General features: G+C 71.6%; 101 protein-coding genes and 2 riboswitches (1 of these 103 running past the window's edge). Of the genes, 37 read left to right on the top strand and 64 right to left on the bottom strand.

Annotated elements, in window-relative coordinates:
• Positions 1-835 carry the 5' portion of an ABC transporter ATP-binding protein gene (locus tag B082_RS0130295; protein WP_018555549.1) on the bottom strand. The gene continues 140 nt to the left of window position 1, outside the view, so the window shows 835 of its 975 coding nt (coding positions 1-835); its start codon is at positions 833-835; the stop codon falls past the left edge of the window.
• Positions 836-1,045: 210 nt separating this feature from the next.
• Positions 1,046-2,341, bottom strand: a complete 1,296-nt coding sequence (locus tag B082_RS0130290) for an NYN domain-containing protein (protein ID WP_018555548.1) — start codon at positions 2,339-2,341, stop codon at positions 1,046-1,048.
• 222 nt (positions 2,342-2,563) lie between these two features.
• Between B082_RS0130290 and B082_RS0130285 the strand changes: the two genes are divergently transcribed.
• Positions 2,564-2,743: a hypothetical protein gene (locus tag B082_RS0130285; RefSeq protein WP_018555547.1), complete on the top strand. Its 180-nt coding sequence runs from the start codon at positions 2,564-2,566 to the stop codon at positions 2,741-2,743.
• Between the two features lie 88 nt (positions 2,744-2,831).
• Here the strand turns inward: B082_RS0130285 and dnaE are convergent, their stop codons facing one another.
• Complete coding sequence (dnaE, locus tag B082_RS0130280; RefSeq protein WP_018555546.1) at positions 2,832-6,368, bottom strand: DNA polymerase III subunit alpha; 3,537 nt, start codon at positions 6,366-6,368, stop codon at positions 2,832-2,834.
• 192 nt (positions 6,369-6,560) lie between these two features.
• On the opposite strand from dnaE, the gene B082_RS0130275 reads away from it, so the two are divergent.
• The 3 genes from B082_RS0130275 to B082_RS0130265 are packed head-to-tail and all read left to right on the top strand — an operon-like array spanning position 6,561 to position 9,560.
• Positions 6,561-7,886: a DUF2252 domain-containing protein gene (locus tag B082_RS0130275; protein WP_018555545.1), complete on the top strand. Its 1,326-nt coding sequence runs from the start codon at positions 6,561-6,563 to the stop codon at positions 7,884-7,886.
• 60 nt (positions 7,887-7,946) lie between these two features.
• On the top strand, positions 7,947-8,666 hold the full coding sequence (locus B082_RS0130270) for a hypothetical protein (RefSeq protein WP_018555544.1): 720 nt from the start codon (positions 7,947-7,949) through the stop codon (positions 8,664-8,666).
• A gap of 48 nt (positions 8,667-8,714) precedes the next feature.
• The gene (locus B082_RS0130265; protein WP_018555543.1) at positions 8,715-9,560 is read left to right on the top strand and encodes a thioredoxin domain-containing protein; all 846 of its coding nucleotides are present in this window, start codon (positions 8,715-8,717) and stop codon (positions 9,558-9,560) included.
• 58 nt (positions 9,561-9,618) lie between these two features.
• Here the strand turns inward: B082_RS0130265 and B082_RS0130260 are convergent, their stop codons facing one another.
• Positions 9,619-10,197, bottom strand: coding sequence for a dienelactone hydrolase family protein (locus tag B082_RS0130260; RefSeq protein WP_018555542.1), 579 nt, complete (start codon positions 10,195-10,197; stop codon positions 9,619-9,621).
• Positions 10,198-10,234: 37 nt separating this feature from the next.
• On the opposite strand from B082_RS0130260, the gene B082_RS0130255 reads away from it, so the two are divergent.
• Positions 10,235-11,359 carry a mechanosensitive ion channel family protein gene (locus B082_RS0130255; protein ID WP_026250349.1) on the top strand — a complete coding sequence of 375 codons (1,125 nt, stop codon included), beginning with the start codon at positions 10,235-10,237 and terminating at the stop codon, positions 11,357-11,359.
• 24 nt (positions 11,360-11,383) lie between these two features.
• Here the strand turns inward: B082_RS0130255 and B082_RS0130250 are convergent, their stop codons facing one another.
• The 5 genes from B082_RS0130250 to B082_RS0130230 all read right to left on the bottom strand — a co-directional run bounded on the left by B082_RS0130250 (position 11,384) and on the right by B082_RS0130230 (position 15,970).
• Positions 11,384-12,970 (bottom strand): Na+/H+ antiporter, encoded by a 1,587-nt coding sequence (locus B082_RS0130250; protein WP_018555540.1) that lies wholly within the window; start codon positions 12,968-12,970, stop codon positions 11,384-11,386.
• 107 nt (positions 12,971-13,077) lie between these two features.
• Positions 13,078-13,554 carry a GNAT family N-acetyltransferase gene (locus B082_RS0130245; RefSeq protein WP_018555539.1) on the bottom strand — a complete coding sequence of 159 codons (477 nt, stop codon included), beginning with the start codon at positions 13,552-13,554 and terminating at the stop codon, positions 13,078-13,080.
• Positions 13,551-14,492 (bottom strand): RluA family pseudouridine synthase, encoded by a 942-nt coding sequence (locus tag B082_RS0130240; RefSeq protein WP_018555538.1) that lies wholly within the window; start codon positions 14,490-14,492, stop codon positions 13,551-13,553. The genes B082_RS0130245 and B082_RS0130240 overlap by 4 nt, the downstream gene beginning before the upstream one ends.
• Positions 14,493-14,515: 23 nt before the next feature.
• Complete coding sequence (lspA, locus tag B082_RS0130235) at positions 14,516-15,193, bottom strand: signal peptidase II (protein ID WP_018555537.1); 678 nt, start codon at positions 15,191-15,193, stop codon at positions 14,516-14,518.
• Positions 15,194-15,250: 57 nt separating this feature from the next.
• Positions 15,251-15,970, bottom strand: coding sequence for a TraR/DksA family transcriptional regulator (locus tag B082_RS0130230; RefSeq protein WP_018555536.1), 720 nt, complete (start codon positions 15,968-15,970; stop codon positions 15,251-15,253).
• 566 nt (positions 15,971-16,536) lie between these two features.
• Between B082_RS0130230 and ileS the strand changes: the two genes are divergently transcribed.
• The gene (gene ileS, locus B082_RS0130225; RefSeq protein ID WP_018555535.1) at positions 16,537-19,719 is read left to right on the top strand and encodes an isoleucine--tRNA ligase; all 3,183 of its coding nucleotides are present in this window, start codon (positions 16,537-16,539) and stop codon (positions 19,717-19,719) included.
• A gap of 317 nt (positions 19,720-20,036) precedes the next feature.
• Here the strand turns inward: ileS and B082_RS0130220 are convergent, their stop codons facing one another.
• From B082_RS0130220 to rsmH, 16 genes are all read right to left on the bottom strand, one after another.
• Complete coding sequence (locus tag B082_RS0130220) at positions 20,037-21,194, bottom strand: DivIVA domain-containing protein (RefSeq protein WP_018555534.1); 1,158 nt, start codon at positions 21,192-21,194, stop codon at positions 20,037-20,039.
• 49 nt (positions 21,195-21,243) lie between these two features.
• A complete protein-coding gene (locus B082_RS0130215; RefSeq protein ID WP_018518688.1) occupies positions 21,244-21,528 on the bottom strand; it encodes a YggT family protein in 285 nt (94 codons plus the stop codon).
• Between the two features lie 71 nt (positions 21,529-21,599).
• Complete coding sequence (locus B082_RS0130210) at positions 21,600-22,217, bottom strand: cell division protein SepF (RefSeq protein ID WP_018104459.1); 618 nt, start codon at positions 22,215-22,217, stop codon at positions 21,600-21,602.
• A gap of 127 nt (positions 22,218-22,344) precedes the next feature.
• On the bottom strand, positions 22,345-23,064 hold the full coding sequence (locus tag B082_RS0130205; RefSeq protein WP_018555532.1) for a YggS family pyridoxal phosphate-dependent enzyme: 720 nt from the start codon (positions 23,062-23,064) through the stop codon (positions 22,345-22,347).
• A 6-nt stretch (positions 23,065-23,070) separates the two neighbouring features.
• Positions 23,071-23,829, bottom strand: a complete 759-nt coding sequence (pgeF, locus tag B082_RS0130200; protein ID WP_199783873.1) for a peptidoglycan editing factor PgeF — start codon at positions 23,827-23,829, stop codon at positions 23,071-23,073.
• Positions 23,826-25,046, bottom strand: coding sequence for a cell division protein FtsZ (gene ftsZ, locus B082_RS0130195; RefSeq protein ID WP_018555530.1), 1,221 nt, complete (start codon positions 25,044-25,046; stop codon positions 23,826-23,828). Before ftsZ ends, pgeF begins: the two co-directional genes overlap by 4 nt.
• A gap of 276 nt (positions 25,047-25,322) precedes the next feature.
• Complete coding sequence (locus B082_RS0130190; protein ID WP_018555529.1) at positions 25,323-26,117, bottom strand: cell division protein FtsQ/DivIB; 795 nt, start codon at positions 26,115-26,117, stop codon at positions 25,323-25,325.
• Between the two features lie 50 nt (positions 26,118-26,167).
• Entirely contained in the window at positions 26,168-27,262 is a 1,095-nt protein-coding gene (murG, locus tag B082_RS0130185; protein ID WP_018555528.1) for an undecaprenyldiphospho-muramoylpentapeptide beta-N-acetylglucosaminyltransferase, read from the bottom strand.
• A gap of 6 nt (positions 27,263-27,268) precedes the next feature.
• Positions 27,269-28,600, bottom strand: coding sequence for a putative lipid II flippase FtsW (ftsW, locus tag B082_RS0130180; protein WP_018555527.1), 1,332 nt, complete (start codon positions 28,598-28,600; stop codon positions 27,269-27,271).
• Positions 28,601-28,709: 109 nt separating this feature from the next.
• Positions 28,710-30,137 (bottom strand): UDP-N-acetylmuramoyl-L-alanine--D-glutamate ligase, encoded by a 1,428-nt coding sequence (gene murD, locus B082_RS0130175; RefSeq protein ID WP_018555526.1) that lies wholly within the window; start codon positions 30,135-30,137, stop codon positions 28,710-28,712.
• Positions 30,134-31,204, bottom strand: coding sequence for a phospho-N-acetylmuramoyl-pentapeptide-transferase (gene mraY / locus B082_RS0130170; protein WP_018555525.1), 1,071 nt, complete (start codon positions 31,202-31,204; stop codon positions 30,134-30,136). The genes murD and mraY overlap by 4 nt, the downstream gene beginning before the upstream one ends.
• A complete protein-coding gene (locus B082_RS0130165; protein ID WP_018555524.1) occupies positions 31,201-32,607 on the bottom strand; it encodes a UDP-N-acetylmuramoyl-tripeptide--D-alanyl-D-alanine ligase in 1,407 nt (468 codons plus the stop codon). The genes mraY and B082_RS0130165 overlap by 4 nt, the downstream gene beginning before the upstream one ends.
• Positions 32,608-32,611: 4 nt before the next feature.
• Positions 32,612-34,330: a UDP-N-acetylmuramoyl-L-alanyl-D-glutamate--2,6-diaminopimelate ligase gene (locus B082_RS0130160; RefSeq protein WP_078622693.1), complete on the bottom strand. Its 1,719-nt coding sequence runs from the start codon at positions 34,328-34,330 to the stop codon at positions 32,612-32,614.
• A 17-nt stretch (positions 34,331-34,347) separates the two neighbouring features.
• Positions 34,348-36,333 carry a peptidoglycan D,D-transpeptidase FtsI family protein gene (locus tag B082_RS0130155; RefSeq protein ID WP_018555522.1) on the bottom strand — a complete coding sequence of 662 codons (1,986 nt, stop codon included), beginning with the start codon at positions 36,331-36,333 and terminating at the stop codon, positions 34,348-34,350.
• Between the two features lie 4 nt (positions 36,334-36,337).
• A complete protein-coding gene (locus B082_RS0130150; protein ID WP_018555521.1) occupies positions 36,338-36,835 on the bottom strand; it encodes an FtsB family cell division protein in 498 nt (165 codons plus the stop codon).
• Between the two features lie 97 nt (positions 36,836-36,932).
• Positions 36,933-37,901 carry a 16S rRNA (cytosine(1402)-N(4))-methyltransferase RsmH gene (rsmH, locus tag B082_RS0130145; protein ID WP_018555520.1) on the bottom strand — a complete coding sequence of 323 codons (969 nt, stop codon included), beginning with the start codon at positions 37,899-37,901 and terminating at the stop codon, positions 36,933-36,935.
• Between the two features lie 378 nt (positions 37,902-38,279).
• Between rsmH and B082_RS0130140 the strand changes: the two genes are divergently transcribed.
• The 4 genes from B082_RS0130140 (at position 38,280) to B082_RS0130125 (ending at position 43,929) form a co-directional block, all read left to right on the top strand.
• Positions 38,280-38,828 carry a beta-class carbonic anhydrase gene (locus tag B082_RS0130140; protein ID WP_018555519.1) on the top strand — a complete coding sequence of 183 codons (549 nt, stop codon included), beginning with the start codon at positions 38,280-38,282 and terminating at the stop codon, positions 38,826-38,828.
• Positions 38,829-39,102: 274 nt separating this feature from the next.
• Positions 39,103-40,152, top strand: coding sequence for an AAA family ATPase (locus tag B082_RS0130135; RefSeq protein WP_026250346.1), 1,050 nt, complete (start codon positions 39,103-39,105; stop codon positions 40,150-40,152).
• The gene (locus B082_RS0130130; protein WP_018555517.1) at positions 40,152-41,507 is read left to right on the top strand and encodes a DUF58 domain-containing protein; all 1,356 of its coding nucleotides are present in this window, start codon (positions 40,152-40,154) and stop codon (positions 41,505-41,507) included. The genes B082_RS0130135 and B082_RS0130130 overlap by 1 nt, the downstream gene beginning before the upstream one ends.
• Before the next feature lie 10 nt (positions 41,508-41,517).
• Positions 41,518-43,929, top strand: a complete 2,412-nt coding sequence (locus B082_RS0130125; protein WP_018555516.1) for a transglutaminase TgpA family protein — start codon at positions 41,518-41,520, stop codon at positions 43,927-43,929.
• Between the two features lie 159 nt (positions 43,930-44,088).
• Here B082_RS0130125 and B082_RS0130120 read toward each other — a convergent pair whose 3' ends face one another.
• The 3 genes from B082_RS0130120 to B082_RS0130110 all read right to left on the bottom strand — a co-directional run bounded on the left by B082_RS0130120 (position 44,089) and on the right by B082_RS0130110 (position 46,161).
• Positions 44,089-44,490: a DUF3040 domain-containing protein gene (locus B082_RS0130120; protein WP_018555515.1), complete on the bottom strand. Its 402-nt coding sequence runs from the start codon at positions 44,488-44,490 to the stop codon at positions 44,089-44,091.
• 285 nt (positions 44,491-44,775) lie between these two features.
• Positions 44,776-45,534 (bottom strand): class I SAM-dependent methyltransferase, encoded by a 759-nt coding sequence (locus tag B082_RS0130115; protein WP_018555514.1) that lies wholly within the window; start codon positions 45,532-45,534, stop codon positions 44,776-44,778.
• A 99-nt stretch (positions 45,535-45,633) separates the two neighbouring features.
• Positions 45,634-46,161, bottom strand: a complete 528-nt coding sequence (locus tag B082_RS0130110) for an SAV_6107 family HEPN domain-containing protein (RefSeq protein ID WP_018555513.1) — start codon at positions 46,159-46,161, stop codon at positions 45,634-45,636.
• Between the two features lie 184 nt (positions 46,162-46,345).
• Between B082_RS0130110 and B082_RS0130105 the strand changes: the two genes are divergently transcribed.
• The 5 genes from B082_RS0130105 to B082_RS0130085 all read left to right on the top strand — a co-directional run bounded on the left by B082_RS0130105 (position 46,346) and on the right by B082_RS0130085 (position 52,384).
• A complete protein-coding gene (locus B082_RS0130105) occupies positions 46,346-47,146 on the top strand; it encodes an ATP-binding cassette domain-containing protein (protein ID WP_018555512.1) in 801 nt (266 codons plus the stop codon).
• On the top strand, positions 47,118-49,205 hold the full coding sequence (locus tag B082_RS0130100) for a YhgE/Pip domain-containing protein (protein WP_018555511.1): 2,088 nt from the start codon (positions 47,118-47,120) through the stop codon (positions 49,203-49,205). Before B082_RS0130105 ends, B082_RS0130100 begins: the two co-directional genes overlap by 29 nt.
• Positions 49,206-49,234: 29 nt before the next feature.
• Complete coding sequence (locus tag B082_RS0130095) at positions 49,235-49,846, top strand: TetR/AcrR family transcriptional regulator (protein WP_018555510.1); 612 nt, start codon at positions 49,235-49,237, stop codon at positions 49,844-49,846.
• A gap of 363 nt (positions 49,847-50,209) precedes the next feature.
• Positions 50,210-50,824: a DUF4126 domain-containing protein gene (locus tag B082_RS0130090; protein ID WP_018555509.1), complete on the top strand. Its 615-nt coding sequence runs from the start codon at positions 50,210-50,212 to the stop codon at positions 50,822-50,824.
• A gap of 51 nt (positions 50,825-50,875) precedes the next feature.
• A complete protein-coding gene (locus B082_RS0130085) occupies positions 50,876-52,384 on the top strand; it encodes a phytoene desaturase family protein (protein WP_202454111.1) in 1,509 nt (502 codons plus the stop codon).
• A gap of 19 nt (positions 52,385-52,403) precedes the next feature.
• Here the strand turns inward: B082_RS0130085 and B082_RS0130080 are convergent, their stop codons facing one another.
• From B082_RS0130080 to B082_RS0130060, 5 genes are all read right to left on the bottom strand, one after another.
• Positions 52,404-53,321, bottom strand: coding sequence for a hypothetical protein (locus B082_RS0130080; protein WP_018555507.1), 918 nt, complete (start codon positions 53,319-53,321; stop codon positions 52,404-52,406).
• A 50-nt stretch (positions 53,322-53,371) separates the two neighbouring features.
• The gene (metF, locus tag B082_RS0130075; protein ID WP_051094718.1) at positions 53,372-54,289 is read right to left on the bottom strand and encodes a methylenetetrahydrofolate reductase [NAD(P)H]; all 918 of its coding nucleotides are present in this window, start codon (positions 54,287-54,289) and stop codon (positions 53,372-53,374) included.
• A gap of 128 nt (positions 54,290-54,417) precedes the next feature.
• Positions 54,418-55,071: a thiamine phosphate synthase gene (gene thiE, locus B082_RS0130070; protein ID WP_026250345.1), complete on the bottom strand. Its 654-nt coding sequence runs from the start codon at positions 55,069-55,071 to the stop codon at positions 54,418-54,420.
• A 105-nt stretch (positions 55,072-55,176) separates the two neighbouring features.
• The gene (locus B082_RS0130065) at positions 55,177-55,542 is read right to left on the bottom strand and encodes an Rv2175c family DNA-binding protein (RefSeq protein ID WP_018555504.1); all 366 of its coding nucleotides are present in this window, start codon (positions 55,540-55,542) and stop codon (positions 55,177-55,179) included.
• A 66-nt stretch (positions 55,543-55,608) separates the two neighbouring features.
• Complete coding sequence (locus B082_RS0130060; RefSeq protein ID WP_018555503.1) at positions 55,609-56,838, bottom strand: NAD(P)/FAD-dependent oxidoreductase; 1,230 nt, start codon at positions 56,836-56,838, stop codon at positions 55,609-55,611.
• A 99-nt stretch (positions 56,839-56,937) separates the two neighbouring features.
• Positions 56,938-57,049: riboswitch (TPP riboswitch) on the top strand.
• Here B082_RS0130060 and thiO point away from each other — a divergent pair.
• The 5 genes from thiO (at position 57,047) to B082_RS0130035 (ending at position 62,185) form a co-directional block, all read left to right on the top strand.
• Positions 57,047-58,225 carry a glycine oxidase ThiO gene (gene thiO / locus B082_RS0130055; protein WP_018555502.1) on the top strand — a complete coding sequence of 393 codons (1,179 nt, stop codon included), beginning with the start codon at positions 57,047-57,049 and terminating at the stop codon, positions 58,223-58,225. Its footprint overlaps the riboswitch before it by 3 nt.
• Positions 58,222-58,440, top strand: a complete 219-nt coding sequence (thiS, locus tag B082_RS0130050; RefSeq protein ID WP_018555501.1) for a sulfur carrier protein ThiS — start codon at positions 58,222-58,224, stop codon at positions 58,438-58,440. The genes thiO and thiS overlap by 4 nt, the downstream gene beginning before the upstream one ends.
• Before the next feature lie 2 nt (positions 58,441-58,442).
• Positions 58,443-59,237: a thiazole synthase gene (locus B082_RS0130045; RefSeq protein ID WP_018555500.1), complete on the top strand. Its 795-nt coding sequence runs from the start codon at positions 58,443-58,445 to the stop codon at positions 59,235-59,237.
• A gap of 137 nt (positions 59,238-59,374) precedes the next feature.
• The gene (gene pknB, locus B082_RS0130040) at positions 59,375-61,321 is read left to right on the top strand and encodes a Stk1 family PASTA domain-containing Ser/Thr kinase (protein WP_026250344.1); all 1,947 of its coding nucleotides are present in this window, start codon (positions 59,375-59,377) and stop codon (positions 61,319-61,321) included.
• A gap of 6 nt (positions 61,322-61,327) precedes the next feature.
• Positions 61,328-62,185, top strand: coding sequence for a deoxyribonuclease IV (locus tag B082_RS0130035; RefSeq protein WP_026250343.1), 858 nt, complete (start codon positions 61,328-61,330; stop codon positions 62,183-62,185).
• Positions 62,186-62,215: 30 nt separating this feature from the next.
• On the opposite strand, the gene B082_RS0130030 is transcribed toward B082_RS0130035, so the two are convergent.
• The gene (locus tag B082_RS0130030; protein WP_018555497.1) at positions 62,216-62,848 is read right to left on the bottom strand and encodes a sulfite oxidase-like oxidoreductase; all 633 of its coding nucleotides are present in this window, start codon (positions 62,846-62,848) and stop codon (positions 62,216-62,218) included.
• A 154-nt stretch (positions 62,849-63,002) separates the two neighbouring features.
• Between B082_RS0130030 and bfr the strand changes: the two genes are divergently transcribed.
• Positions 63,003-63,482: a bacterioferritin gene (gene bfr, locus B082_RS0130025; protein WP_018555496.1), complete on the top strand. Its 480-nt coding sequence runs from the start codon at positions 63,003-63,005 to the stop codon at positions 63,480-63,482.
• A gap of 24 nt (positions 63,483-63,506) precedes the next feature.
• Here the strand turns inward: bfr and B082_RS0130020 are convergent, their stop codons facing one another.
• Positions 63,507-63,767, bottom strand: a complete 261-nt coding sequence (locus tag B082_RS0130020) for a (2Fe-2S)-binding protein (protein WP_018555495.1) — start codon at positions 63,765-63,767, stop codon at positions 63,507-63,509.
• Between the two features lie 172 nt (positions 63,768-63,939).
• On the bottom strand, positions 63,940-65,286 hold the full coding sequence (locus tag B082_RS0130015) for a class II 3-deoxy-7-phosphoheptulonate synthase (RefSeq protein WP_026250342.1): 1,347 nt from the start codon (positions 65,284-65,286) through the stop codon (positions 63,940-63,942).
• A gap of 157 nt (positions 65,287-65,443) precedes the next feature.
• On the opposite strand from B082_RS0130015, the gene B082_RS0130010 reads away from it, so the two are divergent.
• The 3 genes from B082_RS0130010 (at position 65,444) to B082_RS0130005 (ending at position 70,352) form a co-directional block, all read left to right on the top strand.
• Positions 65,444-68,236, top strand: a complete 2,793-nt coding sequence (locus tag B082_RS0130010; protein WP_018555493.1) for an N-acetylmuramoyl-L-alanine amidase — start codon at positions 65,444-65,446, stop codon at positions 68,234-68,236.
• Between the two features lie 42 nt (positions 68,237-68,278).
• Entirely contained in the window at positions 68,279-68,335 is a 57-nt protein-coding gene (locus tag B082_RS40575) for a trp operon leader peptide (RefSeq protein ID WP_073735655.1), read from the top strand.
• 100 nt (positions 68,336-68,435) lie between these two features.
• Positions 68,436-70,352 (top strand): phenazine-specific anthranilate synthase component I, encoded by a 1,917-nt coding sequence (locus B082_RS0130005; protein ID WP_018555492.1) that lies wholly within the window; start codon positions 68,436-68,438, stop codon positions 70,350-70,352.
• Positions 70,353-70,380: 28 nt separating this feature from the next.
• Here the strand turns inward: B082_RS0130005 and B082_RS0130000 are convergent, their stop codons facing one another.
• The 4 genes from B082_RS0130000 to B082_RS0129985 all read right to left on the bottom strand — a co-directional run bounded on the left by B082_RS0130000 (position 70,381) and on the right by B082_RS0129985 (position 74,150).
• A complete protein-coding gene (locus B082_RS0130000) occupies positions 70,381-71,385 on the bottom strand; it encodes a 2-hydroxyacid dehydrogenase (RefSeq protein WP_018555491.1) in 1,005 nt (334 codons plus the stop codon).
• Between the two features lie 69 nt (positions 71,386-71,454).
• Positions 71,455-72,147, bottom strand: coding sequence for a response regulator (locus B082_RS0129995; RefSeq protein WP_018555490.1), 693 nt, complete (start codon positions 72,145-72,147; stop codon positions 71,455-71,457).
• Entirely contained in the window at positions 72,144-73,376 is a 1,233-nt protein-coding gene (gene macS, locus B082_RS0129990; RefSeq protein ID WP_018555489.1) for a MacS family sensor histidine kinase, read from the bottom strand. The genes B082_RS0129995 and macS overlap by 4 nt, the downstream gene beginning before the upstream one ends.
• Positions 73,377-73,412: 36 nt before the next feature.
• Complete coding sequence (locus B082_RS0129985; protein WP_018555488.1) at positions 73,413-74,150, bottom strand: lysophospholipid acyltransferase family protein; 738 nt, start codon at positions 74,148-74,150, stop codon at positions 73,413-73,415.
• Between the two features lie 208 nt (positions 74,151-74,358).
• Between B082_RS0129985 and B082_RS0129980 the strand changes: the two genes are divergently transcribed.
• Together B082_RS0129980 and B082_RS0129975 are read left to right on the top strand one after the other, a co-directional pair.
• Positions 74,359-75,135, top strand: a complete 777-nt coding sequence (locus tag B082_RS0129980; RefSeq protein WP_018555487.1) for an alpha/beta hydrolase — start codon at positions 74,359-74,361, stop codon at positions 75,133-75,135.
• Positions 75,128-75,820 carry a hypothetical protein gene (locus B082_RS0129975; protein ID WP_018555486.1) on the top strand — a complete coding sequence of 231 codons (693 nt, stop codon included), beginning with the start codon at positions 75,128-75,130 and terminating at the stop codon, positions 75,818-75,820. Before B082_RS0129980 ends, B082_RS0129975 begins: the two co-directional genes overlap by 8 nt.
• 10 nt (positions 75,821-75,830) lie before the next feature.
• Here B082_RS0129975 and B082_RS0129970 read toward each other — a convergent pair whose 3' ends face one another.
• From B082_RS0129970 to B082_RS0129945, 6 genes are all read right to left on the bottom strand, one after another.
• Complete coding sequence (locus B082_RS0129970) at positions 75,831-76,592, bottom strand: endonuclease/exonuclease/phosphatase family protein (RefSeq protein ID WP_018555485.1); 762 nt, start codon at positions 76,590-76,592, stop codon at positions 75,831-75,833.
• Positions 76,593-76,672: 80 nt separating this feature from the next.
• Positions 76,673-77,614, bottom strand: a complete 942-nt coding sequence (locus tag B082_RS0129965) for an ROK family glucokinase (protein WP_018555484.1) — start codon at positions 77,612-77,614, stop codon at positions 76,673-76,675.
• 73 nt (positions 77,615-77,687) lie between these two features.
• The gene (locus B082_RS0129960) at positions 77,688-78,146 is read right to left on the bottom strand and encodes a DUF5304 domain-containing protein (RefSeq protein WP_018555483.1); all 459 of its coding nucleotides are present in this window, start codon (positions 78,144-78,146) and stop codon (positions 77,688-77,690) included.
• Between the two features lie 80 nt (positions 78,147-78,226).
• Complete coding sequence (locus B082_RS0129955) at positions 78,227-79,435, bottom strand: ArsA family ATPase (protein ID WP_018555482.1); 1,209 nt, start codon at positions 79,433-79,435, stop codon at positions 78,227-78,229.
• Positions 79,436-79,440: 5 nt separating this feature from the next.
• Positions 79,441-79,890: an SRPBCC family protein gene (locus tag B082_RS0129950; protein WP_018555481.1), complete on the bottom strand. Its 450-nt coding sequence runs from the start codon at positions 79,888-79,890 to the stop codon at positions 79,441-79,443.
• Positions 79,891-80,007: 117 nt separating this feature from the next.
• Complete coding sequence (locus B082_RS0129945) at positions 80,008-80,811, bottom strand: metallophosphoesterase family protein (RefSeq protein WP_086023949.1); 804 nt, start codon at positions 80,809-80,811, stop codon at positions 80,008-80,010.
• A gap of 277 nt (positions 80,812-81,088) precedes the next feature.
• Here B082_RS0129945 and B082_RS0129940 point away from each other — a divergent pair, with 277 nt between their 5' ends.
• On the top strand, positions 81,089-82,885 hold the full coding sequence (locus B082_RS0129940; RefSeq protein ID WP_018555479.1) for an AMP-dependent synthetase/ligase: 1,797 nt from the start codon (positions 81,089-81,091) through the stop codon (positions 82,883-82,885).
• Between the two features lie 76 nt (positions 82,886-82,961).
• Here the strand turns inward: B082_RS0129940 and B082_RS0129935 are convergent, their stop codons facing one another.
• A complete protein-coding gene (locus B082_RS0129935) occupies positions 82,962-84,104 on the bottom strand; it encodes a glycosyltransferase family 4 protein (protein ID WP_018555478.1) in 1,143 nt (380 codons plus the stop codon).
• A 101-nt stretch (positions 84,105-84,205) separates the two neighbouring features.
• Here B082_RS0129935 and B082_RS0129930 point away from each other — a divergent pair, with 101 nt between their 5' ends.
• Positions 84,206-85,474, top strand: a complete 1,269-nt coding sequence (locus B082_RS0129930) for a glycosyltransferase family 87 protein (protein ID WP_018555477.1) — start codon at positions 84,206-84,208, stop codon at positions 85,472-85,474.
• Here B082_RS0129930 and B082_RS0129925 read toward each other — a convergent pair.
• From B082_RS0129925 to B082_RS0129905, 5 genes are all read right to left on the bottom strand, one after another.
• Positions 85,431-86,684 (bottom strand): hypothetical protein, encoded by a 1,254-nt coding sequence (locus B082_RS0129925; RefSeq protein WP_018555476.1) that lies wholly within the window; start codon positions 86,682-86,684, stop codon positions 85,431-85,433. The two genes, B082_RS0129930 and B082_RS0129925, sit on opposite strands and share 44 nt — an antisense overlap.
• A 29-nt stretch (positions 86,685-86,713) precedes the next feature.
• Positions 86,714-87,745: a C40 family peptidase gene (locus B082_RS0129920; protein WP_018555475.1), complete on the bottom strand. Its 1,032-nt coding sequence runs from the start codon at positions 87,743-87,745 to the stop codon at positions 86,714-86,716.
• A 235-nt stretch (positions 87,746-87,980) separates the two neighbouring features.
• Positions 87,981-89,006, bottom strand: coding sequence for a C40 family peptidase (locus B082_RS0129915; protein WP_026250340.1), 1,026 nt, complete (start codon positions 89,004-89,006; stop codon positions 87,981-87,983).
• A gap of 286 nt (positions 89,007-89,292) precedes the next feature.
• A complete protein-coding gene (locus B082_RS0129910) occupies positions 89,293-90,654 on the bottom strand; it encodes an NYN domain-containing protein (RefSeq protein ID WP_026250339.1) in 1,362 nt (453 codons plus the stop codon).
• Between the two features lie 34 nt (positions 90,655-90,688).
• Positions 90,689-90,931, bottom strand: a complete 243-nt coding sequence (locus B082_RS0129905) for a hypothetical protein (RefSeq protein WP_018555472.1) — start codon at positions 90,929-90,931, stop codon at positions 90,689-90,691.
• A 160-nt stretch (positions 90,932-91,091) separates the two neighbouring features.
• Between B082_RS0129905 and B082_RS0129900 the strand changes: the two genes are divergently transcribed.
• Together B082_RS0129900 and B082_RS0129895 are read left to right on the top strand one after the other, a co-directional pair.
• Positions 91,092-91,811: a rhomboid family intramembrane serine protease gene (locus B082_RS0129900; RefSeq protein WP_018555471.1), complete on the top strand. Its 720-nt coding sequence runs from the start codon at positions 91,092-91,094 to the stop codon at positions 91,809-91,811.
• A 217-nt stretch (positions 91,812-92,028) separates the two neighbouring features.
• The gene (locus B082_RS0129895; protein WP_018555470.1) at positions 92,029-92,310 is read left to right on the top strand and encodes an Lrp/AsnC family transcriptional regulator; all 282 of its coding nucleotides are present in this window, start codon (positions 92,029-92,031) and stop codon (positions 92,308-92,310) included.
• Positions 92,311-92,383: 73 nt separating this feature from the next.
• Here B082_RS0129895 and B082_RS0129890 read toward each other — a convergent pair whose 3' ends face one another.
• The 6 genes from B082_RS0129890 to B082_RS0129865 all read right to left on the bottom strand — a co-directional run bounded on the left by B082_RS0129890 (position 92,384) and on the right by B082_RS0129865 (position 99,715).
• Positions 92,384-93,799: an aminotransferase class V-fold PLP-dependent enzyme gene (locus B082_RS0129890; protein WP_018555469.1), complete on the bottom strand. Its 1,416-nt coding sequence runs from the start codon at positions 93,797-93,799 to the stop codon at positions 92,384-92,386.
• A gap of 339 nt (positions 93,800-94,138) precedes the next feature.
• Positions 94,139-94,256, bottom strand: a riboswitch (SAM riboswitch).
• Positions 94,257-94,338: 82 nt separating this feature from the next.
• On the bottom strand, positions 94,339-95,403 hold the full coding sequence (trpD, locus tag B082_RS0129885; protein WP_018555468.1) for an anthranilate phosphoribosyltransferase: 1,065 nt from the start codon (positions 95,401-95,403) through the stop codon (positions 94,339-94,341).
• Between the two features lie 124 nt (positions 95,404-95,527).
• Positions 95,528-97,177 (bottom strand): cytochrome b, encoded by a 1,650-nt coding sequence (locus B082_RS0129880; RefSeq protein WP_026250338.1) that lies wholly within the window; start codon positions 97,175-97,177, stop codon positions 95,528-95,530.
• Complete coding sequence (locus tag B082_RS0129875; protein WP_037711228.1) at positions 97,174-98,226, bottom strand: ubiquinol-cytochrome c reductase iron-sulfur subunit; 1,053 nt, start codon at positions 98,224-98,226, stop codon at positions 97,174-97,176. The genes B082_RS0129880 and B082_RS0129875 overlap by 4 nt, the downstream gene beginning before the upstream one ends.
• Positions 98,223-99,032: a c-type cytochrome gene (locus B082_RS0129870; protein WP_026250336.1), complete on the bottom strand. Its 810-nt coding sequence runs from the start codon at positions 99,030-99,032 to the stop codon at positions 98,223-98,225. The genes B082_RS0129875 and B082_RS0129870 overlap by 4 nt, the downstream gene beginning before the upstream one ends.
• A gap of 62 nt (positions 99,033-99,094) precedes the next feature.
• Entirely contained in the window at positions 99,095-99,715 is a 621-nt protein-coding gene (locus B082_RS0129865; protein ID WP_026250335.1) for a cytochrome c oxidase subunit 3, read from the bottom strand.
• A gap of 202 nt (positions 99,716-99,917) precedes the next feature.
• Here B082_RS0129865 and B082_RS0129860 point away from each other — a divergent pair, with 202 nt between their 5' ends.
• The gene (locus B082_RS0129860; RefSeq protein ID WP_018104389.1) at positions 99,918-100,319 is read left to right on the top strand and encodes a hypothetical protein; all 402 of its coding nucleotides are present in this window, start codon (positions 99,918-99,920) and stop codon (positions 100,317-100,319) included.
• Between the two features lie 46 nt (positions 100,320-100,365).
• Here B082_RS0129860 and B082_RS0129855 read toward each other — a convergent pair whose 3' ends face one another.
• From B082_RS0129855 to coxB, 4 genes are all read right to left on the bottom strand, one after another.
• Positions 100,366-101,622: a L,D-transpeptidase gene (locus B082_RS0129855; protein ID WP_026250334.1), complete on the bottom strand. Its 1,257-nt coding sequence runs from the start codon at positions 101,620-101,622 to the stop codon at positions 100,366-100,368.
• Positions 101,623-101,747: 125 nt separating this feature from the next.
• The gene (locus B082_RS0129850) at positions 101,748-102,146 is read right to left on the bottom strand and encodes a cytochrome c oxidase subunit 4 (protein ID WP_018555463.1); all 399 of its coding nucleotides are present in this window, start codon (positions 102,144-102,146) and stop codon (positions 101,748-101,750) included.
• Positions 102,143-103,879 (bottom strand): cytochrome c oxidase subunit I, encoded by a 1,737-nt coding sequence (gene ctaD / locus B082_RS0129845; protein WP_018555462.1) that lies wholly within the window; start codon positions 103,877-103,879, stop codon positions 102,143-102,145. The genes B082_RS0129850 and ctaD overlap by 4 nt, the downstream gene beginning before the upstream one ends.
• Positions 103,876-104,838, bottom strand: coding sequence for a cytochrome c oxidase subunit II (coxB, locus tag B082_RS0129840; protein ID WP_018555461.1), 963 nt, complete (start codon positions 104,836-104,838; stop codon positions 103,876-103,878). The genes ctaD and coxB overlap by 4 nt, the downstream gene beginning before the upstream one ends.
• Positions 104,839-105,100: 262 nt before the next feature.
• Between coxB and B082_RS0129835 the strand changes: the two genes are divergently transcribed.
• A complete protein-coding gene (locus B082_RS0129835) occupies positions 105,101-106,495 on the top strand; it encodes a cysteine desulfurase/sulfurtransferase TusA family protein (RefSeq protein WP_018555460.1) in 1,395 nt (464 codons plus the stop codon).
• Positions 106,496-106,505: 10 nt separating this feature from the next.
• Here B082_RS0129835 and B082_RS0129830 read toward each other — a convergent pair whose 3' ends face one another.
• Entirely contained in the window at positions 106,506-107,480 is a 975-nt protein-coding gene (locus B082_RS0129830; protein WP_018555459.1) for a carbohydrate kinase family protein, read from the bottom strand.
• Between the two features lie 156 nt (positions 107,481-107,636).
• On the opposite strand from B082_RS0129830, the gene B082_RS0129825 reads away from it, so the two are divergent.
• Both B082_RS0129825 and B082_RS0129820 read left to right on the top strand, forming a co-directional pair.
• Entirely contained in the window at positions 107,637-107,834 is a 198-nt protein-coding gene (locus B082_RS0129825) for a hypothetical protein (RefSeq protein ID WP_018555458.1), read from the top strand.
• 184 nt (positions 107,835-108,018) lie between these two features.
• Positions 108,019-109,476 carry a hypothetical protein gene (locus B082_RS0129820; protein ID WP_018555457.1) on the top strand — a complete coding sequence of 486 codons (1,458 nt, stop codon included), beginning with the start codon at positions 108,019-108,021 and terminating at the stop codon, positions 109,474-109,476.
• Between the two features lie 89 nt (positions 109,477-109,565).
• On the opposite strand, the gene B082_RS0129815 is transcribed toward B082_RS0129820, so the two are convergent.
• A complete protein-coding gene (locus B082_RS0129815; RefSeq protein ID WP_018555456.1) occupies positions 109,566-109,922 on the bottom strand; it encodes an iron-sulfur cluster assembly accessory protein in 357 nt (118 codons plus the stop codon).
• A gap of 234 nt (positions 109,923-110,156) precedes the next feature.
• Between B082_RS0129815 and nadA the strand changes: the two genes are divergently transcribed.
• The 3 genes from nadA to B082_RS0129800 all read left to right on the top strand — a co-directional run.
• Positions 110,157-111,353 (top strand): quinolinate synthase NadA, encoded by a 1,197-nt coding sequence (gene nadA / locus B082_RS0129810; protein WP_026250333.1) that lies wholly within the window; start codon positions 110,157-110,159, stop codon positions 111,351-111,353.
• A gap of 159 nt (positions 111,354-111,512) precedes the next feature.
• Positions 111,513-112,916 (top strand): lipase/acyltransferase domain-containing protein, encoded by a 1,404-nt coding sequence (locus B082_RS0129805; protein ID WP_018555454.1) that lies wholly within the window; start codon positions 111,513-111,515, stop codon positions 112,914-112,916.
• 2 nt (positions 112,917-112,918) lie between these two features.
• Positions 112,919-115,343: AAA family ATPase (locus tag B082_RS0129800; protein ID WP_018555453.1), on the top strand; the 2,425-nt coding region annotated here is incomplete at its 3' end.

Here is a 115,343-nt window from a genome sequence, read left to right as displayed (position 1 = left end):
CGTCCGGCGCGAGCCGCAGCGCCCAGCGGCGCCCGGACTCCTGCGCGCACGCGCGCAGGGCGGCGACCTCGGGGATCTCCAGGGGGGCGCGTTCGCGCCACACCAGCTCGACCCTGACCTCTCCCGCCACGCGCTCCTTGAGCCCGGCGGGGGTGTCGCAGGCGATGACCTTGCCGCGTTCGATGACGGCGACCCGGTCGAGGACGGTCTCGGCCTCGATGACGTTGTGGGTGACCAGCAGGACCGTCGCGCCGCGTTCGGCGCGCCGGCGGTCGACGGCGGCCCAGACCGCGCGCCGGGCCACCGGGTCCATGCCGGTCGTCGGTTCGTCCAGGACGAGGACCGGGCGCTCCCCGACGAGCGCGGCGGCGACGCAGGCCAGCCGCCGCTGGCCGCCCGAGAGCTTCTTCAGGGGCCGGCCCGCGATGTCGGCGAGGCCGAGTTCGTCCAGGACGGCGTCGCGCTCGGCACGGGCCTCGCGCACCGGGAGCCCGCGCAGCCGCCCGGTGGTCTCGGCGGCGAGGGAGACGGTCAGCTCGTCCAGCGCGGTGGACTCCTGCCCGAGGTAGCCGATCAGCCGGGAGGCCCGCTCGGGGTGGCGTACGAGGTCGTGGCCCAGCATGTCGACGGTGCCGGAGTCGGGCCGCATGAGGCCGGTGAGCTGCCGTACGAGGGTGGACTTCCCCGCGCCGTTGGGCCCGAGCAGGCCGAAGATCTCGCCGCGCCGGACGTCGAGGCTGATGCCGTCGTTGGCGCGTACTTCCGGGGTCGCGGGCGTGCCGCGGCGTCCCCGGGCCGGGGGGTAGGTCTTCACCAGATCACGCACCGCGCACACGGTGCCGGTCGTCGTCGGCGCCTGCGCTGTCCCCGTACTCACGAGGTACGAGAGTACGGGGTCCGGGGACCGGCATTACGCCCGGGGCCGCACCGATCGGACATCAACGCAGCGAGCGGCGGGTGGGTTGAGCGCCCGGAAAGGTTTCTCGTGCGCCCCGCGCGGGAACAAATGCGGATTCACCTCACGACGAGGCCCGGTCGCGCCGCCTCACTCCCCTGCCGGGCCGGATTTCGCCGCCTTCTCCGCCGCCGGGGCGTGATCGGCCGCCGCCCGTACGTCGATCTCGCGCCAGAACCCCGCCCGGATCGCGTACCGGTCGTGTTCGTCGATCTGGTCGTCCTTGTGGGCGAGGAGCCCGAAGCGTGCCGCGTACCGCAGCAGTTCGCCGTCGATGCGGTGCGGGATGCGGGGGTAGAGGGTGGAGAGCTTCTGGAGGTGGGTGGTCTCCGGCAGCCGTTCCATCCAGCGCCGGGCGAAGACCTGCCCCACCTCGAAGGGGTCGCCGCCGACCGTGGTGATGTCCTCCTCGCGGTCGGCCCAGCGCTGTTCGGCGCTGGTGAGCTGGGCCAGCGTGGGCAGGGACGCGGTCTCGGCGGGTTCGCCCAGGGGGCCGCCGCGCTCCACCCAGCCCCGGTCGGAGGACCAGCGCAGGGTCGCCGCCGGCTGCGGGGCGGGGGGCCGCTCGGCCTGTCCGACGGGGCCGCGCAGGGTGCCGGCGAGGTCCTTCGGGGTGGGGACGCCCTTGGTGCCGTGGCTGTGCGGGGGTGGGGCTGCGGGGCCCGCGTCGGGCGGCGGGGCCGTCTCCTCGGTGCGGGCGGCCTCGGCCCGCGCGGCCCGGGAGGCACGCTCGGCGGAGGCGGCGAGGGCCGATTCCGGCAGTGGCGCTGAGAGGATCGCGGCGATCTCGGGCCGCGTCACGGGCGTCGGGGCGCAGGCGCCGCCGGTCTCCTTGGCCCGTACGGCCTGGGTGATCCAGGCCCGGTCCAGGACACGGCGCTCGTCGGCCTCGGCGACCAGGTCCTCGGACTGGTTGTAGTCGCCGTCGGCGGCCTGGACGGCCCAGAGGTGGACGGCGACGCCGTGTTCCTTGGCGGACATCAGGCCGGGCAGCAGGTCGCCGTCGCCGGTCACCAGCACGACGTCGGAGCACGCCCGGTTGCGCGCGAGCTCGGTGAGTTCGGCGTGCATGGCCGCGTCGACACCCTTCTGCGCCCAGCGGCCGTCACTTCGGGTGAGCGCTCCCAGGCGGACGGTGACCCTCGGCATGACGCGCAGCCGCCGGTGCTCGGGCTGCGGTACGCGGTCGGGGGCGCCGTCGAACCAGTAGATCCGCAGCAGCGGCTGCTCGGTGTCGGCCTCGGCCCGTTCGCGCAGCTGCTGGATGAGGGCCGCGTGGTCGACGGTGATGCGGGACCGGGCGGGCTCTCCTGCCAGCAGACTCGCGGCTGCGCCCAGCAGATAGCCGGCGTCCACCAGGACGACGCAACGGTCCACGCGTTCCACCCTCTTCCAGGAATTCGGGATCGGGTTTTCCAAGAGTTCCTTCGAGTCTGCCCGACCACGCCGGGGTTAACGGCCGGAACTCGATCATCGGCGTGGCGGATCGGGAAAAGCGCGCATCATACCCCGTCACTACGCACGGTAATGATCCGACATGCGATGTTTATCCGATTATGTGAATCTGACGGTGGTCCTGGCCCCGAGAGTCCTTACAGGAGGAACACCATGGCCAAGAACAAGAACCGCAAGCAGGGCAGCCAGCACGACCGCGCTTCGCAGGCGGAGCGCGGTGCGCAGGAGGCACGTTCGACGGCTTACGAGTCGCAGGACCAGCCGCAGGCGCAGTCCCAGGGCAGCCCTGCCGATGTTGCGCGCAAGCATCAGCGGCGCTTCGGCCACAACTGACCGGACTCTTCCGGTACGGCCACAGGCCGGTAGGACCGAGAGGGGCGGCCCCCGCGCAAGCGGAGCCGCCCCTCTCGTACGTCTGTGCTCAGCCGGCCAGGCAGGACGGGCCGAGCAGCACCTTCAGGTCACCGAAGAGCGCCGGATCGGCCTTCACCCGGTGCCGGTCGAGCCGGAGCACCGTGGTCTTGCGGGGGCCCTGGAGCCGGATGCGCACCTCGGTGTCGCCGCGGTGGCTGCTGAGCACCTCGCCGAGCCGGCTGACCATGGGCGGGGTGATCTTGACGGTGGGGATGGTCAGCACCACGGGCGCGTTGGTTCCCGCGTTCGAGATGTCGGGGACCTGCATCTCCATCGCGACCAGACGCGGCACGTCCTCGCGCTTGTCGAGACGCCCCTTGACGAAGACGACGGTGTCCTCGACGAGCTGGGTGGAGACCAGCTGGTAGGTGGCCGGGAAGAACATGCACTCGATGGAACCGGCCAGGTCCTCCACCGTGGCGATGGCCCAGGCGTTGCCCTGCTTGGTCATCTTGCGCTGGAGGCCGGAGATGATGCCGCCCACGGTCACGATCGCGCCGTCCGCGTGCTCACCGCCGGTCAGCTGCGAGATCGACGCGTCCGACTTGTCGGACAGGACGTGCTCCAGACCGAACAGCGGGTGGTCGGAGACGTAGAGCCCGAGCATCTCGCGCTCCTGGGCCAGCAGGTAGGACTTCTCCCACTCGATGTCGGAGAACTCCACGTCGAGCCCGAAGCCCGGCTCGTCGCTGTCCTCCTCGCCGCCGCCGAAGAGGTCGAACTGCCCCTCGGCCTCCTTGCGCTTGACCTGCACCACGTTGTCGATCATGGGCTCGTGGTGGGCGACGAGCCCCTTGCGGGTGTGGCCCATCTCGTCGAAGGCGCCGGCCTTGATCAGCGATTCCACGGTCCGCTTGTTGCAGACGACCGCCTCGACCTTGTCCAGGAAGTCGGGGAAGGTGCTGTACTTCCCCTTCGTCTTGCGGCACCGGATGATCGAGTCCACGACGTTCTGGCCGACGTTGCGGACGGCGGTCAGCCCGAAGAGGATGACGTCGTCACCCTGCGCGGCGAAGTTGGACTCCGACTCGTTGACGTTCGGCGGGAGCACCTTGATGCCCATGCGCCGGCACTCGTTGAGGTAGACCGCGGACTTGTCCTTGTCGTCCTTGACCGAGGTCAGCAGGGCGGCCATGTACTCGGCGGGGTAGTTCGCCTTGAGGTAGGCGGTCCAGTAGGTGACCAGTCCGTACGCGGAGGAGTGCGCCTTGTTGAACGCGTACCCGGCGAACGGGACCAGCACGTCCCACAGCGCCTTGATCGCCGCGTCCGAGAAGCCCTTCTCCTTGGCGCCCGCCTCGAAGAGCACGAAGTTCTTCGCCAGTTCCTCGGGCTTCTTCTTGCCCATCACACGGCGCAGGATGTCGGCCTCGCCGAGCGAGTAGCCGGCGACGATCTGGGCGGCCTTCTGCACCTGCTCCTGGTACACGATCAGGCCGTAGGTGAGGCCGAGGACCTCCTTGAGGGGCTCCTCCAGCTCCGGATGGATCGGGGTGATCTCCTGGCGGCCGTTCTTGCGCTCGGCGTAGTTCGTGTGCGAGTTCATGCCCATCGGGCCCGGCCGGTAGAGGGCCGAGACGGCGGAAATGTCCTCGAAGTTGTCGGGCTGCATCTGGCGCAGCAGGGAGCGCATCGGACCGCCGTCGAACTGGAACACGCCGAGCGTGTCACCGCGGCAGAGCAGTTCGTAGGTCTTGGGGTCGTCCAGCGGGAGGGCGAGCATCTCCAGGTCGATGCCCTTGTTGGACTTCACCATCTTGATGGCGTCGTCCATGATCGTCAGGTTGCGCAGCCCCAGGAAGTCCATCTTCAGCAGGCCGAGCGACTCGCACTGCGGGTAGTCCCACTGCGTGATGGTGACGCCGTCGGTGTGCCGCACCCAGACCGGGGCGTGGTCGACGATCGGTTCGCTGGACATGATGACGCCCGCGGCGTGCACGCCCATCTGCCGGACCAGGCCCTCGACGCCCTTCGCGGTGTCGATGACCTTCTTGACGTCCGGCTCGCTCTCGTACATCCCCCGGATCTCGCCCGCCTCGCTGTAGCGCGGGTGCTTGGGGTCGGTGATGCCGTTGAGGTCGATGCCCTTGCCGAGGACGTCGGCGGGCATGGCCTTGGTGAGCCGGTCGCCCATGGCGTACGGGTAGCCGAGGACGCGGGCCGAGTCCTTGATCGCGTTCTTGGCCTTGATCTTGCCGTAGGTGCCGATCATGGCGACCTTGTCGGCGCCGTACTTCTCCGTCACGTACCGGATGACCTCGACGCGCCTGCGCTCGTCGAAGTCGATGTCGACGTCGGGCATGGAGACGCGCTCGGGGTTGAGGAAGCGCTCGAAGATCAGTCCGTGCTCGATCGGGTCGAGGTCGGTGATGCCCATGGCGTACGACACGATCGAACCGGCCGCGGAGCCTCGGCCGGGGCCGACGGCGATGCCGTTGTTCTTGGCCCACATGATGAAGTCGGCGACGACCAGGAAGTACCCCGGGAACCCCATCTGGATGATGATGTCCATCTCGTACTCGACCTGCTTCTGCCGGTCCTCGGGGACGCCGTTCGGGAAACGGCGGTTCATCCCGACCCGGACCTCCTCCTGGAACCAGGTGATCTCCGTGTAGCCCTCGGGGATCTCGAACTTCGGCATCAGGTCGCGCTTCTCGAACATCCCGGTGGTGTCGATCTGCTGGGCGACCAGGAGGGTGTTGGCGCAGCCCTCCTGCCAGGCGTCGGAGGAGTCGACGCCGTACATCTCGTCCGTGGTCTTGAGGTAGTAGCCGGTGCCGTCGAAGCGGAAGCGGTCCGGGTCGGAGAGGTTCTTGCCGGTCTGGATGCACAGCAGGGCGTCGTGCGCGGTCGCCTCGGAGGCGTACGTGTAGTGCGAGTCGTTCGTGACGAGCGGCGGGATGCCGAGCTTCTTGCCGATCTCCAGGAGCCCGTCGCGGACCCGGCGCTCGATCTCGATGCCGTGGTCCATCAGCTCCAGGAAGTAGCGGCCCTCACCGAAGATGTCCTTGTAGTCGGAGGCCGCCTGGACCGCTTCGTCGAACTGGCCGAGCCGCAGCCGTGTCTGGACCTCGCCGGAGGGGCAGCCGGTGGACGCGATCAGGCCCTCGGACCACTGCGCGATGGTCTCCTTGTCCATGCGTGGCCACTTCTGGAGCCAGCCCTCGGCGTAGGCGTCCGAGGACAGCTTGAAGAGGTTGTGCAGCCCCTTCGCGTTCGCCGCCCAGATCGTCTTGTGGGTGTAACCACCCGAACCGGAGACGTCGTCGCGCTTCTGGTGCGGCTGTCCCCACTGGATCTTCCGCTTGTGCTTGCGCGACTCGGGCGCGACGTACGCCTCGATGCCGATGATCGGCGTCACGTCCGCCTTCTGCGCCGAGTGGAAGAAGTCGTACGCCCCGTGCAGGTTGCCGTGGTCGGTCATCGCGATATGGGACATGCCCATCTCGTTGCACGCGTTGAACATGTCCTTGAGCCGCGCGGCACCGTCCAGGAGCGAGTACTGGGTGTGGACGTGAAGGTGCGTGAAGGGCGGCTTGGTCACGGCGCTGTGCCTCCGGAGAAATGGGGACGACGGGGCTGAGGATGTCTGGGGGGACAGCGTGGAAGTCTACGTCGCCGCGGAGCCGAACGACGGGCACTCCACGATCCGGTCGGGCGTTGGAAGGGCGGGACCACCCGTCCCTTTTGTCATGTACGTCGTCATGCGGACCAGGTACACAGGAGGCACCCACAGATGTCGGACACGCAGACCGGCGCGGAGCGGCGCGGGGAGCAGATCCTCCAGGTCCTCGACACCGCCTTCGGTCAGCTGCTGGCCGCCGATCCGGCCGCCTTCCGGGTCAAGTTCCGCAGGATGGCGGGCTCGGCCTTCGCGTTCTACCGGGGCACGGCCTGCCTGTTCTACGAGGACCTGGAGCGCGAGCGGCGCGGCGGCCCGTATCTGGACGAGCGCACCGGCCGGGTGTGGATCCACGGCGACCTGCACGCGGAGAACTTCGGCACCTACATGGACGCCAACGGCCGCCTCGTCTTCAACGTGAACGACTTCGACGAGGCGTACGTGGGCCCCTTCACCTGGGACCTCAAGCGCTTCGCCGCCTCGGTCGCCCTGCTGGGGTACGCGAAGGCGCTGAGCGACGAGCAGATCACCGAGCTCGTCCGGATCTACGCGGCTGCCTACCGCGAGCGCGTCCACGCCCTGGCGACGGGCGCGAAGAACGACGAGCTGCCGCCGTTCACGCTGGACACCGCCGACGGACCGCTGCTCGGCGCGCTGCGGACCGCCCGTTCGCTGACCCGGTTCTCGCTGCTCGACTCGATGACCGAGATCCGCGACTTCGAGCGCCGGTTCTCGGACGGCGGCGGCGCCATCGATCTGGACGCGGCGACGCGGTACAAGGTGCTGGCCGCGTTCGACGGCTATCTGGAGACGCTGCCGGAGTCGAGCCTGGCCCGCCCCGACTCCTACCGGGTGAAGGACGTCGTGGGCCGGCGCGGCATCGGCATCGGGTCGGCGGGCCTGCCCTCGTACAACATCCTGCTGGAGGGCAACAGCGACGCCTTGGAGAACGATGTGGTGATCTACCTCAAGCAGGCCCAGACCCCCGCCGTCTCCCGGCACATCACGGACGCGGCCGTGCGGGACTATTTCCAGCACGAGGGGCACCGCACGGTGATCTCGCAGCGCGCCCTCCAGGCGCACGCCGACCCGTGGCTGGGCTGGACCGAGCTGGACGGGGCGGGCCAGCTGGTCGCCGAGGTCTCGCCGTACGCGGTCGACCTGGACTGGTCCGGCATCGACGAGCCGGAGGAGATCGCGGCGGTCGTCGCCGACCTCGGCCGGGCCACGGCGACGATGCACGCGGCGGCGGACGACGAGAGCGGCCACTCGCTGGTGCCGTTCTCCACCGAGCGCGCGATCGACGCGGCCATCGCGGCCGACGAGGAGGGGTTCGGGGAGCTGCTGGTGGACTTCGCCCACAGCTACGGGGCGCGGGCGCGGGCGGACCACCAGATCTTCGTGGACCTCTTCCGCAACGGCCGCATCCCGGGGCTGTGAGCACGGAGCCGCAGGGGCTTTAGGAGTCGTTTACAGGTTCGCATGCGACACTCCTGGGCGATGGACATATCCGGGACGCAGCTCAGAGCGGCACGCGCGGCGCTTTTCACAGCGCTCGTCGTGACGCTCTCCGCCGCGTCCCATGTGCTGCTCTCCCAGGCCCCGCTGCCGCTGGTCCCGATCGCCATGCTGGCCGGCGCGGTCTTCGCCGCCGCCTACGCGCTGGCCGGCCGGCAGCGCGGATTCGGGGCGATCGCCGGGCTGCTGGTTCCGCTTGAGCTGGCCGCCGACACCTTCTTCACCACCGGCCAGCACCTCTGTTACGGGGCGGCGGGCGGCCCGATAGCGGGCCCGCTGCGCTCGGTCGGCGTCGATGTGCTGTGCGGCGGCGGTGAGGTCGGGGCCGGTGCCCCGCACCTCGGTGACGTCGGCACCCCGCTGGCCTCGGTGACCGCGGGCGGCCGGGGCGCCGCCGCGCTGCTCGCCTCCCCCGGCCCGCTGGTCCCGTGGCTGCTGCTGGCCGCCCATGTGTCGGTCGGGCTGCTCGCCGCCGCCTGGCTGCACCGCGGGGAGCTGGCGCTCGCGGGGCTGCTGGGGGCGTGCGCGCTGCTGGCGTTCCGCCCGCTGCTGACCGCGGTGGCCGTGGTGGCAACGGCCGGCCGCTCCGTACACCGCGAGGCGCTCGCCGCCGCGCCCCGGCCGCATCTGCTCGTCCACGCCCGCCTCCTCGTGCACTCCGTGGGGCGGAGGGGACCGCCGCTCGGCGCCTGTGCCGCCTGAGCACCGCGACCCCGTACCGCAGACCACCCACCCCACGGAGACACCCCCATGAGCAAGCGCAACAGCCAGGCCAACAAGTCCGCCGCCCGCGAGCGCCTGCGCGCCGAACGCGAGCGCCAGGCGAAGAAGGACAAGGCCCGCCGGCAGCTCGTCGTCGGCGTCTCGGTCGTCGCCGGCCTCGCCGTCGTCGCCGGCATCAGCTACGCCGTGATGGAGATGAACAAGCCGTCCCACTGGGAGTCCCTCAAGGACGAGAAGTCGGTGACCGCGCCCAAGAACACCTCGGGCGAGAACGGCACCACCGTCGTCATCGGCAAGGACAGCGCGAAGAAGACCCTGAAGCTGTACGAGGACTCCCGCTGCCCGATCTGCGCGTCCTTCGAGCAGACCGTCGGCCCGGCCCTCGCCAAGGACGTCGAGGACGGCAAGTACAAGATCCAGTACATCGGTGCGTCGTTCATCGACGGCGACAGCCTCGGCGACGGCGTCATCGGCAACCGCGGCGAGGGCTCCAAGAACGCGCTGAGCGCGCTCGGCGCGGCGCTGAACGTGAGCCAGGACGCCTTCCTGGACTACAAGAGCGCGCTCTACTCCGCCGATTTCCACCCCGAGGAGTCCGACGACAAGTTCAAGGACGACAGCTACCTGATCAAGGTCGCCGACTCGGTGGACTCCCTCAAGGGCAACAAGACCTTCCAGAACGCCGTCAAGGACGGCACGTTCGACGCGTGGGCCCTGAAGATGTCCGAGACGTTCGACAACAACAAGGACGAGGTGACCGGCACGCCCTCGCTCGTCATGGACGGCAAGAAGCTCACCGAGGAGGGCAGCGACAACGCGCCGATGAGCGTGGAGTCCTTCAACAAGGCGATCACCGCCGCCCTGAAGGGCTGATCCGCCCCGCACCTCCCGGATGGGCTCCGCGCGGCCACCGCGCGGAGCCCATCGCCCGTCACAGCGTGGCGAGGAACCCGATCGCGACCTTCCAGGCCAGCTCCGCCGCCGCCTGGTCGAAGTCCGGCAGCTCCGCGTCGGTGAACAGGTGCCCGGCGCCCGGGTAGCGGTAGACCTCGACGTCCGCCCCGGTGCGCTGCATCTCCAGGTACCACGAGTTCAGCCAGTCGTGCGTCTCGTACGGGTCCGGATCGGCGACGTGCAGCTGTACGGGCAGCTCGTCCACGGAGGCGTTCTCGGCGATGTCCGACGTGCCGTGGAAGAGCAGCAGCCCGCGCGCCTTCGCGTCACCGAGGGCCAGCGTCTGCGCGACCGAGGCGCCGAGCGAGAAGCCGGCGTACACCAGGCCCTGGTCGGAGTAGGGCGCGGCGGCCAGCACGGCCCGCTTCAGCAGCTCCTCCTTGCCGGTCTCCTCCCGGAACGCCTCCGCTTCCTCCACCGATTCGAAGGTGTGGCCCTCGAAGAGATCGGGCACGCGCACCTCGTGCCCGGCGGCGCGCAGCCGGTCGGCTGCCGCGTGGACCGCAGGGCGCAGACCGTACATCGAGTGGAAAAGCATGATGTTCATGAGGCCCATGGTGCCAGTTGCGTTCGAAGGGATGGAGAGCGACAGCATGGAGAACGTTCTGCGGCCGCTGATCGTCCTCGGCGGTTCGATCGTGATCACGCTGGCGGCGGGCTGGCTGCTCGACCTGCTGCTCAGGCGCGCCGACGCCCGGCATCACGAGACCCCGCTGTGGGGCCTGCTGCGGCGCTGCCGGATACCGTTCCAGCTGGTCATGTGCGCGGCCCTGCTGCGCGGCACGTACGCCCACACCGGGCTCGGCGCGGTCCGGGACCACCGGGTGGGCATCGGCCGGCTGCTGACGCTGGTGCTGATCGGCGCTTCGGCCTGGCTGGTGGTGCGGATCGCCGTCGCGGTGGTGGACTCGGTGTACGCGCGCTACGCGGCGGCCCACAACCGGGACCCGGCCCGGGTGCGCCGGGTGCGTACGCAGGTGACGCTGATCCAGCGCGTGGTCGTCGCGGTGGTGGCGACCGTCGCGGTGGCCGCGATGCTGCTGACGTTCCCCGCGATGCAGACGGTCGGCACCTCGATGCTGGCCTCGGCCGGTCTCCTCGGCATCGTCGCCGGTGTCGCCGCCCAGTCCACGCTCGGCAATCTCTTCGCCGGACTCCAGATCGCGTTCGGCGACATGGTGCGGATCGGGGACACCGTGGTGGTGGACGAGGAGTGGGGCACCATCGAGGAGATCACGCTGACCTTCCTCGCCGTGCGGACGTGGGACGAGCGGCGGATCACCATGCCGGTCTCCTACTTCACGGGCAAGCCCTTCGAGAACTGGTCGCGCGGTGGTGTGCAGATGACCGGCGCGGTCTTCTTCCACCTCGACCACGCGGCGCCCATCGAGGCGATGCGCGACCGGCTGCGGGACATCCTCGGCGAATGCGCCGCCTGGGACGGCCGGGACTGGTCGCTCGCGGTCACGGACACCACGCCCACCACGATCCAGGTGCGCGCGGTCGTCACGGCGAAGGACTCGGGCGATCTCTGGACGGCGCGCTGCGCGGTCCGCGAGCAGATGATCGGCTGGCTGCGCGACCACCACCCGTACGCGCTGCCGCGGGTCGCGACGTCGCCCGCGGCGCTCCCGCCCGAGATCCCGGGGCCCTCCGCGAACGGCCGGGCGGAGAATCCGGCGGGCTGGGGCAGGGCCCCGCGCACGGGACGCGGCTGACGGCCCGCCCCCGGGCGGCCGGGGTCAGCGCAGGCTGCGTACGTCCAGCTGCCGCAGGACCCGGTCCACGACCTCGGGGTCGGCGCCGGGCTCGCTGCGGGCGGAGAGCACGGCGTGGCGGGCGGCCGACATCATCTCGCGCTGGACGCGGCTGACCGCCTGGAAGCGCTCGGCGCGCTTCGCGTAGGCGTCGCGCCGCTCGTCGTCGACCATCTCGGGGCTGATCCTCGCCCCCACGTCGTAGGCGAGCCGGTGCAGCCGCTCGGTGACCTCCTCCGGGAAGTCCTCGGTCTCCTCGATCTCCTTGAGCCGCTGCCTGGCCGCCTTGGCCGCCCGTATGGCGAGGTCCTTCTCCAGGGCCGCCTCGGCGTCCGTGTCCGCGCGCACGCCCAGCCGGCGCACCAGCCACGGCAGCGTCAGGCCCTGGAAGACCAGGGTCACCATGATCACGGCGAAGGCGATGAAGACGATCTCGTCGCGGCCTGGGAAGGGCCGGCCGTCGTCCGTCTCCAGCGGGATCGCGAGCGCCAGGGCGACGGAGGCCACCCCGCGCATCCCGGCCCACCACATGATGACCGTCTCGCGCCAGCTGGTGGGGATCTCCTCGCTGACGTCCCGCCGGGTGTGCAGCCGTTTGGCCAGCCAGGTCGCCGGTAGCAGGTACAGCAGCCGTACGCCGACGACGACCGCGACGACGGCGAGCGCCCAGCCGGCCATCTCCAGCTCGCGCCCGTCGGCCGTACCGAACACGTTGTGCAGTTCGAGCCCGATCAGCCCGAAGGCGACACCGGTGACGAGGGTGTCGACGATCTCCCAGAAGGTGCGTCCGGTGAGCCGGCCCAGCACGTCGTCGGCGTCCGCGGTGTGCTCGGCGAGGAAGAGCGCGGTGGTCAGGACGGCGAGCACGCCGGAGCCCATCAGCTCCTCGGCGAGTACGTAGCTGATGAACGGCACCAGCAGGGTCAGGCCGACCTGGAGGGTGGCGTCACCGAGCAGCCCCATGAGCTTGATGGTGATCCAGCCGAGCGCGACACCGACCGCGACGGCGACGACGGCGGACAGGACCAGCAGGCCGAACGCCTCGGGCAGCGAGAAGGTGCCGCTGACCGCCGCCGCGATGGCCACGTGGTACAGCACGATCGCGGTGACGTCGTTGAACAGCCCCTCGCCCTCCAGGATGGAGACGAGCCTGCGGGGCAGCCCGACCGAGCCCGCGACGGCGGTGGCGGCGACCGGGTCGGGGGGTGCGACGAGCGCGCCGAGCGCGACGGCGGCGGCGATGGGCAGTCCGGGGACGATCGCGTTGGCCACCGCGGCGACGGCCGCCGTCGTCAGGAAGACCAGCGCGACGGCCAGCAGGAAGATGGGCCGCTTGTTGGCGGCGAACTGCCGCCAGGAGGTGCGCTGGACGGAGGCGTAGAGCAGCGGGGGCAGCAGCGCGGGGAGGATGATCTCCGGCGGAATGTCCACCTTCGGCACGAAGCTGGCGAAGGCCATCAGGACGCCCAGGAGCGTCATCAGCACCGGCGCGGGCAGCTTGAGACGGTCCCCGAGCGGAACCGTGACCACAGCTCCGAGCAACAGCAGGAAGAGCAGGGTCATCTGGTCCACGGGGTGCCTTCCGAAGCGCTCCGGCCGGGCCCGGTCTCCGCTCGGCCGATGCCCTTTACCCTGCCATGCGCCCGGCCGGCCCCGGGTTCAGGGGGTGCGGCGGGGCGTCAGATCGTCCGGCGCATCGCCCGGTGCGGAATGCCGGCGTCGGTGAACTCGGGGCCGTACGCCACATAGCCGAGGCGCTCGTAGAAGCGCAGCGCGTGCGTCTGGGCGTGCAGGTCGACGGCGGCCAGGCCGTTGTCCCGGGCCGCGTCCTCTATGGCCCGCACCAGCGCGGCGCCGACGCCGAGCCCGCGCGCGTCCTTGCTCACCGCGAGCCGGCCCAGCGAGCCGACCGCCGGGTCGCCGCCCGTGTGGCCCGCGGCGGCCTGGCCGTGCAGCAGCCGCCCGGTACCGAGCGCGGTGCCGTCGGCCGCGACCGCGATCACGTGCACCGCGTCGGCGTCGTGGGCGTCGTACTCGATCTCCTCGGGCACGTTCTGCTCACCGACGAAGACGTCCTTGCGGAGCTGGAAGCACGCGGCGCGGTCCTGCTCGTCGGTGACGGTACGGGTGACGTACCACGGGGGCCTGGGGGTCATTCGCTCTCCGCGGCAATACGGTCCAGCGCCTGCTGGAGGTCGTCGGGGTAGGAGCTGGTGAACTCGACCCAGCGGCCGTCCGAGGGGTGCTCGAAGCCGAGCTTGACCGCGTGCAGCCACTGCCGGGTCAGGCCGAGGCGCTTGGCCATGGTCGGGTCGGCGCCGTAGGTGAGGTCACCGACGCAGGGGTGCCGGTGGGCGGACATGTGCACCCGGATCTGGTGGGTGCGGCCGGTCTCCAGCTTGATGTCCAGGAGGCTGGCGGCCCGGTACGCCTCGATCAGGTCGTAGTGCGTCACCGATGCCTTGCCGTCCGCGACGACCGCCCACTTGTAGTCGTGGTTGGGGTGGCGGCCGATGGGCGCGTCGATGGTGCCGCTCATCGGGTCCGGGTGGCCCTGGACCAGCGCGTTGTACTTCTTCTCCACGACCCGGTCGCGGAACTGGGCCTTCAGCAGGGTGTAGGCGCGCTCCGACTTGGCGACGACCATCAGCCCGGAGGTCCCGACGTCGAGACGGTGGACGATGCCCTGGCGCTCGGCGGCGCCCGAGGTCGAGATCCGGTAGCCGGCGGCGGCGAGGCCGCCGATGACGGTGGTGCCGGTCCAGCCGGGGCTGGGGTGCGCGGCGACGCCGACCGGCTTCGCGATCACGACGATGTCGTCGTCGTCGTGCACGATCTCCATGCCCTCGACGGGCTCGGCGACGATCTGCACGGGTGCGGGGGCCTGCGGCATCTCCACTTCGAGCCAGGCACCGCCGTGCACCCGCTCGGACTTCCCGACCACCGAGCCGTCCACCTGCACCTTCCCGGCAGCGGCCAGATCGGCGGCCTTGGTGCGGGAGAAACCGAACATCCGGGAAATGGCGGCGTCGACGCGCTCGCCCTCCAGGCCATCGGGGACGGGCAGGGTGCGGACCTCGGGTTGCGTACTCACCTGTCGAGTATGCCTTGCCCTTACTAGTCCTTGTGCACGGTGCCGTCGGGGTCCAGGCCCTTGAAGGAGAGGAGGACGATCAGGATGCCGCCGCAGACGATCGCGGAGTCGGCGAGGTTGAAGACGGCGAAGTGGGCGGGGGCGATGAAGTCCACCACCGCGCCCTCGAACACGCCCGGCGCGCGGAAGATGCGGTCGGTGAGGTTGCCGAGCGCCCCGCCGAGCAGCAGACCGAGCGCGACGGCCCACGGCAGGCTGTACAGCTTGCGCGCGAGCCGCGCGATCACCACGATGACGGTCGCCGCGATGATCGTGAAGATGATCGTGAAGGCCTCGCCGATCCCGAACGCGGCGCCCGCGTTGCGGATGGCGTCGAGCTTGAGCCAGTCGCCGAGCAGCTCGATCGGCTCCTGGTGCTCCAGCTTCGCCACGACGAGCATCTTGCTGCCGAGGTCGAGCAGATAGGCGACGACGGCGACGCAGAAGAGCAGGATGATCCGGCGCCGGCGAGCGGCCGGCGACCGGTCGACCGCCGCTTCCGCGTCCGCGCCCGCATCGGCGTCGGCCGCGGTCGCGCCGGTGTCCTGCCCGTCCGGCGTGACGGCGTCCGGGGAAGCGGCCGCGCCGTCCGGCCCGGTCTCTCCGCTTCCCTCAACCCCGGTGATGTCCGGCGTACCGATGATGCGCTCCGCCTCTGCCACGTGAGTCCCTCAAGCTAGTTCCCGACAGAGAACGAGGGTACGGCACACCAGTGCGGATCAGCCTCGTCGCTCCTGCTTCTGTTTGTCCTCGACACAGAGGGTGGCCCGGGGGAACGCCTGCATCCGCGCCTTGCCGATCGGGTTGCCGCAGACCTCGCAGAGCCCGTACGTACCGGCCTCCAGCCGGGCCAGCGCCCGCTCGGTCTGGTCCAGCATCTCCTGGGCGTTGGCGGCGAGCTGCATCTCGTGCTCGCGGGTGATGTTCTTGGTGCCGGTGTCGGCCTCGTCGTCGCCCGCCCCGTCGCCGGAGTCCCGCATCAGCCCGGCCAGCGCCAGACCCGAGGCCTCCAGCTCGTTGCGCAGCCGGGTGCTCTCGCTGGTCAGCTCGGTGCGCGCGGCCGCGACCTCTTCCGGCGTCCAGGGGTCCTCACCCGGCCGTACGGCCAGCTCCCCCGGCGCCGTGGCGACCCGGGCAGGCGGCACGGGTGCCGTGCTCGCGTCCGCGGTGCGGGTGCTGGCCGCGCTCTTCTTGGCTACCACCGTGTGGGCTCCCGTCTGCTCGGCGGCCTGCGCCGCCCCCGTGGTCTTCGACCCCTCCCCGGCCGGAGTCCCGGCCGGGGTCTTCTTGGCTGCGGCTTTCCCGGCAGACTTCCCGGCGGACTTGCCCGTGGACTTCCCGGCTGCCTTCTTCGCGGGCGCCTTCTTCGCCGCGGCTTTCTTGGCGGGCGCCTTGTCGGCCGCCGCCGTCTTCCGTGCGGCTGCCTTCTTCTCCACCATGGCCGCGGCCCCTTCACGCAGTGTGATCTTGCTCGCGAGTCGTGCTGGGACGATAAGTCGACCCCAGCCCCGCGGCAACGGGGCACGCCGCCGCATCGCCCCTCCCCGTGTCCGGATCACCGCGCGCCTGCATCCGTTGTGCCCAGCTCCCCGCCGGGTATTCCGGCTTTCCGCCGCGCGCCCCGACCGTGTACGTCCCGTCTGGCCATTCGGGTCACGCGCGGGCCGCTCGGTAAACGGGTCGGCCGCCGCCCCCGGGGGCCCGTACACTGGGGCCAGCGAGAGGCGTGGATGGGACGAGTAGCGTCGTACGCAGCCAGGAGCGACCCGGGGACGGTGGAAGCCCGGGGGCGAGCGCGTCGTGAAGATCACCCGGAGCCGTCGGAAGAAAACCCGGGACAGGTGGGTCCGCCCACGGTCCCCGGAGCCAGTAGAACCGGCATCGCACCCCAATGAGGGGGCCCGGGGCGCACGCCCGGGGCCAAGGAGGGTGGTACCGCGGGGACCGGCGTCGGTTCTCGTCCCTCCGACGGAAGTGGAAGACGTCCGCCGGAGGAAGCCCGCACATGACATCGCCGCAGTACCGCCAGGTACCCGCCCAGGTCGACCTGCCCGCGCTGGAGCACGCCGTGCTCGACTTCTGGCGCGAGAGCAAGGTCTTCACCAAGAGCCTCGACCAGTCCGCCGGCCGCCCCGAGTGGGTGTTCTACGAGGGCCCGCCGACCGCCAACGGCATGCCCGGTGCCCACCACATCGAGGCCCGCGTCTTCAAGGACGTCTTCCCCCGCTTCCGGACCATGCAGGGCTACCACGTGGGCCGCAAGGCCGGCTGGGACTGCCACGGCCTGCCGGTCGAGCTCGCGGTCGAGAAGGAGCTGGGCTTCAACGGCAAGAAGGACATCGAGGCGTACGGCATCGCCGAGTTCAACGCCAAGTGCCGCGAGTCCGTGACCCGGCACACCGACGCCTTCGCCGAGCTGACGACCCGCATGGGCTACTGGGTCGACCTGGACGACGCGTACCGCACGATGGACCCCGAGTACGTCGAGTCCGTCTGGTGGTCGCTGAAGGAGATCTTCAACAAGGGCCTGCTGGTCCAGGACCACCGCGTCGCCCCCTGGTGCCCGCGCTGCGGCACCGGCCTGTCCGACCACGAGCTGGCGCAGGGCTACGAGACGGTCGTCGACCCCTCGGTCTTCGTGCGCTTCCCCCTCACCTCGGGCCCGCTGGCCGGCGAGGCGGCGCTCCTGGTCTGGACGACGACCCCGTGGACCCTGGTCTCCAACACCGCCGTCGCCGCGCACCCGGACGTCACCTACGTCGTCGCGACGAACGGCGAGGAGAAGCTCGTCGTCGCCCGGCCGCTGGTCGAGAAGGCGCTCGGCGAGGGCTGGGAGCTCACCGGTCAGACGTTCACGGGCCGCGAGATGGAGCGCTGGACCTACGAGCGCCCGTTCGCCCTCGTCGACTTCCCGAGCGCGAGCGAGGGAAGCAACGGGCACAGCCCGGCCCAGGCGCACTACATCGTCAACGCCGAGTACGTCACGACCGAGGACGGTACGGGTCTGGTCCACCAGTCCCCCGCCTTCGGCGCCGACGACCTCCAGGTCTGCAAGGCGTACGGACTGCCGGTGGTGAACCCGGTCCGCCCCGACGGCACCTTCGAGGAGGACGTGCCGCTGGTCGGCGGGGTCTTCTTCAAGAAGGCCGACGAGGCGCTGACCGAGGACCTCAAGGACCGCGGCCTGCTCTTCCGCCACGTCCCGTACGAGCACAGCTACCCGCACTGCTGGCGCTGCCACACCGCGCTGCTGTACTACGCGCAGCCGTCCTGGTACATCCGTACGACGGCGGTCAAGGAGCGGCTGCTCCAGGAGAACGAGAAGACCAACTGGTTCCCCGACTCGGTCAAGCACGGCCGGTTCGGCGACTGGCTGACCAACAACGTCGACTGGGCACTGTCCCGCAACCGCTACTGGGGCACCCCGCTGCCGATCTGGCGCTGCGAGGACGGCCACCTCACCTGCGTGGGCTCGCGCGCCGAGCTGAGCGAGCTGAGCGGCACCGACCTCTCCGGCCTGGACCCGCACCGGCCGTTCATCGACGAGATCACGTTCACCTGCTCGCACGAGAGCTGCCAACTGGAGGCGTACCGCGTCCCCGAGGTCATCGACGCCTGGTACGACTCGGGCTCGATGCCGTTCGCGCAGTGGGGCTACCCGTACAAGAACAAGGAGGTCTTCGAGAGCCGCTACCCGGCGCAGTTCATCTCGGAGGCCATCGACCAGACGCGCGGCTGGTTCTACACGCTGATGGCGGTCGGCACACTGGTCTTCGACAAGTCGTCCTACGAGAACGTGGTCTGCCTGGGCCACATCCTCGCCGAGGACGGCCGGAAGATGTCCAAGCACCTGGGCAACATCCTCCAGCCGATCCCGCTCATGGACCAGCACGGCGCCGACGCGGTCCGCTGGTTCATGGCGGCCGGCGGCTCCCCCTGGGCGGCGCGCCGCGTCGGCCACGGCACGATCCAGGAGGTCGTCCGCAAGACCCTCCTCACGTACTGGAACACGGTCGCCTTCCAGGCCCTGTACGCCCGTACGTCGAACTGGGCGCCCTCGGCCGCCGACCCGGCCCCGGCCGACCGCACGGTCCTGGACCGCTGGCTCCTCAGCGAGCTGAACGCGCTGGTGGACCAGGTCACCCAGGCGCTGGAGGGCTACGACACCCAGCGCGCCGGAAAGCTGCTGTCCGCGTTCGTCGACGACCTGTCCAACTGGTACGTGCGCCGCTCCCGCCGCCGCTTCTGGCAGGGCGACAAGGCGGCGCTGCGCACGCTCCACGAGGTCGTCGAGACGGTGACGCGGCTGATGGCCCCGCTGACCCCGTTCATCACCGAGCGGGTCTGGCAGGACCTGGTCGTGCCGGTCGCCCCGGACGCCCCGGAGTCGGTCCACCTGTCCTCCTGGCCAAAGGCGGACCTGTCGGTGATCGACCCCGCGCTCTCGACACAGATGGCGCTGGTGCGCCGCCTGGTGGAGCTGGGCCGGGCCACGCGTGCCGAGTCGGGCGTCAAGACCCGCCAGCCGCTCTCCCGCGCCCTGGTCGCGGCCTCGGGCTTCGAGCGCCTCTCCCCCGAGCTGCACGCCCAGATCACGGAGGAGCTGAACGTCTCCTCGCTGGCCTCGCTGTCCGAGGTGGGCGGCTCACTGGTCGACACCACGGCCAAGGCGAACTTCCGGGCGCTGGGCAAGCGCTTCGGCAAGGGCGTCCAGGCGGTGGCCAAGGCCGTGGCGAACGCGGACGCGGCGGCGCTGTCGCTGGCCCTGCGCGAGGGCACAGCGACGATCGAGGTCGACGGCGAGCGGATCACCCTCGCCCCGGACGAGGTCATCATCACGGAGACCCCGCGCGAGGGCTGGTCGGTCGCCTCCGACTCCGGTGCCACGGTCGCCCTGGACCTGGAGATCACCCCGGAGCTGCGCCGGGCGGGCCTGGCCCGTGACGCGATCCGCCTGATCCAGGAGGCCCGCAAGAACAGCGGCCTGGACGTCGCGGACCGCATCGCCGTCCGCTGGACCTCCGCCTCCCCCGCGACGACGGAGGCGCTGACCGAGCACGCGGCGCTGATCGCGGACGAGGTCCTGGCCGTGGACTACGCACAGGGCGGCGCGGACGACACGTACGGCACGCCGTTCGAGGACGAGCCCCTGTCCCTGACGTTCCGCCTGCGCAAGACGGAGCGGTAACCCGCACCCCGAGGGGGCCCGGCCGGACACCTTCCGGCCGGGCCCTTCGCTGTTCCCCACCCGCCCCTTCCCGTAACCGGGCCCCGAACGCCGGCAACGCCGGAAGTGACCGCAGGAGCGAGACCAAGCCCCTCCGGCGATTGAGGAGCGGGGGCCCGGGGTCGGAGCCGCCGGTTCGGGAAGGAGCGGGTAGGGGACGAGCCCCGCGCAGCGGCCCACCACCCGCCACGGCCACGGCAAAGGGCCGGGCCCCGGGGAAACCCCGGGGCCCGGCCCTCAGCCTGCCGACGGCTACGCGCTCAACGAGCGCGCCCCGCTCAGTTGTCGTCCTCGTCGATCAGAAAGCCCCGCATCGGCGACGGCGCCTGCTGCATCGGCTGCGGCGCCTGCGGCCGCACCGGCGCCATCGGCTGCGTCATCGCCGGGGACATCTGCTGCTGGCCGCCGTAGGACGGGCCACCGCCCATGGACGGGTTGCCGCCCATCGGCTGGTTGCCGTGGCCGCCGTGGTTGCCGCCCACCGTGTGCCCCATGGCACCCGCACCGGCCGGAGCCAGCGAGGGCGACGGCGGCAGCGACGCGGCCGCCGGGGTCCGCGGCGGGGCCAGCGAGTCGTCGGCCTGGGTCTCCAGCTGACGCAGCTGGCTCTCCAGGTAGGACTTCAGACGGGTCCGGTACTCGCGCTCGAAGCCCCGCAGGTCCTCGACCTTGCGCTCCAGCGTCGCGCGGGCCGACTCCAGCGAGCCCATCGCCACGCGGTGCTTCTCCTGCGCGTCCCGCTCCAGCGCGTCCGCCTTGGCTCGGGCGTCCCGCTCCAGGCCCTCGGCGCGGCTGCGGGCCTCGCCGACGATCTTGTTGGCCTCGGAACGGGCCTCCGCGATCGCCTGGTCGGCGGTCTGCTGGGCGAGGGACAGGACACGGGCGGCGCTGTCGCCACCGGGGCCCTGCTGCTGCTGCATCTGCGGCGGCTGCTGCTGCTGCTGCATCTGCTGCATCTGCTGCTGAGGGTTGTGACCGCCCATGGGGCCGCCCATCGGTCCGCCCATGGGACCACCCTGCATCGGGCCGGGGCCGTGGGGGCCCTGCGGACCGGGGCCGTGCGGACCCTGGGGGCCGTGGCCGCTGGGACCGGCCGGCAGCTGCGGAGCACCACCGGGCAGCTGGGGGGGACCCATCTGCGGGGGCTGCTGCTGAACCGGCGGGCCCGATATGGCGGCGGGCACCGGGGCCCCCGGCCGGTCCTGCTGCTCGGGCGGCTTGCGCATGCCCTGCTGCTGCTGGTTCTGCGCGGCGGCACGCGTGGCGGCGGCCAGCTTCGCGCGCAGGTCCTCGTTCTCACGGAGCAGGCGGGTCAGCTCCGACTCGACCTCGTCGAGGAAGGCATCGACCTCGTCCTCGTCGTAGCCCTCTCGGAGGCGGACCGTCGTGAACTGCTTGTTCCGCACGTCCTCGGGAGTCAGCGGAGTCAGCGGCATCTCTTCTTCACCTCTACGTAGTCGTCGGCAGTCGGCAAGACCGTATCGCTCACAGCCTGGTCACGATGCTGATCAGGATGGAAACGATGATCATCAGAACGAAGAAGGACAGGTCGAGTGCCACGCCCCCGAGACGCAGCGGCGGGATGAACCGCCGCAGGAGCTTGAGCGGTGGATCGGTGACCGTGTAAGTGGTCTCCAGGACCACCACCATCGGCTTGCCCGGCTGCCATGAACGTGCGAACTGGAAGACGTAGTCCATGACGAGCCGGAAGATCAGCACGATGAGGAAACACATCAACGCGATGTAGACAACACTTTGTGCGACGCCCATCCTCGCGCTTCCCTCTCCCCTGGCTCTCGTAGCTCCGGCCTCGCGGCCGGGTTGTTCCCGGTGTCGTGTTCTCAGCTCTGGTTGAAGAATCCGCCCTCTGCGATGCGGGCCTTGTCCTCCGCCGTGACATCGACGTTAGCAGGCGACAACAGGAACACCTTCTGTGTCACGCGCTCAATGCTGCCATGGAGACCGAAGACGAGTCCCGCGGCAAAGTCGACAAGTCGCTTTGCGTCCGTATCGTCCATCTCCGTGAGATTCATGATCACGGGGGTGCCCTCACGGAAGTGTTCCCCGATGGTACGGGCCTCGTTGTACGTCCTGGGGTGCAGCGTGGTGATCCGGTAGGGCTCCCGCTCGGACACGACCTTGGGCATGATCACCGGTGCGTTCTTCTCCATGTTCGGGCGTTCAGGTGTGATGGATGCCACGGGTGCGATCCGGGCGGGTCGCTCGCGCTCCGCCGGGATCTGAACCGGCTCCCGCTGGGCCGGCGGCTGCACCGCCCGGACCGGTTCGTCACGCTCCCGGTCGCGCTCCACCTGATGTGCGGGCTGGTGCCGGCGCCGGTCGCGCTCGGGCTCCGGCTCGGGTTCGAATTCGTCGTCGGGGTCGAACCCCGGGCCGTCGTACCCATCGTCCTCCACGAGGCCGAGGTAGACCGCCATCTTGCGCATCGCGCCGGCCATGCTCTGAGTCCTCCGCTCTGTGGTGGATCGGCATCTGTTCACCAAGTGCCCGCGATCCACTCCGGCCTGTACCGCCATGGGCGGTAATGACCATATTTTCTGCTGTGGTCCGACTTGCTTGGCGACGTTACCCGAGCCCGGGGCGGACTCCGAGTACCGCAGTACCGACGCGCACATGTGTCGCTCCGGCCGCGATGGCGTCCTCCAGGTCCGCACTCATCCCTGCGGAGACCATGTTCGCAGCCGGATGGTTCCCGCGCAGCCGGGATGAGAATTCCATCAGCCGGTCGAACGCGGCCCGTTGCCGTCCGGCGTACGGCCCGGCGAGCGGCGCGACGGTCATCAGACCGTCCAGCCGCAGACCCGGCGCCGCCGCGACCGCGTCGGCCAACTCCTCGATCCCGTCGGGCGCGACGCCACCGCGGGCCCCGCGCTCGCCGCTCTCCGCGTCGAGCGCGACCTGGATGAGGCAGCCGAGTTCGCGGCCGCCGCGCCCGGCCGCGGCCGAGAGGGCGGTCACCAGCTTCGTACGGTCCACCGACTGCACGACATCGGCATAACTCGCCACAGAACGGACCTTGTTGGTCTGCAATTGACCGACAAAGTGCCAAGAGAGCGACAGATCCGTACAGGCGGCGGCTTTGGGCGCGGCGTCCTGGTCGCGGTTCTCCGCGACCTGACGCACACCGAGTCCGTGCAGAATCCGCACATCGCTCGCGGGATAGGTCTTGGTGACCACGATGAGGGTCACTTCTTCCCGCGCGCGACCGGCCGCGGCGCAGGCGGAAACGATCCGTTCCTCCACCCGCGCCAGATTCGCTGCGAGTTGTTCCTTGCGTTCCGTCATGCCCTATCAGTCCAGCCAGACATATCCGGCGAGCCGCCCGGTGGTGCGGTCGCGTCGGTACGAGAAGTGGTCGCCCGATTCGAGGGTGCAGAAGGGCGACTTGTGCCGGTCGGTGACGCCGAGCTCCGCCAGCTGGGCGTGGACTCCGGCGGTGACGTCCACCGCCGGAGTGCCCCAGCCGGTCTCGGACCGGGAGCCCGGCACGCACGCGGCGACCTCGTCCCGCATCGCGGCCGGCACCTCGTAGCACCGCCCGCAGACGGCGGGCCCGGTACGGGCGGTGATCCGGGAGACCTCCGCGCCGAGCCGGACCATGGCCCCGACCGCGGCCGGCACGACTCCGGCGACCAGCCCCGGCCGTCCCGCGTGCGCCGCCGCGACGACACCGGCGACCGGGTCGGCGAGCAGGACGGGGGTGCAGTCGGCGGTGAGAACGGCGAGCGGGAGCCCGCGCCGCGCGGTCACCACCGCGTCCACGGCGGGGATCTCCCGCGTGTCGCCCCAGGGTTCGTCGACCACGGCCACATCGCGGCCATGGACCTGATTCATCCAGACGACCCGCGCCGGATCGAGCCCCCGGACGCGCGCGGCCCGCTCCCGGTTGGCGAGAACGGCGGCGGGGTCGTCGCCGACCGCGCCGCCGAGGTTGAGCTCCGCGTACGGAGCGGCGCTCACCCCGCCCCACCTGTCGGTGAAGGAGAAGTGAGCGCCGCCCCGCGAAAAGACAGAAACCTTCGAGCTCACTGCGTCATGCGGACCTATCACTTCAAGAAGTCCGGTACGTCCAGCTCTTCGGCCTGGGAGTCCTGGTAGGGACGGGCCGGCGGGACGTGCGGCGGCGCGACGACCGGCGGCAGGTGCGTCTCGCCGGCGACCGGCACCGGCTCCGACTGGACCGGCGGCTCCTCGCGCGGGGGCACGGAGCCCAGTCCGCCCGACTGGCGCACGGGCTCGGCGGCCCGGACCGGCGTCGGGGCCGGCTCCTCGCGCTTGGCGCTGTTCGCCCCCAAGACGTTCTCCCGCCGGGCCGGCGGCTGCCCGCCGTCGAAGCCCGCCGCGATCACGGTGACCCGCACCTCGTCGCCCAGCGCGTCGTCGATGACCGCGCCGAAGATGATGTTCGCCTCGGGGTGCGCCGCCTCGCTCACCAGCTGGGCGGCCTCGTTGATCTCGAAGAGACCGAGGTCGCTGCCGCCGGAGATGGAGAGCAGGACACCGCGGGCGCCGTCGATGGACGCCTCCAGGAGCGGCGAGGAGATCGCCATCTCCGCGGCGGCCACCGCGCGGTCGTCGCCGCGGGCCGAGCCGATGCCCATGAGCGCCGATCCGGCCTCGGACATGACCGACTTGACGTCGGCGAAGTCGAGGTTGATCAGGCCCGGGGTGGTGATGAGGTCGGTGATGCCCTGGACACCCGAGAGCAGCACCTGGTCGGCCGACTTGAACGCGTCGAGCACGCTGACCTGGCGGTCCGAGATGGACAGCAGACGGTCGTTGGGAATGACGATGAGGGTGTCGACCTCTTCGCGGAGTTCGGCGATGCCGTCCTCCGCCTGGTTCGCGCGACGCCGGCCCTCGAAGGTGAACGGGCGGGTGACCACACCGATCGTCAGGGCGCCGAGCGAGCGCGCGATGTTCGCGACGACGGGTGCGCCACCGGTACCGGTGCCGCCGCCTTCGCCTGCGGTGACGAAGACCATGTCGGCCCCCTTGAGGACCTCCTCGATCTCCTCACGGTGGTCCTCTGCCGCCTTACGACCGACGGCCGGGTTCGCCCCGGCGCCGAGGCCGCGGGTGAGTTCGCGGCCGACGTCGAGCTTGACGTCGGCGTCGCTCATCAACAGGGCTTGCGCATCCGTGTTGATCGCGATGAACTCGACGCCCTTGAGACCGACCTCGATCATTCGGTTGATGGCATTGACACCACCGCCGCCGACACCGATGACCTTGATGACTGCGAGGTAGTTCTGCGGTGCTGCCACGTCGAAGGCCTCTCGCCTCGAGTTACGTGTCGTCGCTTCGCGGTGATCCCGCCGCGACGACGGATGCCGATTGGGACGGTCCGAACGCCGACCCAAACCCTAACGCTGAAGTTTAGGGTTACCAGTGTGTCTGCTTCATGGACTCTTCCGAACAGGACACTAAGTCGACAAGTGGCGCCCGTTCAACGAACACGCCGAACCTCCCGTTTTTCTTTTCACCCTATGTGATCACCCGTAGCGCTGACCAACCAGGGTGCTGGCCAGGCCAAATGTGCGTCAACTACCCGACACCGCGGGAGCGGTGGGTGCACTCACGTCGAAGTGTCCCGCTTTGGGGGCGGCTTTCATGAGAGCGGTGAGGACTTTCGCCTTCACCGCGCCCTGTTCACCACTCCCCCAGTTCACCGTGCGGTCCCCGGTGAGCTCCAGGGAGATGGCGTCGTACGAGGCGACCCGTACGACCTGGGTGTCCTCCGCGACGCCGCCCGGGAGATCGCCGGCGACCCGGACCGCTTCCCGCACCAGCCGGTCGGCCCCGAAACGGCGCAGACTCGCTGACCGGCCGGTGGCCGTTTCCAGCAGAGGCACGTGCCCGGGAGCCTTGTCCACCGTGGCGAAACGCACGCCTTCGGCGTCCACTTCAATGAACTTTGCGCCCTTTTTCACCAACAGGACCGGCTTTCGCTCGGTCACTTTAAGTCCGATGCCGTGCGGCCATGACCGTACGACATCCACCGAGTCGATACGAGGCAACTTCTGGCGCAACCTTTTCTCGATCGCGCCGGTGTCCACGGATACGAGCGGGGCACCCATCGGCACCTGGGCCGCGTTCTCCACCTCGGCCGGCGTCAGCACCCGTACGCCGGTGATCCTGACCTGTTCGACCCGGAGCCAGGAGGAGCCGTAGAGCGCCCAGACGGCGCCCGCGCCGAGCAGGAGGACGGCCGCGGCGATCAGGATCAGCAGCCTGCGCCGGGGGACGCGGGACCCCTCCGGGCGTGGGCGCGGCGGCCGGTCCCGGGCGCCCTCCTGCTTCCCTGCACCGCGCTGGGCGGTCGTCGGTCCGGCCACGCTCGCTCCTTATGCCGGGTCCGGGGGCGGCGCCCCCGGACCCGCCCGCCTCACGCGTTACGACGTGCGGCAATCGCCTCGTACACCATGCCGACCAGCAGATCGTCGGCGTCCCGGCGCCCGAACTCCGCGGCGGCGCGGGACATTTCATACAATCTGTGCGGATCGGACAGCACCGGAAGGACGTTGCCCTGCACCCACTCGGGGGTGAGCACCGCGTCGTCCACCAGCAGGCCACCGCCGGCGTTGACCACCGGCTGGGCGTTCAGCCGCTGTTCGCCGTTGCCGATGGGCAACGGGACATAGGCGGCGGGCAGCCCGACGGCGGAGAGTTCGGCGACGGTCATCGCGCCCGCGCGGCAGAGCATCATGTCGGCCGCGGCGTACGCGAGATCCATCCGGTCCACGTACGGTACCGGGATATAGGGGGGCATCCCGGGCATGTTGTCCACGCGCGGCAATTCGTTCTTGGGGCCGACCACGTGCAGGATCTGGATGCCGGAGCGCTGGAGCAGCGGAGCGACGCGCTGGACCACCTCGTTGAGGTGGCGGGCGCCCTGCGAGCCGCCGGAGACCAGCAGCGTCGGCAGGTTGGGGTCGAGGCCGAACGCGGCGCGCGCCTCGGGGCGCATCCGGGCCCGGTCGAGGGTGGCGATGGTGCGGCGCAGCGGGATGCCGATGTAGCGGGCGCCGCGCAGCTTGCTGTCGGGCGTGGAGACGGCGACGCCGTGCGCGTACCGCGACCCGATCTTGTTGGCCAGCCCCGGGCGGGCGTTGGCCTCGTGGACCACGATCGGGACGCCGGCGCGTTTGGCGGCCAGGTAGCCGGGCAGGGCGACGTAACCGCCGAAGCCGACCACGCAGTCGGCCCTGGTGCGTTCGAGGATCTGCTCGGCGGCCTTGATGGTGCCGCGCAGCCGGCCCGGGACGGTGATGAGCTCGGGGGTCGGCTTGCGCGGCAGCGGTACGGCCGGGATCAGGGCGAGTTCGTACCCCCGCTCGGGTACGAGCCTGGTCTCGAGTCCCCGCTCCGTGCCGAGAGCGGTGATCCCCACGCTCGGGTCCTGCCTGCGCAGGGCGTCCGCGAGGGCAAGCGCGGGCTCGATGTGGCCGGCGGTCCCCCCGCCGGCGAGTACGACATGCACCGAAATTCACCGCTCTCCGGACGAACGCTTCTTGACGCGCCGTCTCATCGTCTTCCATCTCACCCCGGGCCTCCGCACGGCCAGGGCAGCCTTCGCGGCGGGCTCGTCCCGCGCGAACGCGATCATCAGCCCGACGGCGAACATGGTCGGCAGCAGGGCCGACCCCCCGTAGGAGAACAGCGGGAGCGGGACACCGGCGATCGGCAGCAGGCCGAGCACCGCACCGATGTTGATCACGGCCTGCGCCGTGATCCAGGTGGTCACACCTCCCGCTGCGTACCTCACGAAGGGGTCCTCCGTGCGTCCCGCCACGCGGATACCCGCATAGCCTAGAGCCGCGAAGAGGGCGAGTACCGACAGCGTCCCCGCCAACCCCAGTTCCTCCCCGGTGATGGCGAAGATGAAGTCGGTGTGGGGTTCAGGAAGTTGACCCCATTTTTCCACACTCGCACCGAGCCCCGATCCGAACCATCCGCCCGACGCCAGAGCATAGATGCCGTGCACGGCCTGCCAGCACGAGCCGCCGGGGCCGGGCTCGCTGGCTCCCATGCACTCCAGCCGGGACATGCGGTTGGGGCTGGTCTTGATCAGCAGGAAGCCGATGAGACCGGCGGTGGCGAGCACTGCGGCGAACATCCGGGTCGGCGCACCGGCCAGCCAGAGCAGTCCGAAGAGGATGGCCGTGAGAATGATCGCAGTACCCATGTCGCCGCCGAGCATGATCAGCCCGAGCAGCATGAAGGCGACCGGGACCAGCGGCACGAGCATGTGCTTCCACTGGGCCAGCAGCCGCTTGTCCTGTTTGCGGGCGAGCAGGTCCGCCCCCCACAGCACAAGGGCCAGTTTGCCGAACTCGCTGGGCTGGAGCTGGAAGGGGCCGCCCAGGTAGAGCCAGTTGCGGTTGCCGTTGACCGACATCCCTATCCCCGGCACCTGGACCAGCACCATCAGGAAGACGGCGCCCATGAGCAGCGGGTAGGCCAGCGCCCGGTGCAGCTTGACCGGCATCCGGGCGGCGAGCGCCATCAGTCCGGCCCCGATCACCGCGGCCAGGAACTGTTTGCGGAAGAAGTAGGTGCCCGGCTTGCCGAGTTCCAGGGCCTTGATCATCGAGGCGGAGTAGACCATCACCAGGCCGAGCACGGTGATCAGGAGTCCGGCGCCCAGGATCACGTAGTACGCCGTCAGCGGGCGGTCCCAGGCCCTGCGTGCCTGCTCGTACAGCCGCCGCGCACCGCCGCCTCGGGGGCTGCGCGGGCCGCCCGTGCTCCGGGTGCGCACCGCCGCGGGGCGCCGCGCCTTGGCGGGCCGCACACGCACGCTCTCTTCGGCCGGCATGTCCCTGTCCCCTCCACTGCTCGTGCCCGGGGCTCCGGTGCCGGGGCCCGCCCCGGCACAGCCGTACCGCCCCGGTCGTCCGGGACGGTACGGCGCGGCGGCCGGGCCGTCAGGCGCTCTCGGCGGCGCGTGCGCGGACGGCGTCCGCGAAGGCCTCGCCCCGCTTGTTGTAGTTGACGAACATGTCCATGGAGGCGCAGGCCGGGGCCATCAGTACGGTGTCTCCCGGCCGGGCGAGCCGTGCCGCCTCGCGGACCGCCTCGGACATCGCCCCAGTGTCGGTCCGGTCGAGGTCGACCACCGGGACCTCGGGGGCGTGTCGCGCGAGGGCTTCGCGGATCAGGGCCCGGTCGGCGCCCATCAGCACGACGCCCCGCAGGCGCTTGGCGCAGCCGGTCACCAGCTCGTCGAACGTGGCACCCTTGGCCAGTCCGCCGGCGATCCAGACGATGGAGTCGTAGGCGGCGAGGGAGGCTTCGGCGGCGTGCGTGTTGGTCGCCTTGGAGTCGTCCACGTACGCGACGTCGTCGACATCGGCGACGTGCTCGATGCGGTGCGGGTCGGGGCGGAAGTCGCGCAGCCCGTCGCGCACGGCGGCGGGCTCGACGCCGAAGGCGCGGGCCAGGGCGGCGGCGGCCAGGGCGTTGGCGATGTTGTGCGGGGCCGGCGGTTTGACGTCGGCCACCTCGGCCAGTTCCTGGGCCTGCTTCTGCCGGTTGGCCACGAAGGCCCGGTCGACGAGGATGCCGTCGACGACGCCGAGCTGGGAGGGTCCCGGCGTACCGAGGGTGAAGCCGATGGCCCGGCACCCCTCCTCGACGTCCGCCTCGCGCACCAGGTCCTCGGTGGCGGGGTCCGCGGCGTTGTAGACGCAGGCCACCTGGTTGCCCTCGTAGATCCGGCCCTTGTCGGCGGCGTACGCCTCCATGGAGCCGTGCCAGTCGAGGTGGTCGGGGGCCAGGTTGAGCACGGCGGCGGAGTGGGCGCGCAGCGAGGGCGCCCAGTGCAGCTGGTAACTGGAGAGTTCGACGGCGAGTACGTCGTACGTCTGCTCGCCCGCCACGGCGTCCAGGAGGGAGACGCCGATGTTGCCGACGGCGGCGGTGCGCAGCCCGGCGGCCTCCAGGATGGAGGCGAGCATCCGTACGGTCGTGGTCTTGCCGTTGGTGCCGGTGACCGCGAGCCAGGGTGCCGGCTCCCGGCCGTCCCGCCCGCGCAGCCGCCAGGCGAGTTCGACATCGCCCCAGACCGGGACACCCGCTTCGGCTGCCGCCGCGAACAGCGGCTTGCCGGGCTTCCAGCCGGGGGCGGTGACGATCAGCTCGGTGGACTCGGGCAGGGTGTCCCCGTCGCCGAGGCGCACGGTGATGCCCTGCGCCTCCAGCTCGGCGGCCTGGGCGCGCGAGCGCTCGTCGTCCCCGTCGTTGACGACGGTGACGACGGCGCCGAGGCCGTGCAGGACGCGGGCCGCCGGGATTCCGGATACTCCGAGTCCGGCGACCGTGACGTGTTTGCCCTGCCAGTCCGCGTTGCTCACTTCTTTGCTGCCCATCCTGCGTAGAAGAGGCCGAGTCCGACGATCACGCACATGCCCTGGATGATCCAGAAGCGGACCACGACAAGGACTTCGGACCACCCCTTGAGTTCGAAGTGGTGCTGGAGCGGTGCCATGCGGAAGACGCGCTTGCCGGTCATCTTGAACGAGCCGACCTGGATGACGACGGACATCGTGATCATCACGAAGAGGCCGCCGAGCACCGCCATCAGGAACTCGGTGCGGGAGCAGATCGCGAGCCCCGCGAGCGCGCCGCCGAGGGCGAGCGAGCCGGTGTCGCCCATGAAGATCTTGGCCGGGGAGGTGTTCCACCACAGGAAGCCGAAGCAGGAGCCCATCAGCGCGGAGGCCACGACCGCGAGGTCGAGTGGATCTCGCACTTCGAAACAGGCGCTCGGGTTGGTGAGGGTGGCGGCGTTGGCGCAGGACTCCTGGAACTGCCAGAGCCCGATGAAGGTGTACGCGCCGAAGACCATCACCGACGCACCGGTGGCCAGGCCGTCCAGACCGTCCGTCAGGTTCACGCCGTTGGACATGGCGAGAATCATGAACAGGGCCCAGACGACGAAGATCACCGGGCCGACCGACCAGCCGAAGTCCTCGACGAACGAGAGCTTGGTGGACGCCGGGGTGTTGCCCCGGGCGTCGGCGAACTGGAGCGAGAGCACCGCGAAGGCGATCCCGACTATCAGCTGGCCGGCCATCTTCGCCTTGGCCCGCAGTCCGAGCGAGCGCTGCTTGACGATCTTGATGTAGTCGTCGAGGAAGCCGACGAGTCCCATACCGGCCATCAGGAAGAGGACCAGTACGCCGGAGAAGCGCATGTCCTCGCCGGTGATCACCTTCGCCAGGACGTACGCGATGATCGTCGCCAGGATGAAGGCGATGCCGCCCATCGTGGGCGTGCCCTTCTTCGAGCCGTGGGTGCGCGGCCCGTCGTCCCGGATGAACTGCCCGTATCCCTTGCGGGCCAGGAGCTTGATCAGCAGCGGAGTGCCGACCAGGGTCAGGAAGAGCCCGATGGCTCCCGCGAAGAGGATCTGCCTCATCGGCCCGCGACCTCGCCCTCGGTCGCGTTCTCCAGCAGTGCCGTTACGACCTGCTCCAGGCCTACCGACCGGGACGCCTTCACCAGCACGACGTCTCCCGGGCGCAGTTCCCTGCGCAACAGGTCGACGGCAGCCTGTGCGTCGGACACGTGCACCGACTCCTCACCCCACGAACCCTCGTTGTATGCGCCCAGTTGCAGCCAGGAGGCTTCTCTGCCCCCGACCGCGACGAGCTTGCTGACGTTGAGCCGGACGGCGAGCCGTCCGACCGCGTCGTGCTCGGCGAGCGAGGCGTCGCCGAGCTCGGCCATCAGGCCGAGCACCGCCCACGTACGACGCCCCTTCCCCATGGCGGCCAGCGCGCGCAGCGCGGCCTTCATGGATTCGGGGTTGGCGTTGTAGGCGTCATTGACGAACGTCACGCCGTCCGGACGCTCGGTGACCTCCATGCGCCAGCGGGAGAGGGTGCCCGCCTCGGAGAGCGCTTCGGCGATCTCGTCTGCGGACAGGCCCAGCTCATGGGCGACGGCGGCCGCGGCGAGCGCGTTCGACACGTGGTGCTCACCGTACAGGCGCATGGTCACATCGCTGCACCCGGTGGGTGTGTGGAGCCGGAACGCGGGGCGTCCGTCGTCGGTGAGGTGGACGTTCTCACCCCGTACGTCCGCATCCGCGGCTTCGCCGAAGAAGAGCACGCGTGCCTTGGTGCGGGAGGCCATGGCACGTACGAGGGGGTCGTCGGCGTTGAGCACGGCGGTGCCGTCCTCGGGCAGCGACTCGACCATCTCGCCCTTGGCCTGGGCGATCTGCTCCTTGCCGCCGAACTCGCCGATGTGGGCGCTGCCGACGTTCAGTACGAGGCCGATGCGCGGCGGGACGAGTCCGGTGAGGTAGCGGATGTCGCCGATGTAGCGGGCGCCCATTTCGAGGACCAGGTGCTGGGTCTCGTCGGTGGCGCGCAGCGCGGTGAGCGGCAGGCCGATCTCGTTGTTGAGGTTGCCCTCGGGGTAGACGGTGGGCCCCTTGCGCTCCAGGAGCTGGGCGATGAGGTCCTTGGTGGAGGTCTTGCCCGCGGAGCCGGTGAGGGCGACGACGGTGGCGCCGAGGCGGGCGACGACGGCGCGGGAGAGCGCCCCGAGGGCCGCCACCACGTCGTCCACGACGATCGCGGGGACGCCGACGGGGCGGGTGGCCAGGACGAGCGCGGCGCCCGCCTCGACAGCGCGCCCGGCGTAGTCGTGGCCGTCGGAGCGTTCGCCGGCGAAGGCGACGAAGAGGCTGCCTGGGGTCACCTTCCGGGAGTCGATGACGACCGGCCCGCTGACGGTTGCCGACGGATCCGGTATGTCGTGCGTCTGCCCGCCGACGATTGCGGCGATCTCGGCGAGGGAAAGGGCGATCACTTGGTCATCCCTGACTGTTGTTCTCGTGGGTGGAGGCACAGGGGGTGGTGCTCTCGTGCCCCAGGGACCGCTCGATGGCGGCGCGCAGGACCACCCGGTCGTCGAAGGGGCGGACGACGCCATGGATGTCCTGGCCCTGCTCGTGGCCCTTGCCGGCGATGAGCACGGTGTCCCCGGGCTCGGCGCGGCCGACGACGGCGGCGACGGCCGCGGCCCGGTCGGCGTCGACCAGGACGTCGCCGCGCTCGTGGACGGGCACCTCGGCGGCGCCGGCGAGCATGGCGGCCAGGATGCCGAGCGGGTCCTCGGAGCGGGGGTTGTCGGAGGTCAGTACGGCGGTGTCGGCGAGCCGGGCGGCGGCGGCGCCCATCGGGCCGCGCTTGGTGGTGTCGCGGTCGCCGCCGCAGCCGAGGACGATGTGCAGTCTGCCCTTGGTGACCTTGCGCAGGGAGCGCAGCACGGACTCGACGGCGTCGGTCTTGTGCGCGTAGTCGACGAGCGCGAGGTAGGGCTGTCCGGCGTCGACGCGTTCCAGCCGTCCGGGCACCCCGGAGACGGACGCGACGCCGTCGGCCGCGGTCTGCGGGTCGATGCCGGCGACGGCGAGGGTGACGATCGCGGCCAGGGTGTTGGCGACGTTGAACGGGCCGGGCAGCGGCGCCTTGGCGGTGGCCCGCTCGCCGTTCGGGCCGACCACGGTGAGGGTGGAGCCGAGCTGGCCGACGACGACGTCCTCGGCCCGCCAGTCGGCGTCCGGGTGGCCCTCGGCGGAGAAGGTGGTGATGGGCACGGACGCCTCGGTGATGAGCCTGCGGCCGTACTCGTCGTCGTAGTTGACGACGCCCTGTTTGCTGCGCTGCGGGGTGAACAGCCGCGCCTTGGCCTGGAAGTAGTCCTCCATGCCGGAGTGGAACTCCATGTGCTCCGGGCTGAGGTTGTTGAAGACGGCGACGTCGAAGACGCAGCCGTCGACCCGGCCGAGCACCAGGGCGTGGCTGGAGACCTCCATGGTCACCGCGTCCACACCGCGTTCGCGCATGACGGCGTACAGGGCCTGGAGATCGGTGGCTTCCGGGGTGGTGCGCTCGGACTTGATGCGTTCGTCGCCGATCCGCATCTCGACGGTGCCGATGAGGCCGGTGTCGCGTCCGGCGCCGCGGAAGCCGCCTTCGATGAGATAGGCGGTGGTGGTCTTGCCGGAGGTGCCGGTGATGCCGATCTGGAGCAGGTCGGCGCCGGGGTGGCCGTAGATCTCGGCGGCGAGTTCGCCCATCCGGCCGCGCGGGTCGTCGGTGACGAGGACCGGCACCCCGGTGGCGCGGGCGCGCTCGGCGCCGGACGGGTCGGTGAGGATGGCCGCCGCGCCGAGACCGGCCGCCTGGGCGGCGAAGTCGGCGCCGTGCAGCCGGGCGCCCGGCAGGGCCGCGTAGAGGTCCCCGGGGCGTACGGCGCGGGAGTCGTGGGTGATGCCGGTGACGTCACCGGTGCCCGGCGGTTCGGCTCCCAGACGGGCCGCCAGTGTTACCAGGGGGGTCGGCCGCAGCCGATCCGGGCGGGGCGCTCCCGGGTAGTTCACAGGCGCGTCCTTCTGGGTCGTTCGGGACTGTTCAGCGTGGGGCACGGCGGTGAGCGTACCGGGCGCACCGGGCCTCTCGCGAAGTGAGGGGGCCGGGGTCCGGGGGTTCTCGTTCCGGTTCCCGGGATCGGGGGTGATGGTTGTCACTGGTGGTCTCCGCGAGTTCACTCGCCGGGTGCGTAGGACACCGGCAGCCGGGCCGGCTCACTGCCGGACGGGGGGGTCTGGAGCGTCTTGAGGGCGAACTCCATGACCTGCTTGTAGATGGGGCCGCAGATCTGGCCGCCGAAGTAACTGCCCTTGGTGGGGTTCTGGATCGCGCAGTAGACGGTGATCTGGGGGTCGTCGGCGGGCGCGAAGCCGGCGAAGGAGGCCGTGTAGCCGTGGTAGCCGCCGCGCACCGGGTCGACCCGGTTGGCGGTGCCGGTCTTGCCCGCGACCCGGTAGCCGGGGATCTTGGCCTTCGTTCCGGTGCCCTCCTCGTCGCCGACCACCGATTCGAGCATGGTGGCGAGCGTCTTCGCCGTCTTCTCGCTGACCACCCTGGTCTGTTCGGGGGCCTCGGCGGGGGTGTAGCGGCCGTCGGGGCCCCTGGTGCCGCGGACGAGGGTCGGTTCGATCCGGACGCCGCCGTTGGCGATGGTCGAGTAGATCGAGGCGGCCTGCATGGCGTTGAGGGAGAGGCCCTGGCCGAACGGGATCGTGAACTGCTGCGAGGTCGACCAGTCCTGCGGCTTGGCGAGGATGCCGGGGGTCTCGCCGGGGTAGTCGAGGCCGGTGGGCGACCCGATGCCGAACTTCCTCAGGTAGGAGTGCAGCACCTTGTTCGACTCGGCCTGCGTCTTGCCGAGCTGACCGGTGGCCAGGATCGTTCCGATGTTGCTGGACTTGGCGAGTACGCCGTTGAGCGTCAGGTACCACGTGGGGTGGTCGATGTCGTCCTTGAAGAGCCGGTCGCCCCGGTGCAGCCGGTTGGGGACCGTGACGTGCGTGCCGGGGGTGGCGACGCCCTCCTCCAGCACGGCGGCCATGGACATCACCTTGCTGGTGGAGCCGGGCTCGTAGACGTCCTGGAGGGCCGCGTTGCCCAGGGAGGCGGCGTCGGCCTGGGAGAGGTCGTTGGGGTCGAAGCCGGGGGCGTTGGCCATGGCGAGGACCTCGCCGGTGCGGGTGTTCTGCACGATGACGTAGCCGCGGTCGGCCTTCGACTTCTCGACCTGGTCGGAGATGGCCTTCTGGGCCGCCCACTGGATGTCGCGGTCGATGGTCAGCTCGATGTCGGAGCCGGGGACCGCCGGCACCTCCTTGGTGCCCGCGGTGGGCACCCGCCGGCCGCCGGACTGGGCGTACTTGATCGTGCCGTCCTCGCCCGCGAGTGCCTTGTCCAGCTGCGATTCGAGGCCGCCCGCGCCCTTGCCCTCGGCGTTGACGTAACCCAGTATCCCGGCGGCCAGGGCACCGTTGGGATAGACGCGCTTGGTGGTCGCCTCCTGGAAGACGCCGGCCAGCACGTTGGCGCCGGGACCGCCGGCCGCCTTGTCCTTCGCGGCCTTCTCGGCGAAGGCGGACTTCAGGTCCTTGATCTGCTTCCAGACCTGCGGGGTCTGCCTGCGGGCCAGGACCGCGTAGCGGCTCCTGGGCTTGGAGAGCCGCTTCGTCAGGTCGGCCGCGTCGACGCCGAGGATGGGCGCGAGGAGGGCGGCGGCCTGCTGGGGGGCGTCCGGCGCCTTGCTGTCGGCCGGCGTGAACATCTTGGGGTCGGCGGTGATGTCGTACGCGTCGACGCTGGTGGCCAGCGCGATGCCGCCGCGGTCGGTGATCTCACCGCGCTCCGCCGCCACGGTGTAGCTCAGGTAGCGGTTCTCCTCGGCCTTCGCGGCGTACGCGTGGGCGTCGACGGCCTGGACCTGGAGGAGCCGGACGACGAACGCGATCATGACGAGCGTCAGCGCGAGGCTGACCAGCCGGAGCCTCGGGCGCGGGCTGCCCAGCCGCAGCGGCCGGCCGGAGCGGCCGCGCGCCGTGCGCCCGCGCGGCGCGCCGGAGGGGCCGCGCCGCCGCTGCTCGGGGCGCGGGCGGCCGGACGCGGCGGCCTTGCGGGGGCGCGCGGGGCCGGGGACCCGGCGGCGCGGTGGTTGCTTGGAGGGCACTCGGTCACCTGCCGGGGCTCGTGGAGGGCTGTGCCGCCGGCGCGCCGGAGGCCGTGGAGGTGCCCGGTGCCGCCGTCGCGGTGCCGGGCGCGGGGGTGGTGGGCGCGGGGGCCGCGGGTGTGGCCGGGCTCGCGGGCGCCGAGGTGGCCGGCGCGGGGGTGGTCGGGGTGGGCGCGGGGTCCGGGCCCGGCGTGGCCTTGGACGGCACCCCCCGGACCGTGCCGTCCGGGTCGAGGAAGGCGGGGCTGCCGCCGGGGACCATGCCCAGCTCCCGGGCCCGGCGTGCCAGGGCGTCGGGCTCGAAGGAGGCGTCGACGTCGCGCTGGAGGGCCTGCTGCTCGTCGGTGAGTTCGGTGGTCCGCTTCTTCAGCTCGCTCAGCCGGAACGACCCCTCGTTGAGCGCGGAGTTGAGCAGCAGCAGGGTGATCAGTCCGCCGCCCAGCAGCAGGACGACCAGCAGGACGAACGGAGTGCGGGCCGCGGTGCTCGGCCCGGCGGGCATCAGCCGGGTGAGCCGTGCGGCGCGTCCTTGTCGCTGCCCGGCCGGTTCGCTCACCGCACCGCTCCGTCCCCGGCGCCGGCGGCCGGGAGCCGGGCGCTCACCGCTCGTCCTCGCGGATGCGCTGGGCGCCGCGCAGCCGGGCGGGGGCGGCCCTCCGGTTCTCGGCGACCTCCTCCTCGGTGGGGAGCTCGGCGCCCCGGGTGAGCAGCTTCAGCCGGGGCTGGTAGCGCTCGGGGACGACGGGCAGGCCGGGCGGCGCGGTGTTGGCGGCGCCGGCCGCGAGGACCTGCTTGACCAGCCGGTCCTCCAGCGACTGGTACGACAGGACAGCGATGCGGCCGCCGACGGCGAGGCTCCGGACGGCGGCCGGAATGGCCCGCTCCAGCACGGTGAGTTCGCCGTTGACCTCGATGCGCAGGGCCTGGAAGGTGCGTTTGGCGGGGTTGCCGCCGGTGCGCATGGCGGCCTGCGGCAGGGCTTCGCGGATCAGCTCGACGAGCCGGGCGCTGTTGCTGAAGGGCTCCTTCTCGCGTTCGCGCACGACGGCGGAGACGATCCGCTTCGCCTGCTTCTCCTCGCCGTACGCGCGCAGGATGCGCACCAGTTCGCCCGGCGGGTAGGTGTTGAGGACCTCGGCGGCGCCGATGCCGGTCGTCTGGTCCATGCGCATGTCGAGCGGGGCGTCGCGGGCGTACGCGAAGCCGCGGTCGGCCTCGTCCAGCTGCATGGAGGAGACGCCCAGGTCGAACAGGACGCCCTGCACCTTGGGGATGCCGAGCCGGTCGAGCACCTCGGGCAGCTCGTCGTAGACGGCGTGCACCAGCGTCGCGCGGTCGCCGTAGGGGGCGAGCCGCTCGCCGGAGAGGCGAAGGGCCTCCTTGTCGCGGTCCAGGGCGATCAGCCGGGCGGTCGGGAAGGCGGCGAGGAGCGCCTCGCTGTGCCCGCCGAGGCCCAGGGTGCAGTCGACGACCACCGGGGGCCGGGGGCCGGGAGCCTCCTCCAGGGCCGGTGCCAACAGGTCCAGGCATCGCTGGAGCATCACCGGGACGTGTCGGGTCTGGCTCATGCGCCCTCTCAGGCTCAGGTCCCGGGTGGCGGGACGTACGGCCTGGTCCCCGCCCGCTCGCGAAGGGGAGGTCCGCCGGCGCCGGGGAAGGGGCGTCAGCCGACCGGCGAGCGGGAGAGGGCCGGGCCGTACGTACGCCGCGCACACGGGGAAAAGTTCGAAATGTGCAGGGTGTCGGTAACTTCCCGTCACTTTAGTCCACCCTGCCACTCGATCGATTCCCGATCAATCAACCCGGCAGCGCGTCGGCCGCCGCACGTTCACCCGCCCGGATGACCGCGGGCGGGCTTGTGGAGTACCTCACAACAAGCACTGTTGACGTTTTTTGTCCGCTTCCCCCTCCGGTCGCCCCCGGCGGCGGGGGCTAACGTCTTGTCCATGTCGACTTCCGCGCACGCCCCCGCCGAACCTCCCGCCTCCGCCGCCGCCGGTACGGTCACCGACCGTCTGGTCGAGGCGAATGGCCACTACGCCTCGGAGTTCAAGGACCCCGGGATGGACGCCAAGCCGGTGCTCCGCGTCGCCGTGGTCGCCTGCATGGACGCCCGGCTCGACCTGCACAAGGCTCTCGGCCTGTCGCTGGGCGACTGCCACACCATCCGCAACGCGGGCGGCGTGGTCACGGACGACGTCATCCGTTCGCTGGCGATCAGCCAGCGGGCGCTGGGCACCCGCAGCATCATCCTGATCCACCACACCAACTGCGGCATGGAGTCGATCACGGAGGACTTCCGCCAGGAGCTGGAGATGGAGGTCGGCCAGCGCCCGTCCTGGGCCGTGGAGTCGTACACCGACGCCGACCAGGACGTGCGGCAGTCGATGCAGCGCGCGCGCACCTCGCCGTTCCTCAAGCACACGGATGACGTGCGCGGTTTTGTCTTCGACGTGACCTCCGGCAAGCTGCGCGAGATCTTCCCGGCTTCCTGACCCGGCCGTGCGCCTGAGGCCGCCGGGAGGTGGCGGACGAGCACCTTCCGGTGACGAAATCCTCACCCAATCCGACATATCGCCCTTGGTTGTCCACAGGCGAGTGACACGAAGCGGTAACGGCAACAAGAATGCGTGAGTGACACCCCGTCGGACCTCGCCGTCCGACGCGGTGTCCGCATTTCGGGGAGGGCCGGGCCGCACGAGGGCACCGGCCCGTGACTGGGGAATCCCGTGCTCCTGGTGAGCGTGGGGCAGGGCCGAGGAGGGCCGGGTGACGACCTATGACGATCGAGCGAGCCTCACAGATCTGACCACCACCGCAGAGCGGGTGCGCAGGTCGGTGGAGGCCGTGATCGAGGGCAAGCCGGAGGTCGTACGGCTCTCGCTGACCGTGCTGCTCGCGGAGGGGCATCTGCTCATCGAGGACGTCCCGGGCGTCGGCAAGACCATGCTGGCCAAGGCGCTGGCCAGGTCCATCGACTGCTCGGTGCGCCGCATCCAGTTCACGCCGGACCTGCTGCCGTCGGACATCACCGGAGTGTCGATCTACGACCAGCAGCGCCGCGACTTCGAGTTCAAGCCGGGCGCGATCTTCGCCCAGGTGGTGATCGGCGACGAGATCAACCGCGCCTCCCCCAAGACCCAGTCCGCGCTGCTGGAGTCGATGGAGGAGCGCCAGGTCACCATCGACGGGCACACCTACGAGCTGCCCGACCCCTTCATGGTCGTGGCCACGCAGAACCCGGTGGAGATGGAGGGCACGTATCCGCTGCCCGAGGCCCAGCGCGACCGGTTCATGGCCCGGGTGTCGATCGGCTATCCCACCGCGGAGGCCGAGCTGCGGATGCTCGACGTGCACGGCGGGCTCTCCCCCCTGGACGACCTCCAGCCGGTGGCCCACGCGCACGACATCGTGAAGCTGATCGACGCGGTGCGGGCGGTCCATGTCGCCGAGGCCGTCCGCAGGTACGCGGTGCAGCTCGTCGGTGCCACCCGCAACCACCCCGACCTCCGGCTCGGCGCCTCGCCGCGCGCCACGCTGCATCTGCTGCGGGCCGCCAAGGCGTCCGCGGCGCTGTGCGGCCGGGACTACTGCCTGCCGGACGATGTGCAGGCCCTGGCCGTGGCGGTGCTCGCCCACCGGCTGCTGCCCACCGCGCAGGCCCAGCTGAACCGCCGCAGCGCCGAGCAGGTCGTGCTGGAGATCCTCCAGCAGACCCCGGTGCCCACGGCCGTGGGCGGCCCGGCCGCCGCCGCTCCGCAGTATCAGGCGGGCCCGGCGTACGGCGGCCGGCAGCAGCCCGCCCCTCGGCGGACGTGATGGCCGGGGCGGGGCCCGTCGCGATGGACGGCAGCGAGGGCAAGGGGGGTGTGCGGGCCGCGCTCGGCGGGCTGACCACCCGGGGGCGGTCCTTCCTCGCGGCCGGGATCGCCGCGGCGGTCTGCGCCTACGCGCTGGGCCAGGGGGACCTGCTGCGGGTCGGTCTGCTGCTCGCCGTGCTGCCGCTGGTGTGCGCGACCGTGCTCTACCGGACCCGCTACCGGGTGGCGGGCACCCGCCGGCTCTCCCCCTCGCGGGTCCCGGCAGGTTCCGAGGCCCGCGTGCGTCTGCGGATGGACAACGTCTCGCGCCTGCCCACGGGCCTGCTGATGCTCCAGGACCGGGTGCCGTACGTGCTCGGTCCGCGCCCCCGGTTCGTGCTGGACCGGGTGGAGGCGGGCGGCCGGCGCGAGGTGTCCTACCGGGTCCGTTCGGACCTGCGCGGGCGCTATCCGCTCGGCCCGCTGCAACTGCGGCTGAGCGACCCGTTCGGCATGTGCGAGCTGACGCGTTCCTTCAGCGCCTACGACACCCTGGTCGTGGTCCCGAGGACCGAGCCGCTGCCACCGGTACGGCTGGCCGGCGAGGCCTCCGGCCACGGCGAGGGGCGCCAGCGCTCCCTGGCGCTGGCCGGTGAGGACGACGTGATCCCGCGCGGCTACCGCTACGGGGACGACCTCCGCCGCGTCCACTGGCGCTCCACCGCGCGCTACGGCGAGCTGATGGTGCGCCGCGAGGAGCAGCCGCAGCGCGCCAGGTGCACGGTCCTGCTCGACACCAGGCGCGTCGCCTACCGGGGCACGGGGCCGGACTCCGCGTTCGAGTGGGCCGTCTCCGGGGCGGCCTCCACGCTGGTGCACATGCTGGAGCGCGGCTTCGCGGTCCAGTTGCTCACCGACGTGGGCAGCGCGGCGCCGGGCGGGGCCGGCCTCGCCGGCGCCACCCACGACTCGGCGGAGTCCGCCGGGCTGATGATGGACACCCTCGCGGTCGTCGAGCACTCCGACGGCGGGGGCCTGTCCCGCGCGTACGACGGGCTGCGCGGGGGCGACGAGGGGCTGCTGATCGCCTTCCTCGGCGATCTGGACGAGGCGCAGGCCGCCGTGGCGGCCCGGATGCGGCAGCGCAGCAGCGGGGCCGTGGCCTTCGTCCTGGACTCCACCGTCTGGGTGAACGGCGCCTCGCCCGCCACCCGCGAGGCGTCCGAGCGGCGGCTGCGGCCGCTGCGCGAGTCGGGGTGGACGGTGGTGCCGGTGGAGCCCGGCGCCGAGCTGCCCGTGCTGTGGCAGCAGGCCGGACGCCACGGCACGCCGGCCGGTTCCGGCACGGCGGGATTCTCCGGGGGCTGGTCATGAGGGGGCGGTCATGAGCGGTCGTGGTCGGCTGGCGCTGTGCGCCTTCGCGGCGACACTGATGGCGGCCTGCTCGATGCTGCCACTGGTGGACCCGGCCAAATGGCTCGTGCAGGCCGCGTTCCTGCTGGCGATCCAGTCCGGGGTGGGCGCGCTGGGCCGGCGGGTGCCGCTGCCCAGGCTGCTGACGGTCGCCGCGCAGGCGCTGGTCGTGCTGGTGCTGCTGACGGTGACGTTCGCCAGGGAGCAGGCGGTGGCGGGCGTGCTGCCCGGACCGCAGGCGGTGCGGCAGCTCGCGGACCTGCTGACGGCCGGTACGGACGACGTCAGCCGGTACGCGATTCCGGCGCCGGCGACCCCGGGCATCCGGCTGATGCTGGTGGGCGGGGTGCTGCTGGTCGGGCTCGCGGTGGACACGCTGGCGGTGACGTTCCGCAGCGCCGCGCCCGCCGGGCTGCCCCTGCTGGCGCTCTACTCGGTGGCCGCCGGGCTCTCGGACGGCGGCACGGACTGGCTGTGGTTCCTGCTGGCGGCCTGCGGTTATCTGCTGCTCCTGCTGGCCGAGGGGCGCGACCGGCTCTCCCAGTGGGGGCGGGTCTTCGCCGGAGCGGCCGGGTCCCGGGGCGGTTCGTCCGCCGGGCTCGAAGCCTCGGGCGGCAGGGCGCTCGCCCCGGTGCGTACGGGGCGGCGGATCGGCGCGCTGGCCCTCGGGATCGCGCTGGTCGTGCCGGCGGCGCTGCCCGCGCTGGACAGCGGACTGCTGACGGGTTCGGGCAGCGGGGGCGCCAAGGGGCGCGGCGGCGGCACCATCTCCGCGGTGAACCCGCTGGTCTCGCTCCAGGACAACCTGAACCAGCCGGAGAACCGGCAGGTGATGTCGTACCGCACCGACTCCGACAGCCCCGGCGACTTCTACCTGCGCATCCTGGCCCTGGACCAGTTCAACGGGAACGAGTGGCGGGCTTCGACGCGCCGGCTCCGGGATGTGCCGAAGCGGCTCCCGACGCCGGCCGGCCTCTCCCCCGCCGTCACGGTCTCGGAGGTCAAGTCGACCGTCTCGGCCTCCCGCTCGTACCGGCAGACCTATCTGCCGCTGCCCTTTCCGGCGGCCGAGGTGCGGGTCGACGGGCGGTGGCGCTTCGAGGAGGAGGGCCGCACGCTCGTCGGGGACGACGGGGAGACCACCAGCGGCGCTCAGTACACGGTGACCAGCCTCGATGTGCAGCCGACGGCCGAGCAGCTCGCCCGTGCGGGCGCGGTCCCGGCGTCGCTGCTGCGTGAGTACACCCAGGTCCCGGACACGCTGCCGAAGGTGGTCGCGGAAACCGCCGAGGAGGTCACGCGGGGCACGGGCAACGCCTACCAGCGGGCGGTGAAGCTCCAGGACTACTTCTCCACCGACGGCGGGTTCACGTACGACACCTCGGTCAGCTCGGGTACGGGCACGGCCGCGATCGCCCGTTTCCTCAAGGACCGGAAGGGCTTCTGCGTCCACTTCTCGTTCACGATGGCCGCGATGGCCCGGACGCTGGGGATTCCGGCCCGGGTCGCGGTGGGCTTCACGCCGGGCTCGGCGCAGGCCGACGGTACGTACTCGGTCGGGCTCCGGGACGCGCACGCGTGGCCCGAGCTGTACTTCGAGGGCATCGGCTGGACCCGCTTCGAGCCGACCCCGACGCGTGGCTTCGTCCCGTCGTACACGCTGCCCGACGCCCCGACCGGTGACACGGCGGACCCGGCGAGGCCCGAGGCGGACGCCTCGGCGCCGGAGGCGGCCGCCCCGTCCGCGTCGGAGAGCTGCCCGGCGCAGATGCGCAGGCAGGGCGAATGCGGGCAGACGGCGGCGCCCGGGGCCGCCGCGCCGACGGACACCGGCACTCCGGCGGGCACTGTGCTCGGCATCGCCCTGGTGGCCGTGCTGGTCCTGGTGCTGCCGCTGCTGCCGATGTGCTGGCGCCTGCGGGCACGGGCCCGCAGGCTGGGCTCGTCGGCGGGCCGCACCCCCGCCGACACCACCGCGAGAACGCTGGCGGTGTGGCGGGAGGTCACCGACACGGCGTGGGACCACGGCGTCCTCCCGGACGATGCGCTGACCCCGCGCAAGGCCGCCGAGCGGCTGGTGCGCCTGGGCCGGCTCGACACGGAGGCGGCGGACGCGGCGCACCGGGTCGCGGGGGCGGTGGAACAGGTGCTGTACGCACCGGAGCCGCGTCCGGTCACGGGGCTCGCCGAGGACGCCCGTGCGGTACGGGCCGGGCTCGGCGTCGCGGCCGGACGGGCCGTCCGGCTCCGGGCGCTCGTGGCGCCGCGCTCGGCCATACGGGTGGTGTGGGCGCTCTCGCGGCGCCGGGCGGCCCTGGCGGGGCGCCTGCGGCTGCCGGCCAGGCCGGCCTGGACCCGGCGCCCGTCCCGGCAGGAGGGCTGAGGAGGACGGGGCTCGGGGGGCGTCTCCGCCCCAGCCCCAGCCCCGTCTCTCCCCGTTACCCGCTTCGCCTCGTCACCGCACGCGTGAGGGGCGGTCGCGATGTCCGCGACCGCCCCTCACCCAGAAGTGCTCTGTACCTCTGCGAAACGCTCTGTACGTCTACTGTCCCTGCTCGTCGCGGCGGCGCTGCCACCGCTGTTCGATCCGGTTCATCACGGACCGGCGCTGTCGGGACTGCCGGCGCTCACTCGCACCACCGGCGCGCACCGCCTGCTGCTGCTCGCCCGGCTTGGGTGCCTTGCGCCAGCCCGTGACCGCGAGCACCGCGCAGCCCAGCATGACGAGAAAGCCCACCACGCTGACCCAGATCTGCTGAGCGACCATTCCGGCCATGAGGAGCGCGATACCCACCAGAAAGCCAGCAACTGCCTGGTAGACCCGTCGCCGGGTGTATGTACGCAGCCCACTTCCCTCGAGCGCTGTCGCGAACTTGGGATCTTCGGCGTACAGCGCTCGCTCCATTTGCTCGAGCATTCGCTGCTCGTGCTCCGAGAGCGGCACGGAGTCCTCCTCGTCGTCGGCCGCGGGGGGCGGCCGGTATGCGGCCCTTCCAGGATAGGCAGGGAATCGCCCCCGTGAAACCCGCCCTCATTGCCAATCAGCCAGTCCGGGCCGCCACGGCGGCTCAGCTGCTGAGGCGTTGATTCCCCAACCTCCGATCCGTCATGCCGGATGGTGTCCCCCGATCATACGGGGCCCGGGGCCCGAACGGGGCTGCCGGTGCGTACTCCGTCTGCGGCTGCGTTGCTGATCAGCCGCGCTGCCGCCGGTCACCCGGCCGGTGTCTCAGCCGCACTTGGTGCCCAGGACGTGCAGCTGGGTGGCCACCGAGTGGAAGGCGGGCAGTTCGGCGGCCGCGGCCTCCAGCTTGAGCAGGGCTTCCATCGCGCCGGGTTCGGTGTCCACCAGGACTCCGGGGACGAGGTCGGCGAAGACGCGGACGCCGTGGACCGCGCCGACCTCCACGTCGGCCCCTGTGACCAGCGCGGTGAGCTGCTCGGCGGTGTACCGCCGGGGCATCGGGTCGCCCTCGCCCCACCGGCCCTCCGGATCGCCGAGCGCGTGCCTGGCCTCGGTGAAGTGGCCGGCCAGGGCGCGGGCCAGGACCGCTCCGCCCAGCCCGGCGGCGAGCAGGCTCAGCGCACCGGCCGGGCGCAGCGCCTCCACCGCGTGCCGCACTCCCTCGGCGGGGTCGTCCACGTACTCCAGGACGCCGTGGCAGAGCACCGCGTCGTAACCACCGCGCTCCACCACGTCGAAGAGGCCGAGGATGTCGCCCTGCACCCCGCGGACCCGGTCGGCGACCCCGGCCTCGGCGGCCCGGCGCTCCAGCGCGAACAGTGCGTTGGGGCTGGGGTCGACGACCGTGACCCGGTGGCCCAGACGGGCGACGGGCACGGCGAAGTTACCCGTGCCGCCGCCGGTGTCCAGCACGTCCAGGGCGTCCCTGCCGGTCGCCTTGACCCGGCGGTCGAGGGCGTCCTTGAGGACCTCCCAGACCACAGCGGTACGGAGGGAGGCGCGGGGGCGCAGCGGGTCCGACACGGCAGTTGACTCCTCGGCACGGGCCGCCGGCGGGGGCGGAGCGTGAACAGCGCAGGTGATAGGTCCTGTCCACCCTATTGCCTGGCACCGCCCCCGCGGTCATCCCGCGTCGGGCCGCTCCCCCCGGGGCTGTGGCAGCACCGGCTGGAGCACGAGCAGCCGCTCGACCAGGCGCAGGAACATCGCCGCGTCCCGCAGCAGGTCGTCCGCGTCCCGCCGGCCCGCCGCGCCGGGTATCCCCGCTTCCGCACGGGCCCGCCGGGTGGCGCCCGCGGCGAACAGGGCGCTCCACTCGGTCAGCTCGGGGGCCAGCTCCGGCAGGATCTCCCAGGCGCTGCGGATCCTCTCCCGGCGCCGGCGCGAGGTCTCGGGGCGGCCGCGGACGGCGAGCACGGCCGCCGCGGTGCGCAGGGCCGCGAGGTGTGCCGTGGCGTACCGCTCGTTGGGCACGTCGAGAACAGCTGCCTCCGCCAGGCCGGCACGGGCCTGGGCGAGGAGATCGAGGGCGGCGGGCGGCGCGGTGGTGCGCCGGACGACGGGGTGGACATCGTGGGCCGGGCCGGTCGGTGAGGGAGCAGGGCCGTCTGCGCGGCGTCGCGGGGCGGCGGCTGCGGACGAGTGGGCCATGACAGAACCTCCTGTCTCGGTAACGGCTTCGTGGCCGTCTGTATCCATCGTGACGGCCCCCACTGACAATCGACCTCGATCCGGTCCTGACCTGGGCTTTTGCTTCGATCGCGAGTTCGGGCTACCTTTTTGCACTGACCAGTCAGTTCAAAGAGGAGGGGGTTCCGTGGACAGGCCGAAGCAAGTGGACAGTCCGCACGGAGCAGCCGTCAGTGCCGAGGGCCTCGGGCTCGAAGGACCGCGCGGCTGGGCCTTCCGCGACGTGACGTTCGACGCCGGGCCCGGCTCCCTGATCGCGGTCGAGGGCCCGTCCGGCTCCGGCCGCACCTGTCTCCTGCTCGCCCTCACCGGCCGTATGCGCCCCACCGAGGGCGCGGCCGGGACGGGGGGCCTCGCCCTGCCGCGCCGGGCCGCCGCCGTGCGCCGTATCGCGGCCCTGGGCCCGGTGCCCGGGGTCAGCGAGCTGGACCCGGCGTTCACGGTCGCCGAGCACCTGCGCGAGCGGGCCCTGCTCCAGCGCCGCTACGGCGGCCCCGTGCGCGCCCTGCTGCGGTCGCCCCGCGAGCGGACCGCCGCGGCGCGCGACCGGATCGACGCGGCCCTGGACTCCGCCGGACTCGACCCCGCCACGCTCCCGAAGGCCGAGCGGACCGCCGTACGGGACCTGGAGCGGCTGGAGGCGCTGCGGCTCTCCGTCGCCCTCGCGCTGATCGGCCGGCCCCGGCTGCTCGCGGTGGACGACGCCGACCTCAAGCTGTCCGGCGCCGAGCGGGCCGAGGCCTGGCAGCTGCTGCGTTCCGTCGCCGGAGCGGGGACGACCGTGCTGGCCGTCTGCAGCGAGGCCCCCGAGGACGCCGTCACCGTACGCACGGGCACCGCTTCCGGCACCCCCGACGCCGGCGGACCGGCGAAGACCGGGGAATCCGTCACGACCACGCACGAGGAGGGGGCGGCCGATGCGTTCGCCGAGACTGGCCACGCTTGAGCTGAGGCGCTTCGGCAGGGGGCGGCTGCCGCGCGCGGCCCTCGCCGCGCTCCTCCTGCTCCCGCTGCTCTACGGCGCCCTGTACCTGTGGTCCTTCTGGGACCCGTACGGCCGCCTGGACCGCATCCCGGTCGCCCTGGTCAACGACGACAAGGGCGCCACCGCCGACGGCGAGCGCATCGCCGCGGGCGACGAGATCACCGGCAAGCTGCTCGACTCCAAGGTCTTCGACTGGCACGAGGTCTCCGCCGCCGAGGCGGACAAGGGCGTCGAGGACGGCACGTACTACCTCTCGCTGCGCATGCCCGCCGACTTCAGCGAGCGCATCGCCTCCAGCGCGGGCGACTCCCCCGAGACCGGTGCGCTCCAGGTGCGTACCAACGACGCGAACAACTACATCGTCGGGCAGATCTCGCGGACGGTGTTCTCCGAGGTCCGCACGGCCGCCTCGGCCAACGCGTCGCGCGGGTTCCTGGACCGGATCTTCATCAGCTTCTCCGACCTGCACGACGAGACGGCGAAGGCGGCCAAGGGCGCCGCCGACCTCAGGAGCGGGATCGGCAAGGCGAAGAAGGGCTCCAAGGACCTCGCCGACGGGCTGGGTGACGCGAAGTCCGCCAGCAGCCGGCTGGCGGACGGCATCGTGAAGCTGGACAAGGGCGCGGGCGACCTGAAGACCGGCTCGCACCAGGTCGCCGACGGCACCCAGTTGCTCGCCGACAAGGTCAACGGGGTGGCCGCCGACGTACGCCCCTTCCTGAAGGACAACGGCAAGGCCATCGGGGACACCGCCCGGCTCGTCGCCGACTCCTCCAGGACCGTGCGGGACAACCTCGACCTGCTCGTGAAGGCCGCGCCCACCGCCGCGACCGCCGCGCACACCGCCGCCGACGACCTCACCGAGGTCCACCGCACCCAGTGCGAGGAGCAGCCGGACCCCGACCCCGCCGTGTGCCCGCCGCTGAAGCGCGCCGTGACGTCCGCGGCCGATGTCGCGGCCGTGGCCGACGACGTGAACGCCCTCGTCGAGAACCAGAACGGGGACCTCAAGAAGCTGCGCACCCAGCTGACCACCCTGGAGAAGCAGGCGAAGGCCCTCGCCGCGCGCTCCCCGCATCTGGACGAGGACCTCGAAGCCGCCGTCAAGAAGGTCAACGCGCTCAACACCGGCGCCCACAAGGTCGCCAAGGGCGCGGACCAGCTGCACACCGGGCTGGCCACGGCCAGGACCGGTTCGGCCGACCTGAAGACCGGCGTCGGCAAGCTCGACAAGGGCGCGACCGACCTGGACAAGGGGATGGTCCGGCTCAGCGACGGTTCCGCCACCCTCGCCCAGGGCCTCGGCGACGGCGTCGGGAAGATCCCCGACTACGACAAGAACGACCGCGACGCCCGCACGGAGGTCATGGCCGACCCCGTGCGGCTGGCCTCCCAGTCGCTGCACTCCGCCCCCAACTACGGCACGGGCTTCGCGCCCTACTTCATCCCGCTCTCGCTCTGGGTCGGCGCGATGGTGGCGTACATGCTGATCCAGCCGCTCAGCAGGCGCGCCCTGGCCGCCGGGGCACCGGCCCGGCGGATCGCGATGGCGGGCTGGCTGCCGGTGGCCGCGATCGGGCTGCTCCAGGTGGCCGCGCTGATGACCGTCCTGCACTTCGGGCCGGGCCTGCGGATGGCACACACCGCCGGAACGCTCGGATTCCTGGCCCTGGTCACCTGCTGCTTCGCGGCGATCGTGCAGTGGCTGAACGCCTGCTTCGGAGCGGCGGGGCGCATCCTCGTGCTCGCGCTGCTGATGCTCCAGCTGACCTCGGCGGGCGGCACGTACCCCGTACAGACCAGTCCGGGCTTCTTCAACGCGATCCATCCCTACCTGCCGATGAGCTACGTCGTCGAGGGGCTGCGCCGGCTGATCACGGGCGGCGGCCTGGGCCCCGTCTGGCAGGGCTGCGCGGTCCTCGTGGCCTTCACCGCCGGGGCGCTCGCGCTGACCGCGCTGACCGCGCGCCGCAAGCAGATGTGGACGCTGGAGCGGCTCCACCCGGAGCTGAGCCTGTGAGCGCACCGGGACCTGTGAGAATCGGAGGTATGGAAAGCAGTAGCAGCACGCGCCGCCAGGCCACCCGGCAGAAGCTCTACGAAGCGGCCGTCACCCTCATCGCCGAGAAGGGCTTCTCGGCGACCACGGTGGACGAGATCGCCGACCGCGCCGGGGTCGCGAAGGGCACGGTCTACTACAACTTCAAGAGCAAGACCGAACTGTTCGAGGAGTTGCTGCGCCACGGCGTCGGGCTGCTCACCGCGTCCCTGCGGACGGCGGCCGAGGAGACCGCCGCGCGCGGCGGCAGCCGGGTCGAGGCGCTGGACGCCATGATCCGGGCCGGTCTGGTCTTCATCGACCGCTATCCCGCCTTCACCCAGCTGTACGTGGCCGAGCTGTGGCGCACCAACCGCGCCTGGCAGTCCACCCTGCTGGTGGTGCGCCGCGACGCCGTCGCGGTGGTGGAGGGCGTGATCGCGGACGGCGTGGCGGGCGGTGAGCTGAGCGAGGAGATCGACGTGCCGCTGACGGCGGCGGCGCTCGTCGGCATGGTGCTGGTGGCGGCGCTGGACTGGCAGGCGTTCCAGCCGGAGCGCTCGATCGACGACGTGCACTCGGCGCTGTCCCTGCTGCTGCGCGGCCGCGTCAGCGGCCACTGAGCCCGCCGGTCGGCCACGACCGCGTACGCACGAAGGCGCCGGTCCGGCGTGGCCCGATGCTTCCGAGCCCGCCTTGACCGGCGCCTTCCGTGCTGCCGGAGGACCATCCCCCGTGACCCCGTGTCCCCCGTGGTCCCGAGTCCTCCGCCGCGCACCCCCGTTCGGACGGGAGCGCCGCTCCGGTTCCGCCACCCCGTGCCGGCGGGTACCGGGGCAGCGCCCCTTCCGTGCCGACCACTCTGCCTTTCGGGCAGGTCCCGGCCCATCCGTGCGGCTACTCATCCCGCCCGCTGAGTACGCGTACTCAGCTCCGGGCCTCCGCGCCCTGCCGCACTGTCGGACCCCTTGGCTACGATCACGTCCGTGTCCGTACTCCCTCTGGTGTTCACAAGCGGCTGGGCGAGCGGGATCAACGCGTACGCGGTGGTCCTCCTGCTCGGCATTTTCGGCGCGACCGGTGTCAGCGACGAGGTGCCCGCCTCGCTCCAGCGCACCGACGTGCTCGTGGTCGTCGCGGTGCTCTTCCTCGTCGAGGTGGTCGCGGACAAGATCCCGTACGTGGACACGGTCTGGGACTCGGTGCACACCGTCGTCAGGCCGCTGGCGGGCGCGGTCGTCGCGGCCCTGCTGGCCGGTGAGAGCGGTTCGCTGCCGCAGATCGCGGCCGGGGCCATCGGGGGCTCCACCGCGCTGGTGAGCCATCTGGTGAAGGCCGGCACGAGGATGGCGGTCAACACCTCCCCCGAGCCCTTCAGCAACATCGCGCTGAGCGCGGTCGAGGACCTGGGCGTCGCGGGTGTCGTCACCTTCGCGATATTCCATCCGTGGATCGCGGCGACCATCGCCGGGACGCTGCTCCTGACCGGCCTGGTGATTCTGGTCTTCCTGGCCTCCCGCATCCGCCGGTTCCTGCGCCGCAGGGCGCAGCGCCGCGAGGAGAAACGCCGGGCCCAGGCCGCCTTCCCGCCACCGGCCTGACGGCCGAGGCCGGCGGCCGGGCTGTCGGTGGCGGCCGTTAAGGTCGCAGCCATGGCACGAATTGCGGTGATCGGCGCCGGGATGGGCGCGATGGCGGCGGCGGCCCGGCTGGCCGTGGCAGGCCACCGGGTGACGGTGTACGAGCGGTCCGGGACGTACGGCGGCTCGCTCGGCCGGCATGCAGCCGAGGGCTTCACCTTCGACACCGGGCCCGGTCTGCTCCCGCTCCCCGCGGTCTACCGGGACCTCTTCGTGAAGACCGGCAAGGAGCCGCTGGAGCGGTGCGTCACGCTGGCCCAGGTGGACCCGGCGAGCCGTCATGTCTTCGCCGACGGCACCGCGGTGTCCCTGCCGAACGCGTCACGCGCCGGGACCGTCGCCGCCCTGGACGCCGCGCTCGGCGGCGGGGCGGGGGCGAAGTGGGGGGCGTTCCTCGACCGGGCCAGGGATGCCTGGGACCGCTCGCGCCGGCCGCTCCTGGAGGAGCCGCTGCGCCCCGACCGGCAGGTGCTGGCCCGCGATCCGTATCCGGCCGAGGAACGGCGGCGGCTGCTGCGCCCGGCCCGGCGGGCGGGGACGGTGGCGGAGATCGGCGCCTGGGAGCTGGCGGATGCCCGGCTGGCGGCCCTGCTCGACGGATACGCCCTCGGCTACGGCCTGGACCCGCTGCGCGCCCCGGCGAGCGCGGCCCTGCTGCCGTACATGGAGGAGACGTTCGGCAGCTGGTACGTGGTGGGCGGCATGCGGGAGCTGGCTCGGGCGGTGTACGAGCGGTGCCTGGCGCGGAAGGTGGAGTTCGTCCTCGGCGCCGAGGTGGCCCGGGTCCTGGAGAAGGACGGCCGGGCGGCGGGCGTGGAGCTGGCGGACGGGACGGTCGCGGAGGCCGCCCACGTGGTGCTGGGCGTCCGGCCGCGTCCTGACCTGGTGCCGGGTCAGGAGCTGTGGGGCGAGGGCGAGGTGACGGTGCGTCCGGGTGCCGGCGGGTCCGGCCGTTTCGTGGTCCTGCTGGCGCTGCGCGGGGGCCGGCCGGCGGACGCGGCGCACCGGACGGTGGTGCACCCGGCGGACGGGGCGGACGAGCGCGAGGCGGTGTTCGGGGGACGGACCGCGGCGCACCCCACGGTGACCGTGCTGCGGCCCGACGACCCGTCGACCCGCCCCGACGAGGCGCACGAGGCGGTGACGCTGACGGCGACGGTCGCCCCGCACGGTCCGGTGGACTGGACGGACGAGGCGCTGCGGGCGCGGTACGCGGACACGCTGATCGACGCGGCGGACGCGGCCGTGCCCGGCCTGCGCGAGCGGGTGCTGCACAGCTGGGTGCGGACGCCCGCCGAGACCGCCGAGGACACGGGCGCGGAGGGCGGCGCCGTCCCCCCGCCCGCGCTGGCGGGTGCCGGAGGCGGGTTCCTGCACCCCGCCAACCGCACACGGCTGCCCGGTCTGCTGCTGGCGGGCGGCTGGTCGCATCCGGGCGGCGGTCTGGCGCACGCGGGCATGTCCGGGGCGCTGGTCGCGGGGACCGTGGTCGAGGGGGACGGCTTCCGCGGGTCCCAGTGAGGTGCCGGCCGGCGGGCCGTCAGTAGCGGTACTGCTCGTTGTGGCCGGGGTCGTAGCCGTGCGGATACGGGGCCGGCGGCTGGGCCGCGGGCTGCTCCGGCGGGTACTGCTCGCCCTCGCGCTGCTGCGGCACCCAGACACCGCCCGGCGGGGTCTCCGAGGCGTAGGCGTCCGACTGCCCGTACGCCCCGGTGTGCTGCTGCTGGCCGCCGTAGGCGTCGTAGTTCCCGTAGCTGTCGTACGTGCCGTACTGCGGGGTGCCCGTGGTGGTGCCGATGTACGGGTCGGAGTAGGCGGCGTACTGCTGCTGGCCCGTGCCGTAGTCGTACTGCCCGGTTCCGGCGTAGGTGTCCTGGCCGGCGTAGGCGCCCTGGTCCTGGGGCTGGGGGGCCGGGTAGCCGGCGTAGGGGTCGTACGCGTCGTACTGCGGCGCGCCCTGGGACTCCTGGGACTGCTGCTGCGGCTGGGGCTGTGACGGGGATTGGCCGGTGTAGACGCCGTACTGCCCGGTGTCCTCGGGCATCGGCTCCGGCTCGTAGACCGCGGCCGGGGCGAACTGCGGGGCGGCCGGGACGGCCTGCGGGGCGGGCGGGGCGTCGCCCTCGTACTCCACTTCCAGGCCGGAGACCTCCAGCGTGGGCTTGCGGTCGCGTCCGCCGCGCCGGCGGCGACTCTCCCCCGGTTTGCCCCCTATCGCCCAGCCGGTCGAGAAGCCCTTGCGGAACGAGAGCGTGACGTAGGTCTGGCCGGTGGCGAAGGCCACCGCGCCGAGGGCGATGACGGGCACGGACGGCACCAGGACGCCGATGACCACGCCGAGGAAGCCCGTGAAGGCGAGCAGACGCCAGCGCAGCCGCGCCTTGTACTGCAGCAGCACTTCGCCGAGCAGCCACAGCGCGACGACACCGAACGCGATGTAGAGGACCGTCCAGCCCATGCCCGCCCCCTTCTACGGCCACCGCCCGGGATCGTGGCGGGTACGGCCGGTCACGACTGCCTGTGCAGTCCGAGATTCTCGTGGATCTCAAGCGTCGCAGTCGAGTTGTTCAGCGTGATGAAGTGCAGTCCGGGCACACCCTCGGACAGCAGCTTCGCGCAGAACCGCGTTGCGAAGTCGATACCGATGGAGCGTACAGCGGCGGCGTCGTCCTTGACCGCGAGGATGCGCTCTTTCAGCTCCTCGGGCAGCTTCGCGTTGCTGAGCTGGGGGAATCTCTCCAATTGCCGGACGCTGGTGACGGGCATGACCTCGGGAATGATCGGGGTGTCGCAACCCGCGGCGACCACCCGGTCACGCAGCCGCAGATACGCGTCCGGGTCGAAGAACATCTGCGTGATCGCGTAGTCGGCGCCCGCGCGGCACTTGTCCACGAAATGCCGGACGTCGGTGTCCCAGTCGGTGGAGCGCGGGTGCCTCTCCGGGAACGCCGCGACGCCGACGCAGAAGTCGCCGGCCTCCTTGATCAGCCGGACCAGGTCCGCCGCGTATTTCACGCCCTGCGGGTGCTCGACCCACGGGCCCATCGGGTCGCCCGGCGGGTCCCCGCGCACGGCGAGGATGTTCCGGATGCCCGCGTCCGCGTACTGGCCGACCATGTTGCGCAGTTCGGCGACGGAGTGGTCGACCGCGGTGAGGTGGGCGACCGGGGTGAGCGTGGATTCGGCGGCGATGTCCTGGGTGGCCTTGACCGTCCCGGCACGGGTGGAGCCACCGGCCCCGTACGTGACGGAGACGAAGCTCGGCCCGACCGCCTCGACCCGGCGCAGCGCGTTCCACAGGTTGCGCTCGCCCTTCTCGGTCTTGGGCGCCCAGAACTCGAACGAGTACGAGGTCTCGCCGGTCGCGAGCATCTCACGCACGGTACGCGCGTGATCTGTCCTGGTGGAGGGTGTGCCAAGGGCCATACCGGCAGGTTAACCAGGGTGGAGCGACCCCCCAACCGAACCAGGGTCATTTGCCGGAATTGACTGATTCTTGTCCACCCTTCGGACAGATCCGTCCCAGAGTCGCTGTCCGGGCGGGAGCGTCCCGGTCAGGCTCCGGCGCGCTCGCGGACCCTTCGTGCCAGCTCAGCGGCGGCCTCGCCCGGGTCGGACGCCTCGGTGAGCGCCCGTACGACGACGATCCGGCGCGCTCCGGCGTCCAGCACCTGGTCGAGGTTGTCCGCGTCGATCCCGCCGATGGCGAACCAGGGGCGGGCGGGGGCGAGCGAGGCCGCGTAGCGCACGAGGTCCAGTCCGGGGGCGTGCCGGCCGGGCTTGGTGGGGGTGGGCCAGCAGGGGCCGGTGCAGAAGTAGTCGACGCCGGGCTCGGCGACGGCCGCGTCGACCTCGGACTCGGCGTGTGTGGAGCGGCCGATGACCACGTCCGGTCCGATGATCGCGCGGGCGGCGGGCACCGGAAGGTCGCCCTGGCCCAGGTGCAGCACGTCGGAGCCGATGGCGTGGGCGACGTCCGCCCGGTCGTTGACCGCGAGGAGCTTGCCGTGGCGCTCGCAGGCGTCGGCCAGGACCGCGAGGTGGTCGAGCTCCTCGGCCGCCTCCATGCCCTTGTCGCGCAGCTGGACGACGTCCACCCCGCCCGCGAGCACCGCGTCGAGGAACTCGGGGAGGTCGCCCTGGCGCCTGCGCGCGTCCGTGCACAGGTAGAGCCGGGCATCGGACAGCGCCGCGCGAGGCGTGGACATGGTGTGGTTCCCCCCGGGGAAGACGGTGACGGCGAAGCGGTGGTGCGGGCGCGGGAATGCGGGCCGCCCGTGCGGTGCGGCCCGCATTCCCGGTACTGCGGTCGGTCAGACGGCGAGCGCCTGGGCGCGGCGCTTCACCTCCGTGCCGCGATTCTCACTCAGCGCCTGCGCGGGGGTGCCGGGCAGGGTCGGGTCGGGGGTGAAGAGCCATTCGAGCATCTCCTCGTCGGAGTAGCCGTCGTCCTTCAGGAGCGTCAGGGTCCCGGAGAGGCCCTTGACCACCCGGCTGCCGTCGATGAAGGCGGCGGGCACCTGGAGGGCCCGGTTCTCCCCACGGCGTACGGCGATGAGCTGGCCCTCCTTGACCAGCTGCCGCACACGCGTCACCTCGACATCGAGCATTTCGGCGATGTCGGGCAGGTGGAGCCAGGCGGGGACGAGTGCATCGATCTTTGCGTCAATCTCGGTCACGGGGACAAGCCTGCCATCCCGGACTGACAGCCGAAACCCGGACTCGGCCCTTCAGGGGCGCGCCCCTCACGGCAGCACCGCCGACTTCAGCGGTACGGACGGGTCACCGGCCCGTTCCGCGTCGAGCCGGGCCCCCGCCTCGATGAGCCGGCGCCCCTGGGCCAGGTCGCGCGGCCGGCCGACCGCGAGCACGGCGGCCAGGACGCCGTCGCGCAGCCAGCACACCGACCAGGCGGGCCCGGCCGGGTCGCCGCGCCACAGCAGGGTGTCGGCGTCCGCGTGGTGGCCCGCGTACTGGACGAACCGGCCGAACTGCTCGGACCAGAAGTAGGGCACGGGGTCGTAGGGCGGGATCTCCCCTGCGTCCTCGGCCGCGATGTGGGCGGCGGCGGTCCGGGGGCCCTGGAGGGCGTTGTCCCAGTGGTGGACGACCAGGCGGGTGCCGTAGCGGGCCGAGGGGAAGGAGGCGCAGTCGCCGACCGCGTACACATCGGGCTGCGAGGTGCGCAGCGCGGCGTCGGCGGTCACCGACCCCTCGGGGCCGAGCGCGATGCCGGAGCCGGCCAGCCAGCCCGTGGCGGGCCGGGCGCCGATGCCGACGACGACCGCGTCGGCGGCCAGGGTACGGCCGTCGGCGAGGACCACCGCGCCGGGCTCGACGCGGGCCACCCGGGCCCCGGTGAGGAGCCGGGCGCCGCTCTGTTCGTACCAGTCGGCCATCGGGGCCGTGACCTCGGCGGGCAGGGCACCGGCCAGGGGGCGGTCGGCGGCCTCGACGACGGTGACCGCGCAGCCGGCGGCGCGGGCGGCGGTGGCGAATTCGGCGCCGATCCAGCCGGCGCCGACGACCACGACGGTGTGGCCCGCTTCGAGCACGGGGCGCAGCCGGGCCGCGTCGTCCAGGGTGCGCAGGAGGTGGACGCCGGGCACCCCGTCGGAGCCGGGCAGGGCGACGGGTTCGGCCCCGGTGGCGAGGACCAGGACGTCGTAGGGGACCGGGCCCTGCGAGGTGTCCAGTTCATGGGCGCCGGAGCGCACCCCGGTCACCTCGCAGCCCAGGCGCAGGGTGATGCCGAGCCCGTCGAAGTCGATGTCGAAGGCGGATTCCTCGGCCTTGCCGAGCAGCACCGCCTTGGACAGCGGGGGCCGGTCGTAGGGCTGGTGGGGTTCGGCGCCGATCAGGGTGACGGGGCCGGTGAAGCCCTGTTCCCGCAGGGCGACGGCGGTCTGCACGCCCGCCATGCCCGCACCGGCGATGACGACCCGGCGCTCCGTCCGCTGCTGTTGCTCGCTCACCTGTCCACCTTACGCATCTGACGGAACGTCAGGAAGGGGTGGCCGCATTCACCGCCCTCCCCGCCCGCTCCGTGGGTGAGGTCGTTAGGGTGGCCACGGTAAGACACTCGCGGGAGCCCGGACGCACCGGGCTGAGAGGGAGGCTGGCGGCCTCCGACCGTACGAACCTGATCCGGGTCATGCCGGCGAAGGGAGGGGCTGGACACCCATGGGCACCCATCGCACCGACGGGTCCGACGTCCTCGTCATCGGGGGCGGCATCATCGGCCTGGTGACCGCCTGGCGGGCCGCGCAGCGCGGCCTGTCCACCGCGCTCGCCGATCCCGGACCGGGCGGCGGAGCGGCCCGGGTCGCGGCCGGGATGCTGGCCGCCGTCACCGAGCTGCACTACGGCGAGGAGACGCTGCTCGGGCTCAACCTCGCGTCGGCCCGGCGCTATCCGTCGTTCACGGCCGAGCTGGAGGCGGCGAGCGGGCAGGACATCGGCTTCCGCGCCTGCGGCACCCTGGCCGTCGCGCTGGACGCCGACGACCGCGCCCATCTGCGCGAACTCCACGAGCTGCAACGCCGCTCGGGGCTCGATTCACAGTGGCTGACCGGGCGCGAGTGCCGCCGTCTGGAGCCGATGCTCGCGCCCGGCGTGCGCGGGGGGCTGCGGGTGGACGGCGACCACCAGGTCGACCCGCGCCGGCTGGCCGCCGCGCTGCTGACGGCCTGCGAACGGGCCGGCGTGGTCTTCCACCGCCGCCGGGCCGACCGCCTCTCGGTGGTGGCCGGCCGGGCCGCCGGGGCCGTCCTGGACGACGGCACAAAGGCGGCGGCCGATCAGGTCGTGCTCGCGGCCGGCAGTCTCAGCGGCCGGCTCGCCGGGGTGCCCGCCCACGTCCTGCCGCCGGTCCGCCCGGTGAAGGGCCAGGTGCTGCGGCTGTCCGTACCCCCGGCGTACGCCCCCTTCCTCTCGCGCACCGTGCGGGCGGTGGTCCGGGGCAGCCACATCTACCTCGTACCCCGCGAGAACGGCGAACTGGTCGTCGGCGCCACCAGCGAGGAGATGGGCTGGGACACCACCGTGACGGCGGGCGGGGTGTACGAGCTGCTGCGCGACGCGCACGAGCTGGTACCCGGCATCACCGAACTGCCGCTCACCGAGACCCGGGCCGGTCTGCGCCCCGCCTCCCCCGACAACGCCCCGCTGCTCGGCAGCACCGCGCTGCCCGGCCTCCACCTCGCCACCGGCCACCACCGCAACGGCGTGCTGCTCACCCCCGTCACCGGAGACGCCATGGCGTCGCTGCTGGCCGACGGCGCGCTGCCCGACGCGGTCCGCCCCTTCTCCCCCGGCCGTTTCCCGCCTGCCGCACCCGTACCCCAGGAGCAGCCCGCATGACCGAGTCCACCCCGCTCACCGTGTCCGTGAACGGCGAGCCGGTCGCCGTCGCCGCCGGCACCACCCTGGACGCCCTCGTCGCGACGCTGACCGGTGCCCCGGCGGGGGTGGCGGCCGCGCTCAACGAGACCGTCGTGCCGCGCGGCCAGTGGCCCTCGGCCGCGCTCAGCGACGGCGACCGGGTCGAGGTCCTGACCGCCGTCCAGGGAGGCTGACCATGTCCGACGACACCTTCACCCTCGGCGGGAGCGACTTCGGCTCCCGGCTGATCATGGGAACGGGCGGGGCGCCCAGCCTGGACGTCCTGGAACGGTCCCTGACCGCGTCCGGCACCGAGCTGACCACGGTCGCGATGCGCCGCCTCGACCCGACCGTCCAGGGCTCCGTCCTCTCCGTACTGGAGAAGCTCGCCATCCGGGTGCTGCCGAACACGGCCGGCTGCTACACCGCGGGCGAGGCCGTGCTCACCGCCCGGCTGGCCCGCGAGGCGCTCGGGACGGACTGGATCAAGCTGGAGGTGGTGGCCGACGAGCGCACCCTGCTGCCCGACCCGGTCGAGCTGCTGGACGCCGCCGAGACGCTGGTCGACGACGGTTTCACGGTGCTGCCGTACACCAACGACGACCCGGTGCTGGCCCGGAAGCTGGAGGACGTGGGATGCGCCGCGGTCATGCCGCTCGGCTCCCCCATCGGCTCGGGCCTGGGCATCCGCAACCCGCACAACTTCCAGCTGATCACCGAACGGGCCCGGGTGCCGGTGATCCTGGACGCGGGCGCCGGGACCGCGTCGGACGTGGCGCTCGCCATGGAGCTCGGCTGCGCGGCCGTGATGCTCGCGTCGGCGGTGACCCGCGCCCAGGAGCCCGAGCTGATGGCCGCCGCGATGCGGCACGCGGTCCGGGGCGGGCGCCTCGCGTACCGTGCCGGGCGCATCCCGCGCCGCCACTTCGCCGAGGCGTCGTCGCCGCTGGCCGGGCGTGCGGTGCTCGATCCGGAGCGGCCGGCGTTCTGACGTTCGCGACCGGACGGCGGCCGGAGCCCGGGATTCCGGCCGCCGCCCGCATGTCCCTGTCACGGCTCGGCTTCAGTACTGCGCCGGGTTCGCCCCGGACCGTCGGGCCTGTCCGTGGCGGCTCGTAGACTCGCATGGTGGATACGACCCTCCAGGACCCCCTCGTCGGGCAGCTGCTCGACGGCCGCTACCGCGTCGATGCCCGCATCGCCGTGGGCGGCATGGCCACGGTCTACCGGGCCATGGACACCCGGCTCGACCGGGTGCTCGCCCTCAAGGTGATGCACCCGGCGCTCGCGACCGACGCCTCGTTCGTCGAGCGCTTCATCCGCGAGGCCAAGTCGGTGGCGCTGCTCGCCCACCCCAACGTCGTCGCGGTCTTCGACCAGGGTGCCCAGGGGCAGTACGTCTACCTGGCGATGGAGTACGTCGCCGGGTGCACGCTTCGCGATGTGCTCAGCGAGCGCGGGGCGCTCCAGCCGCGGGCCGCGCTGGACATCCTGGAGTCGGTGCTCGCGGCGCTCGGCGCGGCGCACCGGGCGGGCTTCGTGCACCGCGACATGAAGCCGGAGAACGTGCTCATCGGGGACGACGGCCGGGTAAAGGTCGCAGACTTCGGCCTGGTCAGGGCCGTGGACTCGGTGACGAACACCACCGGGACGATCCTCGGCACCGTCTCCTACCTCGCCCCCGAGCAGATCGAGCACGGCACGGCCGACACCCGCGCCGACGTATACGCCTGCGGCGTCGTGCTGTACGAGATGCTGACCGGCGACAAGCCGCGTGACGGCGACTCGCCCGCCCAGATCATCTACCAGCACCTGAACGAGGACGTGGCGCCCCCGTCCGCCGCCGTCCCCGGGCTCGCCCGCGAACTGGACGAGCTGGTCGCGAGCGCCACCGCCCGCGACCCGGAGGTCCGTCCGTTCGACGCGGTGGCGCTGCTCGCCGGGACCCGCCGGGCGCGCGCCGCCCTCACCGACGAGCAGCTCGACGCCATACCCCCGCAGGCCCGCACCGGGGCGCGGGACTCCGCCGGGGCGGACGGGGACACGGAGAAGACCGACGCCCGTACGACGGTGCTCCCCCGGGTCCTCCCGAACGACCTGGGCACCGCCCACCACACCAGCCGGCTGGAGACGCCCCCGCCCCCGGAGCGCCCGCTGCCGCCCCGCGGGACCGGGCTGCGCGGCGGCCCCCGGCGCGGCGTGATCGCGGCGGTCCTCGCGGTGCTGCTGGTCCTGGGCGTCGGCGGCGGCGTCTGGTACATCAACTCCGGGCAGTTCACCAAGGTCCCCTCACTGCTCGGCCAGACCGAGAAGACCGCCCGCCAGCGGCTCTCGGACAGCGGTCTCGACGTGAAGGGCGTCGATCGCGCCTACAGCGACACCGTCGACCGGGGCAAGGTGATCAGCAGCGACCCGAAGTCGGGCGCGCGGATCAGGGACAACGGCTCGGTGAAGCTGGTCGTCTCGCGCGGGCCCGAGATCGTGGAGGTGCCCGACGTCGAGGGCGTCGCGCTCGCCGACGCCAAGCGGCAGCTGACGAAGGCGGGCCTGCTCCCCGGCATGGTCACCAAGGAGTTCGACGACGACGTGCCGGCCGGTGAGGTGGTGCGTACGGACCCCGAGGCCGGCACCGAGCGCCACCCGGACTCGGCGGTCGCGATCGTCGTCTCCAAGGGCAGCCCCATCGACGTCCCCGACGTCACCGGGCTCTCCGTCGCGGACGCCACCGACGCGCTGGCAGACGAGGGACTGAAGGCCGAGGTGGCGCCCGGCCGGGTGCACTCGCCCGAGGACAAGGGCGACATCGCCCGCCAGTCGCCGGCCGAGGGGACCGAGGCGGCCGAGGGCGACACCGTCACGCTGACGGTGTCCGACGGGCCCCGGATGATCGAGGTCCCGGACGTCGTCGGCAAGGACGTGGACGACGCCCGCGACGAGCTGGAGGCGGCCGGCTTCGAGGTCAAGGTCGACCGCGGGTTCCTCTCCTTCAGCGACAGGATCGCCGGCCAGTCCGTGCACGGCGGCGACACGGCCCCCGAGGGCAGCACCATCACCATCAAGACCAAGGGACTGTAGATCCGCATGCGTAATCCTGTCGGCGGCCATGTGCCGGTGGCCGGCGGCCTCGCCAAGGTCGGCCTTCCGTACGCCCGCGAGATGGGCGCTCAGGCCGTCCAGGTCTTCGTCGCCAACCCGCGCGGCTGGGCCACCCCGGCCGGCAACCCGGCGCAGGACGAGCTGTTCCGTGCCGGGTGCGCCGCCGCTTCCATACCGGCGTACGTGCACGCCCCGTATCTGATCAACTTCGGCTCGCACACCCCGGCCACGGTGGAGCGGTCCGTGGAGTCGCTGCGCCACTCGCTGCGCCGGGCCCGCGAGATCGGCGCCCTGGGCGTCGTGGTGCACACCGGGTCGGCGACCGGCGGGCGGCCCCGCGAGGAGGCCCTGGCCCAGGTGCGCACGTACATGCGGCCGCTGCTGGACGAGCTGACGCACGACGACGACCCGTTCCTGCTGCTGGAGTCGACCGCCGGCCAGGGTTCCTCGCTCTGCTCGCGGACCTGGGACTTCGGCCCGTACTTCGAGGCGCTGGACGCGCACCCGAAGCTCGGCGTCTGCCTGGACACCTGCCACATCTTCGCGGCGGGGCACGACCTCGCGGGCCCCGGCGGCATGAAGGAGACGCTGGACCTGCTGGTGGAGACGGTCGGCGAGGGCCGGCTGAAGCTGATCCACGCCAATGACTCCAAGGACGTCAGCGGCGCCCACAAGGACCGGCACGAGAACATCGGGGCGGGTCACATCGGCGAGGAGCCGTTCCGCGAGCTGTTCACGCATCCGGCCACCGAGAAAGTCCCCCTGGTCATCGAGACCCCGGGCGGCAAGGAGGGACACGCCGCCGACGTGGCCCGGCTCCAGGCGCTGCGCGACGGGAGCTGACCGGGCGGGGGCGCGGACGCCACGCCCGGGTCAGAGCTCGGGGCCGTCCTCCGGCTCCTCCTGGTAGGAGTAGCGCTGTTCCTTCCAGGGATCGCCGACGTTGTGATAGCCGCGCTCCTCCCAGAAGCCCCGGCGGTCCGCGGTCATGTACTCGATGCCCCGGACCCATTTCGGGCCCTTCCAGGCGTACAGGTGCGGCACGACGAGCCGGAGCGGGAAGCCGTGCTCGGCGGTGAGCAGTTCACCGCCCTTGTGGGTGGCGAAAAGGGTCCGGTCGGAGATGAAATCGTCGAGCCGGAGATTCGAACTGAATCCGTACTCGGCCCACACCATCACATGGGTGACCTGAGGGGCGGGCGGCGCGAGAGCCACGACATCACGGGCGAGCACGCCGCCCCATTCGGCTCCGAGCATGCTGAATTTCGTCACGCAATGCAGATCGGCGACGACCGAGGAGAACGGCAGCGCCGAGAATTCCTCGTGGTTCCAGCAGTGCTTCTCGCCGTCGGCAGTGGCGCCGAAAACGCGGAACTCCCAGCGGTCGGGCTTGAACTTGGGCACCGGCCCGTAGTGGGTGACCGGCCATCCGCGCTGCAGTCGCTGGCCCGGCGGAAGCTCGGACTGCTCTGATGCGCGGTGTTCCCGGCTTTCCGGCTGACCCATGCCTCCATGGTGACAGACAGGCGGGGGTGGTCGTGACCAGGGCGGAGTCGATTGGGGCAACTCGTACTAAGCGTGCACTTACTGGACGACCACCGGGCGCGATGCGAGGATGCGGCCAACTTGCCCAGTTCACCGGTTGGAAGGAGCCTCTGCGATGCAGGGCGACCCCGAGGTCATCGAGTTCCTCAACGAACAGCTGACCGCCGAATTGACTGCCATCAATCAGTACTTCCTGCACGCGAAGATGCAGGACAACTTCGGCTGGACGAAGCTCGCGAAATACACGCGCTCGGAGTCCTTCGACGAGATGAAGCACGCCGAGATCCTGACCGACCGCATTCTCTTTCTCGACGGCCTGCCGAACTATCAGCGGCTCTTCCACGTGCGCGTGGGCCAGACGGTCACCGAGATGTTCCAGGCGGACCGGCAGGTGGAGGTGGAGGCGATCGACCGCCTCAAGCGCGGTATCGAGCTGATGCGCGCCAAGGGCGACATCACGTCGGCGAACATCTTCGAGTCGATCCTCGCGGACGAGGAACACCACATCGACTATCTCGACACGCAGCTGGATCTGGTCGAGAAGCTCGGTGAGCCGCTGTACATCGCCCAGCTGATCGAGCAGCCGGACAGCTGACCGCGCGGCGCGGCCGGGCCGCGCTCAGGCCGCTTCGGGAAGCCCGGAAGCCTGTTCGGAGACGGGCGCGGGAACGGCGGCGGTGGCAGGCGTCTGCTTCCGGTCGAGCAGTTCGCGGCGCGGGCAGGCACCGCGGCCGAGCATCGCCTGAATCGTGCGCACGCAGCCGCCGCAGTCCGTGCCCGCCTTGCAGGCGGAGGCGATCTGGCGGGGTGTGCAGGCGCCGGCTGCCGCATGGTCCTTGACCTGCTGCTCCGTAACGCCGAAGCACGAGCAGACGTACACGCGGTTCACCTCCCGGCGGGGACGGGTCTTGGGCGCCGCCCCGATAATCGGTGAGGCTAACCTAACCTTACCCGCCGCCCCGGGGTGGCAAAAGCCCGTGAACGCCCTGTGGGGCACGGATCACATGCGATCCGTGCCCCACAGTCGTACGGGTGCTACCCGCCGTGACGGCTCACTGGTCGCGGTACATCTCGGCGACCAGGAACGCCAGGTCGAGCGACTGGCTGCGGTTGAGCCGGGGGTCGCACGCCGTCTCGTAGCGCTGGTGGAGGTCGTCCACGAAGATCTCGTGGCCGCCGCCGACGCACTCGGTGACGTCGTCACCGGTCAGCTCGACGTGGATGCCGCCCGGGTGCGTGCCGAGGCCCTTGTGCACCTCGAAGAAGCCCTTGACCTCGTCCAGGACGTCGTCGAAGCGGCGCGTCTTGTGGCCGGAGGCCGCCTCGAAGGTGTTGCCGTGCATCGGGTCGGTCACCCAGGCCACGGTGGCACCGGACGCGGTGACCTTCTCGACCAGCTCCGGCAGCTTGTCGCGGACCTTGTCGGCGCCCATCCGGACGATGAAGGTCAGCCGGCCGGGCTCGCGGTCGGGGTCGAGGCGCTCGACGTAGCCGAGGGCCTCGTCGACGGTGGTCGTCGGGCCGAGCTTGATGCCGATGGGGTTGCGGATCTTCGAGGCGAACTCGATGTGCGCCCCGTCCATCTGGCGGGTGCGCTCACCGATCCACACCATGTGGCCCGAGGTGTCGTACAGCTGCTCGGTGCGCGAGTCGATGCGGGTCAGCGCCGTCTCGTAGTCCAGCAGCAGCGCCTCGTGCGAGGCGTAGAACTCGACGGCCTTGAACTCGGCCGGGTCGGTGCCGCAGGCCTTCATGAAGTTCAGCGCGTTGTCGATCTCGCGGGCCAGGGCCTCGTAGCGCTGGCCGGAGGGCGAGGACTTCACGAAGTCCTGGTTCCAGGCGTGCACCTGGCGCAGGTCCGCGTAACCGCCGGTGGTGAAGGCGCGCACGAGGTTCAGCGTGGAGGCGGAGGCGTGGTACATCCGCTTCAGCCGGTCCGGGTCGGGGACCCGCTCGGCCTCGGTGAAGGCGAAGCCGTTGACGGAGTCGCCGCGGTAGGTCGGCAGCGTCACGCCGTCGCGGGTCTCGGTCGGCTTGGAGCGCGGCTTGGAGTACTGGCCGGCGATCCGGCCGACCTTGACGACGGGCACGGAGGCCGCGTAGGTCAGGACGGCGCTCATCTGGAGCAGCGTCTTCAGCTTGGCCCGGATGTGCTCGGCCGACACGGCGTCGAAGGCCTCGGCGCAGTCGCCGCCCTGCAACAGGAACGCCTCGCCCTTGGCGACGGCTCCCATACGGGCACGCAGCTGGTCGCACTCACCGGCGAAGACGAGCGGCGGATACGACGCGAGGTCCGCGAGTACATCGCGCAGGGCCTCGGAGTCGGGGTACTCGGGCTGCTGCGCCGCGGGAAGGTCTCGCCAGGTGTTGCCACCGGCGACGGAGGTATTGGCGTTCACGGTCACGGCTCCCACATTACGGGTTCGCGTCCACTGCTTTTCCGGTTGCTCAGTGACTGAGACGGACGTCTCGGCGCGGCACGCGCGGGGCGCGGCGGAGCCGCCTGCTAGCCTCACACTTTTCAGCGTTGAACAAGTGGACAACAGGGGTGGGGACTTGAAGCGGAATCACCGTAGGGACCTCCGGAAGAAACGGCTGCTGTTCGCCGCCGGTGCCGCTGTCGTCGCCACCGCGACGATCAGCACCCTGGCCATCGCCTCCCAGGACCCCGGGTCCACGGACGCCAAGCCGGCATCACCCTCCGCGGTGCTCCAGGCCCAGTTCGAGAACGCGGCTCGCGAGTTCGACGTGCCGCAGAGCGTCCTGATGGCGGTCTCCTACCGGCAGACTCGGTGGGAGAGCCACGACGGCGAGCCGAGCACCAGCGGCGCGTACAACGTCATGGGGCTGACCCGGGTGACGGCGCAGGACGTCGTGCAGCCGGACTCCGAGGAACGCGTCGCGCACTTCAACGCGAGCGACAGCCCCGAGGTCGAACGGAAGTACGACGCCGCCAAGGCCGTGAGCAACCTGCCGAAGGAGGCCGTCGACACCAGCGACCCCCGGCTGCACACGCTGGACAAGGCCGCCGGGCTGATCGGCACCGGCACCGACGCGGTCCGCGACAGCACGGAGCAGAGCATCCGCGCGGGTGCGGCGCTGCTGGCGGAGTACCAGCGGGACGCGACCGGCTCGCTGCCGGACGACCCGGGCGGCTGGTACGCGGCGGTGGCCAGGTACAGCCAGTCCCCGGACAAGAAGGGGGCCGACCTCTTCGCCGAGCGGGTCTTCGAGTCGATCAGGACCGGCGAGCAGCAGGTCACGACCGACGGTCAGCAGGTCGTCCTGGCCGCCGACCCCTCGGTGGAGCCGGTCGAGCCGTCGAAGCTCCCCCTCGCCGCGGCGCCCGCGAGCCCGGCCGCGGCCGCTGCCGTGACGCCGGAGTGCCCCTCGGGCCTGAACTGCAACTTCATCCCGGCCGAGGACCCGAAGAACGGCGCGCGCAACTACAGCCTGGCCAACCGGGCCAACGGCGGGTTCGACATCCGCCAGATCGTCATCCACGACACCGAGGGCGGCTACCAGGGCTCCCTGGACACCTTCCGCGACTCGTCGAGCGGGGCGAGCGCCCACTACCTGATCCGCGCCTCGGACGGCCTGGTCACCCAGCTGGTCGAGAACAAGAACCTGGCGTGGCACGCGGGCAACTGGTCGATGAACATGCACTCGATCGGCGTGGAGCACGAGGGCTACGCGATCAAGTCGGGCAGCTGGTACACGGAGCCGCAGTACGAGTCCTCCGCCGCCCTGGTGAAGTTCCTGGCCGGCAAGTACGGCGTCCCGCTCGACCGTGAGCACATCGTCGGCCACGACGAGGTGCCCGGGTCGCTGGACGGCGATGTCGCCGGGATGCACTGGGACGCGGGCCCGTTCTGGGACTGGAACCACTACATGGCGCTGATGGGTGCCCCGACCGGGGCCGAGGGCGCCGGCGGCCCGGTCAAGGCCGGCCAGGTGGTCCGGGTCGTTCCCCCGTTCACCACCGCCAACCAGCCGGAGCTGACGTACGGCGGCGGCAACGTCGCCAAGCAGCCGGCGAACTTCGGCTACCTCTACACCTCGCCGTCCACGTCCGGGGCGAAGATCGTCGACCCGTACATGCCGAACGTGAAGGCGACCGACGGCCCGAACTGGGGCAACAAGGTCGTCGCCGGCGGTGAGTACGTCGTCGCCGAGGCCAAGGCCGACTGGACCGCGATCTGGTACGGCGGACAGAAGGCGTGGTTCTCGAACCCCGGCGGCCAGTTCACCGCACGGGTCGGCGGCCAGGCCCCGGCCGTGATCAAGCTCAAGGACGGTGCCACGGCCCGGCTCTACGGCCGCACCTTCCCGGAGGCCGCGGCCTACGAGGGAACGGGTGCCGACGCGCCGACGGACAACCCCGACCACCTGACGAAGTACAAGCTGCCCGCCGGGCAGGCGTACGTGCGGGCCGGGGCGGACGTACGGGGCGACGACTACTTCGGCTCCTCGCAGACCCGGGTCGTGGGCACCACGCTCTACACCCCGATCCGCTACAACCACCGCATCGCGTGGGTGAAGGCGAGCGACGTCCAGCAGGCGAGCAGCACCGTTCCGGATGCCGGGACCGACCGGTACGACATGATCGGCCGGGACAGCGCCGGACGCATCTGGCAGTACCAGGGCACCGGCAGCGCCTCCTCGCCGTACTACCGCCGCTACCAGGCGGGCTACGGCTGGGGCAGCTACACGGCGATCACCGCCATGACCGCGCTGCGGGCGGACGGCACGGGTGACTTCGTGGCCCGCGACAAGGACGGGGTGCTCTGGTACTACCGGGGCAGCGGCAACCCGGACAAGCCGTACATGGCCCGGCTCAAGGTCGGCAGCGGCTGGAACCAGTACGACAGCCTGACCGGCATGCGCGACCTCGACGGTGACGGCAAGGCCGACCTGATCGCCCGCAACCCCGCCGGCGTGATCTATTTCTACAAGGGCACCGGCGAACCGTCGAAGCCCTTCCTGCCCAAGGCCCAGATCGGCACCGGCTGGCAGATCTACGACGCGATCGTCTCCACCGGCGACCTGAACGGTGACGGCAAGGCGGACTTCGTGGCCCGGGACAAGTCCGGGGTGCTGTGGATCTACACGGGCACCGGCTCGGCCGCCTCCCCGTACGACAAGCGGGTGCGGATCGGCACGGGCTGGGGCAAGTACAAGCTGCTGCTCGGGCCGAGCGACCTGGACCGTGACGGCCGGGGCGACCTGGTCGCCGTGGACGGTTCCGGGAACTTCTGGTTCTACCGCTCCACCGGCAGCGTGACGGCTCCGTTCGCGACGAAGTCGCAGGTCGGGACCGGGTGGCAGATCTACGACACCCTGTTCTAGCCGACGGACGCCCCCTTGACGGCGGGGGTTAAGGTACGGGGCATGTTCGCGCACTCGACCCGTAACTGGTGGTGGACCGCTCATCCGGCGGCCCACTGATTCGCGCGTACACACCGACGCAGAGGCCGCCCGAGGGGCGGCCTTTTCCGTGTCCGCGGGCCGTTCCTCCCAGCTGATCCCCCTGGAAGGAACCGACCCCATGAACCTCGACAGACTCCTGAGCGACGACTGCCCGCCCTTCGCGCTGCTGCGCAGGCGCACCCCCGGCCACGACCACGACACGGTCGAGGTGCTGATCGGCCGGGTCCACGAGGTGGACCGGCTGGCCGAGATCCCCGTCGGGGAGCGGCCGTCGCTGGCGCTGGTGCCGTTCCGGCAGATCGCGGAGCGCGGCTTCGACGTGCGCGACGACGGGACGCCGCTGTCGGTCCTGGTGGCCGACGAGTCGTACACGATGCCCCTGGACGAGGCGCTCGGTCAGCTTCCGCGCCATGAAGTGCGGGTGGAGAACGGGGCGTTCGACGTCACCGACGAGGACTACGCCGGGACCGTGCGGCGGGTGATCGAGGACGAGATCGGCCGGGGCGAGGGGGCGAACTTCGTGATCCGGCGGACCTTCCGGGGAGAGATCCCCGGGTTCGGCCGGGCGGACGCGCTGGCCCTGTTCCGGCGGCTGCTGGCCGGGGAGCGGGGGGCGTACTGGACGTTCGTCGTGCACACGGGAGGCAGCGAGCCCGAAGGCCTCTCCCCATCGGGGCGACGGCGGTCGACGGGCGGGCGGACGCTGGTCGGCGCGAGCCCCGAGGTGCATGTGCGGATGTCCGGCGGGACCGTCGTGATGAACCCCATCAGCGGCACCTACCGCTACCCGGCCGAGGGGCCGAGCGCCGAGAGCCTGCTCGCCTTCCTCGGCGACCGCAAGGAGACCGAGGAGCTCTCCATGGTGGTCGACGAGGAACTCAAGATGATGTGCACGGTCGGCGACATGGGCGGGGTGGTGATCGGCCCACGCCTCAAGGAGATGGCCCATCTCGCCCACACCGAGTACGAGTTGCGCGGCCGCTCCTCGCTGGACGTGCGGGAGGTACTGAGGGAGACCATGTTCGCGGCGACCGTCACCGGCTCCCCCGTGCAGAACGCCTGCCGGGTCATCGAGCGGTACGAGGACGGCGGGCGCGGCTACTACGCGGGCGCGCTGGCCCTGCTGCACCGGGCGCCCGACGGGACGCAGACCCTGGACTCGCCGATCCTGATCCGCACCGCCGACATCGCGGCCGACGGCGGGCTGCGGGTGCCGGTCGGCGCGACGCTGGTGCGCCACTCCGACCCGGAGGGCGAGGTCGCCGAGACCCATGCGAAGGCGGCCGGGGTGCTGGCGGCGCTGGGCGTGCGGCCGGCCCGGCCCGAGGCGGAGGGGGCGCGGCCCCGGCTTGCCGCCGACCCGCGGGTGCGGGCGGCCCTGGACTCCCGGCGGGACGGGCTCGCCCCGTTCTGGCTGCGGATGCAGGAGCGCACCGGCCAACGCCTGGGCCACGCGCTGGTGGTGGACGGGGAGGACACGTTCACCGCGATGCTGGGGCACCTGCTGCGCGCCGCGGGGCTCGACGTCACCGTGCGCCGGTACGACGAGCCGGGTCTGCGCGAGGCCGTGCGGGCGCACGCCGGGCCCGTGGTGCTCGGCCCCGGCCCGGGGAATCCGGGTGACGCGGCCGACCCGAAGATGCGGCTGCTGCGCGCGATGGCCGCCGAGCTGGTGCGGGAGCACCGGCACGGGCTGCTCGGGGTGTGCCTGGGCCATGAGCTGATCGCGGCGGAACTGGGCCTGGAGATCGTCCGCAAGGCGGTGCCGTACCAGGGTGCGCAGACCCGTATCGATCTGTTCGGGCGGCCGGAGACGGTCGGCTTCTACAACAGCTTCACCGCGCGCTGCGACGAAGCGGGGGCGGCCGCGCTGGCGGCGCGGGGCATCGAGGCGAGCCGGGACGCGGCGAGCGGGGAGCTGCACGCGCTGCGCGGGGGCGGGTTCGCCTCGGTGCAGTTCCACCCGGAGTCGGTGCTGACGCTGCGCGGGTCGGAGATCGTGACCGAGCTGCTGGCCGGGCTCCCGGTGGGCTGAGGCGCGGCCCCGGGTCCTGGGAGGGGGGTCAGGACCCGGGGCGCGCGGGCACCAGGACGTTGTCGCCGCGTCGGCCGGCCAGGTAGTCGTCGACGTTCTGGACGGTGGCGTCGATGATCTGGCCCACCGCGTCCTCGGTGTAGTACGCCTGGTGCGAGGTGACGATGACGTTCGGGAAGGTGACGAGCCGGGCCAGCGTGTCGTCGTCCACGCCCTCCAGGGACTTGTCGAGGAAGAAGAGCCCGGCCTCCGCCTCGTACACATCGAGCCCGACGCCCAGGAACCGGCCCGCGCGCAGCTCACCGACGAGGGCCGAGGTGTCGATCAGGCCGCCGCGGCTGGAGTTGACCAGGATCGCGTCGTCCTTCATGCGGGCGAGGGCGGCCTTGTCGATGAGGTGGTGGGTCGAGGGCAGCAGCGGTACGTGCAGGCTGATCACGTCCGCCTCGGCGAGCAGCTGCTCCTTGTCGACGTAGCGCATGCCCAGCTCGGCGCAGGCCGGGTTCTCGGCGACGTCCCAGCCGAGCAGCTCCATACCGAAGCCGTGGGCGATCCGGGTGAAGGCCTCGCCGATCTTGCCCGTGCCGATGACGCCGGCCGTGCGGCCGTGCATGTCGCGGCCGAGGAGCCCGTCGAGGCGGAAGTCGAAGTCGCGGGTGCGGCCGGCGGCCCGGATCACCCGGCGGTTGACCGCCATGGCGAGCGTCCAGGCGAATTCGGCGACCGAGTACGGGGAGTAGTAGGAGACCCGGGAGACGCGCAGGGCGAGGCGTTCGGCGACGTCCAGGTCGATGTTGTTGAAGCCGGTGGAGCGCTGGGCGATCATCTGCGTGCCGCCGGCCGCGAGGGTCTGCAGGACGCCGCCGCCCAGGTCGGCGTTGACGCTGGTGGAGATGATCTCGTAGCCGGCCGCGATGGGCGCGGTGTCCCGGTTCAGGAAGACGTCCAGGCACCGGACGTCGTGCTTGCCCGCGAAGGCCTTCTCGATCAGCGGCTTCTCGTCGGACTGCACTCCGAAGGCCAGGATCTCCACGACGTCTCCCCTGCTCTGTGCGCGCGGCCGGTCATCGCGAATATACGGCCGCGCGCCCGGCCCCGCCGCTCAGGCGTCGTCCAGACCGCGCTCTATGGCGTACCGCACCAGCTCGACCCTGTTGTGCAGCTGGAGCTTGCCCAGGGTGTTCTGGACGTGGTTCTGGACGGTGCGGTGCGAGATGACGAGCCGCTCGGCGATCTGCTTGTACGAGAGCCCCTTGGCCACCAGCCGCAGCACCTCGGTCTCCCGCTCGGTCAGCTCGGGGGCCTTCGGCTCGTCGGAGGCGGCCGGGGCCGGTTCGGAGGCCAGCCTGCGGTACTCGCCGAGCACCAGACCGGCGAGGCCCGGCGTGAAGACGGCGTCGCCCGCGGCGGTGCGGCGGACGGCGTCGGTCAGCTCCTGGGTGCTCGCCGACTTCATCAGGTAGCCGGTGGCGCCGGACTTGACCGCCTCCAGGACGTCGGCGTGCTCACCGCTGGCGGAGAGCACCAGGACCCGCAGGCCGGGCTGCGCGCCGACGAGGGTCTTGCAGACCTGGACCCCGGGCAGGCCGGGCAGGTTGAGGTCGAGGACCAGGACGTCGGGGGTGACGGCTCCGGCCCGGCGGACGGCCTGCGGCCCGTCGCCGGCGGTCGCCACCACGTCGAAGCCCGCCTCGGCGAGGTCCCGGGCGACGGCGTCGCGCCACATCGGGTGGTCGTCGACCACCATCACCCTGATCGCCCGCTGCCCGGTGCCCTCTTCGTGTGTCGCGCTCATCGGACCGAACCCGCCTTCCCCCGTGAAACCTTCGGAACCTTCAATTCGACTTCGGTGCCCTGGCCGGGCACCGAGATCAGCTCTGCCGTACCGCCCAGGTCGCGCAGCCGCCCGCGGATCGACAGGGCGACGCCGAGCCGGCCCTCACCCTCGGCCTGCGCGAGGCGCCCCTCGGGGATGCCGGGGCCGTCGTCCCGGACCGTCACGATCACCTCGTGCGGCCAGTCCTCCAGCAGGATCCACGCCTGGGCGTTCTCCCCCGCGTGCGCCCGGACATTGTCCAGGGCCGCGCCGACGGCCGCCGCCAGTTCCGCCGCCGCCGGGGCGGGCAGCAGCACCGGGGCGCCCGGCTCCGCGAAGCTGACCCGGGAGCCGGCGTGCGGGGTGAGCAGCGTACGCAGATCGCGCTCGCCGCCGTCCGCGTCGCCCGGCTCGTCGTCGTCCGTGTCGACGGTGCGGACGACGGCGCCCTCGGAGGCGTCCTCGGAGACCCGGGTCGGTGGCACCAGGCCGCTGGAGACCAGGGTGCGCAGGGCCACCTCCTGCTCCCCGGCCATCCGGCCCAGCTCCGCGGCCTCCCCGCCGAGCGCGGCGCCGCGCCGCTGCACCATCGCGAGGACCTGGAGCACGCCGTCGTGGATGTCCCGGGCCAGCCGCTCCCGTTCGCGCGTGGCGGCCTCGATCTCCAGAGCACGGGCGAGGGTGCGCTCACTGGCGCGGGCGACCTCCACGACGTACCCGATGGCGATGGAGGCGACCCAGACCAGCATCACGTTGTGCAGGGTGTCGCGGCTGGGCTCGCCGCGCTCGATGAGGTTGGCGACGGCGACGAGGCTGGAGGCGAAGCCGGCCCAGCGCCAGCCGCCCTTGATCGCGAAGGCCAGGACGGAGCCCGCGGTCCAGATGGACGGCAGGGTCGGTCCGTCGACGTGCTGGGCCTGGAGATCGGCGAGCGGGGTGACGATGATGCCGGTGAGGGCGATGGCCAGGTCGGCGCCGAGGAAGCGTCTGGTGCAGGCGGCGGCGCTGCCCACCTTCGGCAGGGTGGCGAGCGTCCAGACGGACATCAGCGACAGGAAGGTGATCGCTATCCAGGGCCGTTCGTAGTCGTGCCGGGCGAAGGCGGCGAGCAGGACCGCGTAGAGCATCGTCAGGACGCGGTACGCCGACAGGGCGCGCCACAGCGGCTGCTCGACCGACATCCGTACCACGCGTACGCGCTTGACCATGCTGTCCTCCCCCACCCCCGGCGGACCGGTGCGCCCTCAGGCGCCGTCGCGGTCCGCCTCCGTGCCCGACGGTGTCCTCTTCGCGGCTTCGGCCCGCCGCTTGGCCTCGTCGGCGATCTGCCGCTTGGCCGCGGTCGCGTAGATGTCGACGTACTCCTGGCCCGAGAGCTTCATGATCTCGTACATCACCTCGTCGGTGACGGAGCGCAGGATGAAACGGTCGCCCTCCATGCCGTGGTAGCGGCTGAAGTCGAGCGGCTTGCCGATGCGGATACCGGGGCGCATCAGCTTCGGCATCACCTGGCCGGGCGGCTGGATCTTCTCCGTGTCGATCATCGCGACGGGGACGACCGGCGCCCCGGTGGCGAGCGCGACCCGGGCGAGCCCGCCGGGCTTGCCCCGGTAGAGCCGGCCGTCGGGCGAGCGGGTGCCCTCGGGGTAGATGCCGAAGAGGCCGCCGCTCTCGATGACCTCGATGCCCGCCCGGATCGCCGCCTCGCCGGCGCCGCGCGCGCCCGAGCGGTCCACGGGGAGCTGGCCGACGCCCTTGAAGAACGCGGCGGTGAGCTTGCCCTTGACGCCGGGCGCGGTGAAGTACTCGGCCTTCGCGATGAAGGTGACCTTGCGGTCAAGCACGGCAGGCAGGAAGAAGGAGTCGGAGAACGACAGATGGTTGCTGGCGAGGATCGCGGGCCCCCGCTCGGGGATGTTCTCCAGGCCCTCCACCCACGGCCTGAAGGCGAGCTTCAGGGACCCGCCGATGGAGAACTTCATAGCGCCGTAGATCAACTCGGGTGCCTCCTGTGTGCTGTCCGACAGACCTTAACCCGCCGTGTCCCGTCTTCCCTCCTGGCGCGGACGGGGTGCCCGCGCCCCGGGCGGTGACGGCCCTGGTCGGTGTCGGCCCGGTCGCGTACGGTGAAGTAATCCTTCCGCACTCCCCCCTTTCGCTCCCCGCGAGCCTCACGAACAGGAGATCTTGGTGCCGGTCCTTCCCGGAGCCGAGCCGTTCCGCCACGAGGGCGGAGAGGTCGGCGTCCTCCTCTGTCACGGATTCACCGGTTCCCCGCAGTCGCTGCGCCCCTGGGCCGAGTATCTGGCCGAGCAGGGCCTGACGGTCTCGCTCCCGCTGCTGCCCGGACACGGCACCCGCTGGCAGGACATGCAGGTGACCGGGTGGCAGGACTGGTACGCGGAGGTGGACCGGGAGCTGCGCGCACTGCTGGAGTGCTGCGCGCGGGTGTTCGTCTTCGGGCTCTCCATGGGTGGTGCGCTGGCGCTGCGGCTGGCGGCGAAGCACGGGGACGCGGTCAGTGGCCTGGTCCTCGTCAACCCGGCCAACAAGGTGCACGGTCTGGCCGCCCACGCGCTGCCGGTGGTCCGCCATCTGGTGCCGACGACGAAGGGTCTGGTCAGCGACATCGCGTTGCGGGGGGCGAAGGAGGTGGGGTACGACCGGGTGCCGCTGCACGCGGCGCATTCGGTGCGTACGTTCTTCCGGCTGGTCGACGGCGATCTGCCCCAGGTGACCCAGCCGCTCCTGCTGCTGCACAGCCCGCAGGACCATGTGGTGCCGCCCGCCGACTCGGCCCGCGTCCTGAGCCGGGTCTCCTCGACGGATGTCCGGGAGATCCTGCTGGAACAGAGCTACCACGTGGCGACGTTGGACCATGATGCGAAGCGGATCTTCGAGGAGAGCCATGCGTTCATCGACCGCCTCGCTCCGAGTGTGAAGAAGGGGGGCACGTCCAGTGGCTGAGCACGACGCGGAACGCGCGGGCAGCGACGAGGAACGCGAGCCGATCGCCGCCGAGGGGGCGGCGGCCGACGGCGGCACCGCCGCGGTGTCCGACGCCCCGGCCGCACCGGCCGGCGGCGAGGCGGAGAAGCCGATCGACGAGGAGGCCGCCTGGCAGGCCATCGTCGCGGGGTACGGACAGGAGCCGCCGGACCCGCCGGGTTCGCGGCCGTTCCGTTCGATCGAGGACCTGGCTCTGCCGGGTGACGGGCCGCTGACCGCACTCGACCCGGACAAGGGCTTCGGCAAGAAGCCGCCCAAGCCGGAGCCCGAGCCGGACCCGCCGCTCGGCAGCTCCGTGGTCTTCGCGCCGGGCGTCGGCCCGCGCGACTACACGCCGGCCGACCCGGACGCCCCCACCGGCTCCGGCTCCGGCTCCGGCCCGGACGACAGCGACGAGGGGCATTTCGTGCCGCCGGAGCCGCCGCCGCTGCCGGAGGCCGATGTCACGGCGAAGTTCGCCTGGCTCGCGGTGGTCGGCGGGCCGGTGCTGATGCTGCTCGCGGTGCTGCTGTCCTGGGAGATGACGTGGTGGCTGACGACGGTCTGCGTCGGCGGCTTCCTGGGCGGCTTCGTGACGCTGGTGGCGCGGATGGAGTCCGACGACGAGGACGACGACGACCCCGGCCGCGGCGCGGTGGTCTGAGCCGGACGGCTCAGACGGCCCGCGCCGCGGGCACCCGCAGCGCGGCCAGCACCGGCAGGTGGTCGGTCGCCGCCCGCAGGTCGGCGTCGCGTACGCCGGGCAGCCCGCTCGGGACCCCGCAGCCGAGCACCTCGATGCCGTCGGACGCGAAGACGGCATCGAGCCGCCGGCGCGGGTCGTGCGCGGGGAAGGTGTACTCGCCGCCCTGCGGCCGCGCCTCCCAGCAGTCCTGGTAGCGCCCGGCCAGCCGCCGGAAGGACCGCCCGCTCGGTACGTCGTTGAGGTCGCCCGCGACGACGGCGTGCTCCACGTCCAGCGCGTCCACGGTCTCCATCAGCCGCTCCGCCTGGGCCAGCCGCTCCTGCCGCTGGAGGCTCAGGTGGCAGCTCACCACCCCGAGCCGGGCGCCCGCGAACCGGACGACGGCGGTGGCGAAGCCCCGGCGGTGCAGCCCCGGGGTGCGCGGCAGCAGGATGTCATCGGTGCGTTCCACCGTGGCCCGCAGCGAACACAGCAGCAGCGGCCCGGCGGCGGTGGCGCCCCCGCCGAGGACCACCAGGTCGGTGGCGGCGGCGAGCCTGGCGGCGTACTTGCGCCAGCGGAAGAACCGCGGCGCCTCCTGGACGAGCACCAGGTCGGGGGCGCAGGCGCGGATGACCCGGGCGAGGGCCGCGCGGTCGTCGCGCATCGACCGGATGTTGTAGCTGAGCACTCTGATGACGGCGGTGCCGTCCTGCTCGGTGCGGGAATCGGGCAGCGACATCGTGGCCATGCCGCTCACGATATGCCGGACGCCCGCCGCTCCCCGAAGGGGCGCGACGGGCGTCCGGTGTTTCGCTGCGTGCGGGCCTCTCAGCCCTGGCGGGCCAGGTCCGCCGCGCCCACGAGCCCTGCCTTGCCGCCCAGTTGGGCCGCGAGCACCTGGGCGTGCGGGCGCCACTCGCCGCCGATCAGCCAGCGCCGGAACGACTTGCGGATCGGGTCGAGGACCAGCTCGCCCTCGTCCGACACGCCGCCGCCGACGATGAACGCGGACGGGTCGAACAGCGAGGCGAGGTCGGCCAGTCCGGAGCCGGCCCAGCGGGCCAGCTCGCGGAACGAGTCGACGGCCACCGGGCAGCCCTGACGGGCGGCCTCGCTGATGTGCTTGCCCTCGATGCCCTCGACGGTGCCGTCACCGAGCGCCAGCAGGATCGTGGCGTTCTCCGGGGTGGCGTTGGCACGCTGCTTCGCGTACCTGACGAGCGCGCGGCCGGAGGCGTACTGCTCCCAGCAGCCCTGGCTGCCGCAGCCGCAGAGCAGGCCGTCCGGGACGACCCGGATGTGGCCGAACTCGGCGGCCACGCCGAAGCGTCCGCGGCGCAGCTTGTTGCCGATGATGATGCCGCCGCCGAGGCCGGTGCCCAGCGTGATGCAGATGACGTCGTCGTGGCCCTGGCCGGCGCCGAAGCGGTATTCGCCCCAGGCCGCCGCGTTGGCGTCGTTCTCGACGACCACGGGGAGGCCGACGCGCTGTTCGACCTTGTCCTTGAGCGGCTCGTGGCGCCAGTTGATGTTGGGTGCGAACAGCACCGTGGCCCGCTTGTCGTCGACGTATCCGGCAGCGCCGATGCCGACCGCTTCGACCGGGTGCCCCTCGCTCGCGCCGGACACCGCCGCCGCGATCGCGTCCACGATGCCTTCGGCCGTCGGCGGGGTCGACACCTTGAAGGTCGAGAGGATCTGGCCCTCTTCGTCGACCACTCCAGCTGCGATCTTCGTGCCGCCGATATCGACGCCGATGGTGAGTCCCATGAATCCCTCAGTTTCGGTCGAGCCCCGCTGAGCCAACCGTACCCGAGGCCGGGCCTCCTCCTGTCGGCGCCGGTCAGTCCAGGTCGATGTGTTCGCCGGCTCCGGGCCCCTCGTCGCGGGGGTCGGAGGGGTCGTCCGCCTTCTTTTCCGTGCCCGCGGGGTCGCCCGCGCCCTGGGTCCAGCGGCCCTCCTGGCTCTGGACCGCCGAGCGGTAGGCGGCGAGCAGTTCGCTTCCGGCCGCCGCGATGTGATCGAAAACGTCCGGATTGCGCTCGATGACGGGCTCGACTGCGGCCTTGGCCTGCTGGATGACCTGCTGCACGGCGCCCTGGGCGGCGAGGCCGAGCAGGGGCGTCTGGAGCGACCCGAGCTTGTCGGCCACGGCGTCCACCAGCTTGCGCAGCTCCTCGGCCGCGGAGCCGGGCGGCGGACCGTACGCGGCGCGGCGGCGGGCCTTCTCGGCTGCGAGGTCCTCGGCGCAGGCCTGGGCCCACGCGTCGTCGTCGACGGGACGATCGGTGGCTTCGCTCATGGCGGACTCCTGCGACATGGATGGCCGGCCCGGCATTCCGGACACGTACCTTCGACGGTACCCGAACGGTGGTACGCCGTTCAGCCCGTCCGGGGCCACAGTGCGGGATCGGGGGTGAAACGGACCCGCAGCACCCCGTCGGTGAGCGCCGCGCCGGTCACGGTGCAGCGGCGCAGCGCGGGCTCCAGGGGCACGATGCGGTGGAACGGGCCGACGGTCAGGAGGAGTTCGCCGCCGCGCCGGACGAGCTGGAGGTCCTTCTTGACGGCGCCGGGCAGCCGCAGGCACCAGAGGAGTATCCCGTCGCCCTCCGGCTCTTCGGGGGCGCCGGCCTCCTCGATCCACCAGGGGTCCTCGGCCCTGCCGCCCTCGCCACCGGTCGCGGGGACGGTCAGCGCGCCGTCCGGCCCGGCGAGGGCCAGGAGGTCGCCGGGGCCCTGCGGGTCGCGGCCGAGGTGTGCCACCCGGACCGGGGCGGTCCCCTCCTCGCCCCAGTGGCCGAGGGTCTTCTCCTGCTGGGCGGCGAGCGCGGCGAAGAACGGGTCCGACGAGTGGCCGGGGAGCACCCGGTTGGCCACCAGGGCTTCGGTGCGCAGGCCGTACAGGGCGAGTCCGGTGCGGGCGGTGCGCAGGGCGTCCTCGGCGGCCGGGCCCGGTTCGGCGACCAGCCACAGAGTGGTGGCGCGGTCCTCGATCAGCGCCTGGACCTGGGCCAGTTCGGCATCGCGCCGGGCCGCGGCCTCGTACAGCCACTGGGCCGGCATGGGCACACCGGCCAGCTGGGCGAGCATCGGGCGCAGGGCGCGGGCGGCCTGGCGCTCCTGGGGCAGCAGCCGGCGCAGGTAGCGGCGCAGCTGCTCGGGCAGGGCGAGCAGGGCCAGGGCCTCGCGCAGGGGTGGCAGGTCGACGACGAGGAGGTCGTACGCCTCGTGGGACCAGTCCCCGTGGGCGGCGCGGCGCAGTGCGTGCAGGAGGGCGAGTTCGGCGCTGCCGGGGAGTTCGGTCAGCTCCTCGGCGTCCAGCGGGTTGCCGCCGAGCAGTTCGAGCACCCCGGACAACTGCTCCTGGAGCGTGATCAGTTCGCCGCGGAAGTGGGCGCCGGAGTCGAGCCGGACGGACCACAGCCCCTCGGCGACCGGGGCGGGCACGGTGGCGGTGGGGAAGCCGGGTATGGGGTCGGCGGAGATCAGCAGGGTGCGGGCGCCGTCGCGGGCGGCGGCCAGCGCGGTCGCCGCGGCGAGCGTGGTACGGCCTGCTCCGCCGGGGCCGGTGACCAGGACCGTACGCACGCCGCTCAGCCCTTCGGGACGGACTCGACGCGCTTCTTGAGGCCGGCGAGCGCCCGGTCGATGATGACCTTCTCGGCCTTGCGCTTGATCATGCCGAGCATCGGGATCTTGACGTCGACGGTGAGCCGGTAGGTGACCTCGGTGCGGTCGCCGTCGCCGAGCGGCGCGAGCGCGTAGGAGCCGTCGATGGCGCGGAGCATCTGCGACTTGACCAGGGTCCAGCTGACCTCGTAGTCGCCGATCCAGGTGTAGGCGAGGGTGTGGTCGTCCTTGATCGCGCCGGCGTCGAGGACGAGGCGGACCTTCTCGGCGCGGCCGCGCTCGTCGGTGCCGATGACCTCGGCCTCCTTGACCTCGCCGGTCCATTCCGGATAGCGGTCGAAGTCGGCGATCACGTCCATGACGTCGGCCGGTGCCGCCTCGATCGTGATCGTCGAGCTGGTGTGTTCAGCCATCGCTGTGGCCCTCCAGTGCGGTGTACCGGTACGTCGGCAGAGGCCTGCCGCCAGAAGGCTATCGCGTGGACCCGGCGGCCCGTCCCAGGGCCGGGCCCGGGAGGCCGGCCGGGCGGCTCACCACTCCAGTGCCCAGGGCCGGCCGGTGGAGGCGAAGTGGCCGACGTTCACGCACTCGGTGGCGCCGACGCGCATCCGGCGGACCAGCGGCTGGTGGACATGGCCGAAAAGCGCGTAGCGCGGGCGGGTGCGGTGGATGGCGTCGAGCAGGGCCCGGCTGCCCCGCTCGAAGCGGCGCGCGACGGTGTCGTAGACCAGCTCCGGCACCTCGGGCGGGATGTGGGTGCAGAGCACGTCGACCTCGCCGATCGCCTCGATCTTCGCGGCGTACTCCTCGTCGCCGATCTCGTACGGGGTGCGCATGGGCGTGCGCAGGCCGCCGCCGACGAAGCCGAAGACCCGGCCGCCGATCTCGACCCGCTCGCCGTCCAGGACGGTGGTGCCGGGGCCGGCGTACTCGGGCCACAGGGCGGGGACGTCGACGTTGCCGTAGGTGGCGTAGGTCGGGGTGGGCAGGGCGGCGAACATCTCCGCGTACTGCCTGCGCACCGCCCCGGTGATCGCGGCGTCCCGGTCCATGCCCTGCCACAGGGCGCGGCCGAAGTCGCGGGCCTCGTCGAAGCGGCGGGCGGTGCGCAGGGCGACGATCCGGTCGGCGTTCTCGACGCCGAAGAGGTCGGGGAAGATGCCGCGCGAGTGGTCGGCGTAGTCGAGGAACAGGATCAGGTCGCCCAGGCAGACCAGAGCGTCGGCGCCGTCCCCGGCGCGGGCCAGCGCCTCGGTGTTGCCGTGCACGTCGCTGACCACGTGGACGCGGGTGCGCCGCCCGGCGGCCTCCCGGCTGTTCACTCCTGCTCGCATGCGGATCAGCCTAGGACGACCGCTCTCACCTGGGTAGAGGCCCCGGACCTGCGGTTACTTCCGGGTGCGCGCGCGGGTGGACTACTGTGCGCGAAAGAACGACCGATATGTGTGACGCATAAGACATCTGGCCGGAACCCCCTATCCGGAACCGAGTACTGGTGGGTAACGTCCGGGCAGTCCAGTCGTGCTCACCCCACTGAGCACCCGCCATCTTGGACCGCGCCGGTGCATCACACAGAGCCGTGGCACCGGAGCCCGATGAGGAGCAGCAGTCTTGCGCGAGTTCAGCCTTCCGGCCCTGTACGAGGTTCCCTCGGACGGCAACCTGACGGATCTCATCCGCCGCAATGCCGCTCAGCATCCCGATGTCGCGGTGATGAGCCGCAAAGTGGCCGGTGTCTGGACCGACGTCACCGCCACCCAGTTCCTGGCCGAGGTCCGGACGGCCGCCAAGGGTCTGATCGCCGCGGGCGTCGAGCCCGGCGACCGGGTCGCCCTGATGTCCCGCACCCGATACGAGTGGGTGCTGCTGGACTTCGCGATCTGGAGCGCGGGCGCGGTCACCGTCCCGGTCTACGAGACCAGCTCCCCCGAGCAGGTGCAGTGGATCCTCGGTGACTCGGGGGCCGTCGCGGTCCTGGTGGAGAGCGACGCGCACGCCGAGGCCGTCGCCGCCGTGCACGACCGGCTGCCGGAGCTGCGCCACGTCTGGCAGATCGAGAAGGGCGCCGTCGACGCGCTCCGGACGGGGGGCGCGGAGGTCTCCGAGGAGACCGTCGGCCTGCGCAGCGCCGCCGCCGGCGCCGACGACCCGGCCACCATCGTCTACACCTCGGGCACCACGGGCCGCCCCAAGGGCTGTGTGCTGACGCACCGCAGCTTCTTCGCGGAGTGCGGCAACGTGGTGGAGCGTCTCAAGCCCCTCTTCCGGACCGGCGAGTGCTCCGTCCTGCTCTTCCTGCCCGCCGCCCATGTCTTCGGCCGCCTGGTCGAGGTGGCCTCGGTGATGGCCCCGATCAAGCTCGGCTGCGTACCGGACATCAAGAACCTCACCGACGAACTGGCCGCGTTCCGGCCGACGCTGATCCTCGGTGTGCCGCGCGTCTTCGAGAAGGTCTACAACGCGGCGCGCGCCAAGGCACAGGGCGACGGCAAGGGCAAGATCTTCGACCGTGCCGCGAACACGGCGATCGCCTACAGCCGCGCGCTGGGCACCCCGCAGGGCCCGTCGATGGGCCTGAAGGTCAAGCACAAGGTCTTCGACCGGCTGGTCTACGGCAAGCTGCGGGCTGTCCTCGGCGGGCGCGGCGAGTACGCGATCTCCGGCGGCGCCCCGCTCGGCGAGCGGCTCGGCCACTTCTACCGGGGCATCGGCTTCACCGTCCTGGAGGGCTACGGCCTGACCGAGACGTGCGCGGCGACCGCCTTCAACCCGTGGGACCGGCAGAAGATCGGTACGGTCGGCCAGCCGCTGCCCGGCTCCGTGGTGCGGATCGCCGACGACGGCGAGGTGCTGCTGCACGGCGAGCACCTGTTCTCCGGCTACTGGAACAACGAGGCGGCGACCGCCGAGGCGCTGGCCGACGGCTGGTTCCACACCGGGGACATCGGCACCCTGGACGAGGACGGCTACCTCGCGATCACCGGCCGCAAGAAGGAGATCATCGTCACGGCCGGCGGCAAGAACGTCGCCCCCGCCGTCATCGAGGACCGCATCCGCGGCCACGCCCTGGTGGCGGAGTGCATGGTGGTCGGCGACGGCCGCCCGTTCGTCGGCGCGCTGGTGACGCTGGACGAGGAGTTCCTGGGCCGCTGGGCCGAGGAGCACGGCAAGCCGGCCGGCTCGACCGCCCTGTCGCTGCGCGAGGACCCGGAGCTGCTGGCCGAGGTGCAGCGCGCGGTGGACGACGGCAACGCGGCGGTCTCCAAGGCGGAGTCCGTACGCAAGTTCCGCGTCCTGGGCGCCCAGTTCACGGAGGAGGCGGGCCACATCACGCCCTCGCTGAAGCTGAAGCGGAACGTGGTGGCGAAGGACTTCGCGGACGAGGTGGAGTCGCTCTACCGCTCGTGAGCGCCTGAGCGCATGAGTGCCTGAGCACGTGACGCGTACGGGCCCGCACCGCCTCCGGTGCGGGCCCGTCCCCGTGTCAGAGCAGCTCCTTGAGCCTCTGCGCCAGCAGGTCCCAGCGCCACTTCTCCTCGACCCAGGCCCGGCCCCGCTCCCCCATCCGCCGCCGCAGCTCCGCGTCGCCGAGCAGCGCGCTGATCCGCTCCGCCGCCTCTTCGGCCGAGCCGCCGCGCACCACCCAGCCCGTCTCGCCGTCGAGCACCGCGTCCGGGGCGCCGCCCGAGTCGCCCGCCACCACCGGCAGCCCGGTCGCGGACGCCTCCAGGTAGACGATGCCCAGCCCCTCCACGTCGAGGCCGCCGCGCCGGGTCCTGCACGGCATCGCGAAGACGTCGCCGGCCCCGTAGTGCGCGGGCAGCTCCGCCCAGGGCACGGGACCGGTGAACCGCACGGAGTCCGCCACTGCGGTGCGCGCGGCGAGCTTGCGCAGCTGCCCCTCGTAGGGCCCGCCGCCCACGATCAGCAGGACGGCCTCCGGATGCTCGGCCAGGATCGCGGGCATCGCGAGGATCAGGGTGTCCTGGCCCTTGCGGGGCACCAGCCGGGACACGCAGACCACGACCGGCCGGTCGGTGAGCCCGAGCCCGGCCCGCACGAGGTCGCCGCCGGAGTCCGGGTGGAAGGTCTTCTCGTCGACGCCCGGCGGCAGCTGGACCATGCGGCCGGCGGCGGCCGGGGTGAGCGCGGCGGCGATCCGGGAGCGGGTGTACTCGCCGAGGTAGGTGAGCGTGTCGGTGCCCTCACCGATGCGCCGCAGCAGCTGCCGGGACGCGGGCAGCTGGGCCCAGCCGGCCTCGTGGCCGTGTGTGGTGGCGACCAGCCGCCGGGCGCCCGCCTCGCGCAGCGCCGGGCCCATCAGCCCGAGCGGGGCGGCGGCCCCGAACCAGACGGACGAGCAGCCGTGGCCGCGCAGCAGCTCGGTGGCGCGCCGGGTCACGCGCGGGGTCGGCAGCAGCATCGTCGTACGGTCGCGGACCACGGTGAAGGGCTGCTCCGCGTCGAAGGCGGCGGTGGCGGCCTCGCCCTCGGCCCCGCGCTTCCAGGTGGAGGCGTAGACGACGACCCGGTCGGGGTCCAGCCGCAGCGCCATGTTGTGCAGGAACGCCTGGATGCCCCCGGGGCGGGGCGGGAAATCATTGGTCACGATCAAGGTCTTGTCCATCGCCGCCGACAGTACCGGCCCGGCCCTGCCTGATGGCTCGCGCACAGCCCGGACGGGCATCATGGCTCCTCGTACGGCGAACAGGACGGGTGAGACAGGTCATGACGGGTTCCAGCGGCACACGTCCGGCGGCGTTCGCGGTGTGGGCGCTGAGCAGGGCGCTGCTGCTGCTCTGGGTGAGCAAGGTGATCGTCCCGCCGGGGCTCGACGTGACGAGTGACGTGTCGGTGATCTACCACGGCTGGTACGACGTGCTGCGCTCGGGCACCTATCCGCAGTCCGACGTCACCTGGCAGTACCCGCCGGTGGCGGCCCTGGCGATCCTCTCCCCCGCCCTGCTGCCGTTCCTGGACTACGCCACGGCCTTCTACGTCCTGGCGTTCCTGTGCGACGCGCTGGTCATGGGGCTGCTCCTGCGCGCGAGCAGCGGCGCGGGCCGGCGGCAGGCCGGTGTGTGGGTGTGGGTGGCGGGGGTGCCGCTGCTCGGCACGACGGCGTACGCCCGGTACGACGTGATGGTGACGGCGGTGGCGGTGGCGGCGCTGCTGGCCGGGCTGCGCCGTCCCCGGGTACTGGGGGCGCTGGCGGCGTTCGGGGCGCTGCTGAAGGTGTGGCCCGCGCTGCTGCTCGCGGGGACGGCCCGGGGGCGGCAGACCCGGCTGGCGTGGGCGACGGCGGCCGGGGTGGCGGCCGGGCTGCTGGCGCTGTGCGCGGCGGCGGCTCCGGGGTCGCTGGCGTTCCTGGGCTTCCAGCGCGACCGGGGCACCGAGGTCGAGTCGCTGGGGGCGCTGTACTTCCATGTGGCCCGGCAGTTCGGCTGGGAGGGCCGGGTGGAGCTGCACTACGGCTCGCTGGAGTTCCTGGGCCCGCACGTGGGTCTGGTGAGCACACTGGCGCTGGGGCTGAGCCTGGCCGCGTTCGGCTGGCTGCTGGTGTGGCGGCTGCGGGCGCGCGCGTTCGGGCCGAGTACGCCGGCGGACGCGGCGTTCACCGCGGTGCTGCTGTTCACGACGACGAGCCGGGTGATCAGCCCGCAGTACATGCTGTGGCTGGTCGGGCTCGCCGCGGTCTGCCTGGTGCTGCGCGAGAGCCGGATGGGGTGGCCCGCCGTCCTGGTGGTGGTGGCCACGGGCGTCACGCAGCTGGAGTTCCCGGTCGGCTTCGTCCATGTGGTGACGAGCGACGCGACGGGCGTGACCCTGATGTTCCTGCGCAACGGGCTGCTGGTCGCCGCGTCCGTGCTCGCTGCCGTACGGCTGTGGCGGGACACCGTACGGGCCCCGGAGGCGGAGCCCGGTGTGCGGGAAGCGGGAGCCGCTGCCGCCCTCAGCCGAGGCGGTCCCGCAGATACACCCGCCAGCGTGCGGTGAAGTCCTGCGGGGTGGTGCCCAGCACCTCGTGCAGGGCCTCCTCCACCGCGCCGTCCCGCCCCTGGTGGGCGCCGACGGCCCGGTAGAACGCGAACAGCTTCGCCTCGCCCCAGTGGCCGGCGATCAGCTCGCAGGCCAGCCAGCCGCCCTCGTACGCCTTCGCCAGCCGGCCCGCCTCACCGGCGAAGGCGAAGTCCTCGTCCTCGGGCAGTGCGGCGGGCCCGTCGCCGGCCCGGACGGCGTCGGCCAGCTCCGGGGCGATCTCCTCGGCGGTGCGCTCCTGGTCGCGGTAGGCCGCCCAGTCCGCGAAGCCCTCGGAGAGCCAGGTCGGGGTGGCGGCCGAGGTCCGCTTCCGGGTGGCCACATGGGTGGTCTCGTGGGTGAGGACGACGCGCTGCCCGAAGTCGCCGAGCTGTGCGTACGCCTCCGGGTTGACGATCACCCGGTCGGCGGGCGCCTTCCCCGAGCCGCCGGTCTCGCCGGTGGTGACGGCCGCTATGCCCCGGTAGTTCGCGGCGGGCGACCCGAGCAGCTCGCCCATCTCCGTCACGCTGTCCGGCACCAGCACCACCACACGCCCGGCCCACCGCTCCGGCCAGGCGGCGGAGACGGCCGGGACCGCCTCGTCCGCGGTGGCGGCGATCCCGTCCAGCTCGTCCCGCGAGCGGCCGACGCCGAGCACCAGGCTGTGCGCCCCGCGCACCACCTCGATGTCGCCCTGCTCCCACAGCTGCCGGACTCCGCCGTCCGCGGCCCGGTCCGCGGTGACGTACCAGCGGCCGTCCCCGGGGTCGCGGGCCAGCTCCATGATCCGGTCGACGGAGACGGGAGCGCTGTCGTAGCCCCTGATCCGGTAGCCGAGCCGGACGTCGGCGGTGGCCCGGTCGCTCCCGTGCGCGGACAGGTCGGTCAGCTCGTACGTCCAGGAGCCGAGCGGTACGTCCGCGAGCCGGGCGATCTCGCGGCGCTGGGCGCTGCGCAGGGCGGTCGCGTCCGGGGCGACGACGGCGGCGTAGCCGGCCGCGTCGTGGTGCAGCACGGCGGCTGCGCGCCGGTCCAGGGTGGCGCGGATGCCGCGGGCGGTGGTGTCCGGCGCCTGGTCGGCCGGGGCGGAGCAGCCGGCCGCGCACAGCAGCGCGGCGAGCACGCCGCCCGCCGCCCGCCGCCGTCCGCCACGCGCCCGCTCCGCGGTGCGCACCTGATCCGCCACATGACGAGCGTAAGGGCTGTCCCGTGCGGTCAGACGCGGGTGACCGAGGAGACGGGCATCATGCCGACGGGGTCGTAGCGGACCGGGGCGCCGGGGTACGGGGCGTGGATGACCTGGCCGTTCCCGACGTACATGCCGATGTGGCCGGCGTCCGCGCGGTAGGCGACGAGGTCGCCGGGGCGGGCCTCGGACAGCGGCACCATGCGGCCGGCGTACCGCTGGGCCTGGGAGGTGCGCGGCAGGCTGACCCCGGCCTGGGCGTAGGCCCACTGCATCAGCCCGGAGCAGTCGAAGCCGGAGGGGCCGTTCGCGCCCCAGACGTACGGCCGGCCGAGCGCCCGGTGGACGGCGAGGACGGCGGCCGCCGCCCGTGAGGAGCCCGCGGGCAGACCGGTGACGGGCCCCTCGGTCATGTCCCGGCTGTCGCGCGAGGCCCGTTCGAAGGCGGCCCGCTCGGGGCCGGGCAGCGACTTCAGCACCTGCCGGGCCTGGAACAGCTTGCGTGCGACGGTCCGCTTGTGGCGGCTGACGGCTTCCCGGCCGCGCTCCAGCCCGGCGAGCGAGCGGGTGGCCTCGGCGCGGGTCTGGGCCAGTGCCCGCTGGGCCCTGCTCAGCTCGGCCAGGGCGGTGGCGCGCCGGGTGTCGGCCCGGCCGACGGCGGCGGCCCGGTCGAGGTAGCTGTCGGGGTCGGAGGTGAGCAGCAGGGCGAGCGAGGGGTCGATGCCGCCGGAACGGTACTGCGCCCTGGCCGCCGAGCCGAGTTCGTCCCGCATGCGGTTGATGCGCTCCTGGCCCCGGGCGGCGCGGTCCTGCGCCCGGCTCACCTCGCCGCGCAGCCGCGCCACGTCCTCGCCGGCCTTGTTGTACTGCTCGGTGGCGCGCTCGGCCTCCGTGTAGAGGCGGTCGACGCGGGCCCCGGCGGTCTGCGGGGTGTCCTGCGGCTCGGCGTTCGCGGTGGCCGCGCCGAGTGTCGCGGCGGCGGTCGCCGCGGCGGCCGTCAGGACGGTGACCCGGGCACCGAGGCCGGCACCGGGCTGTGTGGAACGGCGATGGGACCCCACAGGACGCCGCGCTCCCTTCCGCTGTACGCAGACGCGCGCGGCCCCTGCCGCCCGGACGGGCGGACCGACACACGGGAGCCGCACAGCAGGCAGACAGTAACCGTGTGATCACGGAGCGGACAAAGACACGCCGGTGCGGCGGGGAGCACACACAGTGACGCCCCGCCGGTGACCTGTGGTCTCCGGCGGGGCGGCCGTCAGTACGGGGCGCGGGAATTCGCCCGTTCGGGCGCGGTCAGATGCGCACCGCGCCGTAGATGCTGCCGATGGTGCTCATCGACTCGTAGCGGACGTACGCGCCGGGGTACGGGGCGTGCAGGACCTGGCCGTTGCCCGCGTAGAGGCCCACGTGCTCGTTGCCGTTGAAGAAGACCAGGTCGCCGGGGGCCAGCTGGCTGACCCCGATCCTGGTTCCCTGGTTGATCTGGGTGTAGGTGGTGCGGGTGATGTTGGCGCCGGCCTGTGCGTAGGCCCACATCGTCAGGCCCGAGCAGTCGAAGGAGTTGGGGCCGGTCGCCGTGGAGACATACGGCATGCCCAGCCGGGTGGCGGCGGCGTTGAGGGCGGCGGCGCCGAGACCGGAGGCGGGGGCCTCGTTGCCGAGCTCGACGCGGGTGCCGGCGTCACGGCTGGCGCGGGCCTCGTCCTCGCGGATCTTCTCGCGCTCGGCAGCGGTGAGGCTGTTGAGCAGCCGGCGCGCTTCGGCGAGCTTCGCCTGCTGCTTCTTCTTCTTCTCGCCGAGCGTCTTGCGGACGTCCGAGAGGTCGCTGAGCTTGTCCTGGGCCTCCTTGCGCTGCTGCGCGAGGGCCCGCTGCTTCTCCTGGACCTTGGACAGCGCCTCGGTCTGCTTGGCCGTCAGCTGGTCGAGCGCGGAGGCCTGGTCGAGGAAGCTGTCCGGGTCGGAGGAGAGGAAGAGCTGCACGGAGGGGTCGATGCCTCCGGAGCGGTACTGCGCGGCGGCGAGGGAGCCGAGGCCGGAGCGGAGCGAGTTGAGCTCCTGCTGACCGCGGGCCACCTTGTCCTGGAGCGCGCTGATCTGCTTCTCGAGCTTCTCCTGCTTCTCCTTGGCCCCGTTGTACTGCTCGGTGGCCGCCCCGGCCTCGTGGTAGAGCTTGTCGACCTTCGCCTTGACCTCGCTCTTGGTCGGCTTGGGGTCGGCGTGGGCGGCCTGGGAGGACAGGGCCACAGCCGCTGCCGCGGTCGCGGTGAGCACGGTCACACGAGTGCGGCTCGGCTGCTTGGGACGACGGTGGGACGCCACGAAGGCGAGCTCCTTCTTCCTGAGCCGCCTACCGGGCCAAATGGGGGGAGGTGAATCCCCGGCTCCGTGCACGTCACGGACTCGGCGGTTCCTTCGCCGTCACCCCGGATGGGTGATCGACCGTGCGAAGGTTCGAGGCCTGACCCTAGTGACCATCTTGTGATCAGTTCAAATCCTCACAGGCAAAATCTCGTCACACACGGCACTTCTTTACCCACACCCCACCGGGTGTAGCGGTGACTTGACGGTCCGTTCCCTAACCTCCGACAAGTCACCGCAAGGTGCGCTAAACCCGCGAAAGCCGCTTCAGGAGCAAGGCGGACGCAACGGGCCTGGCCCCCGCCTTCGCCACTCCGTCGGCCACCTCGCGGTCGGTGGAGACCACGACCACCGGCCGCCCGGACGGTTCCGCGCGCGCCAGTTGACGGATGAGCTCGTCGGCGGTGACACCCGGCTTGCTGAACAGCACCCGCACCCCGCGCGGCGGCGCGAGCAGCACCGGAGCGGCCAGTTCGGCCCCGTCGAACACACAGGTCATCTCGGCGCCCGTGCGCGCCGCCAGCACCGAAAGGCCGCCGAGCAGCCGCAGCCGCTGCTTCTCCAGCGGCATCTGCGGATAGCCGGTCTTGGTGACGTTGTAGCCGTCCACGATCATATGGGCCTGCGGCAGCGCGAGGAGCTGGTCGAGCAGCGCCGGATCGGTCTCCGAAAGCGCCCTGGCCGCGATGTCCTTGGGCGACATCCGGCCCGGCTCGACCGCGTCCACACTGTCCGCCGGCCGCATCGACGAGGGCGGCAGCGCCAGTTCGCGCCGCAGTCCGCCGGCCGCTTCGAGCACCGTGTCCAGCAGCAGCCGCAGCCGCATGTCCTCGACCGAGCGCCCCTCGCGGGCGGCCCGGCGGCTCGCCTCGACGGACGCCTCGGCCTCCCCGAGCCTCGCCCGCAGCCGCCGGGTCTCGCTCTCGGCCGCGGAGACCTGCGCGGCCGCCTCGGCGCGTACGGCATCGGTCTCGGCCCTGCCCCGGCGCAGCGCGGCCTCGCCGCGCTTGACCTCGCTGAGCGCGCTGCGCAGCTTGCGCTGGAGGGAGTCGGCCTCCTTGCGGGCCGCCTCCAGCTCGGCGCGGAGCCGTTCCGTCTCGCTCCTGGTCTGGGCCCTGGCCAGGGCGAGTTCCTCACGCAGCCGTTCCAGCTCGCGCCTGGTCTCCTCGTCGGCCCGCTCGGCGTCGGCCCGCTGGACCTCCTCGCCCGCCGCGGCGACCAGCTTCACCCAGCCGTCGGGCCGCAGCACATAGGCGGCCGCCGCCACGTCCACCGGGTCGGCTGCGGCGGGCGGCGCCCCGGCCTCCAGGGCGTCCGTCAGCTCCGGCTGGGCCTCCCGGAGCCGGTCGCCGATACGGCGGCGGAACACGGCGTCGCCCGCGACCGCGGCCGCCATCGCGTTCCCGGCGAACTTGGCACGCCGGGACGGCGTGAAGCGGGCGTACTGTCTCAGCTGGGTGGGCAGTTCGGTCACGGTGAGACCGCCGAACGCGTCCGAGACCAGCGCGACGACCCGGCGCCGTACCCCTTCGGGCAGCGGGCGGTCGAGCGCCTCCACGGCGTCGTCGGCCCCTTCGGCCGACGCGGCGCCGCCCGCGGGCTGCTCCACCATCCGTCACCTCATGTGTCTCCGCACGGCCCCGTCAGGAGTCGGCACCCGGCCTGTCAACCAGCTCGATCTGGTCCACTGCGTTGCACCAACGACAGCGCACCGACTCGATGGTCTCACTGACCACCTCGCGTTCCTCGACGCTCGACTCCCCGGCCAGGTCGAGATGGACGTACTCGACGACCTTGGACGAGCGCGTCACGTCGAATCGCGTGAGGTTTCCGCAGAGCGTGCAGCGCCAGCGGGTCGCGTCGGTCGGCTGGGGAACGGTCGTCATCGGTGCGTCCTCTTTCGTCGAGCCGTGAGCTGCCGGACAAGGGTCTCGCGGTGCGCCGTCGAACTGCGGATGTCCACCTGTCACCCTACGGCCTCGGCGCTTCCCTCCGGCACGGCGAGGCGGTCTGTCCGGTTCGCTCCGCTTGCGCCATGCTCTGTTCATGATCGATCGGCGGAGTGCGGCCGGCAGGCTCCTGCGCGCGGCCACTTCGGGCGGGCCGCCGGTGACGTACGCCCTCATCGCCCTGTGCTGCGCGGTGTTCGTCATCAGCCCGCTCTCCGGATTCGTCCCGGTGAGCGGCGGCGCGGACGCCCTGCTCGCCGCCCAGGCGGGGTACTTCGAACGGTGGGGCGTCATCCCGAGCGAACTGTGGGACGGCTCCGCACACGCCGTGCTGACCCCGTTCACCGCGCTCTTCGTCCACGGCAGCTGGCTGCACCTGCTCGGCAACATGCTGTTCCTGTACGTGTTCGGCGCGATGGCCGAGGAGCGCATGGGCCACACGGAGTTCGCCCTCTTCTACCTCGGCTGCGGCTATCTCGCCCTGCTCGCCTACGCGGCGGCGCACGCCACGTCCGACCAGACGCTCGTCGGCGCGTCGGGGGCGATCTCGGCGGTGCTGGGGGCGTTCCTCTACCTCTTCCCCCGCGCCCGGGTCACCAGCCTCTTCCCGTTCCTGCTCTTCCTGCCGCTGCGCTTCCCCGCCTGGATGGTGCTGATCTTCTGGTTCGTCCTCCAGTGGCTGGCCGCCGAGGGCGCGGGGAGCGGCCCGGGGGTGGCCTACCTGGCCCATGTGGTCGGCTTCGCCACGGGGTTCTTCTACGCCTGGGCGCGGTACGGACGTGCGGCCGGTGCCGCGTCGGGCAAGGTTTGCCCGTGAAGGAGCGGCGTCCGGCGGTTCCCGAGTTCCCGGCTTCGCTCGAACAGGGGAGGCCCCACTCCTCGGCGTGCCGGCCAAAAGCCCTCGTACCGGACGTACCCGGGCTCTCGTCCGGTGCGGCGCGAGTGCGTGCCGGGCGTCGCGACGGGGCGGACATTTCCTGGCGCGGCACTAGAGTGAAGGCTCCAGCCACGGCCACCGAGGGAGAAAGCCAGCCGTGATCACCGCGATCGTGCTCATCAAAACCAGCGTGGACCGGATTCCCGAGATCGCCGAGGCCATCGCCGCGCTGGACAGCGTCAGCGAGGTCTTCTCGGTCACCGGTACCTACGACCTGATCGCCATGGTCCGGGTGTCCAAGCACGACGATCTCGCCGAGGTCATCCCCGGCCGGATCAGCAAGATCCCCGGGGTCGAGGGAACCGACACCCACGTCGCCTTCCGTACGTACTCGCAGCACGACCTGGAGGCGGCCTTCTCCATCGGTCTGGACGCGTAAGGACGTACGCGCACACGCGGCTGCGGCCGGGTACGGGGCTCCGTACCCGGCCGCAGCCGCACGCGGACCCGTGTCAGACCTGGGCTGCGCCCCGGTCCGGGACGCAGCGGCCGTCCTCGGTGCGGTACTTCCAGCGGGCCCCGTCGCTCACCAGTTCCCGGACCGCCCGCAGGAACCGCTCGATGTGCTCGTCCGGCGTACCGGCGCCGAAGCTGACCCGGATGGCGTTGAGTGACCTCTCGCCCGGCTCGGCCTCCGGTGCCCCGCACTCGCCGGCCTCGCCCGGGTCGCTGCCGAGCAGGGTGCGCACGAGCGGGTGGGCGCAGAAGAGGCCGTCGCGCACCCCGATGCCGTACTCGGCGGACAGGGCCGCGGCGAAGTGGGAGCTGTTCCAGCCCTCCACCACGAACGAGATCACGCCGACCCGCGGGGCGTCGTCGCCGAACAGCGAGAGCACCTTGACCTCGGGGACCTCCGCGAGCCCGGTGAGCACCTCGCCGACGAGGTGCTGCTCACGGGCGACCAGCCGGTCGAAGCCTGCCTCGGTGAGCGCCTTGCAGGCGGAGGCGATGGAGTAGACGCCGATGACGTTGGGCGAACCGGCCTCGTGTCGGGCTGCGGTGGTGTGCCACTCGACGTCGACCCCGCCGTCCGCGCGCCGGGCGACCTTGCGGGAGGCGCCGCCGCCGGCGAGGTACGGCTCGGCGTCGCACAGCCAGTCGGAGCGGCCGGCCAGGACGCCCGAGCCGAACGGCGCGTACAGCTTGTGCCCGGAGAAGGCGACCCAGTCCACGTCCAGTTCGGCGATGTCGAGGGGGTGGTGCGGGGCGAGCTGGGCGGCGTCCAGGACGATCCTCGCGCCGTGGGCGTGCGCGGCGGCGGCCAGCTCCGCGACGGGCCACAGCTCGCCGGTGACGTTGGAGGCACCAGTCACGCAGACCAGGGCGGGGCCAATGGGGCCTCCCCTGCTCGAACCAAGCTGAGAGCTCGGGGAAGGCTCACGGTCGGCGAGGGCGCGCTCCAGGGTGGCGACGGCCTGGGCGGGGGTGCGCGGGGCGTTCAGGTACGTCACCCGGGCGTCGCGCCAGGGCAGCAGCGAGGCGTGGTGCTCGGTCTCGAAGACGAAGACCTGGCAGTCGGCGGGCAGCGCGGCGGCCAGCAGGTTCAGCGAATCGGTGGTCGACCGGGTGAAGACCACCTGGTCACCGGGGCGGCAGCCCAGGAACTCGGCCACCGTGGCACGGCTGCCCTCGAAGAGGTCCGTGGACAGCTGCGAGAGGTAACCGGCCCCGCGGTGGACGCTGCCGTAGTACGGGGCGTACGCGGCCACGTCGTCCCACACCCGCTTCAGCGCCGGGGCACTCGCGGCGTAGTCCAGCGCGGCGTACCCGACCTCTCCCCCGGTGACCAGCGGGACGAGGACATCCTCGCCCAGAACCGGCAGAGGCGCACAAAGGGACCGGTCGGCGGCAGCGGTGAAGACAGACATGACGAACTCCCGTTACAGGCAGGCGAATTCCGCGCGCCTGCGGATACGCGGCAGCACGGAGTGGAGAGAGGGGGGTACGCGGAACAGGGCCGAGGGCCCTGGGGCTTGTCCGGCGGATCTTCGTGGATCAGCCCGCGGCGTCTGGTGCGTGCTATCGGCGTGCGCCCGAATCGCCCTCGTACTGGACGTACTTGGGTGATTCGGGCGTGCGGCGAGAGTGCGTGCCAGGCGTCGCGGGCCCGCGAAGATCCGCCGGACAGGCCCTAACGCATTCGCTTGCTCACAAGAGGCTCCCTGAGGACCAAGGACCCCACGGGCGGACGTCACGCGACGTCAAGGGGTCCGCGCTTGCCGCAGACCTCGCTGCCTACGGCCTGGTCTTCACCCGGGGCACCCCGCCACGGACGGAGGGTTGCCGGACAGCGGGCCGGGGCCGTAGTCGCTGTCACTCATGACCTGCGCAGCATCCTGCCATATGTACGGGAACGCGCAAGGCGCGGTCCAGAATCCGGACCGCGCCATGCCGCACACCCATGCGCTCACGCGTTGCTGGCGACGACCCATCTCTCCAGCGCCCGCCCGGCCGCCCCCGAGTCGATGGACTCGGCGGCCCTCGCCATCCCGGCGCGGATCTGCTCGGTGAGCGTGCCCTCGCCCGGGTCCAGCGCGACCAGCGCGGCCGCCGAGTTGAGCAGGACGGCGTCCCGCACGGGGCCCGTCTCACCGGCCAGCAGCCGGCGGGCCACATCGGCGTTGTACGAGGCGTCGGCGCCGCGCAGCGCCTCCACCGGGACCAGTTCCAGGCCGACGTCGCGCGGGTCGAAGGACTCCTCGCGCACCGCGCCGTCCCAGGCCACCCACACCCGCGAGGTCGCGGTGGTGGTCAGCTCGTCCAGCCCGTCGTCCCCCCGGAAGACCAGGGCCGAGTTGCCGCGTTCGGCGAGGACACCGGCGACGATGGGGGCCATCCGCAGATCGGCGACCCCGATGGCCTGCGAGCGCACCCTGGCCGGATTGGTCAGCGGCCCGAGGATGTTGAAGGTGGTCGGCGCGCCCAGCTCCGCCCGCGCCTTGGCCGCGTGGCGCAGGGCCGGGTGGAACTTCACCGCGAAGCAGAAGGTGATGCCGGCCTCCTCGGCCACCTCCACCACCCGCCGCGGGGACAGCTCCAGGTTGACGCCGAGCTTCCCGAGGACGTCGGAGGAACCGCTGGCCGACGACGAGGCGCGGCTGCCGTGCTTGACGACCTTGGCGCCGGTCCCGGCCACGACGATCGCGGACATCGTGGAGATGTTGACGGTCTTGGCCATGTCGCCGCCGGTGCCGACGATGTCGACGGTCCGGCCGGGCACCTCGATGGTCGTGGCGTGCTGGTACATCGCGCGGACCAGGCCGGAGACCTCCGTGACCGTCTCGCCCTTGGCGCGCAGGGCCACCGCGAAACCGGCGATCTGCACGTCGGTCGCCTCGCCGCTCATGATGCGGTCCATCGCCCACGCGGTGGCGTCGGCGCTCAGGTCCTCGCCGCGCAGCAGCGGGGTCAGCACGCCGGGCCAGGAAGGGGCCGCCACGCTGTCGCCGCCGTCCGGGGTCACAACGTTCATGGTCCGCTCCTGGGGGTCCACAGCCGATAAAGGGATCGCGACCACCCTATCGAGCCCCACGGACGGCAAAGAGCCCCGTCCAGCGAATGGACGGGGCTCTCGCCGTGGCGATCAGAACGGGTGATCAGTGGTGGCCGTGGCCGCTGGTGATCTCCTTGTACTCCTCGGCGGTGGGCTTGGCGATCTGGTTGTCCTCGCCGTACAGGCTCTTGCTGAGCCTGGCCCGGACCTTCTGGAGCGTGGACACCTTGCGCTCCACGCCGTTCTCGTCGACCGTCGGGCCGATTTCGAGCGGCTTGTACTGCTCGTGCGCCGTGAGCTTGTGCAGGTGCTCGGGCGAGAGCGGCTCGTGGACCTCGACGAACTCACCGTGCGGCAGGCGCTTGATGAGCCCGGACTCGCGCCCGTGCAGCACCTTCTCCTTGTCGCGGCGCTGGAGGCCGAGGCAGATCCGCCGGGTGACGATGAACGCCAGGACGGGTCCGACGAAGAACGCGACGCGCACGAACCAGCTGATCGCGTTGAGCGACAGGTCGAAGTGCGTCGCCCAGATGTCGTTGCCGCCACCGATCAGCATGACGAAGTAGATCGTCACCCAGGCGACACCGAGCGCCGTCCGGGTCGGGGCGTTGCGCGGCTTGTCCAGGATGTGGTGCTCGCGCTTGTCCCCGGTGATCCAGGACTCGATGAACGGCCAGAGGGCCAGGAGACCGAGGATCAGACCGAACAGGACCAGCGGGATGAGCACACCCAGGACCAGCGTGTGGCCCCAGAGGTTGATCTCCCAGCCCGGCATCACACGGACGAAGCCCTCGGCGAAGCCCATGTACCAGTCCGGCTGGGCGCCCGTGGACACCTGGTCGGGACGGTACGGGCCGATGCCCCAGATCGGGTTGATCGTGGCGATGGCCGCGATGACCGAGATGAAGCCGAAGACCAGGAAGAAGAACCCGCCGGCCTTCGCCATGTACACCGGCAGCAGCGGCATGCCGACGACGTTCTTGTTGGTGCGTCCGGGACCCGCGAACTGCGTGTGCTTGTGGTAGAAGACCAGGATCAGGTGGCCGACCACGAGCCCGAGCATGATGCCCGGCAGCAGCAGGATGTGGATCGAGTAGAACCTCGCGATGATGTCGCCGCCGGGGAACTCCCCGCCGAACAGGAACATCGAGATGTACGTACCGACGACGGGCATCGACAGGATCGCGCCCTGGGTGAAGCGCACACCCGTGCCGGAGAGCAGGTCGTCCGGCAGCGAGTAACCGGTGAAGCCGGTGAACATGCCGAGGACGAACAGCAGGAAGCCGAACAGCCAGTTGATCTCGCGCGGCTTGCGGTACGCGCCGGTGAAGAACACCCGGAACATGTGCACGAACATGCCGGCCAGGAAGATGACCGCGGCCCAGTGGTGGATCTGCCGGACCAGCAGACCACCGCGGACGTCGAAGCTGATGTTCAGCGTCGAGGCGTACGCCTCGGACATCCGGATGCCCTGCATGGGCTCGTACGGGCCGTGGTAGACGACCTCGTTCATGCTCGGGTGGAAGAACAGCGTCAGGTACACACCCGTGAGGATGATGATGATGAAGCTGTAGAGGCAGATCTCACCGAGCATGAAGGACCAGTGGTCCGGGAAGATCTTGCGCATGTTGGCCTTGGCGAGGGAGTAGATCCCCAGCCGGCCGTCCGCCCAGTCGGCCACCCGCTCACCGGCGGGCGCCTTGCGATTGTCCGGCGCTGCCGCGCCGGGCGTGTTCGTGGTCGCAGTACTCATCCGCGCTCCCAGAATGCAGGACCGACGGGCTCTTCGAAGTCACCGAGCGCCTCGAGGTTGCCCTCGCTGTTCACGCCGATCCGCAGCTGCGGGAGGGCGTGACCGGCCGGACCGAAGATGACGCGGGCGCCGTCGGACAGGTCGAAGGTGGACTGGTGGCACGGGCAGAGCACATGGTGCGTCTGCTGCTCGTACAGGCTGATCGGGCAGCCCACGTGGGTGCAGATCTTCGAGAAGGCCACGATGCCCTCGTGGGCCCACTCGCGCTCGCGCTTGTCCTTGATGTCGTCCGGCTCGATGCGGATGATCATCAGCGCGGCCTTGGCGATCTGCGTCTGGAAGTCGTGCGCGTCCTCCTCCAGGCCCTCGGGCATGGCGAAGGTCAGCGAACCGACGACGACGTCCTCGGGACGCAGCGGCTCCATGGTGTTCATGTTGACCAGCTGCTTGCCCTTGGCCCACAGGGTGCTGCGGAGCTTCTTCTCCGGCAGCGGACCCAGGTCGCGCAGCAGCACCACGCCGGAGAGCGGCACCAGGGCCAGCGCGCCGAACATCGTGTTGCGGATCAGCTTGCGCCGGCCGAGAGCGGACTCCCGGGCGCCGTCCGCGAAGTCGGCCATGACCTTGGCCTTGACCTCGGGCGCCGCCTCGATGGGGTGCCGGTCGTCGGCGACCTCGACGTCGGACATCAGCGTGCGCGCCCAGTGGACGGCACCCGCGCCGATCAGGAAGAGCGCCAGGCCCAGGGTCAGACCCAGGGAGAAGTTGAGCGCGCTCACATGACCGAACGGGAAGATGAAGACGATCTTGTCGACCGGGAAGATGACGTAGGAGGCGATGAAGCCCACCGTCGCCAGCATGGACAACAGGAACATGGTCGCGACGACGCGCTCGGAGCGATCCGCGGCCCGCTCGTCGATGTCCTGGATGCGCGGCTGGTGTGCCGGCAGCCCGGGGTCGGCGAAGGGGTCGTGCGACTTGTCCACCGCGTCGTGCGCGGCGCCCTGCTCTTCCGGCAGGTTCTCTTCTGGAATCTCTTGGCTACTCATGACTTCTTGGCCTTAGCGGTGTGGGCCGCGACCCAAATGGCAACTGCGATCAGACCGCCCAGCCCGAAGATCCAGCCGAACAGACCCTCGCTGACCGGACCCAGACCTCCGAGGCTGAGGCCGCCGGGGCTCGCGGACTCGGAGCTGTTCACGGTCTTGATGTAGGCGATGATGTCCCGCTTCTGCTGATTGGGCATCGTCGAGTCCGGGAAGGACGGCATGCTCTGCGGGCCGGTCTGCATGGCCTCGTAGATGTGCTTCGGGTCCACCCCGTTGAGGTCGGGCGCGTACTTGCCGTTCGTCAGCGCGCCGCCCTTGCCGGTGAAGTTGTGGCACTGGGCGCAGTTGGTACGGAACAGGTCGCCACCCTTGGCGACGTCCGCACCTTCCGGGCTGACCTGGCTCTTGGTCGGAACGACCGGGCCGGCGCCGAGCGACGCGACGTAGGCCGCGAGCTGGTCGATCTCGGCCTGGCTGTAGATGACCTTCTTCTTCGGTACCTGGGCGCCCGGCTGCTGCGCGGGCATACGGCCCGTACCGACCTGGAAGTCCACGGCGGCGGAGCCCACGCCGACAAGCTGGGGCCCGTCGGTGGTGCCCTGACCGCCGGTTCCGTGGCAGCTGGCGCAACCGACGGAGTACAGCTTCTTGCCCTCGTCGATGGCGAGGGACTGGGCGGTGTCGTCGGCCTGTGCCTTACTCGCGGGCGCAAACGCGGCGTACAGCCCCCCGGTGGCCGCCAGCGCGAGGAGTAGTACGACGACCGCCGCCAACGGATGGCGTCGTCGTGCGGAGAGCTTTTTCACGGATTACCCCGGTGTCAGGATCTTCTGCGTCGATGCTGGATGTGGTTCGGGCTCGGGCCCGGTTACTTGATCATGTAGATCGTGGCGAAGAGGCCGATCCACACGACATCGACGAAGTGCCAGTAATAGGACACGACGATGGCAGCGGTCGCCTGTTCATGGGTGAACCTCTTGGCCGCGTACGTCCTGCCCAGGACGAGCAGGAAGGCGATGAGGCCGCCTGTCACATGCAGACCGTGGAAGCCGGTGGTCAGGTAGAACACCGAGCCGTACGGGTCCGAGGACAGCGAGAGGCCGTCCTTCTTCACCAGCTCCGTGTACTCGAAGACCTGGCCTCCGATGAAGATCGAACCCATCACGAAAGTGATCACGAACCAGGCACGGAGCTTCTTCACATCGCCCCGCTCCGCGGCGAAGACGCCGAGCTGGCAGGTGAGTGAGGAGAGCACCAGGATCGTGGTGTTCGTCGCCGAGAACGGGAAGTTCAGGGCGGACGCCATTTCCTTCCAGTGTTCCGGTCCGGTCACCGATCGCAGGGTGAAGTACATCGCGAAGAGGGCCGCGAAGAACATCAGCTCGGAACTCAACCAGATGATGGTTCCGACGCTGGTGAGGTTCGGTCGATTGACCGACGGGTGCGCGTGCCCGGTATCTACTGTCGTTGCTGTCGCCACGACCGACATTATGTCGGTCGCTTATCCCGCCCTCACTCCGGGGGGTGCCGTTCGGTGTGTCAGGGGGGTGTGTCCTGCTCGAACGGCCCATGCTTCCCCTGTCCGGACCGGTGCTGACAGGCTGTCGGTCGGAGTACGATCCGCGCATCGGACCGCTCTTGTACACCGAGCGCCCCGAGTGCCCCGAAGACACGGATGTCACGGAGGAACCATGCAGCCGACCGCCACGGTCCTGGTCTACAGCGACAACGCGCACACCCGTGAGCAGGTGAGGCTGGCAGCGGGTCGCAGGCCCGCGGCGGACGTGCCACCGGTGGAGTTCCTGGAGTGCGCCACCCTGCCCGCCGTCCTGGACGCCCTGGAGCACGGGGGTGTCGACGTCTGCGTGCTGGACGGTGAGACGGCCCCGGCGGGCGGGATGGGTGTCTGCCGGCAGATCAAGGACGAGATCTTCCGCTGCCCGCCCGTCCTGGTCCTGATCGGACGCCCGCAGGACGCCTGGCTGGCCACCTGGAGCCGCGCGGACGCCGCGGTGACCCTGCCGGTCGAACCGGTGGAGTTCGCCGACTCCCTGGCCGCCCTGCTGCGCACCAGGCTCTCCGTGGGGGCCTGAGCCCCCGCCCGCCGGCCCTCCGGAGGGGCGGCGCACTCCCCGGCCGTCAGACCTGGGGGCGCAGCCGCGCCGCCCGCACCGTGTCGACGCGCGGTGCGGTGGTGTCGTTGTGCAGTGCGCTGCCCTTCTGCCACTTGGCCCAGGACAGGTTCCAGTCGCCGTATCCGTTGTCGAACGGCGTCATGGTCTCGCCGTCGCTGCCGACGACGCTGACGATGTCGCCCTCCCGGACGGTGTTGAAGAACCACTCGGCCTCGCTGGTGCTCATGCCGGTGCAGCCGTGGCTGACGTTCGCGGACCCCTGCGATCCGGTGGACCAGGGGGCCGCGTGCACGTACTCGCCGCTCCAGGTGACCCGGGTGGCGTAGTAGACGTCGAGGTCGTAGGAGTCCGACGAGCCCTCGGCGATGCCGATGGATTCCCCGCGCATACGTACGTAGTACTCCTTACCCAGCACGACCTTGACGCCGTTGCGGGTGTCGAAGCCCGGCTTGCCGGTGGTCACCGGAATGGTGTTGATCACTTCTCCGTTGCGCAGCACCGTCATGGAGTGCTCCGAGGCGTCGGTGACGGCCTCGATGCGGTCGCCGGTAGTGATCTTCAGCGCTTTCGCGGGTGCCCCGTAGAGCGCGTTGGTGACCTTGATGCCGGTCAGGTTGCTGCTGACCTCGATGGTGGCCTTCGCCGGCCAGTACTCCTTGGGCCGGTAGTGCAGCGTCTTGTCGTCGACCCAGTACCAGGAGCCGGTGACCGCGGGCGTGGAGCGCACCCTCAGACCGCGCTCGACGGTGGCGCGGGAGGCGTTGTCGGTGACCGGGGCGCTGAGCTGGGCCGTGAGGGGCTGCCCGACGCCGTAGGTGCCCGCCTGGGGGCCGAAGGTGACCTTGAGGAACTTCTGGGCCGCCGCGGTGTCGAAGGACATCGTGCGGGTGCCCGGGGCGCCGTCGTCGTCCTCCATGCGGACCTTGACGGTGTAACGGGTCCCTGCGGCCAGCGGGGCCGTGGAGTGCCAGCGGTGTCCGTCGGCGTCGAGTTCGCCCGCCAGATGGCGTCCTGCGGCGTCCACGGCCGATACGTCGGTGATCCGGCCGTCGTCGCCGTCGACGGTGACTTCGAGGGGCTTGTCGGGATCGACCTTCTTGCCGCCGTCGGGGGTGTTGAAGGAGATCTCGTCGGCCGCGTCGTACGGCTGGGCCGAGAGCGGGTGACCTTCGGACTTCCCGCAGGCCGCCGCCCCGGCGACCAGGGTCGCGGCCAGCAGAGTGCAGCTCACTACGGGACGGATGCGCGGCGTGTGGTTCATGAACTCACGCTAAGAAGATTCATCCGTTTCAGCGCGCCGGATGACTGCAAACGGGGGGCCGGCGCTTCCTCTCGGAAGTGTCGGCCCCCCGTCAGGTGGAGCGGTGTGTCACCGGTGCAACGGTGTCACTGGGTGCGGTTCTCACCCCGGTAGTACTCGAACACCCAACCGAACAGGCCGATCAGGAGGAGCGGGGCCGAGAAGAACAGCAGCCACCAGCCGAAGACGACGCCCATGAAGGCGAAGGCTCCGCCGATCGCCAGCGAGAGCGGCTGCCAGCTGTGCGGGGAGAAGAACCCCACCTCGCCGGCCTCGTCCGCCACGTCGGCTTCCTTGTTGTCCTGCGCCAGCGCGTCGACCCGCCGGGCCGTGAAGGCCAGGTAGAAGCCGATCATCACGCTCAGGCCGAACGCCAGGACCAGCGCGGTGGTGCCGACGGGCTCCCTCGACCACACGCCGTACGTGATGGCGATGATGAGGATGAACAGCGCCAGACCGAGGAACATCTTGCCCTGGATCTTCACTTGCCCGCCTCCTTGCCACCCGCGAGGGCCTTGTCACCCTCGGAGAGGTGATCCAGCTGTTCGAGTGCCGTGATCTCCGGGTGGTGCAGGTCGAACGCCGGCGATTCGGAGCGGATGCGCGGCAGCGTGAGGAAGTTGTGCCGCGGCGGCGGGCAGGAGGTCGCCCACTCCAGCGAGCGGCCGTAGCCCCACGGGTCGTCCACCTCGATCTTCTTGCCGTACTTGGCGGTCTTCCACACGTTGTAGAAGAACGGCAGGATCGACAGGCCGAGCAGGAACGAGGAGATCGTCGAGATCGTGTTCAGCGCGGTGAAGCCGTCCGCGGCGAGGTAGTCCGCGTAACGCCGCGGCATGCCCTCCGCACCCAGCCAGTGCTGCACCAGGAACGTGCCGTGGAAGCCCACGAACAGCGTCCAGAAGGTGATCTTGCCGAGCCGCTCGTCCAGCATCTTGCCGGTGAACTTCGGCCACCAGAAGTGGAATCCGGAGAACATCGCGAACACCACGGTGCCGAAGACGACGTAGTGGAAGTGCGCGACCACGAAGTACGAGTCCGAGACGTGGAAGTCCATCGGCGGCGAGGCCAGGATGACGCCGGTCAGCCCACCGAAGGTGAAGGTGATCAGGAAGCCGATCGCCCAGAGCATCGGTGTCTCGAAGGACAGCGAGCCCTTCCACATCGTGCCGATCCAGTTGAAGAACTTCACCCCGGTGGGTACCGCGATGAGGAACGTCATGAAGGAGAAGAACGGCAGCAGTACACCGCCGGTGACGTACATGTGGTGGGCCCACACGGTCACCGAGAGGCCGGCGATGGAGATCGTCGCGGCCACCAGGCCGATGTAGCCGAACATCGGCTTGCGGCTGAACACCGGGATCACTTCCGAGATGATCCCGAAGAACGGCAAGGCGATGATGTACACCTCTGGATGCCCGAAGAACCAGAAGAGGTGTTGCCAGAGCAACGCGCCGCCGTTGGACGCGTCGAAGATATGCGCACCGAACTTCCGGTCCGCCTCCAGGGCGAACAGCGCGGCAGCCAGCACCGGGAAGGCCAGCAGGACCAGCACACCGGTCAGCAGGACGTTCCAGACGAAGATCGGCATGCGGAACATCGTCATGCCGGGGGCGCGCATGCAGATGATCGTGGTGATGAAGTTGACCGAACCGAGGATCGTGCCGAAGCCGGAGAAGGCCAGACCCATGATCCACATGTCGGCGCCGACACCCGGCGAACGGACGGCGTCCGAGAGCGGGGAGTAGGCGAACCACCCGAAGTCGGCCGCACCCTGCGGGGTGAGGAAGCCGGCCACCGCGATGATCGAGCCGAAGAGGTACAGCCAGTACGCGAACATGTTCAGCCGCGGGAACGCCACGTCGGGCGCGCCGATCTGCAGCGGCATGATCCAGTTCGCGAATCCGGCGAACAGCGGCGTCGCGAACATCAGCAGCATGATCGTGCCGTGCATCGTGAACGCCTGGTTGAACTGCTCGTTCGACATGATCTGCGTGCCCGGACGGGCCAGCTCGGCGCGCATGAAGAGCGCCATCAGACCGCCGATGCAGAAGAAGGCGAACGATGTGACCAGGTACATCGTGCCGATCGTCTTGTGGTCAGTGGTGGTCAGCCACTTGATGACGACGTTTCCCGGCTGCTTGCGCCGGACCGGCAGCTCGTCCTCGTACGAGTCGTCTGCTGCCGCGGCACCCTGAGGTTCGTTGAGGATGCTCACAGTTTGTTCGTCTCCGCATTCCTGGCCGGGTCAGTCTGCTCGATGCCGGCCGGCACGTAGCCCGTCTGGCCCTTCTTCGCCAGCTCCTCGAGGTGCGCCTGATAGCGCTCCGGGGAGACGACCTTGACGTTGAAGAGCATCCGGGAGTGGTCGACGCCGCAGAGCTCGGCGCACTTGCCCAGGAAGGTGCCCTCCTGGTTGGGAGTCACCTCGAAGGCGTTGGTGTGGCCCGGAATGACGTCCTGCTTCATGAGGAACGGCACCACCCAGAAGGAGTGGATGACGTCACGCGAAGTCAGGATGAAACGGACCGTCTCACCCTTGGGCAGCCAGAGGGTCGGCCCCGGGTTGCCGGTCTGCGGGTTCCGGTCCCCCGGGATGCCGGCGTCGTAGACGCCGTCCGCGTTCTTGGGGAAAGCCTCACGGAACCTGTTCGGGATGGCGTCGAGCTCCTTGGGGATCTCGTTGCCCGTGGCGGCGGAGCCGTCCACGTTCTCGATGTAGTTGAAGGCCCAGCTCCACTGGTAGCCGACCACGTTGATGGTGTGGGCGGGCTTGGGGGAGAGCGTGAGGAGCTTCGTCTCGTCCCGTGCGGTGAAGTAGAACAACACCGAGACGATGATCAGGGGGACCACGGTGTACAGCGCCTCGATGGGCATGTTGTACCGGGTCTGCGGAGGTACCTCCACCTTGGTGCGGCTGCGCCGGTGGAAGATGACGCTCCACAGGATCAGGCCCCAGACCAGCACGCCCGTGGCGAGCGCTGCCGCCCACGAGCCCTGCCAGAGGGAAAGGATCCGTGGGGCCTCTTCCGTTACCGGCGTAGGCATACCAAGGCGGGGGAAGTCCTTGTACGTGCAACCTGTGGCGGTCGCCAGGATCAGGCCCGCAGTCAGCACCTGCGGCAGCTTCCGCCGCATCGGGCGCCGCGACGAGCGGTCGGAGCCGTTGGGACTCACGTAGCGCCTTCCCGAGAGTCTCGCCCGCACGGTCGGCGCGGCCGTCTCGCTGGTCGGTCGCCGGCCCTGTGCGGGCAGGGGTTTGGATGTTTATGCGGACCAAACCCTACTGGACGCTATTTGGGGTCGCGCGGGGAGGGTGCCCAACGCGCCGCCCGACTCCCCGAAGGGGTGGAATTCGCGCCTCCGGCCACCATCTGACGCCCCCTCTCCTGGCCCGGCCGGTCCCGGGCCCCGGGCCCGCCCCGGTTAGCGTGGCCGGGTGCCCTACTTCGACGCGGCGTCGGCCGCCCCCCTGCATCCCGTCGCCCGCCAGGCGCTGCTTGCCGCGCTGGACGAGGGCTGGGCCGACCCGGCCAGGCTCTACCGCGAGGGGCGGCGCGCCCGGCTGCTGCTGGACGCGGCCCGGGAGGCTGCCGCCGAAGCCGTCGGGTGCCGGCCGGACGAGCTGACCTTCACCTCGTCGGGCACCCGTGCGGTGCATTCCGGAATTTCCGGGGCGCTCGCCGGGCGTCGGCGTGTCGGCCGCCATCTGGTGGTGTCGGCGGTCGAGCACTCGTCGGTCCTGCACGCGGCGTCCGACCACGAGGACCGGGGCGGCTCCGTCGCCCGGGTGCCGGTGGACCGCACGGGCGCGGTGAGCCCGCGGGTGTTCGGGGAGGCGCTGCGCGAGGACACCGCGCTGGCCTGCCTCCAGTCCGCCAGCCACGAGGTCGGCACCGAGCAGCCGGTGGCCGAGGTGGCCGGAATCTGCCGGTCGGCGGGGGTTCCGCTGCTGGTGGACGCCGCCCAGTCGCTGGCCTGGGGGCCGGTGCCGGAAGGGTGGTCGCTGCTCGCGGGCAGCGCGCACAAGTGGGGCGGGCCCGCCGGGGTCGGGCTGCTCGCGGTGCGCAAGGGTGTCCGGTTCGCACCGCAAGGCCCGGCGGACGAGCGGGAGTCGGGGCGGGCGCCCGGCTTCGAGAACCTTCCGGCGATCGTCGCGGCGGCCGCCTCCCTGCGGGCGGTGCGGGCGGAGGCGGACGCGGACGCGGTGCGGCTGCGGGCGCTGGTCGACAGGATCAGGACCCGGGTGCCCGAACTGGTGCCCGATGTGGAGGTGGTCGGCGATCCGGAGCGGCGGCTGCCGCATCTGGTCACCTTCTCCTGTCTCTATGTCGACGGGGAGACCCTGCTCCACGAGCTCGACCGGGCCGGATTCTCCGTATCGTCCGGTTCGTCCTGCACGAGCAGCACCCTGACGCCGAGCCATGTGCTCAAGGCGATGGGGGTGCTGTCGGAGGGCAATGTCCGGGTGTCGCTCCCCCGGGGCACCACGGACGAGGACGTCGACGGCTTCCTGGCGGTGCTCCCCGGTCTGGTGGCCGGGGTGCGCGAGAAGCTGGAGGCCTCCGCACCGGCCGCCCCTTCCTCCTCCCCCTCCCCCTCTCCGGACGACTCGCTGGTGCTGGACACGCTCGGCAAGCGCTGCCCGATTCCGGTGATCGAGCTCGCAAAGGTGATCGGAGGGGTGCCGGTGGGCGGGACGGTGACCGTGCTGTCCGACGACGAGGCGGCCCGGCTGGACATCCCGGCCTGGTGCGCGATGCGGGAGCAGGAGTACGTGGGCGAGGAGCCGGCGGACCGGGGCGCGGCCCATGTGGTCCGCCGGCTCTCCTGACCGGTCCGCGTCAGGCGAGGTGCGTGTGGACCTCGGCGGCGGCCTCGTGGCCGTACGCCTTGGTGAAGCGGTCCATGAAGTGGTTGCGGTGCAGGGTGTACTCCTGGGTGCCGACGGTCTCGATGACGAGCGTGGCGAGCATGCAGCCGACCTGGGCGGCCCGCTCCAGGCCGACGCCCCAGGCGAGACCGGAGAGGAACCCGGCCCGGAAGGCGTCGCCGACGCCGGTCGGGTCGGCCTTGGCGTTCTCCTCGGGGCAGCCGACCTCGATGGGCTCCTCGCCCGCCCGCTCGATGCGCACGCCCTGGGCGCCGAGCGTGGTGACCCGGTGGCCGACCTTGGCCAGGATCTCCTCGTCGGTCCAGCCGGTCTTGGACTCGATGAGCCCCTTCTCGTACTCGTTGGAGAAGAGGTAGGTGGCGCCCTCCAGCAGGATGCGGATCTCGTCGCCGTTCATCCGGGCGATCTGCTGGGAGAAGTCCGCGGCGAACGGGATGCCGCGCGTACGGCACTCCTCGGTGTGGCGGAGCATGCCCTCCGGGTCGTCGGCACCGATGGAGACGAGGTCGAGCCCGCCCACCCGGTCGGCGACGGCCTTCAGCTCGATCAGCCGGGCCTCGCTCATGGCGCCGGTGTAGAAGGAGCCGATCTGGTTGTGGTCGGCATCGGTCGTGCAGACGAACCGGGCGGTGTGCAGGACCTCGGAGATCCGCACCGATCCGGTGTCGACGCCGTGGCGGTCGAGCCAGGCCCGGTACTCGTCGAAGTCGGACCCGGCGGCGCCCACCAGGATCGGCCGGGTGCCGAGCAGGCCCATGCCGAAGCAGATGTTGGCGGCGACACCTCCCCGGCGCACGTCCAGGTTGTCGACCAGGAAGGAGAGCGAGACCGTGTGCAGCTGATCGGCGACCAGCTGGTCGGCGAAGCGGCCGGGGAAGGTCATGAGGTGGTCGGTGGCGATGGAGCCGGTGACTGCGATACGCACGGGGAGACTGCTCCTGCGGAGGTCGAGGGGAACGCTTGTCCGTATCCCCTGGGTGGCGTGACAGTTCACGCTACCCGTTTTCCCGTGGCCCGAAGCGGAAAAACTACCCGATAGTAGGGCTTTCTTCCCGAGCTCGGTGGTGCCTACGGTGCGGTTATGTCGAACCACATCGCCCCGCGCGAGCCCGAGACCGGTCTGGCCGAGCTGCGCGGAGACTGCGCACGGATGGCCCCGCACTGGGTGGTACCCGCGAAGATCACCCCTACCCCTGTCGCACCCGCCCTGATCAACGGCGTGACCGTGCCGCCCGCATCGGCCCGGCTGATCGACGCGACGGCGGAGTACGGAGACTGAGCCCCCCCTCCCTCGCCGGCGCCCCCTCCTTCGCCGACGGCCCCCTGCTTCGCCGGCGCCCCCTCCTTCGCCGGCCCGGGGGAACCATGCGCCCCTTCACCCCGTCCCATCCCCGTCCACCCCCCGGGGCGGGCCGTACGCCGGTCCAGGCGTACGACGGCGATGCAGGCGAAGGAGCGATCCGGTGAGCACCGAGCGACCCGACAACGACGTGACCACTTCCCGGCGGCGTTCGCCGCTGGTCGCGGCCTCGGTGGCGGCGGCCGTACTGCTGGCCGGTGGCGGCGGCGCCTACTGGGCGGCGACCGCGGCGGACGGCGGGGACGGCGCGCGGAGCGCGGCGGGGGACGGTTCCACTCCCCCACCCCTGTCGCTGGACGCCACGGGCACGCCCGCCGAGCCGTCGCCCGATCCCTCCGGCGCGCCCGAGGGCATCGCCCCCGGTGAGCCCGATCCGCACGGCGGCCGGCTGGTCTACCGCGCCTCCGGCGAACTTCCGGACGGCCCCGAGCGGGCGGCCGTCCAGCGCGCGAAGGGGACCGTGTCGGCCGCCGAGGTGACCGGGCTGGCGAAGGCGCTCGGGCTGACCGGTGCCCCGCAGTCCGGGGCCACCTTCTGGAAGGTGGGCTCCGACGGGGACGGTTCGGGGCCGGTCCTGCGGGTGGACAAGCAGGCGCCCGGGACCTGGACCTTCACCCGCTACGGCTCCGGCGGCACGGACAACTGCAAGAAGGGGGCCGTCTGTTCGGGTGGACAGGCGGCACCCGGCGGCTCCGGCTCCCCGGTGAGCGAGAAGGCCGCGAAGGCCGCCGCCGCCCCGGTGCTGAAGGCGGCCGGCCAGGACGACGCGGCGCTCGACGCGGGCCAGCTCATGGGCTCGGCCCGGGTGGTGAACGCCGATCCGGTGGTGGACGGGCTGCCCACGTACGGCTGGTCGACCGGTATCCAGGTGGGCCCGGACGGCGAAGTGATCGGCGGCAGCGGGCAGTTGAAGGGCCTGGAGAAGGGGGCCGAGTATCCGGTGATCAGCGCGGACGAGGCCGTGAAGCAGCTGAACGCCGCGCAGCCGGAGAGCGGGAAGATCGGCGGCTGCATCGATCCCCCGCCGGCCAAGGAGGGCGAGATGGCACCCCTCTACCGCTGCGGCAAGCAGAAGGGGCCGGCGGAGCCGCCCACGACGACGGTGACGGTGAACAAGGCGGTCTTCGGCCTGGCGGTCCACTCCGCGGGGGGCGAGCAGCTGCTCGTACCGTCCTGGATCTTCTCGGTGGAGCCGGCCGGCGGCCGGGGCGACACGGTCACCCAGGTGGCCGTGGACCCGGCGTATCTGACGCGGGGGCCGTCACAGGGGGCGACCCCGGACGGCGACGCCACGACGAAGGCCCGCACGGTCCGGTCCTACAGCGCCGGCGGGCGGTCCCTCGCGGTGACGTTCTGGGGCGGCGCGTGCGGTACGTACACGGCGAGCGCGCGCGAGGACGGCGACACGGTGCGGGTGAGCGTGCGGGAGGAGAAGGCCGAGCCGGGCAAGGTCTGCGTGATGATCGCCAAGGAGATGACCCGTACGGTCACGCTGGACCGGCCGCTGGACGGCCGGAAGGTGGTCGACGCGGCCTCGGGCTCCACGGTGCCGCGCACCTGACGCCACCGGCGTACGACAGCGGAAACGGCGGCGGCCCCGGGATCGGAATCCCGGGGCCGCCGCCGTACCTCCGCCTGCCGCTGCGCGCTTTAGCTGAAGGAGTCGCCGCAGGCGCAGGAGCCCGTGGCGTTCGGGTTGTCGATGGTGAAGCCCTGCTTCTCGATGGTGTCCACGAAGTCGACCGAGGCGCCGCCCAGGTACGGGGCGCTCATGCGGTCGGTGACGACCTTCACACCGTCGAAGTCCTTCACGACGTCGCCGTCGAGGGAACGCTCGTCGAAGAAGAGCTGGTAACGCAGGCCCGAGCAGCCGCCGGGCTGGACGGCGACACGGAGAGCCAGGTCTTCGCGCCCCTCCTGCTCCAGCAGGGCCTTGACCTTGGCTGCGGCGGCGTCGGACAGGAGGATGCCGTCGCTCACGGTGGTGGTCTCGTCCGATACGGACATCTGCTTCTCTCCCGGGTTGTACGGAGACTGCTTGCCGACGTAGCAACCGTCGGGACCGCGGATTCATTCCGGGCCGCGCGCTTGCCTGTTCCCTTCATGCTCGCACACCGGTCCGGCCGGCGGATGCGTCACATTGACGCTATCGGCATCGTCAAAGTGACGTGAAGCGGCTATGATAGATAGCGTCAATTAGACGAAAAGGCTTTCTCGGCAGAGAAGTCCGCAGAAGAAAGGGTGCGTGACGTGACCACGGCCCACCCCGTCCAGGATCTCGATGTCCAGCCGACGCCCCTCGCCCTGCTCCTGCTGGGCCGCGACGCCGACCCCAGGAGCGAGCGCGGTGTCGAGTGCCCCGGCGACCTGCCCTCCCCGTCCGACCCGGACCTGGTGGAGCGCGCCCGCGCGGCCAAGGAGAAGCTGGGGGAGAAGGTCTTCGTCCTCGGCCACCACTACCAGCGCGACGAGGTCATCCAGTTCGCTGATGTGACCGGCGACTCCTTCAAGCTCGCCCGTGACGCGGCGGCCCGCCCGGAGGCCGAGTACATCGTCTTCTGCGGTGTGCACTTCATGGCCGAGTCCGCGGACATCCTGACCACCGACGACCAGCAGGTCGTGCTGCCGGACCTGGCGGCGGGCTGCTCGATGGCCGACATGGCCACCGCCGAGCAGGTCGCCGAGTGCTGGGACGTGCTGACCGATGCGGGCGTCGCCGAGCAGGTCGTGCCCGTCTCCTACATGAACTCCTCCGCCGACATCAAGGCCTTCACCGGCCGTCACGGCGGCACGATCTGCACCTCGTCCAACGCGAAGCGGGCCCTGGAGTGGGCCTTCGAGCAGGGCGAGAAGGTCCTCTTCCTGCCCGACCAGCACCTGGGCCGCAACACCGCCGTCCGGGACATGGGCATGTCCCTGGAGGACTGTGTCCTCTACAACCCGCACAAGCCGAACGGCGGCCTCACCGCCGAGGAGCTGCGCGACGCGAAGATGATCCTGTGGCGCGGGCACTGCTCGGTCCACGGCCGCTTCTCGGTGGAGTCCGTCAACGACGTGCGCGCCCGGATACCCGGCGTCAACGTGCTGGTGCACCCGGAGTGCAAGCACGAGGTCGTCGCCGCCGCGGACCAGGTCGGCTCGACGGAGTACATCATCAAGGCCCTGGAGGCGGCCCCGGCCGGCTCCAAGTGGGCGATCGGCACCGAGCTGAACCTCGTACGCCGCCTGGCGAACCGTTTCGCCGCCGAGGACAAGGAGATCGTCTTCCTCGACAAGACGGTGTGCTTCTGCTCGACGATGAACCGCATCGACCTGCCGCACCTGGTGTGGACGCTGGAGTCGCTCGCGGAGGGGAAGCTCGTCAACCGGATCGTGGTGGACCCGGAGACGGAGAAGTACGCGAAGCTGGCACTGGAGCGGATGCTGGCGCTGCCGTAGCGCTCCCCGCTTCCGTAGGCGCTTCCCGCTGCCTCCGGTAGCGCTCTTCGCGCGGAAGGTCCGGACGCGGCCGATTCTGTCCGACCCGACCCCGGAACCCCGTCCCCCGTATCTACGCTGCTGTCCTCGATCGGCGGCGTGGATACGGGGGACTGTCATATGGCGCAGCGCAGCAGGGCCGAGGACCTGGTGGTCGTCGTACCGGGAATCCTCGGCAGCACGCTGGCGGACGCGGACGGGCACGAGGTCTGGGCGGCCTCCGGGAAGGCCCTGCTGCGGGGCATCCGCACCTTCGGGAACTCGGTCAAGGGCCTGACCCTCCCGGCCGGCCTGGGCGACGAACATCCCGGCGACGGCGTACGGCCCACCGGGCTCATGTCCGATGTGCACGCCCTGCCGGGTGTGTGGAACCCCGTGGACGGGTACAGCGGTCTGCTGAACTGGCTGGAAGCCAACTTCACCCTTCGGCGCCGCCTGCCGGGCGAGGCGGCAGACGTCCCGGCCAACCTCGTCGGCTTCGCCTACGACTGGCGGCTCTCCTGCCGCTACAACGCGGAGCGGCTGGCCGAGCGCGTGGACGAGGAGCTGGGCCGCTGGCGGGCGTCCCTGCCGGACCGGCGGGACGCCAAGGTCGTGTTCCTCTGCCACTCCATGGGCGGCCTGGTGACCCGGAGCTACGTCGAGCAGTGCGGCGGCGCGGAGGTCACGCGCCGCGTGGTCACGCTCGGGACGCCGTACCGGGGGTCGCTCGACGCGCTGCTGTACCTGGTCAACGGCATGCGGTACGGGATCGGCCCGGTCGGCCTCGACCTCACGCCGTTCGCCCGCAGCCTCCCGTCGCTGCACCAGCTCACCCCGGACTACGCCTGCCTGACGGCGGCCGGGGGTTCGGGGCTGCGGTACGCGCGTGAGGTCGGCGGGCTGCCCGGGGTGGATGAGGAGCTGCTGCGCCTCGCGGGCCTGTTCCACAAGGGTCTGCGGGACTCGGGCGCGGGTGCGCGGTACGGGGTGGAGTACGTGCCGGTGGGCGGGGTGCGGCAGCCGACGCCGACGACCGCCGAGGCGGTGGGCGACCGCCTGCGCGCGCTGCTCACCATCGACGGGGTGGACGAGGGGGGTGATGGGCGAGTGCCGCATCTTTCCAGCCGGGCTGTGGGTGCGGGCCGGCACAAGCACACCCCGTGGGAGAAGCACGGCTCTCTCCAGAACAACCGGGGAGTCCGCCAGGACCTCTACAACTGGCTCACCCCGGAGCCGCCGGTGCACCGGGGCCCGGACGACGACGATGTGCCGCTCTCGGTGGACGCGCCGGAAATCCTGGTGGAGGGGGACGCGTACGAGATCCGGGCCACCGCTGCCCCGGACGTGCCGGGCCACGACCGGATCGCGGTCTTCGCGGGGGTGGAGGGCGGTCCGATGCGCACGATGACCAACCGGGGCGGCGGGGTGTACACCGCCCGGGTCAACGGCCTTCCGGCGGGCGGGCATCGGGTGCGGATCGGGACGCGTAATTCGGCCAATGTGGTGATGACCGCGTTGGTACTGGTTCTGGAGCGGGGCTGACGATGACGGGTGCGGACGAGGGCAGGCCGGGACCGGCGGGGACGGCGTTGTGTGTGGTGTGCGAGGAGTACGCGGACGCGGGGCGGTTTCCCCGGCTCGTGGGGGCCGGGGCCCAGATGGACGAGATCGTGGGGCTGCTGGAGGGGCTGGGGTACGAGACGCGGAAGGTGGGGGGTGGGGACCCTTCGTCGGAGGCGTTTCGCAGGGAGAGCGAGGAGTGGTCCGAGGGGTGGGTGGCCACCGGTGACGCCAGACCGGCTCTCGTGATCTGGTCGGGGCACGGCGTGCGCGTCGACGGTCAGACACGGCTCGTGCTCTCGGACCTGAAGCCTGTCGCCGACCCCGGGCAGTGGAAGGCACGCGCGCGGCGGCACGGGGTCATCATCGATGACCTGGTCAGCGAGGCCGTCGGGTCCGGCGCCGAACACGTCCTCCTGGTCGTCGACACCTGTTACTCGGGCGGCGGCGCGGTTCCGGCCCTGGGGCTGGCTCTCGGGCGCTGGGAGGAGGAGTCCACAGCGCCTGGTCACGCCAAGTGGCTTGGTTTTCTGGCGAGTTGCCAGAGTCACGAGACCTCGGACGGCAGCGGGCCGCTGCTGACCGCCTTGACGAAGGTCCTGAAGGAAGGTCCGGCGGGCGACGAGTACCGCTCCGCGTGGAGCGCCCACAACGCTCTCGTCAGCGGCCCGGACCTGCTGGGCGCTATCGCCACGCGGTGGGAGGGCGAGGGCCAGACACCGGTCCCCGCCACCCTCGGCGAGTGGCGCCCCGCCTTCCCCAACCCCCTCCACTCCCCCGAGGCCCCGGCCCGGCTGGTGGAGCACCTGGTGCAGGCGGCGCGCGGGGTGGGCCATCTGGAAGAGGGATGGTTCTTCACCGGCCGTACGAGGGTGCTGGGCCGGATCGTGGAGTGGCTGGACGAGGACGCGCCCGGCCTGTTCCTGGTGACCGGCCCCGCAGGCTGCGGGAAGTCCGCCGTGCTGGGCCGTATCGCCACGCTCGCGGACCCGGAGCAGCGGGCGCGGGCCGTCGAGAACGGGGCGCTGCGCGACGGCGATCCGGACCCGGGCGTCCGCGCGGAGCGCACCCTTGCGGCGGTGCATCTTCGCGACCTGACTCCGTTGCAGGCGTCGGAGCGGCTGGCGCGTGCCCTGGGGCTGCCCCGGCCCCGAAACACGGACGACTTCCGGGCCGAAGTGCGCCAGCTGTCCCCGCCGCCGGTCCTGGTGGTCGACGGCCTGGACGAGGTACCGGCCGAGCACACGCAGAGCATGATCGAGGAGCTGGTCTTCCCGCTCAGCCGGACGGTCCCGGTGCTCCTCGGTTCGCGGGAGCGCCCGTTCCGCAACCGGCTGGAGGACAACGAGTCGCTGGTGCAGGCGCTGTCCCGGCACATCGGGGCGGGTGTCACGGCCGTCGACCTCGAAGACGAACCGCGCACGCGGGAGGATATCGGCGAGTACGTGCGGCGCCGATGCGAGGCGGCGAGGGTCGCGGAGGGCCTGGCGCGGGACGCCGGAGCGGCGATCGCGGAGCGGGCCACAGATGTCGGGGGCGGCTTCCTGTTCGCCCGCCTGGTCACGAGTACGGTCCTGGCGCGGGTCAGCTCGGAGGAGGACGGGGCTCTGCTGACGGAGCTGCCCGACTCCATCGACGCCGCGTTCGAGGACGAGCTGCGGGCGGTTCCCGCGCGGGTGCGGGGCGACGGCACGGTGCTCCCGTCGGCGGCCTGGGACCTGCTGTCCGCGCTGGCCTGGACGGTGGGCCAGGGGATGCCTGCGGGCGGCGTGTGGGAGGCGGTGGCCGGGGCGCTGGGCGGAGGAGTCGAGTATGACGAGAGCGATGTGGACTGGGCGCTGTCGACGTTCGGCCGCTACATCGTGGAGGACGCGGAGGAGGGGCAGGCGGTGTATCGCCTGTACCACCGCGAGTTCGTGTCCCACCTAAGGCGGCGGGAGGGGCCGGGTGGCGAGGCGGCGGACGAGGTGGTGTTGCGGACGCTGGTGGAGCTGGTCAAGCGGCAGGGGCGGGTGGGTGACTGGTCGGGGGTGGATCCGTATGTGACGCGGGGACTGGTGCGGCATGCGGTGAGGTGTGGCGGGGCGGGGGTTGAGGTGCTGCGGGGGGTGGCGGCCTGGGATGAGGGGTGCGGGCTGCCTTACCTGGCTGAGGGTTTGGGCGAGTTGTCCTTGGTGCTGTCGGAGGCCGGGCTGCGTGACGCGGCCCTGGACTGCTCGCGCGAGGCGGTCGGCCTCTGGACGGAGCTGAACGCGATCAGTCCGGAGATCTATCTTTCCGAGCTCGCCACGTCACTCAACAACCTCGCCGCTCACCTCGCCGAGACCGGGGCCCGCCAAGACGCACTCGAACCCGCCCACGAAGCCGTACGCATCCGACGCACCCTCGCCCAACAACACCCCGCCGCCT

Origin of the sequence: Streptomyces sp. ATexAB-D23 (assembly GCF_000373645.1) — a bacterium.
Lineage (GTDB): Bacteria > Actinomycetota > Actinomycetes > Streptomycetales > Streptomycetaceae > Streptomyces > Streptomyces castrisilvae.
The sequence above is the reverse complement of the archived record's forward strand: the minus strand, read 5'-3'. Positions and strand labels throughout refer to the sequence as shown.

What these genes read in the sequence shown, in the direction of transcription:
- B082_RS0130285 (WP_018555547.1), top strand. Translation starts at nt 2,564, where the DNA reads ATGGCCAAGAACAAGAACCGCAAGCAGGGCAGCCAGCACGACCGCGCT.
- B082_RS0130275 (WP_018555545.1), top strand. Translation starts at nt 6,561, where the DNA reads ATGTCGGACACGCAGACCGGCGCGGAGCGGCGCGGGGAGCAGATCCTC.
- B082_RS0130270 (WP_018555544.1), top strand. Translation starts at nt 7,947, where the DNA reads ATGGACATATCCGGGACGCAGCTCAGAGCGGCACGCGCGGCGCTTTTC.
- B082_RS0130265 (WP_018555543.1), top strand. Translation starts at nt 8,715, where the DNA reads ATGAGCAAGCGCAACAGCCAGGCCAACAAGTCCGCCGCCCGCGAGCGC.
- B082_RS0130260 (WP_018555542.1), bottom strand. Translation starts at nt 10,197, where the DNA reads ATGGGCCTCATGAACATCATGCTTTTCCACTCGATGTACGGTCTGCGC.
- B082_RS0130255 (WP_026250349.1), top strand. Translation starts at nt 10,235, where the DNA reads ATGGAGAACGTTCTGCGGCCGCTGATCGTCCTCGGCGGTTCGATCGTG.
- B082_RS0130245 (WP_018555539.1), bottom strand. Translation starts at nt 13,554, where the DNA reads ATGACCCCCAGGCCCCCGTGGTACGTCACCCGTACCGTCACCGACGAG.
- B082_RS0130230 (WP_018555536.1), bottom strand. Translation starts at nt 15,970, where the DNA reads ATGGTGGAGAAGAAGGCAGCCGCACGGAAGACGGCGGCGGCCGACAAG.
- ileS (WP_018555535.1), top strand. Translation starts at nt 16,537, where the DNA reads ATGACATCGCCGCAGTACCGCCAGGTACCCGCCCAGGTCGACCTGCCC.
- B082_RS0130220 (WP_018555534.1), bottom strand. Translation starts at nt 21,194, where the DNA reads ATGCCGCTGACTCCGCTGACTCCCGAGGACGTGCGGAACAAGCAGTTC.
- B082_RS0130215 (WP_018518688.1), bottom strand. Translation starts at nt 21,528, where the DNA reads ATGGGCGTCGCACAAAGTGTTGTCTACATCGCGTTGATGTGTTTCCTC.
- B082_RS0130210 (WP_018104459.1), bottom strand. Translation starts at nt 22,217, where the DNA reads ATGGCCGGCGCGATGCGCAAGATGGCGGTCTACCTCGGCCTCGTGGAG.
- B082_RS0130205 (WP_018555532.1), bottom strand. Translation starts at nt 23,064, where the DNA reads ATGACGGAACGCAAGGAACAACTCGCAGCGAATCTGGCGCGGGTGGAG.
- ftsW (WP_018555527.1), bottom strand. Translation starts at nt 28,600, where the DNA reads ATGCCGGCCGAAGAGAGCGTGCGTGTGCGGCCCGCCAAGGCGCGGCGC.
- mraY (WP_018555525.1), bottom strand. Translation starts at nt 31,204, where the DNA reads ATGAGGCAGATCCTCTTCGCGGGAGCCATCGGGCTCTTCCTGACCCTG.
- B082_RS0130150 (WP_018555521.1), bottom strand. Translation starts at nt 36,835, where the DNA reads ATGCCCGCCGGGCCGAGCACCGCGGCCCGCACTCCGTTCGTCCTGCTG.
- rsmH (WP_018555520.1), bottom strand. Translation starts at nt 37,901, where the DNA reads ATGAGCCAGACCCGACACGTCCCGGTGATGCTCCAGCGATGCCTGGAC.
- B082_RS0130140 (WP_018555519.1), top strand. Translation starts at nt 38,280, where the DNA reads ATGTCGACTTCCGCGCACGCCCCCGCCGAACCTCCCGCCTCCGCCGCC.
- B082_RS0130130 (WP_018555517.1), top strand. Translation starts at nt 40,152, where the DNA reads ATGGCCGGGGCGGGGCCCGTCGCGATGGACGGCAGCGAGGGCAAGGGG.
- B082_RS0130125 (WP_018555516.1), top strand. Translation starts at nt 41,518, where the DNA reads ATGAGCGGTCGTGGTCGGCTGGCGCTGTGCGCCTTCGCGGCGACACTG.
- B082_RS0130110 (WP_018555513.1), bottom strand. Translation starts at nt 46,161, where the DNA reads ATGGCCCACTCGTCCGCAGCCGCCGCCCCGCGACGCCGCGCAGACGGC.
- B082_RS0130100 (WP_018555511.1), top strand. Translation starts at nt 47,118, where the DNA reads ATGCGTTCGCCGAGACTGGCCACGCTTGAGCTGAGGCGCTTCGGCAGG.
- B082_RS0130095 (WP_018555510.1), top strand. Translation starts at nt 49,235, where the DNA reads ATGGAAAGCAGTAGCAGCACGCGCCGCCAGGCCACCCGGCAGAAGCTC.
- B082_RS0130085 (WP_202454111.1), top strand. Translation starts at nt 50,876, where the DNA reads ATGGCACGAATTGCGGTGATCGGCGCCGGGATGGGCGCGATGGCGGCG.
- B082_RS0130080 (WP_018555507.1), bottom strand. Translation starts at nt 53,321, where the DNA reads ATGGGCTGGACGGTCCTCTACATCGCGTTCGGTGTCGTCGCGCTGTGG.
- metF (WP_051094718.1), bottom strand. Translation starts at nt 54,289, where the DNA reads ATGGCCCTTGGCACACCCTCCACCAGGACAGATCACGCGCGTACCGTG.
- thiE (WP_026250345.1), bottom strand. Translation starts at nt 55,071, where the DNA reads ATGTCCACGCCTCGCGCGGCGCTGTCCGATGCCCGGCTCTACCTGTGC.
- thiO (WP_018555502.1), top strand. Translation starts at nt 57,047, where the DNA reads ATGGGCACCCATCGCACCGACGGGTCCGACGTCCTCGTCATCGGGGGC.
- thiS (WP_018555501.1), top strand. Translation starts at nt 58,222, where the DNA reads ATGACCGAGTCCACCCCGCTCACCGTGTCCGTGAACGGCGAGCCGGTC.
- B082_RS0130045 (WP_018555500.1), top strand. Translation starts at nt 58,443, where the DNA reads ATGTCCGACGACACCTTCACCCTCGGCGGGAGCGACTTCGGCTCCCGG.
- B082_RS0130035 (WP_026250343.1), top strand. Translation starts at nt 61,328, where the DNA reads ATGCGTAATCCTGTCGGCGGCCATGTGCCGGTGGCCGGCGGCCTCGCC.
- B082_RS0130030 (WP_018555497.1), bottom strand. Translation starts at nt 62,848, where the DNA reads ATGGGTCAGCCGGAAAGCCGGGAACACCGCGCATCAGAGCAGTCCGAG.
- bfr (WP_018555496.1), top strand. Translation starts at nt 63,003, where the DNA reads ATGCAGGGCGACCCCGAGGTCATCGAGTTCCTCAACGAACAGCTGACC.
- B082_RS0130005 (WP_018555492.1), top strand. Translation starts at nt 68,436, where the DNA reads ATGAACCTCGACAGACTCCTGAGCGACGACTGCCCGCCCTTCGCGCTG.
- B082_RS0129995 (WP_018555490.1), bottom strand. Translation starts at nt 72,147, where the DNA reads ATGAGCGCGACACACGAAGAGGGCACCGGGCAGCGGGCGATCAGGGTG.
- macS (WP_018555489.1), bottom strand. Translation starts at nt 73,376, where the DNA reads ATGGTCAAGCGCGTACGCGTGGTACGGATGTCGGTCGAGCAGCCGCTG.
- B082_RS0129985 (WP_018555488.1), bottom strand. Translation starts at nt 74,150, where the DNA reads ATGAAGTTCTCCATCGGCGGGTCCCTGAAGCTCGCCTTCAGGCCGTGG.
- B082_RS0129970 (WP_018555485.1), bottom strand. Translation starts at nt 76,592, where the DNA reads ATGGCCACGATGTCGCTGCCCGATTCCCGCACCGAGCAGGACGGCACC.
- B082_RS0129965 (WP_018555484.1), bottom strand. Translation starts at nt 77,614, where the DNA reads ATGGGACTCACCATCGGCGTCGATATCGGCGGCACGAAGATCGCAGCT.
- B082_RS0129960 (WP_018555483.1), bottom strand. Translation starts at nt 78,146, where the DNA reads ATGAGCGAAGCCACCGATCGTCCCGTCGACGACGACGCGTGGGCCCAG.
- B082_RS0129950 (WP_018555481.1), bottom strand. Translation starts at nt 79,890, where the DNA reads ATGGCTGAACACACCAGCTCGACGATCACGATCGAGGCGGCACCGGCC.
- B082_RS0129945 (WP_086023949.1), bottom strand. Translation starts at nt 80,811, where the DNA reads ATGCGAGCAGGAGTGAACAGCCGGGAGGCCGCCGGGCGGCGCACCCGC.
- B082_RS0129935 (WP_018555478.1), bottom strand. Translation starts at nt 84,104, where the DNA reads ATGGACAAGACCTTGATCGTGACCAATGATTTCCCGCCCCGCCCCGGG.
- B082_RS0129930 (WP_018555477.1), top strand. Translation starts at nt 84,206, where the DNA reads ATGACGGGTTCCAGCGGCACACGTCCGGCGGCGTTCGCGGTGTGGGCG.
- B082_RS0129905 (WP_018555472.1), bottom strand. Translation starts at nt 90,931, where the DNA reads ATGACGACCGTTCCCCAGCCGACCGACGCGACCCGCTGGCGCTGCACG.
- B082_RS0129900 (WP_018555471.1), top strand. Translation starts at nt 91,092, where the DNA reads ATGATCGATCGGCGGAGTGCGGCCGGCAGGCTCCTGCGCGCGGCCACT.
- B082_RS0129890 (WP_018555469.1), bottom strand. Translation starts at nt 93,799, where the DNA reads ATGTCTGTCTTCACCGCTGCCGCCGACCGGTCCCTTTGTGCGCCTCTG.
- trpD (WP_018555468.1), bottom strand. Translation starts at nt 95,403, where the DNA reads ATGAACGTTGTGACCCCGGACGGCGGCGACAGCGTGGCGGCCCCTTCC.
- B082_RS0129880 (WP_026250338.1), bottom strand. Translation starts at nt 97,177, where the DNA reads ATGAGTACTGCGACCACGAACACGCCCGGCGCGGCAGCGCCGGACAAT.
- B082_RS0129875 (WP_037711228.1), bottom strand. Translation starts at nt 98,226, where the DNA reads ATGAGTAGCCAAGAGATTCCAGAAGAGAACCTGCCGGAAGAGCAGGGC.
- B082_RS0129865 (WP_026250335.1), bottom strand. Translation starts at nt 99,715, where the DNA reads ATGTCGGTCGTGGCGACAGCAACGACAGTAGATACCGGGCACGCGCAC.
- B082_RS0129860 (WP_018104389.1), top strand. Translation starts at nt 99,918, where the DNA reads ATGCAGCCGACCGCCACGGTCCTGGTCTACAGCGACAACGCGCACACC.
- B082_RS0129855 (WP_026250334.1), bottom strand. Translation starts at nt 101,622, where the DNA reads ATGAACCACACGCCGCGCATCCGTCCCGTAGTGAGCTGCACTCTGCTG.
- B082_RS0129825 (WP_018555458.1), top strand. Translation starts at nt 107,637, where the DNA reads ATGTCGAACCACATCGCCCCGCGCGAGCCCGAGACCGGTCTGGCCGAG.
- B082_RS0129815 (WP_018555456.1), bottom strand. Translation starts at nt 109,922, where the DNA reads ATGTCCGTATCGGACGAGACCACCACCGTGAGCGACGGCATCCTCCTG.
- B082_RS0129805 (WP_018555454.1), top strand. Translation starts at nt 111,513, where the DNA reads ATGGCGCAGCGCAGCAGGGCCGAGGACCTGGTGGTCGTCGTACCGGGA.